This window comes from Pseudomonas sp. LBUM1659, from assembly GCF_059716045.1.
Map to the genome: position 1 here is coordinate 2235378 of NZ_CP166797.1, position 112187 is coordinate 2347564.

Below are 112187 nucleotides of genomic sequence, written 5' to 3' on the forward strand. Positions count from 1 at the left end.
CTATCCCGGCGCCAAGCTGCTGGAAGCCGAGCTTGAAGAAAAGCATGACGTCTACATTTATGAAGTCGAGCTGCTGACCCCTGAAGGCGTGGTCCGTGAACTGGACATTGAGGCCGCCACTGGCCGTTTACTGAAAGACAAGGAAGATTGACCGATGCGATTGCTGCTGGTGGAAGACCATGTGCCGCTGGCCGACGAATTGATGGCCGGCCTCAACCGCCAGGGCTACGCCGTGGATTGGCTGGCTGACGGTCGCGATGCGGTCTATCAGGGCAGCAGCGAACCCTATGACCTGATCATCCTCGACCTCGGCCTGCCGGGTTTGTCGGGGCTTGAGGTGTTGGCGCAATGGCGCGAAGGCGGTTTGTCGACGCCGGTGCTGATCCTCACCGCTCGCGATTCCTGGGCCGAGCGCATCGAAGGCCTCAAGGCCGGCGCCGACGATTACCTGACCAAGCCTTTCCATCCGGAGGAATTGCACCTGCGGGTTCAGGCGCTGCTGCGTCGCTCCCACGGCCAGGCCAATCAGCCGACGCTCAAGGCGGCCGGGCTGCACCTCGATGAAGGCCGTCAATGCGTGACCCGCGACGGCGCCGACATCCAGCTCACCGCCGCCGAATTTCGCCTGTTGCGCTATTTCATGTTGCACCCCGAACAGATCCTCTCCAAAAGTCACCTCGCCGAACACCTTTACGACGGTGAAACCGCGCGCGATTCCAATGTGCTGGAAGTTCACGTCAACCACTTGCGACGCAAACTGGGGCGCAGCGTGATCGAAACCCGTCGCGGTCAGGGTTACCTGTTCGGCGGGGCTGCTCAGTGAGGTCGATCCAGCGCCGTTTGAGCCTGGGACTGATCAGCGTCATGGTCGTCGTCGGCCTGGTGCTGGCGCAAACCAGTCTGTGGTTGTTCGAAATGGGCTTGCAGCGCTACCTCGAAGCCGGGCTGCGCAACGACAGCGAAAACCTGCTGGTGGCGCTGGTGCGCGGCCCGCAAGGGTTGCAGCTGGATGAGCGGCACCTGTCGCCGGCTTACCAGCGGCCGTTCTCTGGGCACTATTTCCGCATCGACTTTGACGATAACCACTGGCGCTCCCGTTCGCTGTGGGATCAGGAATTGCCACGGCTGGAACATCCCGGACTGCACAGCAATCTGCAACTGGGGCCGGAAGGGCAGCAATTGCTGGTATTGCGTTCAGACTATCGACGCCTCGGGCAATCCATCTCCATCAGCGTCGCGCAGGACTACACCCCGATGCGCGAGAGCTTCAAGCGCATGCAGCAAGTGGGGCTGGGGCTGGGATTGGCCGGGCTGCTGCTGATTTTGCTGCTGCAACGCCTCACCGTGCGCCGCGCCTTGCGCCCGCTGGAAAAGGCCCGCGAACAGATCGCCCAGTTGCAGCAAGGCCAGCGCTCGCAACTGGATGATCAGGTGCCGATCGAGCTTGAGCCGCTGGTGGCGCAGATCAACCATTTGCTCGCTCACACCGAAGACAGCCTCAAGCGTTCGCGCAATGCCTTGGGCAACCTCGGCCACGCATTGAAAACCCCGCTGGCGGTGTTATTGAGCCTGGTTTCGAGCGAAAAACTCGACGCTCACCCGGAGCTGCGCAAGGTGATTCAGGCGCAGCTGGAGCAGGTCCAGCAACGCCTCAATCGCGAACTCAACCGCGCACGGTTGTCCGGCGACGCACTGCCGGGGGCGTTGTTTGATTGCGATGAAGAACTGCCGGGGTTGTTGGCGACGCTGAACATGATTCATGGCGAGCACCTGGCGCTCAGCTACCGTGCACCGACCGGTTTGCAGTTGCCGTGGGACCGCGAGGACTTGCTTGAACTGCTGGGTAACTTGCTGGACAACGCCTGTAAATGGGCGGATGCCGAGGTTCGCTTGAATGTGGTCGAGGCGGCGGATGGGTTTGAGTTGAGCGTTGAAGACGATGGGCCGGGGATTCCCCAAGACCGGCACGATCAGGTGTTCAGTCGCGGTACGCGATTGGATGAACAGACGGACGGGCACGGGTTGGGGCTGGGGATTGTGCGCGACATCGTCGACACATGGGGCGGGGTGCTACGGCTGGAAGAGAGCGAGTGGGGCGGGTTGAAGGTTGTGATCGAACTCCCCAAGCGCTGACCCCAATCCAGAATCCACCAAAGATCTAATGTGGGAGCGAGCAAGTCGAATCGTCGCACCGCCGCTCCCACATTTTGATCTTCAGCAGACGCAATAACCGGGTCAGACCCGGAACTGATCCATCAGACTCTGCTGCTGATTCGCCAGGCTGTTCAGCGACTGGCTCACCCGCGCCGATTCATTCGCCTGCCCCGACAACGACTCGGTCACGTCGCGAATCGTCGCCACGTTGTTGTTGATCTCTTCAGCTACCGCGCTCTGTTCTTCCGCCGCTGAAGCAATCTGCAAGTTCATGTCGCTGATCACCGTCACCGCATCGCCGATCTGGCGCAGCGCGGTCACGGCCTGGCTGACCTGCTCGACACTGCCCTGAGCCTGCCGATGGCTGTTGTTCATCGAACCGACCACGTCCTGGGTGCCGCTCTGCAATTGCTCGATCACCAGACGGGTTTCTTCGACCGACTCTTGCGTACGTCGCGCGAGGTTGCGCACTTCATCGGCGACCACGGCAAAACCACGTCCGGCTTCACCGGCACGGGCCGCTTCGATGGCGGCGTTGAGTGCCAGCAGGTTGGTTTGATCGGCAATCGCGCGAATCACTTCCAGCACCGAACCGATTTTCTCGCTGTTCGCCGCCAGGCCTTCAACTTGCACCATGGCCGCGCTCATGTCGGCGGCGAGGTGGTCGATGCTGGTGGTGGTCTGGTCGATCACGGTCAGCCCCCGACGCGTCGCCTGATCGGCATCCTTGGCCGCGTGAGCCGCTTGTGCGGCGCTGCGGGCAACGTCCTGAGCGGTGGCGCTCATTTCGTGGGACGCGGTGGCGACCTGATCGACCTGACGGTATTGCTGCTCCATGCCGGCGCTGGTCTGGGTGGCGATGGCAGACGACTGATCCGCGGTGTTGCGTGCGTCCTGCACCGAGCGTTTGACCTCGGCGATGATCGGTTGCAGTTTGTCGAGGAAGCGGTTGAACCAGCCGGCCAACTGGCCCAGTTCGTCCTTTTTGTCATAGGCCAGGCGCCGGGTCAGGTCGCCTTCGCCGCTGGCGATGTCTTCCAGCATGTGCGCCACGCCAAGGATCGGTCTGGTCACGCTGCGCGCCATGAGCCACACCAGTAACAGGCCGATCAACGCGGCCAGTACGCCGAGGCTGAGCTCGATCAGGGTGCCGGCGGTGTTGCTGTCGTCGAGTTGTTTTTTCAATACCTCGGCCGGGCCGACCAGGACTTTTTCCGGCACGTCGAGCAACACGCCCCAGGATTTACCCCCGGGAATCGGCTGGAACGGCGCCAGCACTTTCAACTGGTGATCGTTGTGCAGGCTTTCGGTTTTGCTGCTGCTGGCGAGCATACGGATCAGTTCGGCACCGTTGGCTTTGTCCACGGCGTCCAGGCGCTGGCTGAGTTTGCTGGCGTCGGCGCTGTAGCCGGCAAGCAGACCGACCGGGCTGAGGATGCTGACACTGGTCTGGCCGTCATAGAGTTTTTTGCTCGCGCCCTGACTCATGGCCTGCAGGCTGTTGAGGTTGATGTCTACCGACAGCGAGGCGATCACTTTGCCGTTAACCATCAGCGGGAACACGATGCTGGTCATCAGCACGTTCTGACCGTCGATCACGTAGAAGTACGGTTCGATCACGCACGGCTTGAGCGAGGTGCGCGGGCAAGTGAACCAGGCGTTGGCCGGTTCGCCGCTGGGGCCGGTGCTGGTGTCGGCCATGTCACTTTCCGGCAGCGCCATGGACGTGACCTTGCCCGGTGTCGCCTGCGACCAGTACAGGGCGAAACGGCCCTTGTCGTTGCTGCCCAGTTCCGCCTGGCCGGTAAACAATTCGTCCTTGCCGTCCAGGGCATTGGCTTCAAACACCAGCGACAGGCCGAGCAGTTCCGGGTTGGCTTGCAGCGCGGACTTGACCTGGCGGGTCAGGTCTTCACGCAGGTCGAAGGCATCCAGAAAGCGCTTTTCCGCCTGATCACGCAGGAACAACACCTGACGCGAAAAGCCATGGCCGTATTGATAGGCGTCCATGAACTGCTGACGAATCAGCAACGCCTGGTTTTCACCCTGGGATTCGATCCGCGCCTGGGCGGCTTCAGTGAGCATCTCCATGCTTGAGGCTTTCACCATCTCGGAGCTGAGCTCCATGCGGTACAGCGAAAGACCGACCAGCAGGGTCACGATGCCCGCCAGGCAAAGCCCGGCCAGCAGGGTGATTTTCCATTGAATGGAAAGTTGTCTGAGTGACATGGAGACGTCCTTTATTCGATAAATATCTGAGACTCTGCACTGTAACGGCCGCGAATCCGGTTTCTTTATCCCCGATTACTATTGGAAACCATCAATGTTGTGGCGAGGACCTTGCTCCCGCTGGGGGCGAAGCACCCCAAAACCTGCAAGGTTTGTCAGACACACCGCCTATACCGGATTTGCGACTGCTGCGCAGCCGAGCGGGAGCAAGGACTTCACAATCCGTTACACATCAGCCAGTCCCTGGCGCTTTGACACCGCGCCCACTCTGCGGCACAGTGCGCGCCCTCTAATAAAACCTATTCTCCACTCCGCTGGCGGCGCTTTGCAGACTGCCGGCTGAGCTCATTTCGCGTGCCTTGAGGTAACGATGATTAATGCTGTAATTGCTGCGGTCGGCATCATGCTGATCCTCAGCCTGTCCCGCGTGCACGTAGTGATCGCGCTGATTGTCGGTGCGCTGGTGGGTGGCCTGACTGGCGGCCTGGGCATCGACGCCACGCTTAAAGCCTTCAACAGCGGCCTAGGCGGTGGGGCAACGGTGGCGTTGTCTTATGCCTTGCTCGGGGCGTTCGCGGTGGCAATTGCCAAATCCGGGATGGCCCATGCCTTGGCGGACAAGGCCTTGGCGATGGTTGATCGCCAACACGCCAGCGGTGGCAGTCAAGTCAAATGGCTGTTGATCGGTTTGCTCTGGGTGGTGGCTATCGCTTCGCAGAACATTCTGCCGATACATATCGCGTTCATCCCGTTGCTGGTGCCGCCGCTTTTATACGTGCTGACCAAGCTGCAACTGGATCGCCGGTTGATTGCCTGCGTCATGACCTTCGGTTTGATCACCCCGTACATGTTCCTGCCGGTGGGTTTTGGCAACATCTTCCTCAACGAGATTCTGCTGGCCAACGTCGCTCGAAGCGGCGTGGACATCAGCGGCATCAACGTCACCCACGCCATGGGCATCCCGGCGCTGGGCATGGTGTTCGGCCTGGCGGTGGCATTTTTCAGCTACCGCAAGAAGCGCGTCTACGACCTGGAAAAAATCGAGCAAGTCGAACAGGTCGCGGTGCAGTACAACCCGCTGAGCCTGATGGTTGCCGGTGTGGCCATCGTGGCGGCCTTCGTTATTCAGTTGCTGCTGGACTCGATGATCATCGGTGCCTTGGTCGGGTTCCTGATTTTCTCGGTGTCGGGCATTGTGAAATGGCGTGAAACCGACGACCTGTTCACCGAAGGCATGAAGATGATGGCGATGATCGGTTTCATCATGATCGCCGCGTCCGGGTTTGCCGAAGTGATGAAAGCCACCGGTCAGGTTCAGACGCTGGTGGAGTCCTCGGCCTCGTGGATCAACCACAGCAAAGGCATCGGCGCACTGTTGATGTTGCTGGTGGGCTTGCTGGTGACCATGGGCATTGGTTCGTCGTTCTCCACCGTGCCGATCCTGGCGGCGATTTTCGTGCCGCTGTGCGTGCAGTTGGGTTTCAGCCCGCTGGCCATCGTCTGCATCGTCGGCACAGCCGGCGCCTTGGGCGACGCCGGTTCGCCAGCCTCCGACTCCACCCTCGGCCCGACCTCGGGTCTGAACATCGACGGCCAGCACCACCACATCTGGGACACCGTGGTTCCGACGTTCCTGCACTACAACCTGCCGCTGCTGGCGTTTGGCTGGGTGGCGGCGATGATTCTGTAACCACATCACCCCTGTGGGAGCGTGGCTTGCCCGCGATGGCGGTCTGTCTGATACATGGATGTTGGATGTGCCACCGCTATCGCGAGCAAGCTCGCTTGTATGTTTAGACTTGAAGGGGTGGGCCAGAGTTTCAAGGACAACCGCGATCCGAACGGCGTCTACGTCAACCGCGACCTGGTGAAAGTCGCCAAGGACGGGACTCACTACCTGCAATACAGCTCGCCACTGCCCGGCAACACCCAGGTGCTGGTGCCTAAACTCGGTTACACCGAATACCTGTCGAAGTGGGACATGGCCGTGGGTACGTCGGTCAACCTCGACGGCATCGAAGCGCAAGTCGCGCTGGTGGAAGCCAAGGTTCAGGAGCGCATGGAAGGCGTGGTGCTGAGTATCGTCGGGATTGCCGTGGTAGTGCTGTTGGTGATCGCGGCCGTCGGCATGCTGCTGGCCAACACCATCCTGCGCCCGCTGAACATGATGAAAGCCAACCTCGACGACATCGCGGCGGGCGAGGGCGACCTGACTCGTCGCCTGACCATCACCAGCCAGGACGAACTCGGTGAACTGGCCGGCTCGTTCAACCGCTTTGTCGATAAGATCCACAGCCTGGTGCGCCAGATCACCGAAATGACCACGCAACTGACCGGGCTGGTGAACCAGGTGTCCGATCAGGCCCAGCGTTCGGACCAGGCTATGGAACGTCAACGCCACGAAACCGATCAGGTCGCCACGGCGATCAACGAGATGTCGGCGGCGGCGCAGGAAGTGGCGAAAAGTGCACAAAACGCGGCAGTCGCAGCGCAGCAAACCGACGAAGAAGGTCAGGCAGCCAAGCGCGTGGTAGCGGGCAGCATCGTCAAGATTCATGCACTGGTGGACGACATCCGCAGCAGCGGCGTGTCGCTGGACAGCCTGCAAAAAGACGTGTCATCGATTGTCAGCGTCCTCGGCGTGATCCGTTCGATTGCCGATCAGACCAACCTGTTGGCGCTCAACGCTGCCATCGAAGCAGCGCGCGCCGGTGAGGCGGGTCGTGGTTTTGCGGTGGTGGCCGATGAAGTGCGGGCGCTGGCCAGTCGCACGCAGATCAGCACCCAGGAAATCCAGAGCATGATCGACCGTTTGCAGGCTGGCACCCAATCGGCGGTGGAAGCCATGCGCCGGTCCAGCGAAGCCGGTGACGGCACGTCCGCGCAGGCCAATGAGGCAGGCGCCTCGCTGGACACCATGGCCCAGCTGATCGGCACCATCAATTCGATGAATGCGCAAATCGCGAGCGCTGCGGAAGAGCAAACGGCAGTGGCCAAAGAGATCAACCGCAGCGTGCATCATATTGCGGTGGCCGTGGACAATGTGGCGGATGAAACCCAACTCGGCGCCCAGACGTCGCGCAGCCTGGCAGACCTCGGCCAGCGCCTCGGCAAACTGGTCGGCCAGTTCCGTATCTGACGCCACGCAAAACCTGTGGGAGCGAGCCTGCTCGCGAAGAGGCCGTCATGTTCAACATCGATGTTGAATGAAATACCGCTTTCGCGAGCAGGCTCGCTCCCACAGGTGAATGCTTTCAAATGCGGGTGGGAGTGAGCTTGCCCTGGGCTAAACCACCGCAGCCCGAATCTGTCGTCCCAACACATCCATCACATCACAACCATCGCGCAACAACATCGCCGCAGCCTTCGCCAATTGCTGCACATCAGCCCCTTTTGCCCGGGTTATGTCCAGACTCGCCAAGCTTTCCATCATCGGCGTCACAGTCAGAAATCGTGAGGCGGCATTGCTGTGCAAGACATCCAGCGGTGCCTGAGTGGAAACAAGTAAAACCGGAACATCACTCTCGTTGTTGGCAATCGGCATATGCGGGTTCATGCATCACCGCCTGATTTTGCCGCGTGCATGCCGTCGATGGAGGCTTGAACCAATGAGCGTGCGGTGCCGAGCATTTGCTGGCTGGCCCAGCGTAGCGACGCGCCATGTTCCGGCCGGGTGGCGGTAGGTGCTTGATGGGCGAGAGCTTCTGCGCAACTGAGGTAGACCGAGGCGTGTTCGAGGGCGTCGAGTAGCGGGATGCCGGGTTGAACGGCGAACAGGTGGTGGTCTACGTGATCGCAGGGGGCGAAAGGGGTGGAGTTTGTAGTTGCGTTGGTCATGGGTGGAACCTCTTGGAAGTCAGAGATCACCACTGCATCGCCGTCAAACGAATAGGTGGCAACTGTGTGCAGGTTGACGGACCGGTCCAAGTACCCGGCGCACTCGAAAGTGCCCCGCACACAGTCACCATTGAACTTTGCGTCGGGCACAAGTGCACGAGCAAGTTGGAGAACTATGCGCGCTTGGAATTACCGAGCCGTCAAACCCGGCCACGAATGAGTCGTGACAGCCGCGAGGATAGGGAGAGAGGGGAGGGTCGTCAACCGGAGGCAGGTCGGAAACAGCCGCTTTGCTTGTCGGTATTTTCCGGAACCGATAGCGGCGCGAAATCCTGGATCAGGATCATGTACTATTCGCGCTTCTCGATGTTCAAAGGAGAGAACTCATGGCAGGAAAGCCAGTAGCGCGACTTGGAGATCCAGGCAGTCACGGCGGAACAATTACCACCGGATCAAGCCCTATTTTTGTTAATTCCCTACCTATCGCCTTGGTAGGCGACACCTACTCATGCCCCCTACACGGTAGCAATCCCATAACGACGGGTGCTCCCCACGTTTTCGGCCTTGGAAAAGAAGTGGCACATGTTGGGTCGGAAACGGCATGCGGAGCCACGATCACAGCCGGCTCCCCCGATACATTTGTTGGCAACGCTGGTGCCAGTGGTGCCAGTAGCTTCTTTTCTCAATTTCTGAAAGAAAAAAGTATGTTGAGTTTCAACTGCTCAATGACAGAGAAGAGCCGATTGCCAATGAAGAGTTTGTGCTAACACTTCCTGATGGTGCCGTGGTTACGGGTGTTCTTGATGGAAACGGGTTTGTGCATGTTGCAAACGTACCCAGGGGAAGTTGCAGCATAAAATTTCCAAAACTTGAAGATACGGAACGTCTTTAATGGTTCAGCCTACAAAAACATCCGGCACAACAGAGGCAGCAAAAAATACGGGAGCACCAGGTAAAACTACCAAGACCAATCAATTGGTGGTGTCGGGTGCTTACATGGAGATTTTGGTCGGTGGTCCGTACACGCGCGATACAGAGGAGCATCTTTTCGGACATGCTGCTTTTACATGTCGTTGTGGGGAGTAAGGACATCACGTACGACTTCGGACGTTACGGGAAAACCTGGGGCACTTTTGATAGTGAGGGTGAAGGTGTACTGAATGTCTGGACGTCTTTCAAGGCGTACATTTCCGGAGAGAACAGCTTGGGACGGACGACTACGGGTTTTGTTTATTACTTGGATAAGGACAAGGCTGAAGCCGTCATTTCTCACTTCGACGGGGTCGTTGCTCAAAAGAAAGAACTAAGAAAAAAGACGACGACCACTGAACGTTTCGTTTTGCCTGGGAATTATCATCCGACTACAAATAACTGCACGACGGTGACTATTGAGGGTGCGAAAGTTTCAGGAGAAGCAAGTGTGCAGAATCCTTCTGAATATAATGAAATGAGAGGACTTTCTTGGGTGGAAAGGCAGGCGGCCCGCACTCAAAAGTCAACTCGGGACGGTATTTTTATGCCGGCAGACTTGCAGGCTATGCTCGAAGGGAATACCGGGGCACGTTATGACAAAAAGAACGTTTACAAGTAAATGCATTTTCTTTTGGGTGGCTGTATTGGCGCTCGTCAATGCGGCTGTATTAGCGTTTGTAGTATTTAATAATGTACTGAGGGTTCAAGACATGAAAATGATTAAAACGAAAGAGCCTCTTCTCATCGAAGGGCCAAGCGGTGATGAAAATTACTACGTGCTACCCCTCGGCACTACGCTGTATCACGACAAAAGCTTTCCCGAAGGACATGACCGTTATGTGGTTTATTTAAATCACAAGGGCGCTATAGCCCACGAAGAAGTGCCTATGAAGCCGGAATATGGTGGGTCTTTTATCGATCCGCTTTGGGTGTCGAATGTCGATGCAGACACGTTGAAAGAAATTTTTAAGCGCTTTCCTCTATCCAAGGAAGATGTCGCTGCAGCCGTAAAGGCCAACGAAATCAGCAAGGATGATCTGGCCGATATCATTCGTTCAATGCCGGAGTAATTGCATCCCGTGCAGGGCAGGTCGCTACGGTCTGTCCCAATACGGCACAGCCCCAAAGCATTCAACAAAGAAATCAATCACCGTCCTCACCTTCACCGACAACCGTCGGCTGCCCGGCCACAACACCGCAATCTGCTGCGGCTCAAGGCTGTTGGATACTTGAAAGTCCCCCAGCACCGGCACCAGCGTGCCTTCGCGCACCGCTTCACCGATCAGCCACGAAGGAAACATCACTAGCCCCAAACCTTGCTCCGCCGCTTGCACCAAGGTATCGGCGTGGTTGCCGGTGATTGGCCCTTTGACCGAGTAGGGCGTCCAGCCCTGCTGATCCTTGCGGAAAAACCAGCGTTGCTGACCGGTTGCGCCTTTGTAGGCCAGGCATTGATGTGCCGCCAGGTCTTCAGGACGTTGCGGCGTGCCGTGGCGTTCGAGGTAGGCCGGGCTGGCGGCGACTTGAAACCGATGCGGCGCTAGGATTCGCGCCTGCATGCTGGAGTCGTGCAGCGGGCCGATGCGAAACAGCAGGTCGGCGCCTTCTTGTAGCGGGTCGATGTAATGGTCGGTTTGCTGGATATCCAGTTGCAGCTTCGGATACCGCTCGCACAGTCGCCCCAGCCACGGTGTCAGGTGCCGTTGGCCGAACACCACCGGGGCGTTGATTCGCACCAGTCCGCTGGGTTCACTTTGCTGCTCCTGCAAGGCTTGCTCGGCTTCCTCCAGTTGCACCAGCACCAGTCGCGCATGATGGCCGAGCATGCGCCCGGCTTCGGTGGGCGTGACGGCGCGGGTGTGGCGGTAGAGCAATTGCTGGCTCAGGGCCTGTTCCATCAACTGGATCTGTCGTGAAATCGAAGAGGGTGCCAGACCTTCGCGCCGTGCCACTTCGGAAAAGCTGCCGTGGTCGAGCACGGCGACAAACAGCCGAAGTGCCTTGAATCCGAGTTCATTGAGGCCGTGCATGATTGTTCCTGTTGTGCGAGTTGCGCAAAAGTGTTGTCAGGATGCTCCCATTTATCGCAAAGCATCGCCAGTCGATAATGTGTTGCCTTTCTGCAGCCAGATGCCTGTAGAGCATCGCTAAACCTGTAGGAGCCGGCGGTGCGGCGATCCGACTTGCCCGCGATGACGGTCTGCCAGTCGACATCTTCAGCGTCTGATACACCGCCATCGCGGGCAAGCCCGGCTCCTACAAGGATTCACACCTCAACTGATTACGAGTAGGTCTTCCTTATGCAAGCTTCTTCAACCGACTTCGCGGTCACACCCGCGACCAAACCAACCCTGCGGCTGTTGCTGTTGCCGCTGGTGATCCTGGCCGGCATGGGCCTTTCCGTGGAGGCCGGTTTGCTCGGGCCGCTCGGGGGGCAAGTCGGGCATTTGTGGGCGACGTTGAGCATCTTCGGGGTCGGCTCGGCGATTCTGTTTTTGCTGCTGTTGTTCAGCGGCCCGCACCAAGGCCCGGCGTTGAACACGTTGCCGCGCTGGCAGTTGATCGGCGGGTTTCTCGGGCCGATCTATGTGGTGGTGCTGACCCTGGCCACGCCGCACATCGGTATTGCGATGACTATGATCGCGATCCTGTGCGGGCAGGTCGGCAAAAGCGTTTTGATCGACCACTTCGGCTGGTTCGGCACCAGCCGCAAAAAGGTCAACGGTGAACGTTGGCTGGCCTTGCTGCTGATTGTCGTGGCGCTTGTTCTGATTGCTCGGGGTTGAAGATGAATCTGATTATTTTGTTGGCCGTAATTGTCGCGGCCGGTGCGGTGTTGAGTGTGCAGGCAGCGATCAATGGCCGTCTGGGCGAAACGGTCGGTGTGTTGCGCAGCAGTTTGCTGACCTTCGTGGTGGGGGCGGTGGTCACCGGGCTGCTGATCCTGTTTTTCGAGCCGGCACAGACCATGAGCTTGCTGGACGTGCCGAAATGGCAGCTCAGTGGCGCGCTGTTCGGCGTGGTGTACATGATGGTCATGGTCGGCGCGGTGCCAAGGGTCGGGACGGCGGTGGCGACCGTCGCCGTGATCGTCGGGCAACTGGGCATGGGCATGCTGATCGACAATTTCGGCTGGCTGGGCAATCCGGCCATCGACTTGTCGAACAACCGGATCGTGGCGATGGTGTGCCTGGGGTTGGCGTTGGTGTTTATGTATCGCAGCAGCACCCGGCAGGCTTGAAACAAACTCCTACACTGGTAAGACGGGCCGCGTTCGCGGCACCCCGACGACCACACCCATGGAGTCCGACTCATGATCAGCAGTGACAGTATCTGCGATTGCCCAAAATGCTCGTGCAAACTGGGCGAGCATCCCATCGCGCGCCACGGCAAACACTATTGCTGCGAAGCCTGCGCCAAGCACCATGAACACGGCGAGGAATGCTCCAGCAAGGGCTGCAAGTGTGCTCACGAGAAGTAGTGCTAAAACCTGATCTTGTGGCGAGGGAGCAAGCTCCCTCGCCACAGGGTTTTTATGCGCTGCATCTTTAGCTTGCTGGTCGCCAGGTCACGTTCTCGACCCCGAATTTCTCCGCCATCGGTTTGCTGGTCTTTTGCACCTTTTCCCGGCCGAATCGGGGAATCCTCCCCACGCCGGCATCGCAACTCGCCCAATGCCACGCTTGTGCGTTGTCCATCTTTTCCAGGCGGATGATGAATGACTTGGGGGCGCCATGAAGGGTGTATTCAATGACGAAAAGTTTTGCGCTGTTCATAAAGCCCGTATTCCTCCCTGTGGTAATAGAAGGATCGTTGGGGTCGCGAAAAATTCACTCTGATTTTCAGGCAGTGGCGGCCAGTGGCGACAAGGCGTTCGGCTGGTTACCATGCAAGTCCTGAAAACCTCAATGATTGCTGCCCAATGGCCCTTGCCGCGCCTCCCGACCTGAGCGACACCGATGTGCCCGTGCAACCGCTGGCGCGCACCTATCCGCGCGGTCTGTTTATCGAACCGCACGAGCATGTCTGGGGTCAGTTGCTGTATGCGATGAGCGGGGTGATGTGGGTCGAAACGCCCCATGAGGCGCTGGTGGTGCCGCCGCAACGGGCGGTGTGGCTGCCACCGGGCGTACCGCATGGGATTCGCGTGGTCTCGGACTTGCAGATGCGCAACATCTACCTGAAGCCCTCCCTTGCGGCGACGCTGGACGACACGGTCCAGGTCATCGAAGTCGGCGGCTTGCTGCGAGAATTGATTATCGGGTTGGTGGCGCAGGGCGATGACGGCGCACCCGAGTATTACGAAGCGCTGGTCGGTCTGGCACTGTTGGAGCTTAGAAGAGCCAGGCGCTCTCTGTTAAAAATCCCGTTGCCGGATGATTCCGACCGACGCCTGATGAACCTGTGTCAGGCAGTCATGGCCGCGCCATCACTGGACATTCCCTTCGAACAACACGCGGAAAACGCCGGTGCCAGCGTGCGCACCCTGGCGCGGTTGTTCAAGGACGGTCTGGGCATGGGCTTCGCCGAGTGGCGGCGACAGGTGCAACTCGCGACGGCGGTGGCCGAGCTGATTCAGGGTGCGCCGGTCAGCACGATCGCTCGCGAGCTGGGCTATTCGCCGAGCAGCTTCAGTGACATGTTTCGCCGAGAGCTGGGCGTCGCGCCTTCGCAGTTCGCCGCGAGCCCGTCCCAAAGCTGAATGACGGCTTGGCCGAAAAGCAGAAGCACTTGGCCGATGCCCGGCGCGACCTCCCACTAGACTCTGGGCCTACCTTAAATGCCCACGGAGTCCGCCATGAGCTACCTCATCTCGCTGGTCATCGGTCTGTGCGTCGGTTTGCTCTACGGCGCACTGGATTTTCGTTCCCCCGCACCACCGGCCATCGCGCTGGTTGGGCTGCTCGGCATGCTGGCCGGCGAACAGTTGTGGCCTATGGGCCGGCAACTGGTGGCTGGCTGGATCTCTTGAACCGTTTATTTATTCATTGGAAACGCTCATGAAAGCATTGCAGTTCGACCAAACCGGCGACCTCTCGGCCTTGCGCTACGTTGACGTGCCCACCCCTGTTGCCGGCGCCGATGAAGTGCTGGTGCAGATCAAGGCCGCCGGCCTCAACCCCAGCGATGTGAAGAACGTGCTGGGACGTTTTCCCTACACCACGTTGCCACGGATCCCCGGTCGGGATTTTGCCGGTGTCGTGGTTGAGGGCCCGCGGGCGTTGATCGGCCAGGAAGTCTGGGGCACGGGGCGTGAGCTGGGGTTCTTTGCCGACGGCTCCCATGCGCAATTCGTCAAATTGCCGGCCAATGGCGTGGCGCTCAAACCGACCCATCTGAGTTTTGCCCAGGCCGCCAGCCTCGGTGTGCCCTACACCACGGCGTGGGACGCATTGGAGCGCAGCCTGGTGACAGCGCAAACGCGACTGTTGGTGATCGGCGGCGGGGCGGTTGGCAGTGCGGCGTTGGCGCTGGCCAAGGTACGCGGTGCTCAGGTGCTGGCGGCGGCGCGGCGACCGGAGCAGGTCAAGGAGTTGCAGGCTCAGGGCTATCAGGCGTTGCAGCTGGACAAGCCGGAAGACTTGGGCGCTCAGGTGAACGCTGTGTATGCCGGCGGCGCTGACGTGATCTTCGACACCACCGGGTTTTGGCTGCCGGCCTCGGTCCCGGCACTGGCAACCTTTGGCCGCATCGCGATCATCGCCGCGCCGGTGGACGGCATGGTGCAACTGCCGGCACTGGCGCTGTATCGCAAGGGTGGCTCGGTGGTGGGGATCAACTCGTTGCTGTACGGGGTTCAAGCGTGCGCGGCGATGCTTGATCAGTTTGGCCGGTTCTTCGATCAGGATTTGTTGCCGTTGCCCGAGGGTTTGTTTGAATCACCGTTGTCGGAAGGTCTGGAGCGGTATGCGCAAGTGAACCAAGGCAGCGGTGACAAAGTGATTCTGTTGCCATAACCGACATTGATGTTGGATGTGCCGGCCCCATCGCGAGCCTGCTCGCGAAGAGGCCTTCTCAGTCGACATCAAGGTCCTCTGCTAGAATCGGCCGCATTGACCCCATAAGGTGCACCCCATGAGCGAGCCGATTCGTCTGACCCAATACAGCCACGGCGCAGGTTGTGGCTGCAAGATTTCCCCTCAGGTGCTGGAGGTGATTCTGGCCGGTAGCGGGGCGCAGAACCTGGACCCGAAACTCTGGGTCGGCAATGCTTCTCGCGATGACGCGGCGGTGTACGCCATTGATGAAGAGCGCGGCGTGGTCTCGACCACAGACTTCTTTATGCCCATCGTCGACGACCCGTTCGATTTCGGCCGTATCGCTGCCACCAACGCCATCAGTGATATCTACGCCATGGGCGGCGATCCGCTGATGGCGATTGCGATCCTCGGCTGGCCGGTCAATGTGCTGGCGCCGGAAGTTGCCCGGGAAGTGATTCGCGGCGGACGTTCGGTCTGCGATGAGGCCGGGATTCCTCTGGCGGGTGGGCACTCGATCGATGCGCCGGAGCCGATCTTCGGCCTGGCGGTAACCGGGCTGGTGGAAAAGCGCCACATGAAGCGCAATGACACAGCCACGGCCGGTTGCCTGCTCTATCTGACCAAGCCGCTGGGCATCGGCATCCTCACCACCGCCGAGAAGAAAGGCAAGTTGCGCACTGCCGACATTGGCCTGGCCCGCGACTGGATGTGCACCCTGAACAAACCCGGCAGCCGTTTCGGCAAGCTCGATGGCGTGACCGCGATGACTGACGTCACCGGGTTTGGTCTGCTGGGGCATCTGGTGGAAATGGCCGACGGCAGCCACCTGACCGCCCGCATCGAATACAACCGCGTGCCGCGCCTGCCGGGTGTCGAGTACTACCTCGACCAAGGCTGCGTGCCGGGCGGAACGCTGCGCAACTTCGACAGCTACGCCAGCAAACTGGGACGGCTTCAGGAGCTGCACAAACGCGTGCTGTGCGATCCGCAGACCAGTGGTGGTTTGCTGATTGCGGTCACGCCCGAGGGCAATGAACGGTTCCTCTCGGTGGCGGCCGAGTTGGGCCTGACCCTTGAACCGATCGGTGAACTGGTTGAGCGACAGACACACGCGGTTGAGGTGTTTTGATGTCGATCGACTTCACCGATTACCGCGACATTTTTCTCAACGACCGGCCGATGATGGATGCCCGTGCGCCGGTGGAGTTTGCCAAGGGTTCATTCCCCGGCGTGGTCAACCTGCCGCTGATGAATGACAGCGAGCGCCAGCGCATCGGCACCTGCTACAAGCAGCAAGGTCAGCAGGCGGCCATTACGCTGGGGCATCAACTGGTGTCCGGCGACATCAAGGCTGAGCGCATCCAGGCCTGGGCCGATTTCGCCCGGGCGCACCCCGAGGGTTATTTGTATTGTTTTCGCGGCGGTTTGCGTTCGCAGATCGTCCAGCAATGGCTCAAGGACGAGGCCGGCATTGATTATCCCCGGGTCGGTGGCGGCTACAAGGCCATGCGCACGTTCTTGCTCGACACGCTCGATCAAGCGGTTACCCAGTGCGATTTTGTCCTGCTGGGAGGCATGACCGGCACCGGCAAGACCGAAGTGCTTACGCAGTTGAACAACGGAATCGACCTTGAAGGCCATGCCAATCATCGCGGTTCCAGCTTTGGCAAACACGCGACGGGGCAACCGACCAACATCGATTTTGAAAACCGTATGGCAGTGGATGTACTGAAGAAACGCGCCCACGGCATCGAGCAGTTTGTACTGGAAGACGAGAGCCGTGCAGTCGGCAGTTGCGCCTTGCCGTTGCCGCTGTATCAGGGCATGCAGCAGTTTCCGATGGTCTGGCTGGAAGACAGCCTTGAAGGGCGTGTCGAGAGGATTCTGCGCGACTACGTGGTGGACCTGTGTGCCGAATTCATTGGTGTACATGGCGAGGAAGGGTTTGCGCGGTTTTCCGAGCGCTTGCTGGAAAGCCTGAACAACGTTCAGAAGCGTCTGGGTGGTGAGCGCCATCGGCGGATGCTGATCTTGATGGAAGAAGCCTTGGCGGAGCAGGGCCGAAGCGGTGCGGTGGGCTTGCACCGGGGATGGATCGAAGGGCTGCTTCGCGAGTATTACGACCCGATGTATGCGTTTCAGCGGGAGAAGAAAGGGGCGCGGATTGAGTTTGCCGGGGAGAAGGATGCGGTCCTTGAATACCTGCGGTCGCGGGTCAGTCAGCGAGGGTGAGGTGGTCCTGGCGGGCCCTTTCGCGGGCTTGCCCGCGAAGCGGCCCTTGCAGTCGCTACAAATCTTAGAGAAGAGCAGCCCCGACCAACCCACTCACCACACCAACCCCCATGGTCATCAGCGCCACGCTCACCAGCACCCGAGTATTGAAATCCTTGCGCAGCATCAGCAGCGACGGCAGGCTGATACTCGGCAGGGTCATCAGCAACGCCACGGCTGGGGCTGTGCCCATGCCCAGGGTCATCATGGTTTGCACGATCGGGATTTCCGCGGCGGTAGGAATCACAAACAGCGTACCGATGATCGCCAGCGGCACCAGCCACAGCAAGCCGTTGGCCATGGCCCCGTCAATATGCGGAAACACCCAGACCCGCACCGCGCCCAGCACCAGAACCGCCAGGATGTAGATCGGGATGGTGCTCCAGAACAATTGCCACAGGGTTTTGGCCCAGCGCGTCAGGAACGGTTGGGTCTCCTTTTCACTGACTTCGACCACCGCCTCGACGGCGGCTTCAGGCAAGGTTTCCGGACCGGAGATACGCTGAGCGACCATCGACACCCCGAACACCAGCACAATCCCCGCGACCAGGCGCAACGCCGTGAACCCCCAGCCCAGCACGAACCCCATGAACACCAACGTCGCCGGGTTGAGCACCGGGTTGCCAATCCAGAAGGCCAGCGCCGCACCGACCGAGACATTCGAGCGACGCATGCTGGCGGCCACCGGGGCGGCGCAGCACGAGCACATCATCCCCGGCAGGGCGAACAGGCCGCCGCGCAAAGTCGAAGCGAAGCTGGCGCGACCGAAAAGCCGCAGCAGCCAGTCTCTTGGAATCAGCACTTGCAGGAGGGAACCGAGAATCACCGCCAGTACCGCCGCTTTCCAGATCGCCAGGAAATACACCTTGGCGTACGTCAGGGCGGCGGCCAGCGGGGCGGTCTGTTCGTCATTGAGGATGGAGGCACCGATGCTGTGGTTGTCAGCGGCGATGAAGGCTTTCAGGTAGTAGGGCGACCACTTGACGTAATAGAGGCCGATACAGGCGACCAGGACGAACAGGGCCGGTTTCCACCAGAACGACCAACCCCTGGCGGGGACAGCTGCGGAAGAGAGTGACATGGAAGGTATCCAGGCAAGGGAGAGATGGACACATGATAGCCCGCCCCTGGACTGCCGTGGTCCTGACCGCTTGTGGGATGTTGCCGACCGCTTAGGTCGGACAAGTCTGCGATCCGTTATCCAGCCCTTGCTTGTAACTGTGACTGACGAGGCTGGCCTTGCCATTGCGCCAGGTCAGGGTCAGCACGTACACCGAGTCGTAGTCGCTGGACTCCCAGTCCTCGGTGATGCTCTGTTTCTTGCCGACGGCATCTCCAGCGACCTTGTTGATCAACTCTGGCAGGTAGCCATGGGACCAGGCGGTATAAATGACGGAGTCGTGGTACTTGTCCTGCAGCAATTCGTCCGCCAGGTCGCCGGTGTCGTTGGCCGAGAAGTTGATGTTCACCGGCAAACCGAGCTTGATCGCGCTGGGGCTGATGGTCATCAGGGGACGGATGTAGCTGTAGGAATTGTCCAGTTCGCCTTCCTCGACATTGCGCGTCGGGTTGGCGGCAAACACGTAGTTGGCCTTGCCGAATTTTTCCGGCAACAAGGTGGCCAGGTTGATGGCGCGATTGAGGCCCTGGCAATTGAGCTGGCCCAGACCGCCGGCAGGTTTTTCCGCGTGACGCAGGAACACCAGTGTCTGAGTGCCGTTTGCCTGTTGGGCGCGGCTTTCGCGGGACTCCAGCGTTACAAACAATGCGCTCGCCACCAGCACCGCCGGCAGAAGTACATACGCATTGTGCTTGAAGCGTTTAGCGAATCTCAAAAGGTTGGTCATTGGTGATCTTCAGCGCATTAGTTAAGGCTGACAAACCTTTACACCACAAGCTCCCGCTTCGGGTGTTTTCCATGTCGTTGAGCCGGTCCGTGTCCGAAAGGGCATTGCTCAGAGTCCTCTGAAGCCCAATTGGTTCGCGTCCGACGAGTGCGCAGCACTGTATCGACAACCTTGAACGGCTTGCAGCCCAGGTTATCGACAAAATGTTGCGATTTTGTGGACACATTACACCTTAAGGCTCTGGCAAAGGCTGAGATCTATTGATCGTGTTCATCAGTGGTTTCGATAACCCCCAAAGATAGCAACCTGAAACCGGCGATCCTGGATTATGCTCAAGCCTTTCTTTTGGCGATGGATGCTCCCGATGACCGATCTGTCTACGTTCCCGATTACCCAAAAATGGCCGGCTCAATATCCCGACTGGATCCAGCTTTACTCCTTGCCGACCCCCAATGGCGTCAAGGTGTCGATCATGCTTGAAGAGATCGGACTGCCCTACGAATCGCATCGGGTAGGCTTCGACACCAATGACCAGATGTCGCCCGAATTTCTGTCACTGAACCCCAACAACAAAATCCCGGCGATCCTCGACCCCCACGGTCCAGACGACAAACCCCTGCCGTTGTTCGAGTCCGGGGCGATTCTGATTTACCTCGCCGACAAGAGCGGGCAACTGCTGGCTCAGGAATCGGCAGCGCGTTACGAGACGATTCAATGGCTGATGTTTCAGATGGGTGGCATCGGGCCGATGTTTGGCCAGCTCGGTTTTTTCAACAAATTTGCCGGCAAGGACTATGAGGACAAACGGCCCCGCGACCGTTACGTCGATGAAAGTAAACGTTTGTTAAAGGTTTTGGATGGACGCCTTGAAGGGCGCGACTGGATCATGGGCGAGCGCTACACCATCGCCGACATCGCGACGTTCCCGTGGGTGCGTAACCTGATCGGCTTCTATGAGGCCGGCGATCTGGTGGGCATCAAGGACTTCAAGAACGTCACGCGCGTGCTGGAGCGCTTCCTGGCGCGACCGGCGGTGATGCGCGGGCTGGAAATTCCTAAATAGATTGCTTCACGAACAAGGACGACCATGCATTCATTTGATTTCAAGCAAGTAGATGTCTTCAGTCGCGTCGCCCTCAAGGGCAATCCATTGGCGGTGGTGTTCGACGCGGACGAACTCAGTGACGAACGCATGGCCGCGTTCGCCACCTGGACCAACCTCAGTGAAACCACGTTTGTGCTGGAACCGCGCGATCCGCGCGCCGACTACCGCGTGCGGATCTTCACCACCCTGAATGAATTGCCGTTCGCCGGTCATCCGACGTTGGGCACCTGCCATGCATGGCTTGAGGCGGGTGGTGTGCCCAAGGGCGAGGAGATCATTCAGGAGTGCGGCGTCGGGCTGGTGCGGGTTCGTCGACAAGGTGCGGAACTGGCCTTTCTCGCGCCGCCCCTGATCAACGCCGGGCCGGTGGACGCCGAGTTGGCGGAGCGCGTGCGACGCGGGCTTGGCCTGGAAGTGGGCGCGATTGTCCGGGCGCAGTGGGTTGATAACGGTGCTGGCTGGTTGGCGGTCATGGTCGCGGACCGCCAGCAGGTGCTGGAATTGCAACCGGATCATTCGCAGATGCTTGGCCTGGCGGTCGGCGTGATCGCTCCATGGAACGCTGAGCGTGATGGCAATGACGCGCAGTTCGAAGTACGGGCCTTCATCTCCGGTGACGGCATGCCGGAAGACCCGGCCACCGGCAGTTTGAACGCCGGGATTGCGCAGTGGTTGCTCGCTGAGGGGCTGGCGCCAGCGTCCTATGTGGTCAGCCAGGGCTTGACGATGGGGCGGGCGGGGCGAATTCAGGTGGATCAAGTGGGCGATGAAATCTGGATTGGTGGCTCAGTGGTGACCTGCATCAGCGGCACCCTGACGCTTTAAGCCTGTGTGAGATCTAAACCTGTGGGATGCGGGGATTATTGCCGAGCCGGTAACGGTTTTTTCTACGCTTGAGGTTTGTGCCTTACGCCTTGCAGGGCATAAGCTTCGCCCCCTACGACGTTCGTCTTGTCCTCCGTTTTTCAGGAATACCCATGTCCAGTCAGTTCCCCGAAGCACGTCCACGCCGTCTGCGCCGCAATGCGAGCCTGCGCAACCTGTTTCAGGAAACCGAGTTCAGCCTGAACGATCTGGTGCTGCCGATTTTTGTCGAAGAAGAAATCGACGATTTCGTGCCGATCAACAGCATGCCGGGTGTAATGCGCATTCCGGAGTCGAAACTGGCCGGGGAGATCGAGCGCTACGCCCGCGCCGGGATCAAGTCGGTCATGACTTTCGGCGTGTCCCATCATCTGGACAGCAGTGGCAGCGACACCTGGAGCGACAACGGGCTGGTGTCGCGCATGTCGCGAATCGCCAAGGATGCCGTGCCGGAAATGATTGTGATGTCCGACACCTGCTTCTGCGAATACACCGACCACGGCCATTGCGGCGTGATGCATAACCACGAAGTCGATAACGACCAGACCCTGATCAACCTTGGCAAACAAGCCGTGGCGGCGGCGCGGGCGGGCGCCGATGTGATTGCCCCGTCGGCGGCCATGGACGGGCAGGTCCAGGCGATTCGTCGGGCGCTGGATGACGCCGGTTTCAGCCAGACGGCGATCATGGCCTATTCGACCAAGTTTGCTTCGGCGCTTTACGGTCCGTTCCGTGAAGCTGGCGGCAGCGCACTCAAGGGCGATCGCAAAAGCTATCAGATGAACCCGATGAACCGCCGCGAAGCGGTGCGCGAATCGCTGATGGACGAACAGGAAGGCGCTGACGCGCTGATGGTCAAACCGGCCGGCGCGTACCTGGATATCATCCGCGACATTCGAGAGGTTTCGCGTTTACCGCTGTCGGCGTATCAGGTCAGCGGCGAGTACGCGATGATCAAATTCGCCGCGCAGGCGGGGGCGATTGATGAGGATCGAGTGGTGCGTGAAAGCCTTGGGGCGATCAAGCGGGCGGGGGCGGATTTGATCTTCACCTACTTCGCGATGGACCTGGCCCTGGCCGGGATCTAACCCCCAGCTCAAATCAACTGTAGGAGCGGCGGTGCGGCGATCCGACTTGCCCGCAAAGGGGCCATAACATTCAACATCTTCGTTGATTGTTACACCGCCTTCGCGAGCCGGCTCGCTCCCACAGTTTTTTGTGGTGTGTTCAGGATCCCCCGAAGTAGGGCCGGATGCCGTGATCCCGGAAATACCGCTCAATCACTTTCGGATCGGAACACGTCTCGGCAATCGCCACGTACGTATCCGGTCGCAACAGGTAAAACCCGTTGCGACCCAGCCCTGCCGCTTCAAACGCCGGCCGCCAGCCGAACACCTGCAACGGCAGGTGATGCTCGACGCACCAGGCGATCATTTCGTCGCTGGTGTCGCCATAGACGTGTACCTGCCAGGTTGGATTCCTCAGCGATTCAAAGTTGTCGCCTTCGCCGTCATGCGCCCAGGGCAGGCGATCGCCGCCGTGAACGTGCCCGGCGACGCCCGTGCTCAATGGCATGCCACGGTAGTTCAGGGTGATCTGCGAGACGGTGCGAAACAGGAACTCGCGGGACGTCACGAATGAGGCCATTTTGGGAATCACGAAGGGTGCCAGCCGTGTACGCAGCACATCGGCCATGCGCCCTTCGGCAGTCACGAAACTGAATACGCGATCGGTGGTGGCGACCAGTTTGCGGGCAAAGGCGATGCGCTCGATTTCGTAAGTATCGAGCAGTCTCTCTTCGGCGCCGCCACTCAACACCGCCGCGAGTTTCCACGCAATGTTAATGGCGTCACCAATCCCGGTGTTCATGCCCTGACCACCGGCGGGGCTGTGAACGTGCGCCGCGTCGCCCAACAAAAACGCACGCCCGGTTCGAAAGTGATCGGCCACACGGTGATGCACGCGATAGGTCGAGAACCAGTTCACCTGTTCGATCTGCACGTTCAGGTGTTCGATGGCCCGGCTGCTGACGTCCTCAAAGCGCAGGGTTTCAGCCGGGTCCGCGCGCTCGTCGCGCACCGTGCCGATCAACCGGGCGCGGCCCGTACTGGCGAGGGGAAACACGGCGAGGAAGTCCGCTTCATCAAGGTCCACATGCAATTCGCCATTGAAGGCCGGCCCGCTGGCTTGTACGTCGGCGACATAGAAAATCTGCTGATAGGTCCCGCCCGGGAACCCGGTGTCCAGTGTCTTGCGCACGACTGACCGGGCGCCGTCGCAACCCGCCAGGTAGCAGGTCTGGCAGATTTCCTGTTGACCGTCGGGCAAGCGCAGTTGGACGGTGATGCCAGCGCCGGTGTCTTCGAAATACTCCAGCTCAGTGTTGCGCTCCACGTGGATGCCGAACGCTTCAAGGCGTGTTATCAGCAGCCGTTCGTGCTCGTCTTGCGGGTAGATTTCGAGGAAGGCGTAAGGCGTCAGGCCCTCGCCAATGCGGCTCAGGGGCAAACGCGCCACCGGTTCGCCTTTGACCCAGAAATTCGCCGCCGCCACTCGATGACCGTTTTGCACCACGGCCTCGCTGAGGTCGAGCTGGCGATACAGCTCCAGCGTCCGCGCCTGGACCGCAAGTGCCCGCGAGGTGGTGCCAGGGGCTGAAGTCTTGTCGAGAATCCGCACGCGGATCCCCAGTTTGCTCAACCACAGCGCCAGTACCAGCCCGGTCGGGCCGGCGCCGACGATCAGTACGTCGCTACGATTCATCAGCCTGTCCTCCTCGGTGCCTGGCTCAAGTATGGTCCAGTCGCAAAGCGCAGGCAGGCTGACTGCCCAACGGAAAATGCGCCCGGCAGGCGTGATGATGGAACAGGGCGCGGCGACCGGAGTCATAGCCTGCGCCATGCCATTGGTCGTATGGTTAACCCGGCTCAACGGATTTGATGGAGCACCATGCAAGCCAATCGATTGATCACCGGTGTCACGGCGCTGTTGCTGCTGGCCGGTTGCGGCACTCAGCGCACGCAGGAACCGCCGGCGCGCAAGCCCGCCGAGGTCAAGGCCGAGATCGTGCGCCTGCTGCCGGCCAACACCACGGATCGCCAAGGCTGGGCCACGGACATCTACGCCGCATTCGCTGCGCAGAACATTTACCCATCCACGCAAAACCTGTGCTCGGTGCTCGCCGTTACCGAGCAGGAATCCACATTCCAGGTCGACCCACCTGTGGCGGGCCTGGGCAAGATCGCTCGGGAGGAAATCGACCGCCGCGCCGCGAAAGTCCACATCCCCAGCCTGTTGATCAGTGGTGCGCTCCAGGTGAAATCACCCAATGGCAAAAGTTACAGCGACCGTCTCAATGCGGCGCGCAGCGAAAAGGAACTCAGCGCGATTTTCGACGACTTCATTGGCATGGTGCCCATGGGGAAGACCCTGTTCGGTGGCTTCAACCCAGTGCACACCGGCGGGCCTATGCAGGTCAGCATCGATTTCGCCGAACAGCAAACGCGGGATTACCCATATCCGGTGAACGGTTCGATTCGCCATGAAGTGTTCACTCGACGCGGCGGCATGTACTTCGGCATTGCCCACTTGCTCGGTTACCCGGTGAGCTACACAGAACCGCTGTATCGCTTCGCTGATTTCAATGCCGGTTGGTATGCCAGCCGCAATGCGGCGTTTCAGAATGCGCTGAGTCGGGTATCAGGCAGCCCGTTGGCGCTGGATGGCGATCTGGTGCGCTATGACTCGATCATGCCTGGCACCACCGAACTGGCGGTGCGCAGCCTCGGCAAGCAATTGGATATGCGCAATATGACCATCCACAATCAATTGGGGGAGGGCAAAAGTCTCAAGTTCGAGGAGACCGAACTCTACCAGCGAGTATTCGCGTTGGCCGATCAAGCCGAGGGCCGGCCATTGCCTCGCGCGGTGTTGCCGGGGATTGAGCTGCAAAGCCCGAAAATCACCCGCAAACTCACCACCGCGTGGTTCGCCAAACGGGTCGATGGGCGTTATCAGCGCTGCATGGCGCGGGCTGGCAAGTAACCCGACTCAAAAAACAGGCATAAAAAACCCGGCGGGTCAGGCCGGGTTTTTCATTGAGTACTGCGGTAGAACCGTTCATTTATACCGCGCGGCTTTCGATCAGACGGTCGGAGCCACCTTCGGCAACGCGGTTCTGCATCAGTCGGTCAGAGCCATCCGCGGCTACACGGTTTTCGATCAGTCGGTCAGAGCCATCCGCGGCTACACGGTTTTCGATCAGTCGGTCAGAGCCATCAGCGGCTACACGGTTTTCGATCAGTCGGTCAGAGCCATCCGCGGCTACACGGTTTTCGATCAGTCGGTCAGAGCCATCCGCGGCTACACGGTTTTCGATCAGTCGGTCAGAGCCATCAGCGGCTACACGGTTTTCGATCAAACGGTCCGAACCACCTTCAGCCACACGGCTTTCAATCAGACGATCCGAGCCGCCTTCAGCGACCACAGGCTGAGCAGAGGTAGCGGCAAAAGCGTTAACTGCGAAAACCGAGAAAGCGATGCTGAGGAGGGTTTGGCGTTTCATGATTGTGTGCTCCGGGGTGTTGTTGGTTGGTATGGAGCGGATGTTACGCCGAGGAATTTTTATGAGAACTTCATTGATGTGATGGTGAACATCGACGGTATTGATAGGCAGCATAAGTAGCCCCACGCGGGCGTGATGGTTCAGTCGTCGGATGGCACGGTTGGGGTCAGCCGGCGCTTCTACACTGGGAGCGTGACCCGCAGATGACGCCTCTAATGACCCCATTCTTGTCTCGCCAGGAGGCCGCACCATGTACCAGCTTTATGGACACCAGAACTCTGGCGCGGCGGCGATAGAAGCGGCGCTGGAGTTGTGTGACATTCCTTACCGCTTTATCGATGTGGAGTTGTCCTCGGAGGCAGCCCAGACACTGGAGAAACTCAACCGACTCAAGCAGATTCCGACGCTGCAACTACCCGATGGCAGCGTCCTCACGGAAAGCGCGGCGATTCTGATTCACCTCGGGCTGACTTTTCCCAAGTCGAATCTGTTACCGAAACTGCCCGCCGACCGTGATCAGGCGATCCGTGGACTGGCGTACATCGTCAGCAATTGCTACGTGGCCATCGGCATTATCGATTACCCAGAACGCTGGTTAGCCGAGACGGATGAGGCCTCCAGGCAAAATCTCATGGGTGGCGCCCGTGCGCGATTGCACTGGAGCTGGGAGGTGTTTGCCGATCAGTTTTCCGGCGAACTGTATCTGGGCGATGAAGCACCGGGCGCGCTGGATGTGCTGGCGGCGGTGGTGTCCAGATGGGCCGGTAGTCGGGAGCATTTACGCAGCGCCCGACCCGGTTTTTTCGCGTGGCTGGAACGTATCGACCGGCACCCGACATTGGCACCGGTCTTCGCCCGGCATTGGCCCGCCTGAACACTGAAAATTTACTGTGGGCACGGGCTTTTGTGGGAGCAGGGCTTGCCCCGGGCGGCGTTCCGACGATGGGTTCAACTCGGTTCGACGTTAAACCGAGTCGCCTGCATCGCGGGCAAGCCCGGCTCCTACAGGGTTTTATGGGGTGTTGGCGTTATTCGCCGCGGATGTACTGCTCCAACTGGCGAATCAGTTCCGCCTGTTCGGCAATGGCTTCCTTGACCAGGTCGCCAATGGACAGCAAGCCAATCAACTTGCCGTTTTCCACCACCGGCAGGTGGCGCAGGCGGCGATCAGACATGATGCCCAGGCACGTATCGACGGTTTGATGGGTGTCCACGGTAATGACCGGGGACACCATGATGTCGCGAACCGGCGTGCCCACCGAAGAACGGCCATGCAGCACCAGTTTGCGTGCGTAGTCGCGTTCACTGATGATGCCCAGCACTTCATCGTTTTCCACCACCAGCAAGGCGCCGACGTTTTTTTCGGCCATCTTCATCAGCGCTTCCAGCACCATGTGATCAGGCTTGATCTGGTGCACTTCCTGATTCTTCTGATCTTTGAGCTTGAGCAGTTGGGCGACGGTTTTCATGGTGGCTTCTCGGGTGTTGTCGTTGTTCTTGAAGAATCGTAGACCCAAGCGCTGAGGGCAAGGGAGAAAACGGCAGATAACACTCAAAAAACGCCATTCAGCGGTTTTTCTTCAGTAAACCGCGTGGAAATCGCATAGAGAAGTCGAAAGTAGCGTGCATGACCCGCTGTCCCTTGATGACGCGTAGAATTGCGGCCTGATTCAATACGTGAGGTTGCAGTGGTGGATTTACAGCAGGGCTTCGTCCTGACCCGGCATTGGCGCGACACCCCGGCCGGTACGAAAGTCGAGTTCTGGCTGGCGACCGACACCGGTCCCCGGCGCATCCGCCTGCCTCATCAACCATCGGTGGCGTTCATTGCGGCGCAGCTACGTGAGCAGGCAGAGCTGGTGCTGCACGGCGAGAAAAACGTCGAGCTCAAGCCCTTGGCCCTTGTGGATTTCGAGCACCGCCCGGTGCTCGGCCTGTATTGCCAGCAGCACGGTCAGTTGATGCGCCTGGAAACCGCTCTACGCAAGGCTGGGGTCGAGATGTTCGAGGGCGACGTTCGCCCGCCGGAGCGCTACATGATGGAACGGTTCATCACGGCGCCGGTGATCTTTGGCGGTACGCCCAATGGCGAGGGCCTGCTGCTAGACGCGCAGATGAAACCCGATCCAACCTACCGGCCCAACCTGCGGCTGGTCTCGCTGGACATCGAAACCACCGCTCAAGGCGAGTTGTACTCCATCGCCCTGGAAGGCTGCGGCGAGCGCCAGGTGTACATGCTCGGGCCACCCAACGGCGACGCCAGCGAGGTGGATTTCCAGCTCGAATACTGCGACTCGCGAACCGTGCTGCTAAAAAAACTCAACGAATGGTTTGCCCGCCACGACCCCGACGCGATCATCGGCTGGAACGTCGTGCAGTTCGACCTGCGCGTACTGCATGAACACGCCCGACGCCTGGGTGTACCGCTCAAACTTGGGCGCGGTGGTGAAGAGATGCAGTGGCGCGAACACGGTAGCCGCACTCATTACTTCGCTGCCGCAGCGGGGCGATTGATCATCGACGGCATTGAATCCTTGCGTTCGGCGACCTGGAATTTCCCCTCGTTCAGTCTGGAAAACGTTGCGCAAACTCTGCTGGGCGAGGGCAAGGCCATCAGCACGCCGTACCAGCGCATGGACGAAATCAACCGCATGTTCGCCGAGGACAAACCGGCACTCGCCACCTACAACCTCAAGGACTGCGAGCTGGTGACACGGATTTTCGCCAAGACCGAACTGCTGAAATTTTTGCTGGAACGCGCCAGCGTCACTGGTTTACCAGCGGATCGCAGCGGTGGGTCGGTGGCGGCGTTCACCCACCTTTACATGCCGCTGATGCACCGCCAGGGCTTTGTGGCGCCAAACCTGGGCGGCAAGTCACCGCAGGCCAGCCCGGGCGGGTTTGTCATGGAGTCGCAACCGGGCCTGTACGAGTCGGTGTTGGTACTCGACTACAAAAGCCTTTATCCGTCGATCATCCGCACCTTCCTGATCGACCCGGTGGGATTGATCGAAGGCTTGCAGCATCCCGACGACAGCGACTCTGTTCCGGGTTTTCGCGGGGCACGCTTTTCCAGAACCCGGCATTGCCTGCCCGCCATTGTCGCCCGGGTCGCCGAAGGCCGCGAAACCGCCAAGCGCGAACACAACGCGCCGCTGTCCCAGGCGCTGAAGATCATCATGAATGCCTTCTACGGCGTACTGGGTTCCAGCGGTTGCCGCTTCTTCGACACACGGCTGGCATCGTCCATCACCTTGCGCGGCCACGAGATCATGCTGCGCACTCGACAGCTGATCGAAGCCCAGGGCCATACGGTGATTTACGGCGATACCGACTCCACGTTCGTCTGGCTGCGCCGTGCCCACGGTCGAGAGGAGGCCGCGCGGATCGGTCACGCGCTGGTGGACCACGTCAACCAGTGGTGGCGCGAACACGTGCGAGAGGAATACGGGCTGGAAAGCGCGTTGGAATTGCAGTTTGAAACCCACTACAAACGCTTCCTGATGCCAACCATCCGAGGCGCGGAAGAGGGCAGCAAGAAGCGTTACGCCGGCCTGGTCACCCGCGCTGATGGCACTGATGAAATGGTCTACAAAGGCCTGGAAACCGTACGCACCGACTGGTCACCGCTGGCCCGGCAATTTCAGCAGGAACTGTACTCACGGATCTTCCATCGCAAGCCTTATCAGGATTATGTACGCGATTACGTGCAAAAGACTCTGGCCGGCGAGTTTGACGACCGTCTGATCTACCGCAAGCGTCTGCGCCGCACCCTCGACGACTACGAGCGCAACGTGCCGCCCCACGTGCGTGCCGCGCGCATCGCCGATGACTTCAACGACCGGCAGGGCCGTCCGCGTCAGTACCAGAACGGCGGCTGGATCAGCTATGTGATTACCGTCGCCGGGCCCGAGCCGCTGGAGATTCGTAGCGCCCCCATCGACTATGACCACTACGTCACCCGGCAACTGCAGCCGGTGGCGGACGCGATCCTGCCGTTTGTGGACGACGACTTCTCAACCCTGATTGGTGGGCAAATGGGCCTGTTTTAAGTCCAGCAACGACAGCGTCCAGTCATCCGGTATGCCGTGGAAATACTGCTCAAGGGCCCGATGAAAAAGGCTTTTTTCGGGGGAAACCTGGGCAAACAGCGTCATCGACGAGTGAAACTTGAGGTCATCGGGATGGCCGAAAATCTCGGCGATCGAGCGCTGTTTGACGTTCAGGACCAATTGCGTGCACGTGCGCAGACGTTGACCCAGCAGCGGATGCTTCATGTACGCCACGGCTTCCTCTTTGGAGCGTATGGCAAAGTATCGGGACATCTCGCTCCCGCCCAGGCCGGCGAGTTGCGGAAAGATGAACCACATCCAGTGACGGCGTTTTTTACCGGCACTCAGTTCTTCCTGGACCCACTCGAATACCGGGTCTTGAGCCTTGACGAAACGTGGCAAGTCAAAAGCATCGAGCGCATCGGTGCTTCTCATGCAGAAACCCTCTGACAATACGGCGATGGCTCAGACCATGGCTAATCGCTGTTTGCGTTGTGGCGCGTGAAACGCATGGTCCAGCGCCTCCAGATCCCCGGGATCGAACTGCAATTGCGGGGCTTGTGCATTTAATTGTAGATGTTCAGGTTTGACCGCTTTGGGGATGGCAATCACCCCTGTCTGCCGCAGAATCCATGCCAGCGCGACCTGAGCCGGTGTCACCTCGTGACGGGCGGCAATCTTTTCAAGCGCAGGATGGGCCAGCATTTCCCCGCCCTGACCAATGGGGCAGTACGCCATCAATGGCTGCCGATGCTGTTGACTCCAGGGCAGCAAATCAAATTCGATGCCGCGCTCTTCCAGGTTGTAGAGCACCTGATTGGTGGCGCAGGCCGGTGAGTTCAGTTCATGCAGGTCGTCTGTATCGAAATTGGACACGCCCCAACGACCAATTTTGCCATCCTCACGCAGGCGTTCGAAGGCTTCAACGGTTTCCTCCAGGGGATACTGGCCGCGCCAGTGCAGCAGGTACAAATCGATGTAATCGGTCTTCAAGCGCCGAAGGCTGCGCTCACAGGCCTGGGGAATGCCTTGGCAGCTGGCGTTGTGAGGGTAGACCTTGCTGACCAGAAAGACCTTGTCGCGCAGACCGGTGATGGCTTCAGCGACGACTTCCTCGGCGCCGCCTTCTGCGTACATTTCAGCCGTATCGATCAGTGTCATGCCCAACTCGATGCCCAGGCGCAGGGCCGAGACTTCACGCGCGTACGCCGAGGGATCCTCACCCATACGCCAAGTGCCCTGGCCGATGACCGGTACGGTGACGCCAGCCAATTCGAGCGTGCGCATGCAAACCTCTTCTCAGTGACTCGGTGAATACTAGATTGGCAGCAAAATTACGCCGTTGTTCCTAAGAAATGGCAGATTTCAGATGATAGCGAACAAGACGAAATCTCAGCTTTCAGGGCTTGGCCTGCGTGTTCACGGACCACCGGCACCGCACTTTTTTGCATTTGGTGGCTCTATCCTTGGGCAGCCGGCGGCGATCCCCACCGCTGGCCCATGCCCAAGTTCAAGAACCCATGGCTCGAGTTTTACCCCGAATCCCCCCACCGATCCACCGCCGTTGTGTGCTCCTGGCTTGCCTGGCGATGCTCTTTGTCACGGGTTGCAGCCAGCAGCAGGGCAGCGACATCGTCAGCCAGTTCCGCGAAGGCCGCCCCCAGGAGTTTCTCCAGACCAGCGTTGACCGCATGGCCACGCTGGCGATGCGTGACAACCTCGACAGCCTCTACTTGCTGATGAGCAAGCTCTACTTGCGCAACCCCGAGGAACTGAAGAAATCCGGCTTCCTCGATGCCCGAACGGCTGGAAAGCAAGTGCGCATGGCCATCGAAGAGCAACAGCCACTGCCCACCCTCGGCGGCAAAAAAGACCTGGCGGCGCTCAGGTATTCCATGAGCCCGGAGTTTCTCGGTGACCGCGTCGGTGCCTTCATTTATGCCATCGGCAGCATGTTGGTGACCGCTCACGGCAATCGTCTGGAATTCTACATAACGGATGCGATCAACCCGACGTTCGTCAGCAATGCCGCGCGCAACATCGAGATAGTCACATGGATTCTCAGCCAACGACAAAACAAGCAAGGCGAACCTTTGCTGTTTTCCAATGAGATCTCGGAGGAGGGCAGCAACCTGAGTTTTGCCGTGGAATTCGGCAAGATCGTTGCGCGGCTGGACTTGCTGACGCAGATGCTGGATGAGCGCTACCGGCGCATCGGCTTGAACTACGCGCAGAGTCTGCTGTTCCTGAACTTCCTGCCGGTGCAATAAGCCCCAATGCAGACCCTGTAGGAGCCGAGCTTGCTCGCGATAGCGGTAAAGCATTCAACATATGTGTTGGCTCACAGCCCGCCCTCGCGAGCAAGCTCGGCTCCTACAGGGAAATGGGGGTGTAGTTGCATCTCGGATATAACGATAGTCCGCATCGATATAAGTGGTTATAAGAAAAATCGCTATGCTGCGGGCCAGATTTCTCCTGCGGTCTATGTGGACGTATCAATGGATTTAGTGAACATCGGGTTGGTCGTTGCCGGGTTGGTGGTTGGCTTTATTGTTGGCATGACTGGCGTCGGTGGTGGGTCGTTGATGACCCCGATTCTGCTGTGGTTCGGCATCAACCCCGCGACGGCGGTCGGTACCGATCTGCTGTACGCGGCGATCACCAAATCCAGTGGCGTGCTGGTTCACAGGAAAAACAACAACATCGATTGGGCGATTACCGGCTGGCTGACTCTTGGCAGCGTGCCGGCCGTGGCGTTGACACTGTGGTTCCTGAGCAGTTTGCACACGGCGCCAGAAACGATGAATGCCATCATCAAACAGGCGCTGGGCTTCGTCCTGTTCGCTACGGCGCTGGCAATTTTCTTCAAGAAGCGCCTGCTTGAGTTTGCGCACAATCGTGCCGGTGGTAACTACAACCCCAGTGGCAAACGCCTCAACGTGATGACGGTCATCACCGGCCTGGTGCTGGGCACCATGGTTGCGCTGACGTCCATTGGTGCTGGCGCCCTTGGCACCGTGGCGCTGTTCATCCTGTATCCGCTGCTGCCAACCCGCCGTCTCGTCGGTACGGAAATCGCCCACGCCGTACCGCTGACCCTGGTCGCCGGGCTTGGCCATGCGAGCATGGGCAACATGGACTGGCACGTGCTGGGTTACCTGCTGATCGGTTCGCTGCCGGGTATCTGGTTGGGCAGCCATTTGACCGGAAAGATTTCCGATGAAGTGCTGCGTCCTTGTCTGGCGACGATGTTGGTGCTGATTGGCTACAAACTGGCGTTTTGATTCCGACTGATTCGCCAGTGTCACTCGCGGGTGAAAATCTCCAGCAGATGACCATCCGGGTCATCGAAATACACCCGCCGTCCCCCGGCGTATTCATTGATTTCCTTCGGCCGCTGCTTGCCCGGGTCCGCCCACCACGGCTGGCCGCGTGCCTGCAGGCGTGCGAAAGCCTTGTCGAAGTCGTCGTCACCGATCAAGAACGCATAGTGCTGGGACGCGATCGGCGGCTCGTTGTTGTAGAAATCCAGCGACACGCCGTTGTCGAATTTAACGATCAGCATTGGGCCGAAAGGCTCGGGGGCGGGCAGGCCGAGGAGCTCGGCGAGGAAATTCGCCGATATCTGCTTGTCGCGGCACCAGACGATGGTGTGGTTCAGCTGAGCGCTCATGGAGACGTCCTCACGGCGGTTCAGGTGGATCGACAGGAACTTTGAGATTAGCCCAGCCTGTTGCGCAATGACCGCCCTGACCTAAGCTTGGGTCAAGGCGAAACACATTCGCGGTGCGTCACCCGGAACGAACGCCGCGATGCGCAATCATTAGAGCGTGGTTATCAAAAGGAGATGCGCATGCTCATCAGGTTTTTGACCCTGACAACCTTGCTGGCTTTCGCCGGTCCCTTGCTCGCAGCCGAGGGCGATTCACCGTTGGACATGGATATAGGCAGGTTCCGGCCACTGATTGTCATTGCGCCCAGCACCGTCGACCCGGTCTGGACGGGCCTGAAAAAGTCGCTGGACGATCCGGCCAACAAGGAGGGTATCGCCCAGCGCAATATCAGGGTGTACAGCGTGCTGAACATGTTCGGGCAACTCGACGGCAAGGATCTCGGTCAGCAGGACACCATGGCACTGATACGCGCCCTGAAACTCGGTGCGGGGGCGTTGCCCAAAGTGATCCTGATAGGCAAGGACGGCGAGAAGAAGCTTGAGAGCTCGGGGGATGAATCAAAGTCGGTCGATTTGAAGAAGATTTTCGACACCATTGACGCCCTGCCAGCGGCTGAGAAAGAAGCCGCCGCGCCCACGGTAGCGGCCCCCGTTGTAGCCGATCCGGTCAAAGATGCCCAAGGCACCAAGGCCGCCAAACATGGCAAATCGGGCAAACCCGCCAAGGTTCCTGAAATGCCGGATGACTGACGCTCCACCGAACCCCTGTGGGAGATTCTATGTTGCAGGGCAACCCTGCAACTTCAGACCGGCTGGTATTCGCTCATTTTTTTGCCGGTGAAGTATCCGCCTTCATTGGCTTCGGAAATTTCCTTCGAGTCGTGTAGCACTTGATGAACTGGTGCCCTACAGCGCGCACCGCTAGCCTTCATGGAAGTCCGCGACATTGAGGGACCCAAGGACGAAAACACCCGTGAAAAAAAGGAGCCTCGCCTGTGAAAAAGTTCAGCAAGCCTCAACAACCGCAAACCCCAACCGATGCCGATCATCCCGCTCCCGCGAAGGTGTGTGAAACCGCAAAAGTGTCGGTCACGCAGCGCCCCAGGCGTATATCCTCGCCCCAGCAGATATTCGCCATTGCCCCCGGCGTCGACACACTGACCCTGCTAAAACAAGCCTGCGAAACCCTCGCGTCACTGAATGCCCTGCTCGAGAATTTTGCCGCAAAACTGGAAGGACCGAACCGCGGTGAAGTGTTTTCGATTCAGCAGTTGGCGATGGTCGCCGAGTTGTTGGTGACTCAGGTGCGGGACAATCTTGGTTCGCGTGACGATGCATCTGCCGGCCAGCCAGTGACTCGGCATTAAGCAGACATCAAACGAAAATGGACGACCTCAAAGGGTCACCCATTTTTTGCCTTCTGCAGCTGCTACCGGGGCCGGGGTTGCTTGAGGAGCTTTTGAAACTCTTCCACCGGCAACGGCCGGCTGTGTAAATACCCCTGATAAAAATCGCAACCCAGCCCCTGCAAAAACTCCAGTTGCTCCGGCGTTTCCACCCCTTCGGCAATCACTTTCAGCTCCAGGCTGCGAGCCATGGCGACAATGGCGCGGATGATCTCGGCGTCGTTCGGATCGGTAGTAGCGTCGCGAATGAACGACTGATCGATTTTCAGGGTGTCGACCGGCAAGCGCTTGAGGTAGGTCAGTGAGGAGTAGCCGGTGCCGAAGTCGTCCATCGCGAAACTCACGCCGAGTTTTTTCAGGCGGCGCATTTTGTTGATGGTGTCTTCCAGGTTCTGGATGACGATGCCCTCGGTGATTTCAAGTTTCAGCAGCGAGCAGGGCAGGCCGTGGCTGGTGAGGCAGTGTTCGATGCGCTCGACGAAATCGGTTTGACGAAATTGCCTCGGGCTGATGTTTACACACAGGCTGAAGCTGAGGGGGTTGACCAGGCCTTTGGCAACCAGATGTTTGAAGGCCCCGCAGGCTTCGTCGATTATCCAGGTGCCGACTTCAAGAATCAGGCCGCTGTCTTCCAGCACTTTGATGAACTCGGTCGGGGATTGCGCGCCGAGTTCCGGGTGGTTCCAGCGCACCAGCGCTTCGGCGCCGACAATGCGATTGCCCCGAGCGTCGACCTGAGGTTGGTAATGCACATGAAATTCGCCCCGGGAAAGCGCCAGGCGCAGGTCGGTTTCCATGCGCAGGCGTTCGCTGGCGGCCTTCTGCATGGTGTTGTGATACATCTGCGAGGTGTTGCGACCCGAGTCCTTGGCGCGATAAAGCGCGATGTCGGCGCGTTTGAGCAGGTCGGTCGGGGTCGAGCCGTGGTCCGGAATCAGCGCGATGCCTATGCTTGGCGTCACTTGCAGGCGCTGGCCATCGAGGAACATCGGTTCCGACAGCAGTTCTCGTAACGTGTCGGCCTGTTCCTGAACCTCAGCGCTGACTTCATTGCGCGAACCTTCCAGACCGCTGAGCAACACCACAAATTCGTCACCGCCCAGCCGCGCCACGGTGTCTTCCATGCGCACGCTGGCTTCCAGTCGCGCGGTGATGATTTTCAGCACCGTATCACCGACCGGGTGGCCGAGGGAGTCGTTGATGTGCTTGAAGTGATCGAGGTCAAGAAACAGCAACGCACCCCGCAGGTTATGGCGCTTGAGCAAAGCGATTTGCTGGCTCAGGCGGTCCATCAGCAAGGCGCGGTTGGGCAGGTTGGTCAGGGGGTCGTGGTAGGCCAGGTGACGGATTTGCGCTTCGGCGTTTTTCAGCAGGCTGACGTCGCGAGCCGTCAGCAACAGGCAGGCGGTTTCGTTGAGGGTGATCGGCTCGACCGAGACTTCGACGGTCAGCAACTCCCCGCCTTTATTGCGCCCGAGCATTTCCCGGTGATGCACACGGCCCTTGATCTGCAGCTCGGCCAGCAACGCGGAACGTTGTTTCTCTTCGGCCCAAATGCCCACTTCATACACCGTACGACCGATCACTTCTTGCGCGCGGTAGCCGGTCAGGCGGCAGAAACCGTCGTTGACCTCCAGATAACGCCCGGTATCGCGCTCGGTAATGGTGATGGCGTCGGGGCTTGAGTGGAACGCCTTGGCGAACTTCTCTTCACTGGCCTTGAGCGCCGCTTCGGAGCGTTGCTGGTGGGAGATATCGCGCAAGGTGGTGACGATGCAGGGTTGGTTGCCAACGCTGATCTGGCGGCTGGAAATCACGCAGGTCAGCGATTGCCCGTCCTTGTGCAGGGCGACGATGTCGACATTGTCCAGCCCTTGTTCACGGATGATCTGTTCGATCCGTTGAGGGCTGTTCGCCGCCGCGTCCCACAGGCCAATCTCGTCGGCGCTGTGGCCAATCACTTCGGCGGCGTTCCAGCCAAAGGTCTGGGTGAAACTGGAGTTGATCTCGATGAATTGGCCGGTGTCCTGGTCTGTCACGCAAATCGGGTCCGGACTGACCTGGAACAGCGTGGCGAATTTCTCTTCGGAGGCCACCAGTCGCTGTTCGCGCTCTACCTGATCGGTGATGTCCAGCAGGGTGCCGGCCATGCGCAGCGGCAAGCCGTTTTCATCGCGGTAGAGGCGGGCGCGGCTTTCCAGGTAGCGCGAACTGCCGTCCGGCAGTTGTACGCGGTAGGTCAGTTGATAATTGCCGGCCGGGCCTTCGCGCAGGCTGCGATAGGCGTTGCGCATGGTGTCGCGCGCTTCGCCAGGCACGCCCTCGAAAAAATCGTCGAAGGATTCATGGAAGGGTTTGGCATCCAGCCCGTGCAACTGTGCGGCCCGCGCTGAGCCGTAGAGCATACCGCTGGGAATGTGCCAGTCCCAGGTACCGAGTTGCGCCGAATCCAGGGCGAGGTCGAGACGCTCCTGGCTGTCCTTGAGAGCTTGTTCGGCGATTTTGCGTTCAGTGGTGTCGAGGAAGGTACTCAGCAGATACGGCTGGCCCTCGAGTTCGACTTTTTGCGCACTGAGGATGCCATTGTGGATCTGCCCGTTGCTGGCACGAAGCTGTACTTCCATGCTGAACAACCCCCCTTTGGCCTTGGTGGCCGTGACCAGTTCGGCGCGTTGCTCCGGGTGAACCCAAAGGCCCAGTTCCAGCGTGGTGCGGCCTATCGCGTTTTGCACTGGCCAGCCGAACAGGCTTTCAAAGTACTGGTTGGCTTCGGTGATCAGGCCGTCTTCCTGGCGGGTCAGCAACACCATGTTCGGGCACAGGTGAAACAGTGTGGCGAAGCGTTTTTCCGAGCTGCTCAGGGCTTGTTCGCGCTGACGCTGATGAGTGATTTCGCGGATGACACCCATCATGCGTGGTCGACCGTGTATGTCCGGCAGCAGGCTGCCGCTGATTTCCAGCCAGTGCAGGCTGCCATCGGGCCAGCGGATGCGGTGGTGCATCGCTTGCTCAAGGGGGGCGCCGGCAATCACCGCATTGAACGCTCGGACGGTTTTCGCGCGATCTTCCGGCGGCAGCAAATCGAGGTATTGCAGGTCTGCGGGCAATGGCACATGCGGATCGAAACCAAACAGCGCCTGGGTCCCCCGCGACCAGCTGATTTGCCCGCGCTCGATGTCCCAACACCAGGCTCCCAGCCGCGCGCCGTTCAACGCGGCGAGCAATTGTGGCGCGCTTTCCCAGCTCAGCTCGGACCGTTTAGGGTCAAGCGCCTGAATGCGCGGCATCGAGGGGATACGGTCAACAGATTTCGGCATTGGCAACAGGCCTTGGGCGGAAATGGGCGTTAAACGCAGGGTTTTGCGGCGCTATAGGCGTAGCACACGTTAGCCATCAGTCCCTGGCAGATCGATTTGTGCATCCAGCAAAGCCATAAATGCCCTTGCCGCATTCGATAGCGTCCTTTCGGTGTGCAGGATATAGCCTAGCTTGCGAGTCAGTTGTATGCCGGGTAAGGGTATTCGCGCAACCTGTTCATCCAGCATCGTGCGCGGCAATACGCTCCAGGCCAAGCCGATTGAGACCATCATCTTGATCGTTTCCAGATAATTGGTGCTCATGGCGATGTTCGGTGTCAGGCCTTGCGCCTCAAACAGCCGCTGAACGATGTGATGAGTAAAGGTGTTGCCGCCGGGGAAGACCGCCGGGTGCAGGGCGATATCTGCCAGGCTCACCGGGCCGTTGCTGATCAGCGAATGCTCCGGGGCAACCACGAAATCCAGCGGGTCGTCCCACACCGGGGTCGCCTTGACCAGCGTGTGCGGCTCCGGCGCCAACGTAATCACTGCCAGTTCCGCGCGGCCATGGAGGATTTCTTCGTAGGCCACTTCCGAATCGAGGAACTGAATATCCAGCGCCACTTGAGGGTAACGCCGGGTGAACTCCCTTAATAAGGGTGGCAAACGGTGCAGGCCGATATGGTGACTGGTGGCCAGGGTCAGACGGCCGGACACTTCGCCGGTCAGATTGGTCAGGGCGCGCCGGGTGTCGTCCAGCACATTCAGTATCTGATAAGCCCGTGGCAGCAGGGCGCGGCCGGCCTCGGTCAGGCCGACTTCACGGCCCAGGCGATCAAACAGCCGAACCTTCAATTGCTGCTCCAGCCCGGCGATACGCTTGCTGATCGCCGGTTGGGTCAGGTGCAGCCGTTCACCTGCACCGGAGAAGCTCCCGGTCTCGGCAATCGCGATAAAAGCATTGAGGTTGGCCAGATCCATTGTTGTATTCCAGTTGGTTATCCAAAGCATAAAAAATATGAATTTGAGTTATTTAATGTAACCCCCTAGGATCGACCTCACAAGCCAAGGGGTTATTGAATCGCTCATAACCCAGGGCATAGAAACAAGCTGATGAGGAAACCGTCTGATGGCCGGCAAAACGCTCTACGACAAGCTCTGGGATTCGCATTTGGTCAAACAGCGCGACGATGGCTCGGCGCTGATTTATATCGATCGTCACATCATCCACGAAGTGACCTCGCCGCAAGCCTTTGAAGGCCTGCGTCTGGCCGGGCGCAAGCCTTGGCGCATCGATGCCAACATCGCGACCCCGGACCACAACGTACCGACCACACCGGAGCGCAAGGGCGGCATCGAAGCCATTGTCGACGAGGTCTCGCGTTTGCAGGTTCAGACCCTCGACGACAACTGTGATGAATACGGCATCGTCGAATTCAAGATGAACGACATTCGCCAAGGCATCGTCCACGTCATCGGCCCGGAGCAGGGTGCGACCTTGCCGGGCATGACCGTGGTCTGCGGCGACTCCCATACCTCGACCCACGGTGCGTTCGGTGCCCTGGCTCACGGTATCGGCACCTCCGAGGTCGAGCACGTGCTCGCCACTCAGTGCCTGGTCGCCAAGAAAATGAAGAATATGCTGGTGTCAGTCGAAGGCCAATTGCCGTTCGGCGTGACGGCCAAGGACATCGTCCTCGCCGTGATCGGCAAAATCGGCACCGCTGGCGGTAACGGCCATGCCATCGAATTCGCCGGTAGCGCGATTCGTGACTTGTCCGTTGAAGGCCGCATGACCATTTGCAACATGTCCATCGAGGCCGGCGCACGCGTTGGTCTGGTGGCGGCGGATGAAAAAACCGTGGCTTACGTGAAGGGCCGTCCATTCGCCCCGAAAGGCGCGGAATGGGACTTGGCCGTCGAAGCGTGGAAAGACCTGGTGTCGGATAAAGACGCCACGTTCGACACCATCGTTGAGCTCGATGCGACCCAGATCAAGCCGCAAGTCAGCTGGGGCACCTCGCCTGAGATGGTGTTGGCTGTCGATCAGAACGTTCCGGACCCTGCGAAGGAAATGGACCTGGTCAAACGCGATTCGATCGTTCGCGCCTTGAAGTATATGGGTTTGACCGCCAATCAGGCGATCACCGACATTCAGCTGGATCGCGTGTTCATCGGCTCCTGCACCAACTCGCGGATCGAAGACTTGCGCGCAGCGGCCGTGATTGCCAAGGGCCGCAAAGTTGCATCGACCATCAAGCAGGCCATCGTGGTGCCGGGCTCGGGCCTGGTGAAGGCGCAGGCCGAAGCGGAAGGTCTGGACAAGATTTTCCTCGAAGCCGGTTTTGAATGGCGTGAGCCTGGGTGCTCCATGTGCCTGGCGATGAACCCGGACCGTTTGGAGTCGGGCGAGCATTGCGCTTCGACCTCCAACCGCAACTTCGAAGGCCGTCAGGGCGCTGGTGGTCGCACTCACCTCGTCAGCCCGGCGATGGCCGCCGCCGCTGCTGTAAACGGTCGTTTCATCGACGTCCGTGAATTGATCTAAAGGAGCGCAGCATGAAAGCTTTTACCCAGCACACTGGTCTTGTCGCGCCTTTGGATCGTGCCAACGTCGATACCGATCAGATCATTCCGAAGCAGTTCTTGAAGTCGATCAAGCGCACGGGTTTTGGCCCGAACCTGTTCGATGAATGGCGTTATCTGGACGTGGGGCAACCGTATCAGGACAACTCCAAGCGTCCGCTGAACAAGGACTTCATCCTCAACGCCGAACGTTATCAGGGCGCCAGCGTTTTGCTGGCACGTGAAAACTTCGGTTGCGGCTCCAGCCGAGAACACGCGCCGTGGGCGCTGGAAGAATACGGTTTCCGCAGCATCATCGCGCCGAGCTACGCCGACATCTTCTTCAACAACAGCTTCAAGAACGGCTTGCTGCCGATCATCTTGAGCGACGCTGAAGTGGATGAGCTGTTCCAACAGGTTGAAGCGAATCCTGGCTACCAGTTGCAGGTTGATCTGCAAGCCCAGACCGTGACGCGCCCGGATGGCAAGGTGCTGAACTTTGAGATTGATGCGTTCCGCAAGCATTGCCTGTTGAACGGTCTGGACGATATCGGCCTGACGTTGCAGGACCATGAGGCGATTGCGACGTTTGAGGCCAAGCATCGTGCGAGCCAGCCTTGGTTGTTTCGCGACGTTTGATTTTTCGGCAGTCAGTGCCGGCCTCATCGCGGGCAAGCCCGGCTCCTACAGGTCCGGTGTCGTTTGTAGGAGCCGAGCTTGCTCGCGATGAGGCCCGAGTAGACACCACAAGACTCACCCCAAAAAGGAAGTCCCCATGACCAGCACCGCCCCGCACAGTCAGGTAGTCCAAAAGCAATTCGGTGAACAGGCCTCGGCCTATCTGAGCAGCGCCGTTCACGCTCAAGGCACCGAATTTGCGCTGCTACAGGCCGAACTGGCCGGGCAGGGCGATGCTCGGGTACTGGATCTGGGCTGCGGCGCCGGTCATGTGAGTTTTCACGTGGCTTCGCTGGTCAAGGAAGTGGTGGCCTACGACCTGTCCCGGCAGATGCTCGACGTGGTTGCCGGTGCTGCCGTTGATCGTGGGTTAAGCAACGTATCGACGGTCCTCGGTGCCGCCGAGCGCCTGCCATTCGCCGATGGCGAGTTCGACTTCGTGTTCAGCCGATATTCGGCGCACCATTGGAGCGATCTCGGCCTGGCGCTGCGGGAAGTTCGTCGGGTGCTGAAACCGGGTGGCGTGGCGGCGTTCATCGACGTGTTGTCACCGGGCAGTCCGTTGTTCGACACTTACTTGCAAAGCGTCGAAGTGCTGCGCGACACCAGTCACGTGCGCGATTATTCCGCCGGTGAGTGGTTGCGTCAGGTCAGTGAAGCGGGGTTGCATACCCGCAGCACTTCGCGCCAACGTCTGCGACTGGAGTACACCTCCTGGGTTGAGCGCATGCGCACACCTGAAGTGATGCGCGCGGCGATCCGCGAGTTGCAGCAGTCGATGGGCAACGAAGTGCGCGAATATTTTGAAATTGAGGCCGATGGTTCGTTCAGTACCGATGTACTGGTGCTGATTGCAGAACGATAAGCCCCGGACGATAGAATTTTTCCGGGTGCGCCCAAGTGGCGCACCGACTGATGACATGAGGAAAGCATGAGCAAGCAGATTCTGATTCTCCCAGGTGACGGTATTGGCCCGGAAATCATGGCCGAAGCGGTCAAGGTGCTGGAATTGGCCAGCGACAAGTTCTCCCTGGGCTTCGAGCTGAGCCATGACGTGATCGGCGGCGCCGCCATCGACAAGCATGGCGTGCCATTGGCCGACGAAACCCTGGACCGTGCCCGCGCCGCCGACGCGGTGCTGCTGGGTGCCGTTGGCGGCCCGAAATGGGACACCATCGAGCGTGACATCCGCCCTGAGCGCGGTCTGCTGAAAATCCGTGCGCAACTGGGCCTGTTCGGCAATCTGCGTCCGGCGATCCTGTACCCGCAACTGGCCGAGGCTTCCAGCCTGAAGCCGGAAATCGTGGCCGGCCTGGACATCCTGATCGTCCGTGAGCTGACCGGCGGTATCTACTTCGGCACGCCGCGCGGCACCCGTACCCTGGAAAACGGCGAGCGTCAGTCCTACGACACCCTGCCGTACAGCGAAAGCGAAATTCGCCGCATCGCCCGCGTCGGCTTCGACATGGCCATGGTCCGCGGCAAGAAGCTGTGCTCGGTGGACAAGGCCAACGTGTTGGCGTCCAGCCAGCTGTGGCGTGAAATCGTCGAGGAAGTGGCCAAGGATTACCCGCAAGTCGAACTGAGCCACATGTATGTCGACAACGCCGCCATGCAACTGGTGCGTGCTCCGAAGCAGTTCGACGTGATCGTCACCGACAACCTGTTCGGCGACATTCTGTCCGACCAGGCCTCGATGCTCACCGGTTCCATCGGCATGCTGCCGTCGGCGTCCCTGGACACCAACAACAAGGGCATGTACGAGCCGTGCCACGGTTCGGCGCCGGACATCGCTGGCAAGGGCATTGCCAACCCGTTGGCGACCATTTTGTCGGTGTCGATGATGCTGCGTTACAGCTTCAACCAGCAGGCTGCAGCGGACGCCATCGAGAAAGCCGTGAGCCTGGTGCTGGACCAAGGCCTGCGCACGGGCGACATCTGGTCGGCCGGTTGCACTAAAGTCGGTACGCAAGAAATGGGCGACGCAGTAGTCGCCGCGCTGCGGAATCTGTAATCTCTCGGGCCCGCTGGCACTTTCAACTTCGAAAGCAGCGGCCCACTTTTTTAAGAAGGTGTAGTTGCGATGAAACGTGTAGGTCTGATCGGTTGGCGCGGTATGGTCGGTTCCGTGCTCATGCAGCGGATGCTGGAAGAGCAGGATTTCGATCTTATTGAGCCGGTGTTTTTCACCACTTCCAATGTCGGTGGCCAAGGCCCGTCCGTGGGCAAGGACATTGCTCCGCTCAAGGACGCTTACAGCATTGAAGAGCTGAAAACCCTCGACGTGATTCTGACCTGCCAGGGTGGCGACTACACCAGCGAAGTATTCCCCAAGCTGCGCGAAGCCGGCTGGCAGGGTTATTGGATCGACGCTGCTTCCAGCCTGCGCATGCAGGATGATGCGGTCATCGTCCTGGACCCGGTCAACCGCAAGGTCATCGACCAGCAACTGGATGCGGGCACCAAGAACTACATCGGCGGCAACTGCACCGTCAGTCTGATGCTGATGGGCCTGGGCGGCCTGTTTGAAGCCGGTCTGGTCGAGTGGATGAGCGCCATGACCTATCAGGCGGCCTCCGGTGCCGGCGCGCAGAACATGCGTGAACTGATCAAGCAAATGGGCGCGACCCACGCTGCTGTCGCGGATCAACTGGCTGACCCGGCCAGCGCCATCCTCGACATCGACCGTCGTGTGGCCGAAGCCATGCGCAGCGAAGCGTACCCGACCGAAAACTTCGGCGTACCGCTGGCCGGCAGCCTGATCCCGTGGATCGACAAGGAACTGCCGAACGGTCAAAGCCGCGAAGAGTGGAAGGCCCAGGCCGAGACCAACAAGATCCTCGGTCGCTTCAAGAACCCCATCCCGGTCGACGGCATCTGCGTGCGCATCGGCGCCATGCGCTGCCACAGCCAGGCGCTGACCATCAAACTGAACAAAGACGTGCCGATCGCCGATATCGAAGGGCTGATCAGCCAGCACAACCCTTGGGTCAAGCTGGTGCCGAACAACCGCGACATCAGCATGCAGGAGCTGAGCCCTACCAAGGTCACTGGCACCCTGAACGTGCCGGTTGGCCGTCTGCGCAAGCTGAACATGGGTTCGCAATTCATCGGTGCCTTCACTGTCGGCGACCAACTGCTGTGGGGCGCGGCCGAACCGCTGCGTCGCATGCTGCGGATCCTGCTTGAGCGTTGATCGGTTGAAGCAATAAAAGAACCCGTGCCTTGAAAGAGGTGCGGGTTTTTTGGTTGTTGGGTGTCTGTTGAGCCGCCATCGCGAGCAAGCTCGGCTCCTACAAGAGCGACACCGATCCTGTAGGAGCCGAGCTTGCTCGCGATGAGGCCGGCACAGACACCACAAATCCCCGGCAGAAATTGCTTGCACGCGACCCACCCGGTAAAGTGCCGCTCCCCCCCGTTTCGCCTGAGGTAGAACCATGAGCCAGTCCTTTGATATCGCCGTGATCGGCGCCACCGGAACTGTCGGCGAAACGCTGGTGCAGATTCTTGAAGAGCGCGATTTTCCGGTCGGCAACTTGCACTTGCTGGCGAGCAGCGAGTCGGCCGGGCATTCGGTGCCGTTTCGAGGCAAGAATGTGCGGGTGCGGGAAGTCGATGAATTCGATTTCAGCAAAGTCCAGTTGGTGTTTTTCGCGGCTGGCCCTGCGGTGACTCTCAGTTTCGCGTCGCGCGCTACTGCCGCCGGTTGCTCGTTGATCGACCTGTCTGGTGCTTTGCCGGCCGATCAGGCGCCGCAAGTGGTGCCGGAAGCCAATGCCGAGGTGTTGGCTGGCTTGAAAAAGCCATTCCAGGTCAGCAGTCCAAGCCCGTCGGCCACCACCCTGGCCGTAGTGCTGGCGCCGTTGCTTGGGGTGATCGACCTGCAGCGGGTCAACGTGACCGCCAGCCTGGCGGTCTCCGCCCAAGGGCGCGAAGCGGTGACGGAACTGGCCCGGCAAACCGCCGAGCTGCTGAATGTGCGTCCGCTGGAGCCGACGTTCTTCGATCGGCAAATGGCGTTCAACCTGCTGGCTCAGGTCGGCAAGCCCGATGAGCAAGGCCATACGCTGCTGGAAAAACGCCTGGTGCGCGAGTTGCGGCAGGTGTTGGCGCTGCCGTCATTAAAGATTTCTGTCACCTGCATTCAAGCCCCGGTGTTTTTTGGCGATAGCTTTAGTGTGACCTTGCAGTCAGCGAGTGCGGTCGATCTGGCGAAAGTCAACGCGGCGCTGGAAGATGCGCCCGGTATCGAGCTGGTCGAGGCCGGCGATTACCCGACCGCAGTGGGCGATGCGGTGGGGCAGGACGTGGTGTACGTCGGTCGGGTTCGCAGCGGTATCGACGACCTGTCGGAACTTAATGTGTGGTTGACGTCAGATAACGTACGCAAAGGCGCCGCGCTGAATGCTGTGCAGGTGGCTGAATTGTTGATAAAAGACCTGCTGTAAAAGATACTTGGCAACAATTTGCAGAATGATTCTAACCGGGCGCTATGCTTGGCCGCGGTGCTAAAGGAAAGCCACCTTGCGGGGCTTTGCGCAGCATGCAAGAAATGATCGCGCGCGATGACACGTCGACGCCGCGCGCAATGCCTTACGGCAGCGACTATCAAGACCTTCTCGCTGGCCGAGGAATGTTCAAACAAAGGATGAGGCTATGGTTCAAGTTCGCAAACTGGTGTTAGCAATTGCGGCCGCCTCGGCGCTGTCCTCCGGCATGGCACATGCCCTCGGGCTCGGGGAATTGACCCTGAAGTCGACGCTGAACCAACCCTTGGTGGCGGAAATCGAGCTGCTTGACGTCAAGGACCTTACGGTTGCCGAAGTGGTGCCGAGCCTGGCCTCGCCCGAAGACTTCGCCAAGGCCGGTGTCGACCGCCAGGCATTTCTCAATGACCTGACCTTCACTCCGGTGCTCAACGCCAGTGGTAGAAGCATCCTGCGTGTGACGTCCAGCAAACCTCTGTCCGAACCCATGGTGAAATTCCTGGTTCAAGTGATGTGGCCAAACGGTCGCCTGCTGCGCGATTACAGCGTGCTGCTCGATCCGTCCAAATTCTCGCCGCAGACCGCTGATGCGGCTGCGCAGCCAGCACCGGCTCAAACCGTCACGGCCCCCGTGACCGGTGCGACTAAACCGACTCAACACACCACCACGCCGCGCGACACCCTGTGGGAAATCGCCGCGAAGGCGCGCAACGGTGGCTCGATTCAGCAAACCATGCTGGCCATCCAGGCGTTGAACCCGGATGCCTTTATCGACGGCAACATCAATCGCCTGAAAACCGGTCAGGTGCTGCGCCTGCCGGATCAGGCGCAAGCCACCAGCCTGCCACACCCCAAGGCAATCGCTGAAGTGGCCGCGCAGAACACCGCGTGGCGCCAGGGTCGTCGTTATGTGGCGAAACCCGGCACCGGCCAGCAACAACTCGATGCCACCAAGCGTGGTAACGCTGACGCCGGTACTGCACAAGACGCCAAGGACAAGCTGAGCCTGGTCTCGGCCGAATCCGGCAAGGCGGGTGGTAAAGGCGCTGCGGGCGATGCCAGGAACCTGAGCAACAAGTTGGCCGTGACCCAGGAAGGCCTCGACACGACGCGTCGTGACAATGCTGAATTGAAAAGCCGCATGACTGACCTGCAAAGTCAGATGGACAAGCTGCAACGCCTGATCGAACTGAAGAACAATCAATTGGCCAAGTTGCAGGCCGAAGGTGCGGCGGGTGCACCTGCTGCAACGGCTGCTCCGGCCATATCGGCTGAGTTGGCAGCCGACCCTGCGACGGCTCCGGCTGACGTAGCACCGACTCCGGCAGCACCTGCGCCAGAAGCAGCTGCCGCGCCTGCCGAACCGACAACCGAGCCGGCACCGGCTCTCTCCGACAGCCAAAAATTCAACGAGCTGCTGTCCAATCCGATCCTGTTGGGTCTGATCGGTGGTGGTGCGGTGGTTCTGGCGCTCTTGCTGCTGTTGCTGGCACGTCGCCGCAAAGCTCAGCAAGAAGCCGAGAAACACTTGCGCATGGCCCGTGCCTTGTCAGAAGGGCAGGATTTGTCCTTTGATAGCGACCTGTCAGAAAGCAGTTTCGACGGGCTGGAAGTTCCGCCTCCGAGCGTAAAACTCGCCACTGCGCCGACCCCTGCTCCTGCGCCAGCACCCGTGATTGCGCCGGTTGTAGTCACTGCGCCAATAGCTGCACCGCTGGTGTCGCCTGCCGCCGAGCCTGATGACGATGTGCTGGGCAAGGCGCAGTCGCACATCACTGCCGGTCGCCTGAACCAGGCTGCCGCGTTGTTGGAAGACGGCATCAAGCAAGAACCGCAACGCAGTGAGCTGCGTTTGAAACTGATGGAGGTTTACGGTCAGCAGGGCGATCGAGATGCATTCGTTGGCCAGGAGCGCCAGTTGGTCGCCAACGGCGACAACTTTGCCCAGGTCGAAAAACTTAAATCGCGCTTCCCGGCTATGGCTGTGGTCGCCGCAAGTGGTCTGGCCGCAGCGGCCATCGCCGCAGAACTGGACGCCCAATACGTCAAAGACCTGCTGCTGGACGAGCCGCAAGCCCCGGCGCCTGCCGATGACAACTTCGACAGCGCTTTCGACTTGAGCCTGGACGACCTGGAAGCCGCTACACCGGCTGTGGTTGCGCCAGAAGCAGACGCGACGACCGAGCTGGACGAGTTCCCGCTGGATGACGATTTGAGTTTTGAATCGGTATTGCAGCAGCAAACCGACATCAAGGAAAACCTCGACGACCTGTCGGACTTCGATCTGGACATGGATCTGGGCGCAGAGCCGTCGCCGGCCATTCTCGCCGAAGACGACTTCCTGCTGGATCTGGACGAAGGCGTGAAGGATTTGCCTGTCTTGCCTGAAGTGCCGCAGGACGATCTGGAGCTGCCTGCCGATTTTGACCTGTCGCTGGCTGATGAAATGGACGTGACCCCGGCCGAGCCTCGCGTCGCTGACATTCCGGACGCTTTTGAAGCTGAACTGGATGACGTCAACGACGAACTGGATCGTCTGTCCCAGAGCATTGGCGAGCCGAGCTTTACCGCAGAAGACGCCATGCTCTCGGCGGCTGACGAGCCGGACTTCGACTTCCTCTCTGGTACGGATGAAGTCGCTACCAAGCTCGATCTGGCCCAGGCCTACATCGACATGGGCGACAACGACGGCGCACGGGACATCCTCAATGAGGTGGTGACCGAGGGTGATGCCGGGCAGAAGAGCGAAGCCAGGGAAATGCTTTCGCGTCTGGCTTGAGTGATCCGGCAGCAGTAAAGAAAACGGCAGCCCATTGAGGCTGCCGTTTTTGTTTCAGCGTTGAATAAGGCGGTGTTGGGTCTATTGCTATCGCGAGCAGGCTCACTCCCACAGGGGTATGCATTTCAATGTGGGGGCGAGCCAGCTCGCGATGAGTCCATCACAGTCAATACAGATGTTGAGGCCAATTAACAAAAGACATACGCCTCTGGCGTCCCGCTCCAGCGGCCTTATAATGCCCGCCTTTGCGCACATCAGCAGGCTGTCACCCCTTGGCAAATATAGATAATCCGGCTGCCGAAATGGCGGCCGACGGCTTTTTCCGGATCGCATTGGGCGTTGAATACAAAGGCTCGCGCTATCGTGGCTGGCAACGCCAGGCCTGCGGCGTGCTCACGGTGCAGGAAACCCTTGAGAATGCCTTGTCCAAAGTCGCCGACTCACCGGTGTCGCTGCTGTGCGCCGGACGAACGGACGCTGGTGTGCATGCGTGCGGTCAGGTGGTGCATTTCGACACTCAGGTCGAGCGTTCGATGAAGGCCTGGGTCATGGGTGCCAATATCAATCTGCCGCACGACGTCAGTGTCAGCTGGGCCAAGGTCATGCCGGCGCATTTTCATGCGCGGTTCAAAGCCATCGCACGGCGCTACCGCTATGTGATCTACAACGATCAGATCCGTCCGGCGCACCTCAACGAAGAAATCACCTGGAATCACCGCCCGCTGGACGTTGAACGCATGGCTGAAGCGGCGCAGTACCTGGTGGGTACGCATGATTTCAGTGCGTTCCGCGCCGGGCAGTGCCAGGCCAAGTCGCCGATCAAGGAATTGCATCACCTGCGAGTCACGCGTCACGGCAAGATGATCGTGCTGGACATCCGCGCCAGTGCGTTCCTGCACCACATGGTGCGCAACATTGCGGGCGTGCTGATGACCATCGGTACCGGCGAGCGCCCGGTGGAGTGGATGAAGGAGGTGTTGGAAAGCCGCATTCGCCGTTCCGGCGGGGTGACGGCGCACCCGTTTGGCCTGTATCTGGTGCAGGTCGAGTACCGTGATGAGTTCCAATTGCCCGAGCGTTACATTGGTCCACACTTCCTGACTGGTTTCACGGAACTTGACGGCTGACGCCCTCGAACGCATTTGTTACCATCCGGGACTTTCCCGGATTTGCCCTGAGGATTTATCGACATGTCTGCCGTTCGCAGCAAGATTTGCGGGATCACCCGCATAGAAGATGCGTTGGCGGCGGTCGAGGCCGGGGCCGATGCCATCGGGTTTGTGTTCTACGCCAAAAGCCCCCGGGCCGTGACGTTTCAGCAGGCGCGCGACATCATCAAGGCACTGCCGCCGTTCGTCACCACCGTGGGTTTGTTCGTCAATGCCAGTCGTTGCGAGCTGGGCGAGTTGCTCGATGCCGTGCCGCTGGACCTGTTGCAGTTCCATGGCGACGAAACGGCCGCCGAGTGTGAAGGCTGGCACCGGCCGTACATCAAGGCACTACGGGTCAAGGCGGGTGACGACATCGCGGCCGCCTGCGATGCGTTCCCCGGCGCCAGCGGTATCCTGCTCGACGCTTACGTTGAAGGCGTACCGGGCGGAACCGGTGAAGCGTTCGACTGGTCTCTCATACCGCAAGGCTTGAGCAAGCCGATCATTCTGGCGGGCGGTTTGACCCCCGAAAACGTCGCTGGGGCGATTGCCCGGGTCCGGCCTTACGCCGTGGACGTCAGTGGTGGGGTAGAGGCGAGCAAGGGCATCAAGGATCACGCAAAGATTCAGGCATTCATCAAGGCGGTACGTACCTTGATGTGACGGCTGGCAGACTGCCGCCGTCCACAGGCATGGCTGAGGATTTATGGGTTGTACGCAGGTCGCTTTCGCTGACCCGGCCACCCGATCAATCATCGCCACACATATGAATTTAGCTCAAGGGCATACGCGGGGCTGCGAACCAGAGCGTTCGGGCCGCCGGTACTGGAGAAAGAAAGCATGAGCAACTGGTTAGTAGACAAACTGATCCCTTCGATCATGCGTTCCGAGGTCAAGAAGAGCTCGGTGCCTGAAGGTCTGTGGCACAAATGCCCGTCTTGCGAGGCTGTGCTGTACCGTCCGGAGCTGGAAAAGACCCTGGATGTTTGCCCAAAGTGCAACCACCACATGCGCATCGGCGCCCGCGCCCGCATTGATATCTTCCTCGATGCTGAAGGCCGTGCCGAACTGGGCGCGGACCTGGAGCCGGTTGACCGTCTGAAATTTCGTGACGGTAAAAAGTACAAGGATCGCCTGACCGCTGCCCAGAAGCAGACCGGCGAAAAAGATGCGCTGATTTCCATGAGCGGCACCTTGCTGGGTATGCCGGTTGTGGTGTCTGCGTTCGAATTCTCCTTCATGGGTGGTTCGATGGGCGCCATCGTTGGTGAGCGTTTTGTTCGCGCCGCCAACTACGCGCTGGAAAAGAAATGCCCGATGATCTGCTTCGCCGCTTCCGGTGGCGCGCGGATGCAGGAAGCCCTGATCTCCCTGATGCAAATGGCCAAGACCTCGGCGGTGCTGGCGCGTCTGCGTGAAGAAGGCATTCCCTTCATCTCGGTGCTGACCGACCCGGTCTACGGCGGCGTTTCCGCCAGCCTGGCGATGCTCGGTGATGTCATCGTCGGTGAGCCAAAAGCCCTGATCGGCTTCGCTGGCCCTCGCGTGATCGAGCAAACCGTGCGTGAAAAACTGCCGGAAGGCTTCCAGCGCAGTGAATTCCTGTTGGAACACGGTGCCATCGACATGATCATTCACCGTCAGGAACTGCGTCCGCGTCTGGGTAACCTGCTGGCGCAAATGATGGGGCTGCCAACGCCGAAATTCGTCGCTGCGCCAATCGAGCCAATCGTGGTTCCGCCGGTACCTGCGAACGTATGACTGAGCGCACCCTTGGCGAGTGGCTCGCCTACCTTGAGCAGTTGCACCCTTCGGCCATCGACATGGGCCTGGAGCGTTCGCAGCAGGTAGCGTCCCGCCTGGGGCTGGGCAAACCGGCGCCTCGGGTGATTACGGTCACCGGCACCAACGGCAAGGGTTCGACCTGCGCATTCGTGGCTTCGTTGCTGCGGGCGCAGGGCCTGAGCGTTGGTGTCTACAATTCTCCGCACCTGCTGCGTTACAACGAGCGGGTGCAGGTCAACGGCGTCGAAGCCACAGACGCCGCGCTGTGCGAAGCGTTCGCCGCAGTCGAGGCCGCTCGTGGCGACACGTCCCTGACGTATTTCGAAATGGGCACCCTGGCGGCGTTCTGGCTGTTTCAACAGGTCGGTCTCGATGCCGTGGTGCTGGAAGTCGGTCTGGGCGGGCGTCTGGATACGGTCAATGTGGTGGATGCCGACATCGCGCTGGTCACCAGCATCGGCGTCGACCATGCGGATTATCTGGGTGATACCCGTGAGTCTGTGGCCTTCGAGAAGGCCGGCATCTTCCGTCAGGGCGCGCCTGCGCTCTGTGGTGATCTGAATCCTCCACAACCACTGCTGGACAAGGCGCGAGAGCTGGCTTGCCCGTTTTTCCTGCGTGGTCGCGATTTCGACCTCGGCGTGACTGACCACAACTGGCAATGGCGCGGGCTCGACGCTCAAGGGCGAGCGGTCGAGTTGCACGATTTGCCGTTGCTCGATCTGCCGATGGAAAACGCCGCATTGGCCCTGCAGGCCTATCTGCTGCTCGGTTTGCCTTGGGTGGACGCTCAGATTATTGATGCGCTGAAATCGACGCGGGTGGTGGGTCGTCTCGACCGCCGTCAGTTCGACTGGCAGGGCAAGCGCCTGAACCTGTTGCTGGATGTGGGGCATAACCCGCATGCCGCCGAGTATCTGGCTCGCCGCTTGGCCAGTCGACCGCCGGCCGGCAAGCGTCTGGCAGTGTTCGGTTTGCTGGCTGACAAGGATCTGGATGGTGTTGTCGGTGAATTGAGTGCTAGTGTCCAGCATTGGGCTGTCGCGCCGCTGGATTCGCCGCGTGCGCGCCCGGTTGCCGATTTGCAGGCTGCGTTGCAGAACCTTGGCGCGTCGGTAACGTCCTATGGCAGCGTGGCGGCAGCCCTTGAAGGGCAGAGCGCGCTGGCGACGAGTGACGACGAGATACTGTTGTTCGGATCATTTTATTGTGTCGCCGAGGCCCTTGAATGGTTGGCCCGGCGCTCCACGGAGGAAGCGGCAAATGGCATTGCTGGATAAGGCCTACAAACAACGCATGGTCGGCGCGCTGGTGCTGGTGGCGCTGGCGGTGATTTTCCTGCCGATGATGTTTTCCCGTCAGGATGAGCAGCGTCAGGTGACGGTCGATGCACCGGCGATGCCGCATGCACCGGAGCTGCCGCAAGTGCAGGTCGAGCCAGTAGCGGTGCCTGAGCCGCAGGCGCTGCCTCAAGAGCCTGTGCCGAGTGATGATGAAATCGCTCAGCAGGAAGCGCCGTCGAGGCCCGCTGCACCGACGGCCCCTGTCGCTCCGGTACCTGTCGCCAAACCGGCCGTCCCGGCACCTGTGCCAGTTGCCAAGTCTACGACGCCGCCCGCTCAGCCTATCGCAGCTGCACCGACCAAGCCGGATACCACTCAAAGTCGCATCGATGCCAATGGCCTGTCGGTCAGCTGGTCGGTGCAACTGGCCAGCCTGTCGAATCGCGAAAGCGCGGAAAGCTTGCAGAAAACCCTGCGCAGCCAAGGCTATAACGCCTATATCCGCTCGGCCGATGGCAAGAATCGCGTGTTTGTCGGGCCGCTGATCGAGCGTGCCGAAGCCGATCGTCTGCGTGACTTGTTGAGCCGCCAACATAACCTCAAGGGTTTTGTCGTGCGTTTCCAGCCCGAACGCAGTTAAAAACTATCGCCCCGATTTGAAATGCGCTGACAATCGCCGCTTACCGATCAGCATGGGCTCTGCTAAAATGCGCCGCCTTATCCGTCTGTAGGCTGCACTGTGCCATTTACCTGGGTTGACTGGGCGATCGTTGCAATCGTCGCCATCTCCGCTTTGATCAGTCTGAGCCGCGGCTTCGTCAAAGAAGCGCTGTCGCTGGTGACCTGGATCATTGCAGGAGCCGTTGCCTGGATGTTCGGTGGTTCATTGTCCGAGTACCTCGCCGGATATATCCAAACGCCGTCGGCTCGTGTGATCACGGGCTGTGCCATCATGTTTGTCGCCACGTTAATCGTAGGCGCAATGATCAATTATCTTATCGGCGAATTGGTTCGCGTCACCGGGCTCTCCGGGACCGATCGATTCCTCGGCATGGCCTTCGGCGCCGCGCGTGGCGTGCTGCTGGTGGTTGTGGCGGTCGGGCTGTTGAGCCTGGGGCCGGTACAGCAGGACGGGTGGTGGAAAGAGTCACAGCTCGTGCCAAAATTTCTATTGGTCGCAGACTGGTCCAAAAACCTGATTCTCGGGTGGAGCAGTCAGTGGCTTGCCAGCGGTATCAGCGTACCCGCTGAGATACCGTTCAAGGAGCAACTCTTGCCGATGGCCAAAACGCCTCAGTGAGTGTTGCTCAGTTCAGATCCATTAAGTAGGGGTTGCGTCGCATGTGTGGCATCGTCGGTATCGTCGGTAAGTCGAACGTCAATCAGGCGCTGTATGACGCGCTAACCGTCCTCCAGCACCGCGGCCAGGACGCTGCAGGTATCGTGACCAGCCATGATGGCCGGTTATTCCTGCGCAAGGACAACGGACTGGTGCGTGACGTGTTCCATCAGCGTCACATGCAGCGCCTGGTCGGCCACATGGGTATTGGCCATGTGCGTTACCCGACTGCGGGTAGCTCGACCTCGGCCGAAGCTCAACCGTTTTACGTCAACTCGCCGTACGGCATCACCTTGGCGCACAACGGTAACCTGACCAACGTTGAACAACTGGCCAAGGAGATTTACGAATCTGACCTGCGCCACGTCAACACCAACTCCGATTCGGAAGTCCTGCTGAACGTGTTCGCTCACGAACTGGCCCAGCGCGGCAAGTTGCAGCCAACCGAAGAAGACGTTTTCGCCGCGGTTACTGACGTGCACAACCGTTGTGTCGGTGGCTACGCAGTGGTGGCGATGGTGACCGGTTACGGCATCGTCGGTTTTCGTGACCCGCACGGCATCCGCCCGATCGTCTTCGGTCAGCGTCACACCGACGAAGGCGTCGAGTACATGATCGCCTCCGAAAGCGTCTCCCTGGACGTGCTCGGTTTCACCCTGATTCGCGACCTGGCACCGGGCGAAGCGGTCTACATCACTGAAGACGGCAAGCTGCACACCCGTCAGTGCGCAACCAACCCGTCCCTGACTCCGTGCATCTTCGAACACGTCTACCTGGCGCGTCCGGACTCGATCATTGATGGTGTTTCTGTCTACAAGGCGCGTCTGCGCATGGGCGAGAAGCTCGCCGAGAAGATCCTGCGTGAACGTCCGGATCACGACATCGACGTGGTCATCCCGATCCCGGACACCAGCCGCACAGCGGCCCTGGAGCTGGCGAACCACTTGGGCGTCAAGTTCCGCGAAGGCTTCGTAAAGAACCGCTACATAGGCCGGACCTTTATCATGCCGGGCCAGGCTGCACGGAAAAAATCCGTACGCCAGAAGCTCAACGCGATCGAACTGGAATTCCGTGGCAAGAACGTCATGCTGGTAGACGACTCGATCGTTCGCGGCACGACCTGCAAGCAGATCATCCAGATGGCTCGCGAAGCCGGCGCCAAAAACGTCTACTTCTGCTCCGCCGCACCGGCCGTTCGCTACCCGAACGTCTACGGCATCGACATGCCAAGTGCCCACGAGCTGATCGCCCACAACCGTTCGACCCAGGATGTCGCTGACCTGATTGGCGCTGACTGGTTGATCTATCAGGACTTGCCTGACTTGATCGAAGCGGTCGGTGGCGGCAAGATCAAGATCGACAAGTTCGATTGCGCGGTGTTCGATGGCCAATACGTCACCGGCGACGTCGACGAGGCTTACCTGAACAAGATCGAGCAGGCACGTAACGATGCCTCCAAGGTCAAGACGCAGGCAGTCAGTGCGATCATCGATCTGTACAACAACTGAGTTTCTACCGGCCCTGAGGGGCCGGTTTTGTATCTACTAAAGACTCTCTATATCAAGAAGCAAGGCAAGGAGTGACAGCATGAGTCAGGATTGGGATGCCGGTCGGCTGGACAGCGACCTTGAAGGCGTAGCGTTCGATACCCTGGCCGTACGCGCCGGTCAGCACCGCACGCCGGAAGGCGAACACGGTGATCCGATGTTCTTCACCTCCAGCTACGTATTCCGTACCGCTGCCGATGCGGCGGCACGCTTTGCCGGTGAAGTGCCGGGCAACGTCTACTCGCGCTACACCAACCCGACCGTGCGTGCGTTCGAAGAGCGCATTGCCGCCCTGGAAGGTGCCGAGCAAGCCGTGGCGACTGCCACCGGCATGGCTGCGATCATGGCGGTGGTGATGAGCTTGTGCAGCGCCGGGGACCATGTGTTGGTTTCTCGCAGCGTGTTCGGTTCGACCATCAGCCTGTTCGAAAAGTACTTCAAGCGCTTCGGCATCGAAGTCGATTACGTGCCCCTGGCGGACTTGTCCGGTTGGGATGCGGCGATCAAATCCAACACCAAATTGCTTTTTGTCGAGTCGCCATCGAACCCGCTGGCGGAGCTGGTGGACATCGCCGCGCTGGCGGAAATCGCTCACATCAAAGGCGCGATGCTGGTGGTCGACAACTGCTTCTGCACCCCGGCATTGCAGCAGCCGCTGACAATGGGGGCGGACATCGTCGTGCACTCGGCAACCAAGTTCATCGACGGCCAGGGCCGTTGCATGGGTGGTGTCGTGGCCGGTCGCAGCGAGCAAATGAAAGAGGTGGTCGGTTTCCTGCGCACCGCCGGGCCAACCCTCAGTCCGTTCAACGCCTGGATTTTCCTCAAGGGCCTCGAAACCCTGAACCTGCGGATGAAGGCGCATTGCGCCAACGCCCAGCAACTGGCCGAGTGGCTGGAGCAGCAGGACGGCATCGAGAAAGTCCATTACGCCGGCCTGAAAAGCCATCCGCAGCACGAGCTGGCTCAGCGCCAGCAGAAAGGTTTCGGTGCGGTGGTCAGTTTCGAGGTCAAGGGTGGCAAAGAGGGCGCCTGGCGCTTTATCGATGCGACCCGCCTGATTTCGATCACGGCCAACCTCGGTGATACCAAGACCACCATCACCCACCCGAGCACCACCTCCCACGGCCGACTGGCGCCGCAAGAGCGTGAGGCGGCGGGCATTCGTGACAGCCTGATCCGCATTGCGGTCGGCCTGGAAGACGTGGCTGACCTGCAAGCCGACCTGGCGCGCGGGTTGGCGGCCTTGTGATCGAGTTGCCTTCGCCGACAATCGGGTCCAATGGCCGTGTCGCACTGGTCACCGGTGCGGCGCGCGGCATTGGGTTGGGGATTGCGGCCTGGTTGATCAGCGAAGGCTGGCAGGTGGTGCTGAGCGATCTGGATCGGGTGCGCGGTTCGAAAGTGGCGAAGGTGCTGGGCGATAATGCCTGGTTTATCGCCATGGATGTCTCGAATGAAGGGCAGGTGGCGCTGGGTGTTGCCGAGGTGTTGGGGCAGTTCGGGCGCCTGGATGCGTTGGTGTGCAACGCGGCGGTGGCCGATCCGCACAACATCACCCTGGAAAGCCTCGATCTGGCTTACTGGAATCGTGTGTTAGCGGTGAACCTCAGCGGGCCGATGCTCTTGGCCAAGCACTGTGCGCCGTATCTGCGCGCTCACAGCGGTGCAATCGTCAACCTGGCCTCGACCCGCGCCGGACAGTCGGAACCGGACACAGAGGCTTATGCGGCGAGCAAGGGCGGCCTGTTGGCCCTGACTCACGCGTTGGCGATCAGCCTTGGGCCGGAAATACGTGTGAATGCGGTCAGCCCTGGCTGGATCGATGCGCGGGATCCTTCTGTGCGGCGAGCCGAGCCACTGACAGATGCCGATCATGCCCAGCATCCGGCGGGCAGGGTAGGGACGGTCGAGGATGTCGCGGCGATGGTGGCGTGGCTGCTGTCGAAGAATGCCGGTTTTGTCACGGGCCAGGAATTTGTGGTCGATGGTGGCATGACCAAGAAGATGATTTACAGCGAATAAACCCTATCGATCTGGTCGGCGTTGATGGTGTGAGTGCCGCCGTCTTCGCGAAAGCGATCTGTCGGCATAAGAGTGATGGTGAGTGTTGCCAACACGTTGCGGAATGACACGATTTTGTCTTTTTCAGAAAAACTTCAATCCTGCTATTGACTTAGGTTCGGTACCTGCGTAGATTTCGCGGCCTCGGAGATGCAAACGGGTGATTAGCTCAGCTGGGAGAGCGTCTGCCTTACAAGCAGAATGTCGGCGGTTCGATCCCGTCATCACCCACCACTTCCGAGAGTCTTGCGAAAGCAAGATGGAAGCTGTAAAAAGCCTCCACCGACGCGCAGCGGTAGTTCAGTCGGTTAGAATACCGGCCTGTCACGCCGGGGGTCGCGGGTTCGAGTCCCGTCCGCTGCGCCATATTTTCCGGATCAGATTAGTCTGGTTCGAGATTGAAAAGCTTCTGAGTTTTCAATCAGACGAGTTACTTGGACGAAGGTCCAAAGCGATACGCAGCGGTAGTTCAGTCGGTTAGAATACCGGCCTGTCACGCCGGGGGTCGCGGGTTCGAGTCCCGTCCGCTGCGCCATATCTGCTACAAGGCCCACTGAACGCCTTGGAGCTACGAAGAAAGCCGCTGGTTATGCCAGTGTTTACTTCGAGTCGATAGCAAAAACCCTGGTCGAAAGACCGGGGTTTTTTGTGTCTGAAATTTGGCTTTTCTTCCTCTTGTACTCTCCCTTGCCGTGGCTTTCTGCATCCCTTTCTCCTTGACCGCCTGTAGGTCTTTCGCGACGACGACGTCTGCCAGGGTTGGCCTTGGCCTCACAACTGCTGACCTCATCAATTCTTGTAATAAAAAAATCACAATATTTTGATTCGCTGGTCAGTTTTTTGTATTGGGTTGTTTGCCGCAAGGGCATAAGCCTATAAACTTAACCTTTCGGTCAGCTTTGCACTGTCATTTCAGCCCTTTGTTTCGTCAATAAGGGTTTCTGCACGACTCGAGATTTCCAGTACATAATCAAAAGGGCGGGTCACTAACCGCTCAGAGGATGATCCATGTCCAACCGTGATATATCCCGGCGCTCGTTTCTTCAGGGCGGGCTGGTGGCGGGTGTGAGCGTGACGCTCACGCCGCTCAGCAGTCAGGCGCTCGCCGCCTTGATGGAAAACAGCGTGACCGTGCCGTCCGAGCAATGGCTCGGCAACAACGGCAAGGCGCGCTCGCGTAACGATGCCTTGTCGAAAGTCTGCGGCAGCAAAGTCTTTGCCCGCGACATCCGCGCCAAGGACATGCCGGGTTGGCCGCAGCAGCAAGGTCACGCCATGCTGCTGAAAACCATCAAGGCCGACCGCATCTATGCGGGCATGGACCTGTCGTGGCTCGGCACCGAGTTGCAGCCTGACCGCATCGTCACCGCTGCCGACCTGGAGAAAGACGGCATCGCCTTCCCGGAAGAGCACGCGCCAGATCCGCTGCTGCCGGAAGGCAAGGTGCCGATGTTCATCGGTCATCCGGTGGCGATCCTGATCTGGAACGACTTCGAGCGTTTCCGCCAGGCCAAGGCCAAACTCAAATTCAATGACAAAGCGATTCGTTACGGCGCCCAAGTGCCGTTCTACGAACGCGATCCCTACGGCAGCTTCCGCTATGTGCGCGTGGGCGGGGCGACTTCGGCGGACGAGGACGAATTTGCCAGCCTCAAGGACTCGATCCTGTTCCCGATGCTGCGTAACCGTCGCCCGGTGTGGAATTCGCAGCCGAACCTGCACGGCAATCTGACCGAGCGCGGTTTGTTCTACGCTGATCGCATGAAACAGCAGATCGACACGCCGCCAGACAACTGGCTGGTGTTCGACGAACATTACAAAACCCCATCGATTGAACCTGCTGCGATGGAGCCGGACAACGGCAACGGCTGGTACGACCCTGCGACCCAGACCCTGCATTTCGTCGTGGCCACTCAGTGCCCGCTGGAAACCGCGACTGAAACCGCGAAAATGATCGCCCCGTCGCGTTTCGGCCTGGCGCACCTGAACATGCACCCGGGTTATACCGTCGGCTACGGCTCCAAAGACCACAACATCTTCGTCTACTACGCAGCCCTTGCGGCGTTGTACGGCGCGGGTGTGCCTGTGCGTCTGGCCAACGACCGCTACGAGCAGTTCCAGAGCGGCATCAAGCGTCACCCGTTCGACATCCACTACCAGTTGGCGGTGGACAAGAACGATCACAGCTTCAAGATTTTCCGCGCCGACATGAGCGTCGACGGCGGCGGGCGAGTGAACTACAGCGCGTCGGTGGCGGCGGTTGGCGCCACGGCGGCGCAGTCGATCTACTACATGCCGCAGAACGATTTGCAGGTCACGGCCTATCATTCCCGCGCCGTTGAAGCCGGCTCGATGCGGGGTTACGGCACACTGCAAAGCATGGCGTCCACCGAAATGATGGTCGACGAAATTGCCGATCGCCTCGGCATCGACGCCATCGATCTGCGCAAGAAAAACGCTATGGTCTCGGGTATGAAAAATACCCAGGGCGCGGTGCCGGCGGGTGCTTTGCGCTTGCACGAGATTCTCGACAAGGCTGCCGTTCACGACGTCTGGAAAAACCGCGACGCGATCAAAAAGCAACGCGAAGCTCAGGATCCGGACAACTGGTACGGCGTCGGTTTCGCCATTTGTCAGAAAGACTTCGGCACGGGTTCTGAAGCGCCGATGGCCAGCATCGAGTTCACCGCGCAAGGGCACGTCACCCTGCGCCACATCGGTATCGAAATCGGCACCGGCATGTCCACCTCTCAAGCTTTGGTCGTGGCCGATTTCCTCGGTGTTGCGGCGACCGAAGTGAAGACCGGCGAGACCGAATGGAAAGAGTTGCAGCTGATCAGTGGCGGCAACCCTTACATCATGAGTCAGGCCGAGCAAGACAGTTTTCTGCGTAACCCGCGCTGGGTCGGCAAGATCGCCTCGGCCTCGTCGGCCACCAACTCGGCCTACTACTTCAGCCACGCCACCCGTGAGGCGGCGCGCGTGCTGTTCAATCACGGCTTGTGGCCGGCGGCGATGCAAATCTGGAGTCAGGGCCCTTACGGCGGTGCGGCCAACCCTTACGTGGTGCGTCGCGAAGATGCGCATTGGGTCGACGGCAAACTCACCGCCAACGGCATGCAGCCGCTGAGCTTTGAGCAACTGGCCCAGCACGCCCACGAGCGTGGCCTGGTCACTGGCGCAACCGTGCACGGTTTCAACCGTTGGAGCTGGGCCGATGCCGAGTTCAGCATCGACGGCGTGCGCGAACGTCTGCCGCTCGATGGCCTGGCGGTCAAGTATGGCGACGGCGCTCCGAGCGTAAAAAAGGCGCAGATGAACAGCGCCGGTTTCCACCTGCTGGATCGCCAGAACGTGCATTACCCCGACACTCAGCTGAACAACGCGGCAGTGACTTACTACAGTCCGGTCGCGACGCTGGTGGAAGTGAAAGTCAACAAAGGCTCGGCCGAAGTGCAAGTGCTTAACCATCACTCGTGGATCGAGTGCGGTCGTGTGCTGGTGGAAGAGCTGGTCAAGGGCCAGGTCGAAGGCGGGATTGCCATGGGCATTGGTCATGCGCTGATGGAAGAAATGCCGCTGTACGAGGGCGGCCCGGGGGAGGGTGACTGGAACTTCAACCGTTACCGCTTGCCGATGGCGCGCCATGTGGCGGTCTGGAGGCAGACGTCTGAAATCCTGCCGCCGCTGTCGCCGAGCGATCCATCGAAGGGCATTGCCGAAGTGGTGATGATCCCGGTGGTCGGTGCCATCGGTAACGCCGTGGCACACGCCATCGGCAAACGGGTCCGCGACCTGCCTATCACTTCTGCACGCATCAAGGAGGCCCTCAATGGCTAACCGTCCGCTTCAACTGACCCTCAACGGTCAAACCGTCGGCCCAGTGGACATCCCTGATGACCTGCCGATGATCGATTACCTGCACGAATACAAAAACCTCACCGGCTCCCGTTTGGGCTGCGGCCAGGGTATTTGCCACGCGTGCGTGGTGATCGTCGACAACCCGGACGGCACCAGCGAAGAAGTGCGCACCTGCATTACCGGCGCGCATTACTTTGAAGGCAAAAAAGTACGGACCATCGAAGGCCATGCGAAACGCGACGAGCAGGGCAAAGTCACTGAGCTGAACCCGATCCAGCAGCGCTTTGTCGACGAATTCGCTTTCCAGTGCAGCTACTGCGCGCCTGGTTTCGTGAATGCCGCGACCGTGTTGGTGGAAAAGCTGCAACGTCAGCCCATCGTCAAAAGCCAGCTGGAAAAAGTCATCGAGGACAGCCTCGGTCACCACATCTGCCGCTGCACCGGCTACGTGCGCTACTACAGCGCGACGCGCAATGTGCTGACCGATCTCGGCCTGGTCAAGGAGGGTTAAGCATGAAGCAACTACTTTCCCGCCTGGCGTTGGCGGTTGGTCTGGCTGCGCCGGTGTTGCTGGCTCATGCCGAAGATCAGGTCAAGCGCGGCGAATACCTCGCCCGTGCCGCTGACTGCATGGCTTGCCACACCGCGCCGGGTGGCGCGCCGTACGCGGGCGGTCTGCCGATTGTCTCGCCGTTCGGCACAATCTACGGCACCAACATCACCCCGAGCAAAGAACACGGCATCGGCCTCTACACCGATGAAGAATTCTTCGCCGCGCTGACCGAAGGCAAGCGCCGTGATGGCGCCAACCTGTACCCGGCGATGCCGTACACCTCGTATCACCTGATCCCGCGCGACGATTCGGACGCGATTCACGCGTACCTGAAAACCGTCGAGCCGATTGAACGCGCAGCACCGGTGACCAGCCTGAGCTTTCCGTTCAACGTGCGTCTGGGCCTGATGGGTTGGAACATGCTTTATGGCAAGGATGTGAAGCTGACGCCGACCGAGGGCAAAAGCGAAGCCTTCAAGCGTGGCCAGTACATGGTCGACGTGCTTGGCCACTGCGGCGAATGCCACACCCCGCGCGGTTTGCCGGGTGCGATGCAGCAGGACAAGCGCCTGACCGGCGGCGTGCTCAATGGCTATCTGGCACCTGGCCTGTTGGCCGGTGACCTGGCGGCTCGCGGCTGGAATCATCAAGATTTGAGTTCGTTCCTCAAGCACGGCATGAGTGCTCAGGGCACGATGTTCAACGAGATGTTCCCGGTGTTCCACAACAGCACCCAAGGCCTGACTGACCCGGACCTGGCGGCAATGGCGACCTACCTGCTGGGTGATCAACCGCCAGCGGCGAAGGTGCTGACCGACGTGCCGTTTGAGCAGCTCACTGCAAGCGCCCAGCGTGGTCGTCAGGAATACCTGAACGTCTGCGCCGGTTGCCACGCGGTCGGTGGCGAAGGCAAGCCGCACATTGCCGTGGCCATGCGCGGCAACACCACGCTGCGCCTGGAGGATCCGCGCAACCTGGTGCGGGTGATTGATGACGGTATCGGTGAGCAGAAGTTTGCCGGGTTCGAACACATGCAGCCGATGCCAGGGTTCGCTGAGAAGCTCAGTCACGAGCAACTGACTGATCTGCTGAACTACCTGCGTCAAGGTTGGGGTGGTCAGTCGGGTGATCTGGCGGTGAACGCTGTGCAGACGTTGCGTGCCGATGCGCCGCCGCTCGAGCACAAGGCGCACTGACATGCAGCATCTCGATCTGCAAGTGGTGCGCCGGGCGCTGGAATGGTCGACGGCCGGCCAGCGTCTCTGGCTCTGCACAGTGCTCGCCACCTACGGCTCGGCGCCTCGCGCGCCGGGTTCGCTGCTGGCGGTGAACGCCGACGGGCAATGGATCGGATCGCTGTCGGGCGGCTGTGTCGAGGAGGATTTTCTCGAGCGGGTCGCCGAGGGGGCGTTTCTTGAAGCAGTCAGCGTTGTTCGTTATGGCGAGGGCGACGATCCGCGTTCCCGGGTGAGTCTGCCCTGCGGCGGCGTGCTCGATGTGCTGGTGGAGAAGCTTGAACCGGTTTGTGAGGTTCAGGCGCATCTGCGAGAGCTGGAGTCGGCGCTGTTGGGCCAGCGTCGGCTGATCCGCGAGGTTGACTTGTCCAGCGGTGCGCGCAGCCTGTTCGATGATCGCGAGCAGGGTGTGCGAATCGAGCGTGAGATCGATCGGGTGCGCGTGCGGATCGGCGCGGCCCAGCGCTTGTTGCTGGCCGGGTATTCCTCTGTCGCTCAGGCGTGTGCAGAGTTTGCCGTCGGGCTGGGTTTCGAAGTGATTCTGTGCGACCCGCGTGACGAGGTGCTGGAAGGCGTGGTGCTGGAAAACGTCGAGATTCGTCGTCAGCTGCCCTCAGTGTTCATTGCTGACGGCGGCTGCCATAGCGACACAGCGGTGGTGGCGTTGACCCACGATCCGCGTATCGATGACCTGGCGATGATGGAAGCGGTGCGCACCGAGGCGTTTTATATCGGCGTGATGGGTTCCCTGCTTACGTCGCAAAAGCGCTTCGAGCGGTTGCGCAGGATTGGTGGTTTGGGGGAGGTCGAGCTGGCGCGGATTCATGCGCCCATCGGTTTGAACCTGGGCAGCAAGACGCCTTCCGAGATTGCCCTCGCCGTACTCGCCGACATTCTGCGAATACGCAGCGGCATCGCGCGGGATCGACTCTAACCCGTTATTGCCGATTTCTCATGCTTGATACAAAAAGGGGTCGCATTCCGCGGCCCCTTTTTTGTATCAGTATCCGAACTTGTCCCGTAGCCCGTAATACCAGGCGCCCAACGCCGCGAACGGTGTGCGTAGCAATTGTCCGCCGGGGAACGGGTAGTGGGGCAGGTCGGCAAACGCATCGAAGCGCTCGGTCTGGCCTCGCAGCGCCTCGGCCAATACTTTGCCCGCCAAATGCGTGTACGTCACGCCATGACCACTGCAACCCTGGGAATAGTAAATGTTGTCACCCAGTCGTCCGACTTGCGGAAGGCGCGACAGGGTCAGCAGGAAATTACCGGTCCAGGCGTAGTCAATTTTCACGTCCTTAAGCTGTGGGAACGCCTTGAGCATCTTCGGCCGAATGATCGCCTCAATGTTCGCCGGATCCCGCGCGCCATACACCACACCGCCGCCAAAGATCAGCCGCTTGTCGCTCGTCAGGCGGTAGTAGTCGAGCAAGTAATTGCAGTCCTCGACGCAGTAATCCTGCGGCAGCAGGTTGTTCGCCAATTCGTCGCCCAACGGTGCGGTGGTGATGACTTGAGTCCCGCAGGGCATTGACTTGGCCGCCAGTTCCGGCACAAGGTTGCCCAAGTAGGCGTTGCCGGCGATGATGATGAATTTGGCCCTGACCTTGCCCTGTGGCGTATGCACCACCGGATTTGCGCCACGCTCGATGCGCACTGCTGGCGACTGTTCATAAATGGTGCCGCCCAGCGACTCAATGGCCGCCGCTTCGCCCAGCGCCAGATTGAGCGGATGAATGTGCCCGCCACTCATGTCGAGCATGCCGCCAACATACTGATCGCAATTCACGACTTCACGGATTCGACGTTGATCCATCAACTCAAGCTGCGTATGGCCGAAACGTTCCCACAGGCGTTTCTGGGATTCCAGATGGCCCATCTGCTTGGCAGTGATGGCCGCGAATACGCCACCGTCCTTCAAGTCGCACTGGATATTATATTTGGCGACCCGCTCACGAATAATCCGCCCACCCTCGAACGCCATTTGCCCCAACAACTGAGCCTGCTTGGGACCAACGCTGCGCTCGATCACATCGATATCGCGGCTATAGCTGTTGACGATCTGACCACCGTTACGGCCCGACGCGCCAAAACCAACCTTGGCCGCTTCCAGGACCGTCACCTTAAAACCGTTCTCCAACAGAAACAGGGCAGAGGACAGACCGGTGTAACCGGCACCGATCACGCAGACGTCAGCCTCTACATCACCCTGCAAGGCCGGCCTCGGCGGAACCGCATTGGCCGATGCGGCGTAATAGGACTCTGGGTAGGGAGTGTTCTCCATCCTGCTGCCTCTGTTTAATATATTTTACGAGTGCATTGATCCTACTCGAGTTAAAAATCGACCGCCAGCCACCGGAAAATCTTCTTCGTAACCTCAAAATTAAATATTTTGCATATTCATAGGGTTAGCTCGAAAAAAGGTGTTGACACCCCTCCGGAATTCCGTAGAATGCCGCCTCACAGCAGGCACGTAGCTCAGTTGGTTAGAGCACCACCTTGACATGGTGGGGGTCGTTGGTTCGAGTCCAATCGCGCCTACCAAACAAAATCCGCTCTGCTGGGCGGTCTAGAAGGGCTCACCGAAAGGTGGGCCCTTTTTTGTTGTCTGGTGTTTGGGAAAACTTTGGGATTATTTTGGGCAAGCGCCCACCGCACTACACCTTCAGGTCGGCTTTGACCTTCATGTAAACCACCGCATCATCGCCATGCCCTGTCTGGTAGTGCTCGGTCATCTTCACGTCCGCGTGCCCCATATGTACTCCTGTTCGAAACCCTGCTGTTCGTACAGCCATGCGCCGAGTGCACGGATCTCGTGAAAGGTGGGGCGCTCACCCGCTAGCAACTCTTCGTAAGCTTTCGAATCGTCACGAGCTTGGGCAAAGGACTTCGTCAGGTAGTCCGGCGTAACTGCGTTCCAGTGTAGCTTGGCGTCCAGTTGTGTCCGCTTGCGAGCCTTCGGCGAGTAGTGGATGAGGTACGGGCAGACGACCGGCGACCGCATGCACTCCATGACCACTTCCCGGAGCGCCTGGCCCATGACTATCTCCAGATACACGGGCTTCCCGTAGTTCTGTGTCTTCCCGGGCGATACCTTGATGGCGTTCTGCTCGAGGTCCACGGCCGATTTAGGCCACATCACGATATCTTCCCGCCGCTGAAGACTCAGCAACCCCAGCCGGATGGCGCGCTTCAGCCAAATTGGTGTCCCTACGTACTCTAAAATCTTGTTCAATCCCCCGACGGTGCGCCGCTGGCGCTTCTTCTCGGCTTCCTTCTTAACCAGGGTCAGCTCGGCGGAATTGCGATTGCATAGGCCTTTGGCCACGGCGAACGCGAACCCCTGCACCAGCAGCCCACGGTGCTTCGTGTAGACGTTGTTTTCGAAACCATCCAGGTATTCGGCGATCGTCAGCGCGTCAAGTTGCCCCATCATCAAATCGCCCAGGTCCTCGCGATATCGGGCCAACTTGAATTTGATTTCCTTCGGGGTGCTCGCGGCGTATGTCTTGGTGGTTAGCCATTCCCTTTCAAATCGCTCCAGACAGCCGCTGAACTTCGGTGCAGCCTCACCGGTGAGCATGGCCAGAGCGCGCCGTCATCGGCCAGCTTGATCGCTTCCGCCGTCACCCACCGTGTGCGGTAGAACATTTTGAAAGTTCCCCGCAGGGTAGTCTTAAGTGTTTCCTAATATTTCCTTGAGTCGCCGGGGAGTGACAGCGTTTCAATCCCTCCTGCCCTGGAACTCCGGCGCTAGACATGTGGCAGCGTTGGAGGGTTGGCGAATGCTCCAGCGCTCATCAACACTCGGTTGCATTTGCGATAAACGGTCAGGCTCAAGTGGCGCACCTGTGCCCCTGGGGGCTTGTCTAATTAGCCTCAACCCGCTGTACGCCAATTCACGCTTACCATCTCCTTCAAGGGAGGGTAGAACCATGGCTGTAATCAATGGGACCGCACAAGGCGACTTTATATTTGCCAACCCGGAGGCCGATCAGATCTTCGGCCTTGGTGGCGACGACTTTATTCTGGGTGAGGGAGGTAACGACACAATAGAAGGTGGTGACGGCAACGATGATATCTCCGGTGGTGACGGTGACGACCTCCTTCGCGGTGGCATCGGACTCGACAGGCTCACGGGCAATGCCGGTGCCGATACCCTGACCGGTGGCGCGGGTAATGACTCTTTCAACTGGTTTGTCGGCAGTGGCTCGGACTCCTCTTCCCTGGCCCGCGACACGGTTTCCGACTTTCAGGGCGCTGGCGTTCCTGGTGGTGACACCCTGGTCCTCTCCGCGAACAACCGGCTGGTTTTCGAGGGGGCTCGCAGCACGGTACCTACGCTCGGCGCTTCGCTCGGTTTCGGTGGCAATGGCTTCACCGAGGTCTTCTATGTCGCAGGTGCCGCCAGCACGTTGCTGTTCGCGGACTCCAACGACAATGGCGTGTTCGACGCCACGGACTTCTCCGTACAACTGACGGGACGGCACAACCTCGTAAAAGCCGATTTCGGCACCACGACCTTTGTCCTGCGTGGCACCGAAGGCAATGACGTGATCAACGGCACCGCAGAGGTCGACAGGATCTTTGCGCTCGGTGGAAACGATGTGATTAACGCTGGTAACGGCAATGACATCGTCGACGGCGGCGCCGGCAACGACATCCTGAACGGTGGCGCAGGCAACGATCTGCTGACCGGTGGGCTCGGCAATGACATCCTGAACGGTGGCGACGACAGCGATAGCATCACGGGCAACGACGGCGCCGACATCATTGACGGTGGTGCCGGTAATGACTCGCTGCTTGCCGGCGGCAACGGCAATGACATAGTGAGTGGCGGTGCAGGCAACGACACGCTGGACGGCGATGCCGGTAACGACCAGCTGTTTGGCGGCATCGGTAACGACAGCCTGTTCGGCGAAGACGGCAACGACCAGATGTCTGGCGAGGACGGCAACGACGAACTGTTCGGCGATGCCGGCAACGACCAGTTGTTCGGCGGCAAAGGTGACGACGTGCTCGAAGGCGACGCCGGGGCAGACCAGTTGAACGGCGGCGCCGGCAATGACGAGTTCGAGTTCTTCCTCGGTTCGTTCAACCCGAACTCACCTTTCGCGACCTTCGATACGGTCCAGGACTTCCAGGGCGCAGGTGTGGCCGGGGGCGATACGATCGAACTGGTCGATGAGTTCGTATTTCGTGGCCAAGTCACGCTCAATCCACAGCTGGGCGCGGTACTGGTCGGCGGCGGCAACGGCATCACCGACCTGCTCTACACGGTCAGTCAGGGCAACACCTGGCTGATAGCGGACGAGGATGATAACGGCCGGCTCGACAGCACCGACTTCACGGTGAAGTTCCTCGGCGTCAAGAATTTCACGGTGGGCGATTTCGGTAACAATACCGTCTTCGTCACGGCCGGCACCGATGGAAACGACATCATTGTCGGCACCAATGGCGACGATAAAATCTTCGGCCTCGGCGGCAACGATCAGTTGTTCGGCCAGGCGGGCGAGGACCTGCTCGATGGCGGTACCGGTGACGACGTGCTGCTGAGCGGCACAGGCCTGGATAATCTGTTTGGCGGCGAGGGTAACGACACGCTCACCATCGAGGATTTCGGCAGTGCCTTCGGCGGTGCCGGGAACGACCTGGTGATCGGCAGCAGCGCCGAGTTCGCTTTCCAGACGACCCTTGAGGGTAATGAAGGCAACGACACACTGCAGTCCGGCAGCGCAGGCGCCTTCATGATCGGTGGCACGGGGGAAGACTTGCTGGTGGGCAGTGCGGCGGATGACTTCATGGTCGGCAGCGTTCAGTTCGAACCCGGTCTCGATGCGGACAGGTTCCAGTTCGGTGCCCTCTGGGGAACGGACACTATCGCTGACTTCGAGGACGGCACTGACCTGATCGACCTGAGCACCAGCGGTTTGGCCTTCGCGAATCTCACCGTTGGAGAACAGTTCGGCGAGGCTGTCATTAGCGTCACTGGCCAGCCGGGTGTGGGAAGCATCACCTTGATCGGCGTCCCACAGGCCGCCATCACCGAGGCAGACTTCGCCTTTACCTGAGTGATCGGCGCATGCTCACGCCCGGGATGGCGTGAGCATGCCGAGGAAAACCCGCGAGCTCGCTTCGCAGACCGCGGCTGGCGCGACACAAACCAGCGCTGCCAGCCAGGAGTTGTCGCGCCTGGCCGTTTCACTCAACGGTCTGGTTTCGAGATTTGCGGTTTAGCGCAAGGCGATCAAAACCAAAATGGCTGGCTTTAGCGCCATCCGTTTTGGCCTGCTCGCGATAGGAATAGCAGTCACTGGGGGTCGCACAGATCCCGAAGTGGCAAGGGAAGCAATCGATAGTTTTTTGTCGCCAACGGCAACTATTGGTCAGATGTCCTGAGCTGGGGTTCTTCTTGTCGCAGTGGGAGGTTGTGTTGTCGAGAGGTTTTGGTGAGAGTGGGAACTAAGGGTTCAAATCCCGATCTCTTCGTCATTATTCTAAGAATCCTGTAATTCAATGGGTTACGGGGCTTTTTCTTTTCCGATAGTACTGCCCATCGCATCCCGCCTTTTGTCACTCCAATCTAATCTCTTCGCCGTCCCGTTTTCTTCGTTTCGCTCGCAAATCCCTCGATAGCTATCACTAGTCAGTTCGCACCCGTAGATATCACGCACATGGGTCCACTTGATCTTGTGAAAAGGTGAATCATGTCGCCGATAGGGTGAATTAAGTTACTCGTGCCTCTAGGTCACGTTCCGTGTGTCTTTACTACGTTAGCTCAAGTCGCTCTAATGCATAATCCTTACCTGCCAAGGTAAGTGAAAAAGTTGTGGAGCCGAATGTGCCGCGTGTCGCACTTCGCTTCACAAGACGTTTAACTTCGAGTTGCTTTAGGTCTGCTTCAACTTCCTGCGTGCTGAGTGAGACAAGTTTGCAAACCGAGTCTAAATTTGCAATTTTTCTGAAGTTTGCATGATAGGCTAAAGCTTCCATCAGTAGCGTTTGGTTATCCGTCAACTGTGGAAACTGAGGGTTGTTCTTTTTATAAATTTTTCGCTCTATCTCATGTAACTCGCCGTAAACTCCGTCAGGGGTGCGGGTGTAGTAAATCGCTACAGACAGAGTGCTGATTAAAGTCGCGATAATCATCAGCAGCGACCAATTCGGCATTGGCGTTTCCAGTAAAAGCCAATCCGAAGCACGTAGCAGCCAGCCCTTGGTATCTGCCAACAACGTCAGCTCGAAGTAAGTGTCGAGCAGCTTTGTGACTGCCCAGGCGACAAGGAGGCCCCCGGCCGAGTAGGCCATAGTCTTGAAAGTGAGCTGGGATCGCTTGCCTTCTGCTGCCATGCTGCTCGTCTCTAGTGTAGGAAACAGATGTTATCAGCATAGCAGTAGAAAAGTGACGCTCTGGCATTCGTACGGGTGGGGGGATTGTTACAGGTAGGAGGGCGCCTTAGAGCCTGTAGGAGACGTTTTGAGCGCGAAGGCATGGACAAACGGTTGCACTGGTTAGCCTTTGGTCGATGGACAGGCTTACACAAAGGAGGTAGGACTACTCGCTCAATGCAGTGAACAACATCCACAATGACATCTCCAACACGGCGAACCACCTCAGGAAGCAAGTCGAGGAAATGGAGGCCGCCGGGAACCGCAAGGAGGATCTCACTAGACATTACTGCCTGCTCGTCTTGCTTGTCTTAACCTTTGAATCGAGGCTCAACTTCATTGGCGCCCAGAAGCTGGCTGGCTGGCTGGAAAGAAGACCGGTGTCACCCATGTCCAGTGGTCATTGGCATCGATCTGCTCCCGACGGCTGGCCTTGGGCTTGTAGTGGATCAGGTACAGCGACACCAGCGGTGAGCGCAGACAGTCACCGACAACCTGCTCAGCCGGAGCTTTTGGAGCCGCCGCAGTATGCCTGCCGGTCGGCCGCCTGGTTCTGGGCGACCAAGGGGCTGAACACCTCGGCCGATGCCAACAAGTTCGAGTTCATCACTCGGCGAATCAACGGTGGGCTCAATGGCCATCCGGATCGGCTGAGGTTGTGGGCGAAGGACTCGGCGGCGCTGGCGTGATCTCGCTGTCGCGGCCTGGCTGCTGTTAGCATGCCAGCCGTACGTGCAGGAGTTAAATTGACAGGGTTTTCGGGCGAATATGTGTAGTCTTCGTCATCTCGCAGGTGGCTATACCAGCCATACAGCGCTACCCCAAGGGTGACAACGATCATAGCTATGAGGATGAAGATTAGATAACGCATCGTCCTCGACTGCCTTTAGTGGTGCGAGTGTAGGGTCGGGATGCGTCCTTGCTGGTGAGTGATTTAAGCCAGCTAGGCAAACTGCTGTCTGTAGGGGAGTGCCCTACATGACGGGTTTTTTCCCTTAGATGAGGCTAGGGCCTCGCGCTAATGGTGGTCGTGAAAAGTGATTCACTCAGACGGCAGGAGCACCGAGAGCGTATTAGTCGAAAAAATGATTTGGATGGAGTGGTGTTCGGTCGGCAGGACGCCGGACGAGGGAGCTTGAGCTGCCTGTTTTCAGTTGATTTCCAAGCGTTAAAAGGCGATACCCAATTTTACGCCATACTCATCCCTGGTTTGTTTGTCGAGGTCGGTCACTGCAAATTGCCCATCCAGGTCATAATTGAACCGGTTGAAGTATAGTGACGCTACAACCGGAATCGATTCGTGCGGATTGAACAGGAAACTCAGCTCAACAAAAGGGTTGGTGCTGTTTTCTAAATCCAGACTCTCGCTATAGAACCCATGGAGTTTTAGTTGCGCATCACCATTTATTCCCTTTCGAATTCCCGCTTCAATACGCACAATTGTAGTGCTGAACTGATGATTGTAGCCTGCAGCTGCTTTAGCGAAAGAAGTTTGGTTGGTGATATCAGTGTCGTACTTGTTAGAGTCCGGGTGAAATCGATTCCATTTGTATCCGCCGCCCAGCAAAATATCTATAAAATTGCGTGAATTCAAAGCAATCCTCCAGCCAAGATCCAAGTCAGCTTGGCCATCCTTTACTTTTTGATCCTGTTTTTCAGAGTACTGCCCACTGATTTCTGCATGACAAACAAGGCCGGCCTGGGCCGTCATTTTGTTACCGTAGTTGAGAAATAGTCCTCCTTCCGGCATGTGCTCGGTGTTGGAGCTTCTGTGTCCGGAGAATTCGAGTACGCTGTAGCTTCCTACTAAGCCAAATGCAAAAATCGGATCTGTAAGGGGGGCAGCGCTAGAAGTTGTTGGTGCGATTCCCGCAAGAAGGGTGGTGACCACAGCAGTAAGATTCCTTCTATTCATAAAAACTCTCCATCAGAACACTATTGGTCCGAAGTGGACCGATACATACAACGATAGCCGTTTTCTAGTGTTGGACCAGTTATTGGGAGGGGGTGGTGTATTTTTCGCTTCGGGACTTCTATTTTCACCTCCATCTCTTTATGTCTGGCGAACCTGGTGGCGAGATTTCCAGCGATGCTTTAGTGGTTCACTACTGCCTAAGGTGGATTGTGTTTGGTCGGCAGAACGTCGGAGGTGGGATTTTTTGCGGGAAATTCTTTCCCAAAATGCAACCGTTTCGACCAATGTTTATTGGTTTCTAAATGGTCGCAAAAGGCGATGGCTCTTGTGGCTGCTTTGCTGAATCTCACCAGTGAATCATTGAACAGACTCACGGTCATATCGGCGACCTTTGATTTGCATAACCGCAGATATGATCGTCGCGACTGATCAGGGGTATGAACGCAATCACGATCGTGATCGTGACGATAGGGACGACTAACCCGCTTTGATCTCCCTGATGTGTTTTCCTTTGGCCAATCCCGCTACACCCTGCCACTCTTACTTTTCAAAATGGCTTCAGTAGCACGGGTAGTTCACGATTCGGGCGTAAGATAGCGGTGTTACCTCACCAAAAGGAGCCGCATATGATCGCCGATCAAATGAACAAGCAGGCATCTGAAAGCAGGGTTGTTTGGGATCAATATTTCTGCGCTGCGTTGATTGCGGAAAGCAATCTGACGGCACCGGTAGTAGGAGGGGCTACTCACGAAGACAGGCAGAACCTGTTGATTGAAAGAGCCAAGACCCTCGCCGACAAGATGATGGAAAACAGAAAATAACCGGAGCCCAGCCGTCGCGCTGGGCTCGTCACATCTGGCGACCTCAATGACGGGCAATGTGGGTGTTCTGAATCAGGCAATCTGGTCTGCTGATTTGGCGTGCGATGGCTTGGCGCAGCTATAGATTTCCAAAGATCCATAAAAATAGTGTGGATATTTAAAGAGTTGCGATTTTTATTAACCAAATAGTGAGTGAAAATATATTGTTACAAGTGATCTGTTGGGATATTATCGCCCCGCGTTCACCACCACGGTTTATGCATTTTTAAGTCCCAAGCTTCCATCAGCTGCTTGGGATTTTTTTTGCCTGAAATTTGTCCAGGGCCCTTCGAGCTCCAGTGCCGTCCATCGCCGGTAGTCATACAAGCGCGAGCGCTTGTTGCCGATCCATTTACTCGATTCCCTTCAAGGCGCCACCCACTCAAATCGGGTAGATCCCGCGTTTTTGGGCTATTACTGACTGGCCAAACTTAAACTCGGTCTGATGGGAGTCTATCGATGCTGGTTCATTGGTCTCTTGCGGCAATTCACTTGCTGGCTTTTGCGTTGGGCTTCGGGGCGGTTTTGACCCGAGGCACGGCATTCAGCCGACTGGCGGCCGGGACGGGGGAGGCTCGTCGCGTGCTGATGGCCGATAATCTGTGGGGGATCAGCGCAGCCACCCTCCTGGTCACCGGTGGGTTGCGGGCCTTTGGTGGGTACGAAAAAGGTACCGATTACTACCTTCACCAGCCACTGTTCCATCTCAAGATGACGCTCTTCATACTGATTCTGCTGCTTGAGGTCGCTCCAATGGTGGCGCTGATCAAGTGGCGAATTGCGCTTGGCCGTGGCTCGGCAATTGATGCCAGGCACGCAAAATTGTTTGCCCGCTTCAGTCATGTCGAGGCATTGCTGGTGTTGCTGATGGCCATAGCAGCGACCGGAATGGCACGTGGGGTGACCTTTGGTTAGCCGGTTGCGGTATGTCCTTCCTCGGGGAAAATCAGAAATGTCTGACAGCCATGGCCTGGGGCATACCGGTACTATCGGCTGTGTGTTTTGGCGAGAGAGGGTAATGAGTAAACGGCGGGCAATACGGCGCTCGAATCTTTAGCCAGCCGATGTTCTGGGCGAACGGGCTGGCTACTGACTGCAACGGGATTCAGGGAGTTTGCGGCTTGTCCGGCGCGGTGAGGCCTGCCTGAATGCGCTGATAGATTTCTTCACGATGCACTGCAACGTCTTTCGGGGCGTTGATGCCAATCCTGACTTGCTGGCCGCTCACGCCCAGGATAGTGATCGTAATATCGTCACCGATGTTTATGCTTTCACCGACTTTGCGGGTGAGTATCAGCATGGTCTTCTCCTTGATTGCTTTGTAGGGCACCTGATTTGAACAGTGCAGAGGTCGGTGGTACGTATAGTTAGTGCGAAGTCTCACGGTTTGGGTGCCTCTTTCTGACGCGCAGATGCTGCATTAATTCCCAAGGCGTAACTATACAGAGGCCGCCACCATCATTCTCGTTGTTTTGTGCCCATTTTGCGGCACTCGGGAAGTATTCATGAATGTTAAAATCGCCGCTTTCAGCATTCAGAGGGAACCGTTGTGCGCAAAATGGTCTTGGTAATCGTTCTATTGGCGCTGGCAGGGTGCGGTGAGGGCAAGGGGGTTGACGCTCAAAAGTCTAAACTTGCAGGCGTTTCCGCACCTGCGTCCGAACCGGCTGCGGCTAGCGGGCCGCAATGGGATCTCGAAGTGCGAGGCGAAACAACACAGGCTGTCAGCGATCTGAGTGGCTGGTTGATCGAGCATAGCTTCGTTTCCAATGTCGTCATGGAAAATGGCAAGGCGCGCATTCTGATGGGGCCATTCAGTTCGAAAGCCGAGACCGAGGCCAAGCAGGCAGAGGTGGCCGCGGCGCTTGCACGGGCCAAGAAGCAGAATGTCGAATTGCTAGTGCTTGAGCGTCCTGCGGCCCAGTAACGCAGGCGGCTAGAAACGCAAAAGGCCTCGGGTACTACACCGAGGCCTTTTTGCTTTTCAGCGGGCGATCAGCCGCAGGCTTTCATATTCACCGGCCCGACAAAATCGTTACCGCGGCCCATGACGCACGCCACGCTTTGGTTGCGCTGACGCTCCCAGGCTTCAACCGGATAGGTTTTGTTCCAGGCCTCGTACAGTTGGCGATCCTGTTTCGACAAGCTCAAACCGTACTGCTTGCTCATGTAAAAATAAGTCCGGGCGATCATGCCGCGAATGGAGGGGCGGGGCATGACCTTCTTCGTCTTGAAATCGACCTGAGTCAGGCACGAGCCATATTGACCGGTCTGCACCGGCAACCAACCAAAACTGAAGTTACTGCGATCGCCATTCACCTCTCCAATGCTCGGTACCAGATTGTGCAAATCGGCCTCGGCCTTCTGGTAAACCGGATCGTAACGGGTGCAATTCTTGCGCCCACCTTTCTGCCAGCACTGGCGCTGATGGCCGATCTGCCACGCCGGGACAATATGCTCCCACTCGATGCGCGCCGCGCGTTTGGCGTTTTTGCGCGGCACATAACCACAGGCCGCCAGGTTCACCTTGTTGCCGGTGTATTTGCAGCCGCAATAGAACTCGGTGGATTGCGGTGCGTACAGCGTCCAGGCGACTTTTTTGGCTTCGTCGAAGGTGCGCGGGGCGCCAGCCTGGGCGCCGAGGGTGATAAGCAGAAACAGCAAAGCAAACCAGCGGACACTCATTGACTCAATCTTCCTTCGGCACAACCCAGAAAATCTGCACACCGCCATCGTCGCGATAGGCGAGGGTGACGTTGTCGTTCTCGTCGATTTCTTCGAGCAATTGTTCCCACTCGTCCACGGGTTCGTCCGGCAGTCGGAAGATCAGTGCGGCTTTGGCTTTTTGAGCGGTGGGGGAATTGATGATTTTCTGAACGCGCAGACCCATGCGTGCATAGGTGTCAGGGGAGGCGGAGGTGGTGGCCACAGGATTATCCTTATTGAGCTGGACGTGCATACAGTATTTAACTGTAGGCATTTTCGCAACTGCTTAAAATTCACGAAAATCCTCTGACAGCAGTTTTTCCCGTGTGGTGTAGGAAGAGGGGGAAACTTTTATCGGAGTTTTGCGAGGGGCGTGAACCACTCGTCAACGCTGACGAGTGGTTAAGAAAGTGCCCAACCAGAACCGGTCGGGCGAGGGTGAATCAATATTCCCAAAACATCCGTTGCAGCTCTTTGCTGTCGTTGGTCTTGGTCAGTGCAACCATGGCCAGGATGCGGGCTTTTTGCGGGTTCAAGTCGTGCGCGACAACCCAGTCGTATTTGTCGTCAGGCTGTTCGGCATTACGCAGCACGAAACCGCCGGCGTTGACGTGGGACGAGCGAATGATTTGCACGCCGTCCTTGCGCAAGGCTTGCAAGGAGGGAACGACGCGCGAGGAAACCGAACCATTGCCGGTGCCAGCGTGGATGATCGCCTTGGCGCCGGACTGGGCCAGCGCCTTGTACGCCGTGTCGCTGACGTTGCCATAGGAATAGGCAATTTCTACGTCAGGCAGGCTCTTGATGGTTTTGATGTCGAATTCCGAGTCCATAGTGTGGCGCTTGGCCGGCAGGCGGAACCAGTAGGATTTACCTTCGACCACCATACCCAGTGGACCCCAGGCACTTTTAAACGCCTCAGTCTTGATGTTGATCATCTTGCTGACGTCGCGACCGGACTGTATCTCATCGTTCATGGTCACCAGGACGCCTTTGCCGCGCGCTTCTTTGCTGCTGGCGACGGCGACGGCGTTATACAGGTTCAGCATGCCGTCCGCCGACATCGCGGTGCCTGGGCGCATGGAGCCGACGACGATGATCGGTTTGTCTGTCTTTTCCACCAGGTTCAGGAAGTAGGCAGTTTCTTCCAGGGTGTCGGTGCCGTGGGTGATAACGATGCCATCGACGTCTTTGCTGTCGGCCAGTTCGGCGACGCGACGGCCCAGTTGCAGCAGGTTGTCATTGGTGATGCTTTCCGAGGCGATCTGCATGACCTGTTCGCCACGAACGTTGGCCAGTTGGCTGAGTTCCGGAACGCCGGCAATCAATTGCTCGATACCCACTTTTGCCGCTTGATACGTCGCGCTGTTGGCGGCGCTCGCGCCTGCGCCGGCGATGGTGCCGCCAGTAGCCAGAATGACCACGTTCGCCAGTTTCTGTTGGGTTTCGACTTCTTTAGCCTGAAGGGCAGTAGGCAGCAGTAGCAGGAGGGCCAAAGCGCCCGGAATAAAAGTGTTGAAAGCAGATTTCATTATTTTCTCTCTAGTAGTCAGACGGTGCTGATGCAAGTTCATCTAGATACGCCCCCGGCAGCTCTGAACGCCGTGGGTGTAGGTGAAGAGCAGGATCTGTACCAGTCATGCGCTGAATGAGAAAAACTTTTAACTATATGATTTATAAAGGTAATTTCCTAAGACGCTGTCAGCGTTGAACATGGCGGTGTCCGGGTTTCCGAATAAGTTGATCATTTACGTTCGGCTCTCCGAAAACTCCTACGATTTATGTCGAGAAGGTCGCCTTGCGAGATCAAGATTCCGTGCTAAAGAATTCCGGGCATAGGTCGATGCCCTTCAAAGGTTATTTTTCTTACAGGAGTTCCCATGTCCTTCTCTATCGGTTTTCCCAATGCGGGCGCGATCACCATCGGTGGCAAGGCCCCGTCGACGATCAATGCCCTGAGCGAAGCGACGTCAGATACCTCGTATCAGGTTCTGGGGAAGGAAGAGGGCAGCGACAACCAGGTTCGAACCGGTGGCGGCGCTCAGGAGGAAACCAAATCCGAGAGCGGCAACAACCAAAGTATTGCGGTGCAAACGCTGCTCAAGCGCATGCAGGAACTGCAACAGCAACTGCGCGAACAGCAGCAACAACTGGCGGCTGCTCAGGCGACGTCTTATCCGACCCCGGAAGCCAAGGCTACAGCGGTGATGTCTATTCAGGGGCAAATCGCCGACACCAGCGGCGCGCTGTCACAAGTGACGGGCAATCTGGTGAAAGAACTGGCGAAGGACTCCAGCACAGGAGGCCTGGTCAGCACTACGGCTTGAGGAACAGGGCTGGCTTTTTACCTTCCGAGGAATAAAACAGGTCGTTGACAAATCACAGCAGGGTTCGCATAGTTCGGTCTACGCAAACGTTTGCGCGGCCCTGTTGGTAGCTCGACCCGCCGACGATCGGAGTCCAGGCGTTACTCCAGCGCAAGCGTTGCTCACAATAATCATAAGATCGGAGTGAACCCATGAAGCTGCCATTCGCTGGACGTCTTCTTGCTGTCGCTATGCTGGCTGTTGCATCCACCGCGCTGCCCGTCTCATCGGCATTCGCCGAATCTCCTGAAAAACCCAAAGTCGCGCTGGTCATGAAATCCCTGGCCAATGAGTTCTTCCTGACTATGGAAGACGGCGCCAAGGCTTATCAAAAAGACCACTCCGGCGAATTCGACCTGATCTCCAACGGCATCAAGGACGAAACGGACACTGCTGGCCAGACGCGCATCGTCGAGCAAATGATCCTCGCCAAGGTCAATGCCCTGGTCATCGCGCCGGCGGATTCCAAGGCCATGGTTCCGGTGGTCAAGAAAGCTATCGATGCCGGTATCACCGTGATCAACATCGACAACCAGCTGGATCCGGCCGTCGTCAAAAGCAAGAACATGACGGTGCCGTTCGTAGGCCCGGATAACCGCAAAGGCGCGCGCCTGGTCGGCGAATACCTGGCCAAGCAGCTGAAGGCCGGCGACGAAGTCGGCATCATCGAAGGTGTCTCCACTACTACCAATGCCCAGGCCCGTACCGCAGGCTTCAAGGATGCGATGGAAGCGGCGCAGATCAAGGTCGTTTCGGTGCAGTCCGGTGACTGGGAGATCGACAAAGGCAACAAAGTTGCCGCTTCGATCCTTAGCGAATACCCGGATGTCAAAGCCCTGCTGGCCGGTAACGACAGCATGGCCGTCGGTGCCGTTTCCGCCGTACGTGCAGCGGGTAAGGCCGGCAAGGTGCAAGTCGTCGGGTACGACAACATCAATGCCATCAAGCCAATGCTCAAGGATGGCCGCGTTCTGGCGACTGCTGACCAGTTTGCCGCCAGGCAAGCGGTGTTCGGTATCGAGACTGCGCTGAAAATCATCAAGGGCGAGAAGGTCGACAGCGGCACCAACGGCGTGATCGAAACACCGGTTGAACTGGTCACCCAGTAAGCCTTCTGGCGACACACTGGTGCTCGTCCGTTCGGGCGAGCACATGGAGAGTTTTATGTCCGTTTGCGCCCCGAACGCTGTCCTGACGGTCAGCGGTATCGGCAAGACTTATGCTCAACCCGTCCTGACCGGCATCAATCTTGCGCTGATACCCGGCGAAGTGCTGGCGCTGACCGGCGAGAATGGTGCGGGAAAAAGCACGCTGTCGAAGATCATCGGTGGGTTGGTGACGCCAACCACCGGCCAGATGCAGTTCCAGGGTCAGGATTACCGCCCCGGCAGCCGGACCCAGGCCGAAGCCCTGGGCATCCGCATGGTCATGCAAGAGCTCAATCTGTTGCCGACCCTGTCGGTGGCGGAGAACCTGTTCCTCGACAATTTGCCCAGCCATGGCGGCTGGATCAGTCGCAAGCAATTGCGCAAAGCGGCGATCGAGGCCATGGCTCAGGTTGGCCTCGACACGATCAACCCGGACACCCTGGTCGGCGACCTCGGCATTGGCCACCAGCAAATGGTTGAGATTGCCCGCAATCTGATCGGCGACTGCCATGTGCTGATTCTCGACGAACCGACCGCGATGCTCACTGCACGCGAAGTTGAGATGCTGTTCGAACAGATCACTCGCTTGCGGGCTCGCGGCGTGGCGATCATCTACATTTCCCACCGTCTCGAAGAGTTGGCGCGGGTCGCCCAGCGCATTGCAGTTTTGCGCGATGGCAACCTGGTCTGCATCGAGCCGATGGCCAATTACAACAGCGAGCAACTGGTGACCTTGATGGTCGGTCGTGAGCTCGGTGAACACATGGACATGGGGCCGCGCAAGATCGGCGCTCCAGCGTTGACGGTCAAAGGTCTGACCCGCTCCGACAAAGTTCGCGATGTGTCCTTCGAAGTTCGCGCCGGCGAAATCTACGGGGTCTCTGGATTGATCGGGGCAGGGCGCACCGAGTTGCTGCGTCTGATCTTCGGTGCCGACACCGCAGACAGTGGCACGGTAGCGCTGGGGTCACCGGCTCGGGTGGTGAGTATCCGTTCGCCAGCCGACGCGGTGAGTCACGGTATCGCCCTGATCACAGAAGACCGCAAGGGCGAAGGTTTGCTGCTGACCCAATCGATCAGCGCCAACATTGCCTTGGGCAACATGCCGGTGATTTCCAGTGGCGGTTTCGTCAACAACGGCGACGAGATGGCTTTGGCACAGCGTCAGATCGACGCCATGCGCATTCGCAGTTCGAGCACGACACAGTTGGTCTCCGAGCTCTCGGGTGGCAATCAGCAGAAGGTCGTGATCGGCCGCTGGCTTGAGCGCGATTGCTCGGTGATGTTGTTTGACGAGCCGACCCGTGGCATCGATGTCGGCGCCAAATTCGACATTTATGCGTTGCTCGGCGACCTGACCCGCAAAGGTAAAGCGCTGGTGGTGGTGTCCAGTGACCTGCGCGAGCTGATGCTGATCTGCGACCGGATCGGGGTGCTATCGGCTGGGCGCCTGATAGAAACCTTCGAGCGCGACAGCTGGAACCAGGACGACTTGCTTGCCGCCGCTTTTGCCGGCTACCAAAAACGTGATGCGTTGCTCAACGAAGCAGCGCCTAGGGATCTTCCATGAAAACTGCATCTTCTGCTGGCAAACGTAGTGGCAATTTCTACGGTCTGGGCACCTATCTGGGCCTGGCGGGTGCCTTGCTGGCGATGATTGCGCTGTTCTCGGTATTGAGCAGCCACTTTCTTTCTTACGACACTTTCAGCACCCTGGCCAACCAGATTCCCGATTTGATGGTGCTGGCGGTCGGCATGACCTTCGTGTTGATCATCGGCGGCATCGACCTGTCGGTCGGTTCGGTGTTGGCACTGGCGGCATCAACGGTCAGCGTGGCCATTCTCGGCTGGGGCTGGAACGTGCTGCCGGCAGCGCTGCTCGGCATGGCGGCGGCAGCATTGGCCGGGACCATCACCGGTTCGATCACCGTGGCCTGGCGGATTCCTTCGTTCATCGTGTCCCTGGGTGTGCTGGAAATGGCACGGGGCGTGGCGTATCAAATGACCGGATCGCGTACGGCCTACATCGGTGACGCTTTCGCCTGGCTATCCAATCCGATTGCCTTCGGCATCTCGCCGTCGTTCATTATCGCCTTGCTGATTATCTTTATTGCCCAGTCCGTGCTGACCCGTACGGTGTTCGGTCGTTACCTGATCGGCATCGGCACCAATGAAGAAGCGGTGCGTCTGGCGGGTATCAATCCGAAGCCATACAAGATTCTGGTGTTCAGCCTGATGGGGCTGCTGGCCGGCATTGCCGCGTTGTTTCAGATTTCCAGGCTCGAAGCTGCAGATCCGAATGCCGGCTCCGGGCTGGAGTTGCAGGTGATCGCGGCCGTCGTTATCGGCGGCACCAGTTTGATGGGTGGCCGTGGGTCGGTGATCAGTACATTCTTCGGGGTCCTGATCATTTCCGTGTTGGCGGCCGGTCTGGCACAGATCGGCGCGACCGAGCCCACCAAACGCATCATCACCGGCGCGGTGATCGTTGTGGCGGTGGTGCTTGATACTTATCGCAGTCAGCGCGCAAGCCGGCGGGTCTGAATCATGGCAACAATCAAGGATGTAGCTGCACTGGCTGGAATTTCCTACACCACCGTGTCCCATGTGGTGAACAAGACCCGACCGGTCAGTGAAGAGGTGCGAATAAAAGTCGAAGCGGCGATCAAAACCCTGGACTACGTGCCGAGCGCCGTGGCCCGTTCGTTGAAAGCCAAAACCACCGCGACCATCGGATTGCTGGTGCCTAACAGCCTCAACCCGTACTTCGCCGAGTTGGCGCGAGGCATTGAGGATTACTGCGAGCGCAAGGGTTACTGCGTCATCCTCTGCAACTCCGACGACAATCCGGACAAGCAGCGCAGCTACCTTCGCGTGTTGCTGGAAAAACGTATTGACGGTTTGATCGTAGCATCGGCCGGCGGCGATGCGGGGCTGGCGGAAGGTCTCGCCGGGGTGCGCACGCCGATGGTCATCGTCGACCGCGGGCTGGAGGGCGTGAATGTCGATCTGGTGCGCATCGATCACGAATACGGCGCGTATCTGGCCACTCGACATCTGCTGGAGCTGGGGCATCGGGATATCGCCACCATTGGCGGCCCGGCGGGTACGAGCGTAGCGCAAATGCGTCTGGCCGGTTATTGCCGTGCCTTGCAAGAGGCGGGCGTCGAGATGAATCACGAACGCATGCTGGAAAGCGACTTCACCAGCACAGGCGGATACAACGCGGCCGCGATTTTGCTGGAAAAGAATCCGCCCAGCGCGATCTTCGCCGGCAACGACATGATCGGCATCGGTGTGCTGCGAGCGGCTGCCGAACGCAATGTTCGCGTACCGTCCGAGCTATCGGTGATCGGCTTCGACGATATCCAGATGAGCCGTTATGTCTACCCGGCGCTGACCACGGTGGGGCAATCGATCCTGCAACTCGGAGAGATGGCGGCTGAAGTGCTTTTGCGCAGGATCGCCACCCCGGACATGGCCACCGAGCAGCGAATCGTGACCCCCAGTATTGTCCTGCGAGAGTCGACTGCGCCGCTCGCCGGCGTGTTCGCCCAGTTTCGTTGAAACAGAAAGCCACAAAACCCAAAGCACCGCAGAAACAGAATTGATGAGTAGTGATGTATGCCAGCAAAAGTAGTGGTGATAGGCAGTCTGAACATGGACCTGGTAACCCGGGCTCCAAGGTTGCCGCGTGGTGGTGAAACCCTGATCGGTGAGTCGTTTGCCACGGTTTCCGGTGGTAAGGGGGCCAATCAGGCTGTCGCTGCGGCCCGGTTGGGTGCCGATGTGTCGATGGTCGGTTGTGTGGGCAGCGATGCTTATGGCGCGCAATTGCGCGGGGCGCTGTTGGCCGAACAGATCGATTGTCAGGCAGTCAGCACCGTTGATGACTCCAGCGGCGTGGCGTTGATCGTGGTCGATGACAACAGTCAGAACGCCATCGTCATCGTCGCGGGTGCCAACGGTGCGCTGACGCCGCAAGTCATCGACCGTTTCGATGCCGTATTGCAGGCGGCAGATGTGATCATCTGTCAGCTGGAGGTGCCGTGCGCTACGGTTGACCATGCCCTCAAACGAGGTCGTGAACTGGGCAAGACTGTCATTCTCAACCCGGCACCCGCCAGTCGCCCATTGCCGGCGGACTGGTTTGCCGCCATCGATTACCTGATTCCCAACGAGAGTGAAGCCTCTGCCCTGACGGGGTTGTCGGTGGATTCCCTGGAATCGGCAGAAACAGCCGCGACCCGATTGATCGCCATGGGCGTGGGTAAAGTGATTATCACCTTGGGCGCCCAAGGCTCGCTGTTCGCCGACGACTCCCATCTGGAGCATTTCCCGGCACCGAAGGTCAAGGCCGTCGATACCACCGCCGCCGGGGATACCTTCGTGGGTGGTTTTGCCGCCTCATTAGCGGCCGGCAGTAGCGAAGCTGATGCGATCCGGTTCGGTCAGGTTGCCGCGGCCTTGTCGGTCACCCGGGCTGGCGCGCAACCCTCGATTCCCACCTTGTCTGACGTACAGGCGTTTAAAGCACCATGAAAAAAACACCGCTGCTCAATGTCGCGTTGTCGCGGCTGATTGCCTCGCTGGGTCACGGTGACATGGTCGTCATCGGCGATGCCGGTCTGCCGGTGCCGCCAGGCGTCGAACTGATTGATCTGGCGCTGACTCAGGGAATTCCGGATTTCATCAGTACCTTAAAGGTTGTGCTCAGCGAAATGCAGGTCGAAAGCCATGTGTTGGCCCAAGAGATTCTGGACAAGCAGCCGCCGGCATTGAGCGTTCTGGACGAACTGAACGTCGATGGCGTTCTGGGGGCGCGCGAATGGCTCAGCCATGATCAGTTCAAGGTCCTCAGCCGACAGGCGCGGGCGATTGTTCGTACCGGCGAATGTGCGCCGTACTGCAACATCGTGCTGGTGTCGGGGGTGACGTTCTAGCGCACTGAACACATTCGGTTTCCCCACGCACAAGGAGTGCGATATGTACCGCTATGCTCAGAAACTGCATCACCTGCTTTGGAGTCTGCTGCTTGTGTCCCTGATTACTGCAACGAGCGCCCTGGCGGCGGAAAAGATCGACTTGATCATCGACACCGATCCAGGCGCCGACGATGTGGTCGCCTTGCTGTTCGCGCTGGCTTCGCCGGAAGAGTTGAACGTTCGTGCGCTGACCACCGTGGCCGGCAACGTGCGTTTGGACAAAACGTCGCGTAACGCACGGCTGGCCCGTGAGTGGGCAGGGCGCGAAGACGTGCCGGTTTATGCCGGCGCACCGAAGCCGTTAATGCGTACGCCGATCTATGCGGAGAACATTCATGGCAAGGAAGGTCTGTCGGGCGTCACCGTGCACGAGCCGAAGAAGGAGCTGGCTGAAGGCAATGCGGTCAATTACCTGATCGATACCTTAAAAACCGCCAAACCCCACAGCATCACTATCGCCATGCTCGGTCCACAGACCAATCTGGCCCTGGCGCTGATCCAGGAGCCGGAGATTGTTCAGGGCATCAAGGAAGTGGTGGTCATGGGCGGCGCGCATTTCAACGGTGGCAACATTACGCCGGTGGCGGAGTTCAATCTGTTCGCCGATCCACAGGCCGCTGATGTTGTGTTGAAAAGTGGTGTGAAGCTGACCTATCTACCGCTGGACGTGACCCACAAGATCCTCACCAGCGAATCGCGCCTGAAACAGATCGCCGCGCTGAACAACAATGCCAGCAAGCTGGTGGGCGGTATTCTCAACGAATACGTCAAAGGCGATATGGAGCACTACGGTCTTTCGGGTGGCCCGGTGCATGACGCAACCGTCATTGCCTACCTGCTCAAGCCTGAGCTCTTTACCGGTCGCTCGGTCAACGTGGTCGTTGATAGCCGCGAAGGCCCGACCTTTGGTCAAACCATTGTCGACTGGCATGACGGCCTGAAAGCACCGAAGAATGCTTTCTGGGTTGAGAGTGGCCATGCTCAGGGCTTCTTCGACTTGCTGGTTCAGCGACTGGCTCGTCTGCAGTAAGCCGCCCGCCCGCAGGTGCCAACCAGCGGGCTTTATGCCTGTCGTGCCTCCACTGTGGCCTTTTGGTCCACCAGGTGTTTTTCGAAAATCTGCTTGATGAAGTGCTGGGCGGCCTCGGTTCCAAGGTCCCTGACCAATAGATCGATACTGATAATGGCAAGCTCTTCCGTACTACTTGGGCTGTAAGAACTGTGCCCGTCTTGCCACTTGGCTTTGATGTCGGCGTCGATACTTACAGTGGTCATGATGGCGCTCGTGAAGTCGGGGAGGTCTGGATGTCGAGTTAACCATTTTGCGCGGCGTTTGGCACTCCGACTTAGGCATGGGGGGAGGGCTATGCGACACTTGGCCTTTGACGAATTTTCAAGGACCGCGCTGTGCAGATCGATTTGAACACTCCTGACGGTTTGACCCTTGAGGCAGTACGTCAGCTGTTGGCGTCCGCCAATGACGATGAGCACACCCAACTGCGGGTCACCCAAAGTGGCATCGCTTACATTTCTTCGGGGGTCGTAGGCGGCACTGACATCGGCGGGCTGCGATTTCGGCTAGAGACGTGGGCCAAAGGCTCGGGCTATGTAGGATTGGTCGCAGCCAGTGACGAAGTTTGGGTCATGCAGATTTTCAATGCGCTGAAAGAGAACTGGCCGAACCCACCGTTCGACTACATCGACGTTTATTGACCGCTGTTCATATTCAGTCACGATTGAGTGATGAAGGTCGGGGCGATGCTCAGGCAAACTTGGCACCTGTCCGGATCAAGGTAAGGGTGGCATTCGCCTTGAAACCTATCGCCCAAAGGGCGGCCACACGATCTCAGCTCAATTATTAAAAAGGAGGCTTCATGCCTTGGAAGCTCGCGTCATTGGGTACTTTGTTCGCCGTCACTCTGCTGGCAGGTTGCAGCAGTACGTCATCCGAGTCGGCAAAAGACCCTGTAACGACGACTGACACGGATCATAGCCGCTGCGAAGCAAAGGCTGCCGAATTCACCCTCGGCAAAGCGGCTTCACCCGAACTGCTGGAGCAGGCGCGCACTCGCGCAGGCGCACAGAACGCTCGGTTCCTGTCGCCCAATGACATGGTGACGCTGGAATACCGCTCTGATCGCTTGAACCTGCACACCGATGCCAATCGGGTGGTCACTCGCGTCAACTGCGGCTGATCGCGCCAGGCTTTTGTTTCGCCCATAAAAAACCCCGTCACATGGACGGGGTTTTCTTAGTGCGCCAGAAACTTACTCTGGGCGAACTTGTGCAGCTTGCATACCCTTTTGGCCTTTCTCAGCCACGAAGGAAACGGTCTGGCCTTCTTTCAGGCTTTTGAAACCGTCGCTTTCGATAGCTTTGAAGTGTACGAACAGGTCGTCACCGCCACCTTGAGGAGTGATGAAGCCGAAGCCTTTTTCATCGTTGAACCATTTAACGGTGCCGGTTTGGCGATTAGACATGGTGTATCTCCAAGAAACATATATTTTCAGTAGTGCTGTGCTGCTCAGGCCAACTGGGCACACCGGAGTATCATAGTCGAAATGTTCGCTTTGGGAGCCCCCCGGACGTGCTGTTTGCCTCTCTGTCGAGCGTTCTTTGGTGCTTGAAGTGGCTGGAAGCCCCATTTTTAAAGGCTTTTAGCCGAAAGTAAAGACGATAAAAAAAGCTGTAAAACCTTCAAAAAATGTCTGACAAAGCGACATTCGGACTGTTTTTTTGGTCATTACAGGTGAAAAAATGAATGCGTGAAGCTTATTTTTTCGCGCCGGTATCGACCCTGCAAGTGGCGATTTTCTGCATCGCCTGATTTCCCAGCTCTTGACTTGCTTTGCCGTCCATCAATGCCTGGAGGTCTTTGGCCGGATATGATTTGAGCTGGTCGGCGCCGCAAGCACAGACGGCTTTTGCCTTCGCATCACCGATTTTATGTGCCGCTGCAGGAACGCATTGCGCCATGTATTTCTCGCGCTCACCCTTTGGCCAGTCGGCATGGGCGGCCAATGGCAGCAGCAGAATGATGGGGGCGACTACGGCGAACAAACGGTTCAGACGCATGCTGGGATACTCCTTGTGGGTCAATGACGTGTTATCTGAGGGGCAAAGCGGTGTTCAAGTTCAGCACTCTGGCATAAAAATGCCCGATTTGCCCCCGCACAAAGTCTGCTTGCGTCGACGACCGTTCATCTGTGCTAGCATGCCTCGCTCGAGCGTTTGCAAGCTCCGGATGACCTTCAGTCCCGGCGGCGGCAACCGCGCGAATAATCCTGATTTGAATCCCAGTCACTCTGGTTCGATTTTCCGGTTGGCCCGCAAGGCTCCTGCCGCTGTAAGGCAGGCGTTCGTCATTGAATGGCCTGGATCGGATCTTGTACTGGCTCATCCCAACCCACGTGACCTTTGGTAGGGGTCACCACTAGGAGAGGAGGCGCCATGCCAACTATTACTCTTCCCGACGGCAGTCAACGTTCATTCGATCACCCGGTTTCCGTAGCCGAGGTCGCCGCATCCATTGGTGCAGGTCTTGCCAAAGCCACCGTGGCCGGCAAGGTCAATGGCAAACTGGTAGACGCCAGCGACACCATCGACAGCGATTCCACGCTGCAAATCATTACGCCAAAGGATGAAGAAGGGCTGGAGATCATTCGCCACTCTTGCGCCCACCTGGTTGGCCACGCGGTCAAACAGTTGTACCCGACCGCCAAAATGGTGATCGGGCCGGTCATTGATGAGGGCTTCTATTACGACATCGCCTTCGAACGTCCTTTCACTCCGGACGACCTGGCCGCCATCGAACAACGCATGCAGCAGCTGATCGAGAAAGATTACGACGTGATCAAGAAAGTCACTCCGCGCGCCGAAGTGATCGAAGTGTTCAGGGCCCGCGGTGAAGACTACAAGCTGCGCCTGGTCGAGGACATGCCGAACGAACAGGCCATGGGCCTGTACTATCACGAAGAATACGTCGACATGTGCCGCGGCCCGCACGTGCCGAACACGCGTTTCCTGAAATCCTTCAAACTGACCAAGTTGTCCGGCGCCTACTGGCGTGGCGACGCCAAAAACGAGCAATTGCAGCGCGTTTACGGCACCGCTTGGGCAGACAAGAAACAGCTGGCGGCTTACATCCAGCGTATCGAAGAAGCTGAAAAGCGCGATCATCGCAAGATCGGCAAGCGCCTGGGCCTGTTCCATACTCAGGAAGAGTCGCCGGGCATGGTGTTCTGGCACCCGAATGGCTGGACTCTGTACCAGGTGCTCGAGCAGTACATGCGCAAGGTTCAGCGCGACAACGGCTACCTCGAGATCAAGACCCCTCAAGTTGTTGACCGCAGCCTGTGGGAGAAATCCGGGCACTGGGCCAACTACGCCGACAACATGTTCACCACTCAGTCGGAAAACCGGGACTACGCCATCAAGCCAATGAACTGTCCTTGCCACGTGCAAGTGTTCAATCAGGGACTGAAAAGCTACCGCGAGTTGCCGATGCGTCTGGCCGAATTCGGTGCTTGCCACCGTAACGAGCCATCGGGTGCGCTGCACGGCATCATGCGTGTGCGTGCGTTCACTCAGGATGACGCCCACATTTTCTGCACTGAAGAGCAGATGCAGGCCGAATCGGCTGCATTTATCAAGCTGACCATGGACGTTTATGCTGATTTCGGCTTCAAAGACGTCGAGATGAAGCTGTCCACTCGTCCGGAAAAACGCGTTGGTTCCGACGAGCTGTGGGATCGCGCCGAAGCGGCATTGGCTGCAGCCCTTGATAGCGCTGGCCTGCCGTATGATCTGCAGCCGGGCGAAGGTGCTTTCTACGGTCCGAAGATCGAGTTCTCGCTGAAAGATTGCCTTGGCCGTGTCTGGCAGTGTGGTACCCTTCAGCTCGATTTTAACCTGCCTGTCCGTCTGGGAGCCGAATACGTCTCCGAAGACAACAGTCGCAAGCACCCGGTAATGTTGCACCGGGCGATCCTGGGCTCCTTCGAACGTTTCGTCGGAATCCTGATCGAGCACTACGAGGGTGCATTCCCTGCGTGGCTGGCTCCGACCCAGGCAGTGATCATGAATATCACTGATAAACAGGCTGATTTTGCCGCCGAGGTTGAAAAAACTCTCAACGAAAGCGGATTTCGTGCCAAGTCTGACTTGAGAAATGAAAAGATCGGCTTTAAAATCCGCGAGCATACTTTGCTCAAGGTTCCCTATCTCTTGGTTATTGGAGATCGGGAAGTCGAGATGCAGACTGTCGCTGTGCGTACTCGTGAAGGTGCTGACCTGGGCTCGATGCCCGTCGCCCAGTTCGCTGAGTTTCTCGCGCAAGCGGTTTCCCGGCGTGGTCGCCCAGATTCGGAGTAATTATTATTAAGCGTGAAATGAGACAAGATAAACGAGCTGCACCGAAAGCCCCGATCAACGAGAATATCTCGGCACGCGAGGTTCGGTTAATTGGGGCTGAGGGTGAGCAGCTTGGGATTGTGTCAATTGAAGACGCGCTTCTTAAGGCTGAAGAGGCCAAGCTGGATTTGGTGGAAATTTCCGCCGATGCAGTACCCCCTGTTTGCAAGCTGATGGACTACGGCAAGTCAATCTTCGAAAAGAAGAAGCAAGTTGCTGCGGCCAAGAAAAACCAGAAGCAGATTCAGGTTAAAGAAATCAAGTTTCGTCCAGGGACGGAGGAAGGGGATTACCAGGTAAAACTGCGCAACCTGGTACGTTTCCTGAGTGATGGGGACAGGGCCAAGGTATCCTTGCGATTCCGCGGCCGTGAGATGGCCCACCAGGAGCTGGGGATGGAACTCCTCAAGCGAGTTGAAGGTGACTTGCTCGAGTACGGTTCGGTCGAACAGCATCCTAAGATGGAAGGACGCCAGCTGATCATGGTCATCGCCCCGAAAAAGAAGAAGTAATCAACAGGGCACGGCAGGCCTTCTGATTATGTTTATCAACTGAATGCGGAGTATCCGAACATGCCAAAAATGAAAACTAAAAGTGGTGCTGCTAAGCGGTTTCTGAAAACTGCTAACGGTATCAAGCACAAGCACGCTTTCAAGAGCCACATCCTGACTAAAATGTCGACCAAGCGTAAGCGTCAACTGCGCGGTAGCAGCTTGCTGGCACCGTGTGACGTGGCAAAAGTCGAGCGCATGCTGCGCCTTCGTTAATTTAGTCAAGAATAGAGGAAGTAACTCATGGCTCGTGTAAAGCGTGGCGTCATTGCCCGTAAACGTCACAAAAAAATTCTGAAACTTGCTAAAGGCTACTACGGCGCTCGCTCGCGCGTATTCCGTGTTGCCAAGCAAGCGGTAATCAAGGCAGGCCAATACGCCTACCGTGACCGTCGTCAGAAAAAACGTCAGTTCCGCGCTCTGTGGATCGCTCGTATCAACGCTGGTGCACGTATCAACGGTCTGTCCTACAGCCGTTTCATCGCCGGCCTGAAAAAAGCGTCCATCGAGATCGACCGTAAGGTTCTGGCTGATCTGGCAGTGAACGAAAAAGCGGCGTTTGCTGCGATTGTCGAGAAAGCTAAAGCCACCTTGGCTTAAGTACCCCCGACAGTCACCCGGCCTCACCTCTGTGGGGTCAGGTGTTAAACGTCATAAATAGGGGAAGAGCCTTCAAGCTCTTCCCCTATTTTGTATCTGGAGTCTGTACATGGAAAACCTGGATGCGCTCGTCTCTCAAGCACTAGAGGCTGTGCAAAGCGCTGAAGATATCAATGCCCTGGAGCAAATCCGGGTTCACTACCTTGGCAAAAAGGGTGAATTGACTCAGGTGATGAAGACCCTGGGGAATTTGCCGGCAGAAGAGCGTCCGCAATTCGGCGCCCTGATCAACGTTGCCAAGGAGCGTGTCACAGAGGTTCTCAACGCTCGCAAGGCACTGTTTGAAGAGGCCGACCTGGCCGCCAAACTGTCTGCCGAGTCCATTGACGTGACCCTGCCTGGCCGCGGCCAGACCTCCGGTGGTCTGCATCCGGTTACCCGGACTCTGGAACGTATCGAACAGTTCTTCACCCACATCGGCTACGGCATTGCCGAAGGCCCTGAGGTCGAAGACGACTATCACAACTTTGAAGCGCTCAACATCCCAGGCCACCACCCGGCCCGGTCGATGCATGACACCTTCTATTTCAATGCCAACATGTTGCTGCGCACCCATACCTCGCCGGTACAGGTCCGCACCATGGAATCGAAACAGCCGCCGATCCGCATCGTCTGCCCAGGCCGTGTGTACCGTAGCGACTCCGATATCACTCACTCGCCGATGTTCCATCAGGTTGAAGGCCTGCTGGTCGATCGCGATATCAACTTCGCCGACCTGAAAGGGACCATCGAAGAGTTCCTGCGTGTGTTCTTTGAAAAAGAACTGGCCGTGCGTTTCCGTCCTTCGTACTTCCCGTTCACCGAGCCGTCCGCTGAAGTCGATATGGAATGCGTGATGTGCAGCGGTCAAGGCTGCCGCGTCTGCAAACAGACTGGCTGGCTGGAAGTGATGGGCTGCGGCATGGTTCACCCGAACGTGTTGCGCATGTCCGGGATCGACCCGGAAGAGTTTTCGGGCTTTGCCTTCGGCATGGGCGTTGAACGTCTGGCCATGCTGCGTTACGGCGTGAACGACTTGCGTCTGTTCTTCGACAACGACTTGCGGTTCCTCGCGCAATTTCGCTAGTCGTAACGAATTCTTAGGAGAGCAGGATGAAATTCAGTGAACAATGGCTGCGTGGCTGGGTAAGCCCGCAGGTAAGTCGCGACGAGCTGGTTGCTCGTCTGTCGATGGCCGGTCTTGAGGTCGATAGCGTTACGCCGGCCGCCGGTGTTTTCAGTGGTGTGGTCGTGGGCGAGGTGCTGAGCACCGAGCAGCACCCGGACGCTGACAAGCTGCGTGTTTGCCAGGTCAGCAATGGCTCGGAAACCTTCCAGGTAGTCTGTGGCGCGCCAAACGTGCGCCCGGGGCTGAAGATCCCGTTCGCCATGATCGGTGCCGAACTGCCGGGCGATTTCAAAATCAAGAAAGCCAAGCTGCGTGGCGTTGAGTCCAACGGCATGCTGTGCTCGCAAGCCGAACTGCAAGTGGGTGAAGGCAACGATGGCCTGATGGAATTGCCGGCCGATGCGCCGGTCGGTCAGGACATTCGTGAGTACCTGAACCTGGACGACGCCAGCATCGAGGTCGACCTGACCCCGAACCGCGGTGACTGCCTCTCCCTGGCTGGCCTGGCTCGTGAAGTCGGCGCGCTGTACGCTGCCAGCGTCACCCGCCCGGTCGTTGCGACCGTTCCAGCCATGCACGATGAAGTGCGTTCGGTTGAAGTGCTGGCGCCGGCCGCTTGTCCGCGTTACCTGGGCCGAGTGATCCGTAACGTCGACCTGTCCAAGCCTACGCCGCTGTGGATGGTTGAACGCCTGCGTCGTTCCGAGGTGCGCAGCATCGATGCAGCTGTCGACATCACCAACTACGTGATGCTGGAGCTGGGTCAGCCGTTGCACGCGTTCGATCTCGCCGAAATCAATGGCGGCATCCGCGTGCGCATGGCCGAAGAAGGCGAGAAGCTGGTTCTGCTCGACGGTCAGGAAGTCAGCCTGCGTAGCGATACGCTGGTGATTGCCGACCACACCCGCGCTTTGGCGATCGCCGGCGTCATGGGTGGCGAGCACAGTGGCGTCAACACGGCGACCACTCGCGATATTTTCCTTGAAAGCGCGTTCTTCGATCAGATCGCAGTCGCTGGCAAGGCTCGTTCCTATGGCCTGCACACCGATGCCTCGCACCGCTATGAGCGCGGCGTGGACTGGCAGCTGGCCCGTGAAGCCATGGAGCGCGCCACTGGCCTGCTGCTGGACATCACTGGCGGCGAAGCCGGCCCGATCATCGAAACCGTCAGCGTGCAACACCTGCCGAAAATCGCGCCGGTCACTCTGCGTGCGCAACGCATAACCCAGATGCTGGGCATGGAAATGGATTCGGTCGAAGTCGAACGTCTGCTCAATGCTTTGGGCCTGACCGTTTCCGCCGATGGGGCAGGGCAGTGGTGCGTTGAAGTGCCAAGCCATCGCTTCGACATCAGCCTGGAAGTCGATTTGATTGAAGAGCTGGCCCGTCTGTACGGCTACAACCGTCTGCCGGTTCGTTATCCGCAAGCTCGTCTGGCGCCGCAAGCCAAGGCAGAAGCGCGTAGCGATCTACCAGAGCTGCGTCGTCTGCTAGTCGCCCGTGGTTATCAAGAAGCGATCACCTACAGCTTCATCGATCCGAAACAATTCGAACTGTTTAATCCGGGTGTGGAACCGCTGCTGCTGGCCAACCCGATTTCCAACGACATGGCTGCCATGCGTTCTTCCTTGTGGCCAGGTCTGGTCAAGGCACTCCAGCACAACCTGAACCGTCAACAGGATCGTGTCCGCCTGTTCGAAAGCGGACTGCGCTTTGTCGGTCAACTTGAAGGCCTGAAGCAAGAGCCAATGCTGGCCGGTGTGGTGTGCGGCAGTCGTCTGCCGGAAGGCTGGGCGCAGGGTCGCGATGCCGTGGATTTCTTCGACGTCAAGGCTGACGTGGAAGCGGTGCTAGGCTTCGCCGGTGCGCTGGACTCGTTCACTTTCGTGCCGGGCAAACACCCAGCGCTGCACCCGGGTCAAACCGCGCGCATCGAACGTGAAGGCCGTCTGGTCGGTTTTGTCGGCGCTATCCACCCCGAATTGTCGAAAACCCTCGGTCTCGACCGTCCGGTCTTCGTTTTCGAGCTGGTTCTGGCTGAAGTGGCATTGGGTAACATGCCAAAATTCCAGGAGTTATCGCGCTTTCCTGAAGTGCGTCGTGACCTTGCGTTGCTGGCAGACAAAGACGTCGCAGCCAGTGCCGTACTGGGCGTAATCCGTGAAAATGCAGGCGAATGGCTGACAGACCTCAGGCTATTTGACGTGTATCAGGGTAAAGGCATTGATCCTGATAGAAAAAGCCTTGCCGTCGGCTTGACCTGGCAGCATCCATCGCGCACTCTTAATGACGATGAGGTGAATACCACGACGCAAAACATCCTCACCTCGCTCGAACAAAGGTTGAACGCCACGTTAAGGAAGTGACGTATGGGGGCTCTGACGAAAGCTGAGATGGCGGAACGTCTGTATGAAGAGCTGGGCCTGAATAAACGGGAGGCCAAGGAATTGGTCGAACTGTTTTTTGAAGAAATCAGGCACGCTCTTGAAGACAACGAACAAGTCAAATTGTCCGGTTTCGGCAATTTCGACCTTCGGGACAAACGCCAGCGGCCTGGCCGCAATCCGAAAACGGGGGAAGAAATCCCGATCACGGCTCGCCGTGTGGTCACCTTTCGTCCAGGGCAGAAGTTGAAGGCCCGAGTTGAGGCTTATGCTGGAACCAAGTCATAACGACGAGCTACCCGTCATCCCAGGCAAACGCTACTTCACCATTGGTGAAGTCAGCGAGCTGTGTGCGGTAAAACCGCACGTGCTGCGCTATTGGGAGCAGGAGTTTCCTCAACTCAACCCCGTCAAACGCCGCGGAAACCGCCGGTATTATCAGCGACAGGACGTGCTGATGATCCGGCAGATTCGCGCGCTTCTTTACGATCAAGGGTTTACCATCGGCGGCGCGCGCTTGCGCTTGTCCGGCGATGAAGCCAAAGACGACACCACCCAATACAAACAGATGATTCGGCAGATGATTGCTGAGCTGGAAGATGTGTTGGTGGTTCTCAAGAAATAATTTCCTGCATTTGAATACTTCCAGTTTTCAAATGCTTGCGATATATTCTTGAGCGTTCCTCGAGAAGAGGAACGAGTTACACGCCTAGTCGGGGCGTAGCGCAGTCCGGTAGCGCACTAGCATGGGGTGCTAGGGGTCGAGTGTTCGAATCACTCCGTCCCGACCATATAATTCAATGACTTAGGCCAATGTTCACAGCATTGGCCTTTTTCATGTGCGTGACTTTTGCGTGACTCCTCTATTTTTTCACGCCTGTTTCCTCTTCAGAATTGTCAGGACAGGTCCACGCGAATCGGTTGCTGATACCATGTTCGCAGCTTCAATCAGATGTCCGAGCTCAGCGCCCGAGTAGTGACTGGTGATGCTGCCGTTCTTGTGGCCCAGAAGTGCCTTGCGGTCTTCCTCGGTAACGCCTGCTGCGCGTAGCCGACGGCCAAACGTGTGTTTAAGGTCATGAATCCTGATGGATGCATAACCTGGGTGAGCGGGGCGAAGGTTTTTCTCCTGCCAGAGTTTCGCCGCTCTCACCCGCGCCTTCTTCCATGCCGTGTCGTTCATCCGATGTATCGCGATTCCGTTGTAAGGGAAAACCCAGTCCTTACTCAGCCCGCGCTGCCGATCGATGATCGACTTGGCCACGCTGTTGAGCACGACCAGTCGCTCATCGCCGTTCTTCACGCCAGACCGCGCGTGTCTGCCGCCGAAATCAGCCGGGATCAGAAAAACGCTGGTCCCGAGTTCCGGCACCGAAATCTCCCAATCCCATCTCAATTTGCAGACTTCCTGCTCCCGCGTGCCGGTGTTCACCTTGAACAGCGCCATCGTTTGCAGGTGAGCCGGCAATTCCGCAAATAGAATCGACTGCTCCTGCCATGACATCGGGTACGGCTTGCGGCTCGACTTCTTCTCTTCCAGCTTCGTGAGCATCGGCACGCTATCCAGCCAGGGCCTGCGCTCATCGTCTCGCCACTTCCTGGCACACAACGATAAAACCCGAACGACACGTTCAATCGAGATATTCACCGTTCTGTTGCTGACACCTTTTTTTACCTTGCCGTCCTCAAGCGTCTTGGTCGCCAACCTGTCTTTGATGAACGGCGCCAAGGCCTGATCATCAATATGGGTCAGCGCCATGTCGCCGATAAACGGGTCAAGCTGTGAAAGGTGGTGCGCCGACAGCTTGAATGAGGGTTGATCCTTGATCTCAAGGAGGAACTTCATCGCAGCATCCCGCCACGTCCTCACTTCCCTCACGCCGTACACTTTCTGCTGTCGGATCTGTTCAAGCCTGAAGATCAGGTAGCGCTCTGCTTCTTGCCGGTCAGTTGCCCCAGTAGATTCGTAAAGTCTTTCGCCGTTGATCTTTTTGTCGATATGCCAGATACCTTTCCTTTGGGAGAGGCCTGTGATCGTTTTTCGCGCCATTGTGTATCTCCTTTCTGGCGCTCGCTGCGGGGCAATTGTTGCTCCGGGGCGCGGTTTTTATCAATTGCTTTGGCTGCCACGTAGGAGGAAGCCCACTCGTCCAGCTCCTGACGGTCGAAGCCGACGCCGCGTTCGCCGATAGGGAACTCGTTCACGTACGGGCGGACGATCTCGTTAAATAGAGGGAGAGACATGCTCAGGTACGTAGGCGCCTCGCCTGCCCGAATGAACCTGGGGGCAAGGGGCAGGCTTCTGGCTGATGCTTTGTTGCCCATAGGCGTATTGCTCCATGCCGCGCGTGGCGGCAGAAGGTGGTTACTGGGTTTTCGCGGGGAACCACTCGGTGTCGTACTCGAACTGGGTAACCCGCTCGATCTCGATGCTCGGCAGCGATCGGCGGAATGTTTCCGTCCCGTACGGCTTCTTCACGTAATCCGCCGCCTCTTCCATGAATGACTCTTTGAAGATGCGCTGCAGGTGATCCGCGGCTTTCTCGTATTCGTCCTCCCGGTAATTGGCAAGGCATAAGCCGCCGCAGCAAACTCGCCAGATAACCCGTTTTGGCTGCGCCTCGGCCGCCTTGATCTTTTCGCTCATCAGCTCGACCGCTCGACGCATCTGGTCAAGGCTGAGCTGAGCGATCCATTCCGGCGTGCTGACATTGGGCACATGTCCGTGGTCGCACTTGATTTCAGGCATGAGGCTTCCTCCCCGCCGTTCACCGGCAGGCTGGTATGTTGGTTTTGGAAATCAGATGAAGGGTTAAAGCAGGCTCAGCAGTTGGGCTAAGGTTTAATGGTTCATCTCGTCAGTAGGGCTACTCCCCCGCGCTCTCCAAGGTGACTGGCGAGGTGAACGTCGCTTCCTCTTGTAGCAGTACACGTAGGCGAACCAGGCGAGGGCGATCATGGCGTCACCTTGATGTCGACTTCGTCATGAATCCACTCGATATCAAGCAGGTCGTCATCATCGATCTGCGCCCCGCGCAAATCATCACTGGCCACCAACTCGGCAACCTCGTCGTCATCCATGTCCTCAATAACCTTTCGAAAATTCACGACCGCCTTGCCGGTCAGTACGACTGTTCTTTTCATTGGGCAATACCTGTCCTTTGCCGCTATAGCGGCTGACTTTGAAGGGGGAGGGAGTTACTGCTGGAGTTTGCGAACGGCGGCGTTGTATTCGAGTGGATCGCTGTTTGGGTAACGCTCGATGATCTCAAGCAGGCGCTCGCGCTCAGGATCAACGGGGCGAACTACCGATCCCGGCGCGGGCTGCTCGCTTGGGTGAGGGGTGTAACGCAGTGCTGCTTTGTATGCCGCACCCAGCGCATCATCCAGATCACCGCCGCCCTGCTTGCAAGTGTTGAAGGCTAGGATTTGCTTGGCGCGCACGTCGTAACTGCGCTCCACCGGCATCAAGGCAACCTGCTCATCCTTTGAATGGGTTAGCTCATCAATCCGCTGATCCGCTACGTTCAGGCGCAGCTGGAGGGCGTCACGCTCAGCGGTGACCCGATCAAACTCAGCGGCCATCACGACATCAGGCCCGTGCGGGTCATAGCCAATAGTCGCGCCGGCCGCTGAAAGCATCGTAACGACTTGGTATCGGTGAACTTCGCTCATCCTGCAATCTCCATCGATACCAGGTCATGGGCATTCACAACCGTCATGCCGAGGCGTTCAGCGATCAGCACTTCGAGGCGGGCGCCCTTTGAATGCTCCCAGCCCGGGAGCGTGGCCACCGTGTCGCAGTCCATCAGGGCGGCGATGTCGCGGCGCATGCAATCGTTCCAGGAACCGCCGTCAGGGTTGAGCTCGGCGGGGTTGGTAACGGCGTGGCCAGCGTCGCGCAGGTTGGCGGTCATTGCGGCGAAGGCGGGGAAGTTGAGGGCGGGCAGGCCGGTCATTGGTCCGCTGAGGTAGATGCGCTTGTGGGATCCGACCTCATGCCAAGTTTCGACCTCGAACTCACCAGGCCGAAGTCCAAGCTGCTTGCCGTCGGGCATCACAGCCGCGACGGCGCCATAGCTATTTGTCCATGCTGGAAAGGCTTTTCTGCATGGTGCTATCGGCACGTCACCCTTGAGATAGGCGAAACCAATTCCCGGCATCGGATCGGCGGTGACAGTCTTCGACATCCTGACCGTGCGCGGGACGCGATCCCCGTACGGGTAATCCTTGGCTCGCTTATGCAGCGCCGGACAATCGACATGGTTTTCTGTGGGCATGGGGCGTCCTATGCCGGGTCATGCCCGGGCGGTGGAGGTTTGTGGGATCAGCTACAGTTGAGCGATTAGCCAAAAAGGGGAAGTTCATGACTTGCTTGATTTGCGATGAGCCGGCGGCCGAAATTGATGCTGGCGATGATTACCAAGAAAGAGCCTGCCCGAAGTGCGGGCACTATCGAGTGACCGGAACGGCGCTGGTGCTGGTGCATGCGCACGATTGGCGCTTCGACGTAGAGCTGACTCGCAAGTGGATCGAGCAACACCAAGGCTCTGGAACGATACCAACCATTGACTCGACCCAAGCGGCTCGTCTGATTGATGTTTAAGCGGCAGCGGACTGTCGTTCTACCACTCTCCACGGGTCATTGGCGCGGGCCAGTGCTGCCATCGGCGGCGGGCTGACGCTGTTGCCGCACATATGCACTTGCTGGGTTTTGGTGAACGGCTTGCCGTCGGCGCCGTGACTGATGATGTAGTCGGCGGGAAAGCCCTGAGCCTTGTACAACTCGGCCGGTTGCAGCATCCGCAGGCAGATGTCGACGATCACGTACGGCGTACCCTTGATAGTCACGGTTACCAGGCCCAGCCTGTCCTTGGTGGTGATGGTCGGCGCGGGCTCATCGGCGCCACTCACGTTCTCGGTGCCGTAGTAGCTGATCAGGAATGCCGCTACTCGCAGCGCGCCGGCTTCAACCTCAGGCGAAAGTTGGAACTCGACCAGCGAACTTTTTCCACCGCCGCCCGCCGTGATAGTCGGCGCTGGCTCATCAACCGCCTGGCCTACGCTGGCGCCGAACTGACGCTCCATGAATGCGGTGACCAGTCCGTGGTGAGTGAGGACTATGGTTCTTCGCGACATTCACCGCGCGACCCAGGCCCATTTCCAGCCCGGTACCGGTGCCGCCACCCCCACAGAAGAAGTCGACAACGATCTCATCGTCCTGAGTGCTGAAGCCGAGTCCGTATTGAGTTTTGAAATCGAAGGGGTGTTTCTTCTGTTGGGCGGACATAGGGGATCCTCGCCGGCTGGCGTGATTCGTTTAAGTGGGCTATTGGTTATTACCCGGCATGAGGCCGGATCAAGGACAACAAAATGAGTCGGCTATGGCGTGCTTGGCCTCCTGGTGATGATTGCCCGCGTCGTACTGCAGCCGAATCTGACCAAGTAGGTGAACGGTGATGGCGTGCACTGGATGCGCCGCCCGGCGCGAGTGGATTATGAAGTGGAGTGCAGTTGCATATGAGCGGGCAAGCGATCTCCTATCTCGCCGAGATACTGAGCGAGCAGAAGAAGCAGACAGCGATCCTCGAAAGGATTGCAGAGCAACAGAGCCTGTTGATCCAAGCGATGGCCGAGGACGAGCCTGAAGACTCTGATGCCCAGCCTCTCACCTACATGGATGGCACGCCATGCCGCTGAGGCCGCAGAAGCCGTGCAACGCCCAAGGTTGCAACACGCTCACGCGCAACCCTCGCTACTGTGATGAGCATGCTCACCTGCTGAAGAGCACGGCCCGGGCCAAGCCTAGGGAGAGCAGCACCAAGCGACACTACAACTACAAGTGGCAGCAGGCACGAGCCGGCTTCCTCGCGAAGCATCCGTTCTGTCTTCGTTGCTCGTCGCGTGGGTTGGTGGTTGTGGCCACCGATGTCGACCACATCATCCCTCACAAGAACGACATGGCCCTGTTCTGGGACAAGACCAACTGGCAAAGCCTTTGCGGGCCGTGCCACTCGGTCAAGACGGCCGGCGAAGACGGCGGATTCGGCAATGCGAGGCGCTGAAAGCAGAAAAACCCCGGAAAAACAGTGAAATTCGACCAAATGAGAGCGATTCGCGCTCATGGGGAGGGGGAGGGTCGAAAGTCTGGGCCTTTTTGCTTCTAGACCGCGCCCTCAATCGTTTTCTTACACCCGCGAAATTAAAAAATCAGGAGTTGCGCGATGGGAGGCACCGCCACGGTCGCCGGCCGTGGTCGCAAACCCAAGCCGACGGCTCAGAAAAAACTTGCTGGGAACCCCGGAAAGCGGGCGCTCAACAATGATGAGCCTCAGTTCACCACTGTCACAAATATTGATCCGCCGGAGTGGTTGAGCGAGCGCGCAGCCACCATGTGGAAGATGCTTATCCCTGAATTACTCCGGGAAAAAGTTGTTGCGCTGACTGATCTGCACAACGTCGAAGCGTTCTGCACCGCCTATGACAAGTGGCGGATGTCCGAAGAAGCGGTCCAGAAGTTCGGCATCGTTGTCGAGTCGTCCCAGGGCAGCCCGATGAAGAACCCCGCACTCACCGCGGCGAATGAGTCCATGCGCCAGTTGGTCACCTTCGGCTCACTGCTGGGTCTCGATCCGGCCAGTCGGACGCGAATCATTGGCGGTAACAAGCAATCATCCACTAACGAATTCGCCAAACTACTGAGTTCCTGATGACCAAAGCCCTGCACGCCAATGTCGATAAGGCGATGGCGTGGGGTCGTTCCGTGCTGCGCGGTAAGGTGCCGGCGTGCCGGTACATCCATCAGGCAGTGCAACGCCACTTTGACGACCTGGCTGCCAGTAGAAAGCGCGGCTTTCGATTCAAGTTCGACCCGGTCAAAGCCGAGAAAAAGCTAAAGCTGATCCAGTTGCTGCCGCACACAAAAGGTGAGTGGGCCTTCAAACGTCAGCTCATCACCCTGGAACCGTGGCAGTTGTTCGGCCTCGCTGTCACCTTTGGTTGGGTCAAGAAGAAGGGCGGGCACCGGCGGTTCCGCGAAAGCTACTGGGAAGTGCCTCGCAAGAACGGTAAATCCGTTGTCGCGGGTGGCGTGGGCATCGGCATGTTCGTGGCCGATGGCGAGTTCGGCGCCGAGGTGTACGCCGGTGCGACCACAGAGAAGCAGGCGTGGGAGGTTTTTCGGCCCGCGAAACTGATGGTGAGCAAGTCCCCAATGCTGATTCAAGCGGCGGGCATCGAGGTCAACGCCTCGAACATGAACATCCCGTCCGACTTCAGTCGCTTCGAACCGCTGATTGGCAACCCGGGCGACGGCGCTTCGCCCAGCTGCGCGATCGTCGACGAATATCACGAACACCCGACGTCGGCTCAGTACGACACCATGCTCACCGGCATGGGTGCTCGTCGGCAGCCGTTGATGTTCATCATTACCACCGCCGGTGCCGATATCGAAGGGCCTTGCTACGACAAACGTCGGCAGGTCGTGGAGATGCTGGCGGGCACCGTGCCCGACGAAGAGTTGTTTGGCTGGATATGGACCCTCGATGAGGGTGATGAGTGGACCGATCCGAAGATGCTGGCCAAGGCCAACCCGAACCACGGGGTTTCGGTGTTCCAAGAGTACCTGGAGAGCCAGCAAGCCAGGGCAATTCGCTCGGCCCGCTTCGCGAACACGTTCAAAACGAAGCATCTCAATCTCTGGGTGAGCGCGAAGTCTGGCTTCTTCAACATGGAGGACTGGAAATCCTGCGAAGACACCACGCTCACGCTAGAGCAGTTCGAGGGGCAAGAGTGGATTGCTGGCTTCGACTTAGCGCGCAAGCTGGACATGAACTCGCGGGCGCGGCTGTTCTGGCGGGTCATTGATGGCAAGACCCACTATTACAGTGTGGCCCCGAAGTTCTGGGTGCCCTATGACACCGCTTACGACAGCGACAACAAGCGCATGTCTGAACGGTTCCAGGCCTGGATCAATTCCAAGCATCTGGAGATAACCGATGGCGCCGAGATCGACTACCGCGAAATCTTCGAAGACACAAAGGAAGCCAATCACCAGGCGCCGGTCCGCGAGTGCCCGATTGACCCACACGGCGCAACGGGCCTCAGCCACGATCTTGATGACGAAGGCTTCAGCCCGATCACGATCACGCAGAACTACACCAACATGTCCGATCCCATGAAGGAACTCGAGGCGGCCATCACCGCCGGCAGGTTTCATCACGATGGGCATCCGATCATGACCTGGTGTATCGCCAACGTGATCGGCAAAAACATGCCAGGCAACGACGATGTCGTGCGGCCCATTAAGCAGGGTGACGACAATAAGATCGACGGCGCGGTGGCGCTGATCATGGCCATCGGCAGGGCGCTAATTCTGGCCAACGACAACAGCGGCAACATCAGCGACTTCTTTTCAAAACCAATCATTGTTGGATAACTCACCCATGGATACAGGCCTGATCCTCTTCATCGTGGCGGCCGTGGCGGCTCTGTGCCTGTTTGTCGCCGGCGTATTTCTCCTGGCCGGTCTCGGTTGGGCGTTTATTGCCGCCGCTGCATCGTTTTTGGCCGCCTCTGGATTCATTCGCAAGGGGCTGACCGGTGAATAAACCTCTCAAGTCAGTATTGCGGCAGGCGCTGTTTAAATCGGCAGAGCCCGGGCTGGTCAAATCTTCGTTGGCAGGTTGGGTTGGCCGGCGTATCGGTCTCGGTGATGCTGCCTTTTGGAATGGCTACTACGGCACCGATTCCGCGTCGGGCAAAACCGTGAGCCAGCAGACAGCGCTTCAGCTGTCGACGGTGTGGGCCTGCGTTCGACTCATTGCCGAAACGTTGGCCACTCTCCCGATCGCGCTTTACGAAGACAAAAACGGTGTGCCAGAGGTGGCCACTTCTCACCCTGTACACCGGGTAATCAGCCAGCAGCCGAACGCCGACCAAACCCCTGTTGAGTTCTGGGAATGCGTGGTGGCCAGCCTTCTGCTCAGCGGCAATAGTTTCAATGAGCCCCATTTGGTTGGTCGCGATCTATCTTCGCTGGAGTTCATTCTTCCGCAGTCGGTTTCACCGCCCCGGCGCACTAGCAGCGGCGCTATCGAATACCGGTTCATCGACAGCGAGGGCAAGCCTCACACGCTGCTTGATGAGCAAATGATGCACACGCGGGGGTTCGGTACGGATCCCATGTTCGGGTTGAGCCCGGTTGCTAGGTGCAGCCACAGCGCCCGCACTTCATGGAAGCCCGGCATCTCTTCTTCCTTCCATCCCTTGTAGCATTCCGCCGCCTCTCGGGCGTCCTTGAACGCTCGAGTCAAATACCTCTCTTCAACCTTCGTCCAGTGGTCCTTGGTCTGTGCCTGTTTCTGTTTCTGTTTCAGGCGATCAGGCTTGCGGTGCACCAGGTACGGCGCGACAACATCGTCGCGGCACTGGCTGATGACTGCCTGCAACACTGGTGTCACTCGAAAGCGAATCCATGCTGCGTCACTGGCCTTTGCCGTTTTCTTCTGCACCACGTACAGGTGGCCCTCCCGCACTCCGTCAAACCGCATGTCCAGACTGTCGGTGCGCCGCTGGGCGGTGATCAGCGCCAAGTCGATTGCGTTCTGCAGCCAGGCAGGCGATTTCTCCCGGATGGCTTTCAGTCCCTCGACGGTATGGCGCTTGCGCAGTTTCTTCTCTATGCGATTGATCGTGCTCGCTGCCGGGTTGTCCGGGCGCAAGCCCTTGGCCGCGGCGTGGTTGAAGATGTCGGTCAGCAGTGCGCGGCACTGGTTGGCCGTGCGCGGCGTGAGTGCGTCCAGCATTTCCGCGATCATGCGAATGGATATCTGGTCGACGGCCTTGCCCTCGAACTGCTTACGGAAGCGTCGGAAGTGCACCGCGTACAAGCCGAGCGTGCCTTTGGCCAGTTCGCGCGGCGGCAGGACGTCTCGTTCGTAGGTGTCGAGGAAGGTGGCGAACGATTCAGATGATGCGGACATCACGGCGCCTACCAGGTCAGCGCCGCGCATAAACTCCAGGTGCAACTGTTTCGCGGCATCGATCGCTTTGATGCGGTCGGTGCCGAACTGGAACCATTTCCCGTCAGTCGGCCGCCGGTAGCGATAGGTTGAGCGCCGCGCATCGAAGTACAGGTTCTGCGGAAGGCTTTTGTTCGCAGTGTCGTGGCTTGGATTTGTTGCCCACGGACATCATTCAGGCTGAGGTGATCGGCAAGCTGTCAGAGAGTAAGCACGAGGCTTTCAATGACCGTTGGGAGGATCTGGAGGTCTCCACCGGACGTGATGGCTTCAACGAGCTTTTCGGTCATATCCGCATGATTTACGGCCGCTTCAAGGCACGGCGAATGCTGCTAGAAGAGTTCCGCGACCATGTTCTGAGCAAAGTGGAGTCATCTGAGGCGCTTATCGAGCGAGTGGTCGCCCCCTATGCCGAGGCGTATCTGATAGCGAAGAGCGCGCCATGTGTCTTCCTCGGCTGCCAACAAGATCAACGAGCTATTCACTTGGCTAAACCGGATCGACAATTCCGACTGGGTGCCGATGGTGATTGCGTTCTTGGCACGTCATGGTGGCGACGCAAATACGGTGCTGGACTTCGTCATCCGATTGGAGCGCTTGGCGGCTTACCTGCATGTCACCGCCAAGAATGTGAATCAACGGATCGAGCGTTATGCATTGGTATTGGAGGATCTCCTCAACAGTACGCTGGATGACCGTATTGAACTAGCTCCGTCGGAGTGCGCTGATATGCTCAGGGCGCTGGATGGTAACGTCTACGAAATCACAGCTCGCCGGCGCAACTACGTGATTCTACGTCTGGACTCTTTTATATCTGCGATGTCGGCCAACACCGGTCAACCCGTGAATCAGGGATAAACCGTTCTGATCTAGATGGATGTGCCACTGTTCCAGTGCATCGAGCTTGCGACTCATGACGTCCGACTGGATGTACACCTTCACGTTGTGGCCCATGGCGTGGTTGATCAGTAGCTCGCCGATCAGGTGGTCAATGCCAATATCTGCCCCAACTGGTGCGGGCCAATTTGCATAGATCGTGGCTGGTCCACTCGCCCTGCCCCAATCCCATCGTGCCCGAGGGCATGCCACCGGTGCACACCGATCGGCATATCTCCCCGGCCCGCACGGCGGCCGACGAGGCTGCGAAGGCGCGCCTGGCCGCGTTCAACCGATCCCCCGCCTCGGTGCGCCTCGACCTGCCGGGCCGGACCGACCTGTTTGCCGAATGCATGATCAAGGCGCAAGGCTTCAAGCGCGGGCTCGATGGCGACTACTTGGGGGAGTCGGTCGATCACACCTTCACCCCGTCCGGATGGACGGTGTCGGTAGAGTGCAATGGTGGGGAGGAGGGCAAGGCCAAGGCCTCCGGCAAGCCGCAGAAAGTCGTTCTTGAAGTGGCGGATTGATTGCCTGGAGCGCGGGAGTTGTGCCCGGGCAAAGAAGTTTGAGTCTCAAAGTAAAAGGAACGGCCAGTCTGGATGCGTCAACATCCAGCCTGGACACCGTCCCCGCAGATTGTCCCTGCAAGTCCCGCCAAGGCTCCTGCTCTGTGCACAAAGCGGAGCGAGCCTGGAACCTGTTTATTTATACAGTAAAGGTCTTGCTATCCATGTCTACCTCAATCATTCCTTGGATGGGCGGCAAACCGTCTGGCCGACCGCCTTATCCCGCTTTTTCCACCGCATGAATGCTACGTTGAAGTCTTTGCCGGAGGCGCCGCGCTGTACTTTATGCGGCCCCAGGCCGCGCCTGTTGAAGTGCTCAACGACATCAACGGTGACCTGGTGACGTTGTACCGCGTGGTTCAGAACCACCTTGAAGAGTTCGTGCGCCAATTCAAATGGGCGCTCAGCTCGCGCCAGGTGTTCGAGTGGCAGAAGCTGACCCGTCCAGAAACCCTCACCGACATTCAGCGTGCCGCCCGATTTTTCTACCTGCAGCACCATGCCTTCGCCGGTAAAGTCTCCGGGCAGACCTTCGGTACCGCGACCACCAACCCGTCGATCAGCCTGCTGCGCATCGAAGAAAACCCTTCAGCTGCCTGGCAACGCCTGTCCGGCACCTACGTCAAGAACCTACCTTGGCTGGAGTGCGCCGAGCGCTACGACCGGCCGCCTACCTTCACTACATGGACCCGCCGTACTGGCAGACCGCCGGGTATGGGGTGGACTTTCCGTTTGAGAACTACGAACGCATGGCCGACTTCATGCGCCGCTGCAAGGGCAGGGTGATGGTCAGCATCAACGACCACCCGGACATCCGCCGGGTGTTTGAAGGCTTTCACTTTGAAACGCTGGATATTCGCTAAACCACGACCAACCAACGGCAGGGCAAAGCCGAGATCAGTGGCGAACTGGTGATCATGAACTGGGAGCCGGCAGCACTTGGAGGACTATTTTGACGTTAAACTTCTCAACCCAAGGGACGGTGTCTAAATCGATGAGTCCGCACAATCCATTATCGTTAACGATTGCAAAAAGAAATCTGGCATTCTCCAAAGTTTTAGCTTTTAGAACTGTATGCATTAGTGATTTCTTTCCAAAGCTGTAGCTATATCGTAGACATGCAACTTTTGATTTGTGGAGTGCCTATCGGAATCCTGAGCGTAGGAGAGCGACTGTTGGTCGGATAAAGGTGGAACCGGGTTTTATGAGGCTGTCTGTTTTTTTGACGTTTTTAGAGGCCTTTAAAAACAATGGGTTGTGGTGTAAATGTTTATATTTTTGTAACAGTGATTGTTTGTTGACGATCGACTTTTATCAGACCTAAGTCTGATTTTCGAACGCCCGGAGCCTGGGACACACGACGGGTGACCGGTGTCATCCCAGGTTTCCTGCTATTAATGAATGATCGTTCGTTCGAGTGCTAATCCTTTCGGGAGCGCGTCATGAATCCGTTCATTCGTATCTGCATTGTCGACGACCATCCGTTGTTGCGTGAGGGCGTTGCCAACATATTGAGAAGACGGGCGGATCTTCAGGTCATGGAGCAGGGCGCCAGTGCGCAAGATGCCAGGAATATCGCCCAGAGGGTGCGTCCGGATGTGATGCTGATGGACGTCAATATGCCGGGCGATGTTTTCGCCGCGGTGCGGTTCATTTCCACTGAGCTGTCGGATGTGAAGGTGCTGATGCTGACGGTTTCAGAATCCGAAAATGACGCCTTTTTGGCGCTGGAGGCCGGCGCGCTCGGGTATGTGTTGAAAGGTGTCAGCGGACCGGAACTGGTCTTGGCGATCAGGTTGGTTGCCAAGGGGCAGACGTATATCACCCCCGATTTTGTCAACAAACTGCTGAGTAACTTCAAGAAACACGAAGCGGAGATTCACACGTTTGATCTGACCCTGCGCGAGGAGCAGGTTATTTATGAAGTTTCAAAGGGACTGACCAATAGGGAGGTTGCGTCAAAGCTGTTGATCAGCGAAAAAACCGTCAAGCACTACATGACCTGTGTGATGCAGAAACTGCACGCCCGAAATCGTGTCGAAGCGGTCACGGCCCTACGGCATTACAGGGAGCGCGAAGCTCTCGGGCGATTTCACATCGGCGCAGGGAAAACACCAATGGATGCCCGGAGCCGCTTCTGACTAAAGTTTGAACTGTGCATTGACCGACGTTCCTGAGGTAGAAGAGTCGATACTGAACAACCCGCCCAGAGATTCAACGCGATAACGCAAACCGGCGAGCCCCAATCGGGTTCTGCCGGATGTATCGAGTTGCATGGCGTCCGCCGCCATACCCGGACCCCTATCCCTGACGCTGATATTTAATACCTGATCAATGTATTGCGCCTGGATGACCTGCCCCTCGCCGTTGGCATGACGGTAAGCGTTGTTGAGGGTTTCTTGCACAAAACGGTACAAACAGAGTTTGAGCGGCAGCGGCGCGGCCTCTGGTAGTGGCCCCAGGGCTAAGGTGACCCTGGTGCCGGTGCGTTGCTCGTGCCGTTGCGCCACCAGTTGCAACTCTTCCACCAGGCTCAAGTCGTTAATTTCCGGAAGGGCCAGACCTCGTGATAAATCGCGGACCTCCCGCAATGCGTCGGTGGCGGCACCACGAATGGTTTCCAGCGCCTCCTGATCGACAGCCGAGCAATTTTCGGCCAACTCGTCGAGCCAGATCAGAATCAAGGTCAATAACTGCGCCGGCCCATCGTGCAGGTCTGCACCAATGCGCCGCAAGTTGAGTTCATTGACCCGGGAAAATTCCTGGGTCGCCGTCGCCATCTTGCGCTGGAGTTCGGCATTGCTGATGTGTAAACGGGTTTGCTCCAGCAGCCTTAAGTGCAGTGCCACTTGTTGGCGCTGGATAATGTTGTCACCGCGTCGCACGATGAAGAAAAGCAGCGTCAGCATTGCCAACGTCGCGGCGCCCACGACCCCCCATACCTGCTGTCGGACGCGATTGATCTCGCGCTCCAGACTATCGGCCTTTTCATAAAATTCGCCCACCGCGATGACTTTCCTGGAGCTGAAATCCCGCAGGGGCGCGTAGATCTCATAGAGCGGAACGTTTAGATTGCGCTCGAACTCGTTCTCATCCTGGTCCAGCTCTTCAAGGTCGGTGACCACTTTGCCCTTAAGCGCCTCGGTGATCTCGTCTATTGGGAATTTGTGGTTGGTGATGGCTTTATTCGTGCTGTAGACCACCGTGCCATCCGCTCGCCAGATCTTGATCGAGACAATGTGCTGATTTAGCGCACGACTTTCCATGAGGCGGTCCAGGGACTGGACACTTGCAGTCGAGAGGCTGTTGTCCCGGCTCATCTCCTGCACATAGGGCTCCAGAAACGCTTCCATGTAGTGGGCGCCTGCTTCTGCCGCGCTTTGTACTGCGGCACTTTCTATTCGTTCGCTCACCAGCTTGCCGACGGAGAACATGGTCAGTCCCAGGATCACCGCAGCGGCAATGACAAACTGGGTCGAGTGACTCAGCTTGCGCGCCCGGACCCTGATCAGGGTGCGCCAGATTCCATTGCGAATCTTCTCGCAAACAGGAGGGGCTGGTTCGACCAAAGTCTCAGCCTCATCCGCGATAGAAGTCTCGTTTTTTGATTCGACTTTTGCATCTTTTGCCATTGGCTTAGTTCCCTGATCATCGTGATAAGTCGTTTGGAAAACCCAGCAACTCAACGGATATCTGGAGACTGACATGTATGAGCTAAAGCGCTTCACCCTTAATCAAAACGATATTTCGTTTCTTGACCAGCAGGTTACGTTTCCGACCATTCATGTCGTGGGTTATAACGCCGCCGGTGATCCTCTTTACGGCTACAGCGGTTCGGACGGCAATGTCCATGTGCTCGGTATTCTCGGCAGCTTCAACCCCCTAGATATTCCGGTCGGCGAAACCCGCTGGTACAACGGCGCACGGGACCCGATCGGCTTGCGCGACGTCTCCGGCCACTTCAATAACTTGACCCAGGACGGACAGAGCTGGGGCAGTTTTGGTCAGAACTTCATTCGCCTGACCCACTCGGACTACACGCATTACGTTCATCAGAATCTGGATAACGCTGCATTGGCCGGACCGGGCGTTCCCGCCGGTGTCACGCCCATGACTGACAATAGTTCACTGTATAGCGATCCAACAGCTTCGCTAGTGGACTACACCCCCCGGATGATCAGCCAGACCATCGTCAGTGGCGGGGTAACTTTTGCTACCGATGCCAACGGGCACATCCAGCATACCGTCACGGGAGTAGCGATCGTTACTGATCCGGGGATTCTTGGCACCATTGGCGAGGTGGATACCACCTCACCGGATTCCGGCCAGTACTACATTCGCAACCAGAACACCGTCAGCGGTGACCCGTCGACAACCGGCTGGTTCACCTTGTTCGGGCAGTTCTTCGACCATGGGCTGGACTTCATCAACAAACCCAATCAGAACGCGACGATCACTATTCCTCTGGCGCCGGATGATCCGCTGTACGGCTCCATCGGCCCGGACGGGCAGCCGGTTTACTCGATCAAAGTGCATCGGGCTTCGGTCAGCGAAGTGGACGGTCAAGGCCAGGCGCAATACGTCAACCTTGACTCGCCCTATATCGATCAGAATCAGACTTACGGCTCCAATGAGGCTGTGACTCAATTGCTCCGTCAGTGGGTGGCGGACCCCAATCACCCCGGCCAGTTCATCGCGGGAGCGGCGCTGTTTGACGGCACAACCTTAAGCGACGAAGCCGCCTGGACCCTCAACGGTGTGCTGACCCACCAGACGTTGCCGACCCTGAGCGAATTGCGCGCTCATGTGCTGGCCACCGGTCGCGACGATCTGACCTGGGACGATATCGCGAACTTCCGCGTACGGGATGCCAGCGGCCATGTACTGGATGCCGACCCTGGCACCGCCGGCATACAAGCGGTGTACACCCGCGAAGCGATCCTGCTGGATATGAACCCGCACTTTGATGATGTGCATATTGATCAAGCGAAGCTGATGTCGTTGGATGCGCACATCACCAGCATCACGTTCGACACGAACAACCCTTATGGAATGGTCATCAACTATGACAATTCGGGGCCGAAAAACCTGTTCAGCTTCGTCAACTTTTCCGACTTCTCCATCAGCGCGGCTCCCGGCAGTGGCGATTTTGCGGTGGCCAACGAGTTGCTGCTGCAATCGGTGGGCGATCACTACATTGCCGGTGATGGTCGGGTGAACGAAAACTTCGGCCTCACCGCCATTCACCACGTCTTCCATGAAGACCACAACGTGCAGCTGATCAACCTGCAGAACGAGGTGCTGGGGCAGACAGACGTCAATGTGCGGCACAACTGGCAGGTTCAGGTGAGCAACGGCAGCGGCGGTTTTTACACTGATGCCAACGGCAATTTCACACTGGCCGATGGCGTCACCGTGTCCTGGGATCAGGACAAACTGTTCTACGCCGCCAAGTTGACTGTGGAAATGGAATACCAGCACGTTGCGATCGACCAGTACGCGCGTTTGATTACCCCGGATTTGCCAGAGTTTGTGACCTATGACTCGGGCATTAACGCCAATATTTCGCTGGAGTATGGCCAGGCCGCGTTTCGTTTCGGCCACTCGCAACTGCGCGAAACCATCGATGCTCTGGAAAAAAATGCCAGTGGTGGCTAC

Annotated in this window: 114 protein-coding genes, 5 tRNA genes and 6 pseudogenes (2 of these 125 cut by a window edge); 87 read left to right on the plus strand and 38 right to left on the minus strand. The window is 58.4% G+C overall.

All coding sequences use genetic code 11. From position 1 onward, the window contains the following. The 3 genes in view from ACA048_RS10025 to ACA048_RS10035 are tightly spaced (at most 3 nt apart) and all read left to right on the plus strand, a layout consistent with a single transcriptional unit that may run on beyond the window. Positions 1–151, plus strand: partial view of a PepSY domain-containing protein gene (locus ACA048_RS10025; protein ID WP_497628968.1) — the 3' portion only. The gene continues 155 nt to the left of window position 1, outside the view; the window shows 151 of its 306 coding nt (coding positions 156–306); its start codon lies beyond the left edge, outside the window; its stop codon occupies positions 149–151. A 3-nt stretch (positions 152–154) separates the two neighbouring features. After that, complete coding sequence (locus ACA048_RS10030; RefSeq protein WP_497628969.1) at positions 155–823, plus strand: response regulator transcription factor; 669 nt, start codon at positions 155–157, stop codon at positions 821–823. Then, positions 820–2133, plus strand: a complete 1314-nt coding sequence (locus ACA048_RS10035; RefSeq protein WP_497628970.1) for a sensor histidine kinase — start codon at positions 820–822, stop codon at positions 2131–2133. The genes ACA048_RS10030 and ACA048_RS10035 overlap by 4 nt, the downstream gene beginning before the upstream one ends. Before the next feature lie 102 nt (positions 2134–2235). Here the strand turns inward: ACA048_RS10035 and ACA048_RS10040 are convergent, their stop codons facing one another. Beyond that, entirely contained in the window at positions 2236–4383 is a 2148-nt protein-coding gene (locus ACA048_RS10040; protein WP_497628971.1) for a methyl-accepting chemotaxis protein, read from the minus strand. A gap of 373 nt (positions 4384–4756) precedes the next feature. Here ACA048_RS10040 and ACA048_RS10045 point away from each other — a divergent pair, with 373 nt between their 5' ends. Next, the gene (locus ACA048_RS10045) at positions 4757–6073 is read left to right on the plus strand and encodes a Na+/H+ antiporter family protein (protein ID WP_497629837.1); all 1317 of its coding nucleotides are present in this window, start codon (positions 4757–4759) and stop codon (positions 6071–6073) included. A 117-nt stretch (positions 6074–6190) separates the two neighbouring features. Next, positions 6191–7522: pseudogene (locus ACA048_RS10050) on the plus strand (methyl-accepting chemotaxis protein); the annotation flags it as partial. Between the two features lie 147 nt (positions 7523–7669). On the opposite strand, the gene ACA048_RS10055 reads toward ACA048_RS10050, so the two are convergent. Continuing rightward, the gene (locus ACA048_RS10055) at positions 7670–7927 is read right to left on the minus strand and encodes a short-chain dehydrogenase (protein WP_497628972.1); all 258 of its coding nucleotides are present in this window, start codon (positions 7925–7927) and stop codon (positions 7670–7672) included. 8 nt (positions 7928–7935) lie between these two features. Beyond that, positions 7936–8220, minus strand: a complete 285-nt coding sequence (locus ACA048_RS10060) for a DUF3077 domain-containing protein (RefSeq protein WP_497628973.1) — start codon at positions 8218–8220, stop codon at positions 7936–7938. Between the two features lie 386 nt (positions 8221–8606). On the opposite strand from ACA048_RS10060, the gene ACA048_RS10065 reads away from it, so the two are divergent. The 3 genes from ACA048_RS10065 to ACA048_RS10075 all read left to right on the plus strand — a co-directional run bounded on the left by ACA048_RS10065 (position 8607) and on the right by ACA048_RS10075 (position 10262). Next, entirely contained in the window at positions 8607–8987 is a 381-nt protein-coding gene (locus tag ACA048_RS10065; protein WP_497628974.1) for a PAAR domain-containing protein, read from the plus strand. Positions 8988–9274: 287 nt separating this feature from the next. Then, a complete protein-coding gene (locus tag ACA048_RS10070; RefSeq protein WP_497628975.1) occupies positions 9275–9811 on the plus strand; it encodes a hypothetical protein in 537 nt (178 codons plus the stop codon). Between the two features lie 91 nt (positions 9812–9902). After that, positions 9903–10262 carry a hypothetical protein gene (locus ACA048_RS10075; RefSeq protein WP_497628976.1) on the plus strand — a complete coding sequence of 120 codons (360 nt, stop codon included), beginning with the start codon at positions 9903–9905 and terminating at the stop codon, positions 10260–10262. 24 nt (positions 10263–10286) lie between these two features. On the opposite strand, the gene ACA048_RS10080 is transcribed toward ACA048_RS10075, so the two are convergent. Further along, positions 10287–11222, minus strand: a complete 936-nt coding sequence (locus tag ACA048_RS10080) for a LysR family transcriptional regulator (RefSeq protein ID WP_497628977.1) — start codon at positions 11220–11222, stop codon at positions 10287–10289. 270 nt (positions 11223–11492) lie between these two features. On the opposite strand from ACA048_RS10080, the gene ACA048_RS10085 reads away from it, so the two are divergent. The 3 genes from ACA048_RS10085 to ACA048_RS10095 all read left to right on the plus strand — a co-directional run bounded on the left by ACA048_RS10085 (position 11493) and on the right by ACA048_RS10095 (position 12673). Continuing rightward, a complete protein-coding gene (locus ACA048_RS10085; protein ID WP_497628978.1) occupies positions 11493–11978 on the plus strand; it encodes a DMT family transporter in 486 nt (161 codons plus the stop codon). Positions 11979–11980: 2 nt separating this feature from the next. After that, positions 11981–12433, plus strand: coding sequence for a DMT family transporter (locus ACA048_RS10090; RefSeq protein ID WP_497628979.1), 453 nt, complete (start codon positions 11981–11983; stop codon positions 12431–12433). A gap of 72 nt (positions 12434–12505) precedes the next feature. Further along, a complete protein-coding gene (locus ACA048_RS10095; protein WP_081744005.1) occupies positions 12506–12673 on the plus strand; it encodes a metallothionein in 168 nt (55 codons plus the stop codon). A gap of 67 nt (positions 12674–12740) precedes the next feature. Here the strand turns inward: ACA048_RS10095 and ACA048_RS10100 are convergent, their stop codons facing one another. Next, entirely contained in the window at positions 12741–12968 is a 228-nt protein-coding gene (locus ACA048_RS10100; protein WP_497628980.1) for a DUF6555 family protein, read from the minus strand. 146 nt (positions 12969–13114) lie between these two features. Here ACA048_RS10100 and ACA048_RS10105 point away from each other — a divergent pair, with 146 nt between their 5' ends. The 5 genes from ACA048_RS10105 (at position 13115) to mnmH (ending at position 17405) form a co-directional block, all read left to right on the plus strand. After that, positions 13115–13894 (plus strand): AraC family transcriptional regulator, encoded by a 780-nt coding sequence (locus ACA048_RS10105; protein WP_497628981.1) that lies wholly within the window; start codon positions 13115–13117, stop codon positions 13892–13894. A 96-nt stretch (positions 13895–13990) separates the two neighbouring features. Beyond that, entirely contained in the window at positions 13991–14164 is a 174-nt protein-coding gene (locus ACA048_RS10110) for a DUF1427 family protein (RefSeq protein ID WP_497628982.1), read from the plus strand. Positions 14165–14192: 28 nt separating this feature from the next. Further along, complete coding sequence (locus tag ACA048_RS10115) at positions 14193–15149, plus strand: quinone oxidoreductase family protein (protein ID WP_497628983.1); 957 nt, start codon at positions 14193–14195, stop codon at positions 15147–15149. A gap of 118 nt (positions 15150–15267) precedes the next feature. Further along, positions 15268–16302 carry a selenide, water dikinase SelD gene (selD, locus tag ACA048_RS10120; RefSeq protein WP_497628984.1) on the plus strand — a complete coding sequence of 345 codons (1035 nt, stop codon included), beginning with the start codon at positions 15268–15270 and terminating at the stop codon, positions 16300–16302. Continuing rightward, positions 16302–17405: a tRNA 2-selenouridine(34) synthase MnmH gene (gene mnmH, locus ACA048_RS10125; RefSeq protein WP_497628985.1), complete on the plus strand. Its 1104-nt coding sequence runs from the start codon at positions 16302–16304 to the stop codon at positions 17403–17405. The genes selD and mnmH overlap by 1 nt, the downstream gene beginning before the upstream one ends. Positions 17406–17469: 64 nt before the next feature. On the opposite strand, the gene ACA048_RS10130 is transcribed toward mnmH, so the two are convergent. Beyond that, positions 17470–18525, minus strand: a complete 1056-nt coding sequence (locus ACA048_RS10130) for a permease (protein WP_497628986.1) — start codon at positions 18523–18525, stop codon at positions 17470–17472. Between the two features lie 91 nt (positions 18526–18616). Continuing rightward, on the minus strand, positions 18617–19291 hold the full coding sequence (locus ACA048_RS10135) for a histidine phosphatase family protein (RefSeq protein WP_497628987.1): 675 nt from the start codon (positions 19289–19291) through the stop codon (positions 18617–18619). 364 nt (positions 19292–19655) lie between these two features. Here ACA048_RS10135 and ACA048_RS10140 point away from each other — a divergent pair, with 364 nt between their 5' ends. From ACA048_RS10140 to hemB, 3 genes are all read left to right on the plus strand, one after another. After that, positions 19656–20354: a glutathione binding-like protein gene (locus tag ACA048_RS10140; RefSeq protein ID WP_497628988.1), complete on the plus strand. Its 699-nt coding sequence runs from the start codon at positions 19656–19658 to the stop codon at positions 20352–20354. A gap of 24 nt (positions 20355–20378) precedes the next feature. Then, complete coding sequence (locus ACA048_RS10145; RefSeq protein WP_497628989.1) at positions 20379–21221, plus strand: PhzF family phenazine biosynthesis protein; 843 nt, start codon at positions 20379–20381, stop codon at positions 21219–21221. A gap of 152 nt (positions 21222–21373) precedes the next feature. Continuing rightward, positions 21374–22348 (plus strand): porphobilinogen synthase, encoded by a 975-nt coding sequence (hemB, locus tag ACA048_RS10150; protein WP_497628990.1) that lies wholly within the window; start codon positions 21374–21376, stop codon positions 22346–22348. Between the two features lie 139 nt (positions 22349–22487). On the opposite strand, the gene ACA048_RS10155 is transcribed toward hemB, so the two are convergent. Continuing rightward, the gene (locus tag ACA048_RS10155; RefSeq protein ID WP_497628991.1) at positions 22488–24023 is read right to left on the minus strand and encodes an FAD-dependent oxidoreductase; all 1536 of its coding nucleotides are present in this window, start codon (positions 24021–24023) and stop codon (positions 22488–22490) included. A gap of 186 nt (positions 24024–24209) precedes the next feature. On the opposite strand from ACA048_RS10155, the gene ACA048_RS10160 reads away from it, so the two are divergent. Then, positions 24210–25304, plus strand: a complete 1095-nt coding sequence (locus ACA048_RS10160) for a DUF1615 domain-containing protein (RefSeq protein WP_497628992.1) — start codon at positions 24210–24212, stop codon at positions 25302–25304. 79 nt (positions 25305–25383) lie between these two features. Here the strand turns inward: ACA048_RS10160 and ACA048_RS10165 are convergent, their stop codons facing one another. Then, positions 25384–25824, minus strand: a complete 441-nt coding sequence (locus ACA048_RS10165) for a phage infection protein (protein WP_497628994.1) — start codon at positions 25822–25824, stop codon at positions 25384–25386. Positions 25825–26074: 250 nt separating this feature from the next. Here ACA048_RS10165 and ACA048_RS10170 point away from each other — a divergent pair, with 250 nt between their 5' ends. After that, complete coding sequence (locus tag ACA048_RS10170; protein ID WP_497628995.1) at positions 26075–26698, plus strand: glutathione S-transferase N-terminal domain-containing protein; 624 nt, start codon at positions 26075–26077, stop codon at positions 26696–26698. Positions 26699–26852: 154 nt separating this feature from the next. On the opposite strand, the gene ACA048_RS10175 is transcribed toward ACA048_RS10170, so the two are convergent. Beyond that, the gene (locus ACA048_RS10175; protein ID WP_007944798.1) at positions 26853–27293 is read right to left on the minus strand and encodes a CBS domain-containing protein; all 441 of its coding nucleotides are present in this window, start codon (positions 27291–27293) and stop codon (positions 26853–26855) included. 222 nt (positions 27294–27515) lie between these two features. Between ACA048_RS10175 and ACA048_RS10180 the strand changes: the two genes are divergently transcribed. Beyond that, positions 27516–29876, plus strand: a complete 2361-nt coding sequence (locus tag ACA048_RS10180) for a DNA polymerase II (protein WP_497628996.1) — start codon at positions 27516–27518, stop codon at positions 29874–29876. Here ACA048_RS10180 and ACA048_RS10185 read toward each other — a convergent pair. Next, positions 29841–30311, minus strand: coding sequence for a DUF1810 domain-containing protein (locus ACA048_RS10185; RefSeq protein ID WP_497628997.1), 471 nt, complete (start codon positions 30309–30311; stop codon positions 29841–29843). The genes ACA048_RS10180 and ACA048_RS10185 overlap by 36 nt on opposite strands. 30 nt (positions 30312–30341) lie before the next feature. Beyond that, the gene (locus tag ACA048_RS10190; protein ID WP_497628998.1) at positions 30342–31163 is read right to left on the minus strand and encodes an aldo/keto reductase; all 822 of its coding nucleotides are present in this window, start codon (positions 31161–31163) and stop codon (positions 30342–30344) included. A 233-nt stretch (positions 31164–31396) separates the two neighbouring features. Between ACA048_RS10190 and ACA048_RS10195 the strand changes: the two genes are divergently transcribed. Then, a complete protein-coding gene (locus tag ACA048_RS10195) occupies positions 31397–32146 on the plus strand; it encodes a hypothetical protein (RefSeq protein WP_497628999.1) in 750 nt (249 codons plus the stop codon). Between the two features lie 228 nt (positions 32147–32374). Then, positions 32375–33160: a sulfite exporter TauE/SafE family protein gene (locus tag ACA048_RS10200; RefSeq protein WP_497629000.1), complete on the plus strand. Its 786-nt coding sequence runs from the start codon at positions 32375–32377 to the stop codon at positions 33158–33160. A 20-nt stretch (positions 33161–33180) separates the two neighbouring features. Here ACA048_RS10200 and ACA048_RS10205 read toward each other — a convergent pair whose 3' ends face one another. Next, positions 33181–33549: a VOC family protein gene (locus tag ACA048_RS10205; RefSeq protein ID WP_497629001.1), complete on the minus strand. Its 369-nt coding sequence runs from the start codon at positions 33547–33549 to the stop codon at positions 33181–33183. 180 nt (positions 33550–33729) lie between these two features. Between ACA048_RS10205 and ACA048_RS10210 the strand changes: the two genes are divergently transcribed. Both ACA048_RS10210 and ACA048_RS10215 read left to right on the plus strand, forming a co-directional pair. Next, positions 33730–34299 carry a DUF4174 domain-containing protein gene (locus ACA048_RS10210; protein WP_497629002.1) on the plus strand — a complete coding sequence of 190 codons (570 nt, stop codon included), beginning with the start codon at positions 33730–33732 and terminating at the stop codon, positions 34297–34299. Between the two features lie 245 nt (positions 34300–34544). Beyond that, positions 34545–34916, plus strand: coding sequence for a DUF6124 family protein (locus tag ACA048_RS10215; protein ID WP_497629003.1), 372 nt, complete (start codon positions 34545–34547; stop codon positions 34914–34916). Between the two features lie 62 nt (positions 34917–34978). Here the strand turns inward: ACA048_RS10215 and ACA048_RS10220 are convergent, their stop codons facing one another. Together ACA048_RS10220 and ACA048_RS10225 are read right to left on the minus strand one after the other, a co-directional pair. Beyond that, positions 34979–38272 carry a sensor domain-containing protein gene (locus ACA048_RS10220; RefSeq protein WP_497629004.1) on the minus strand — a complete coding sequence of 1098 codons (3294 nt, stop codon included), beginning with the start codon at positions 38270–38272 and terminating at the stop codon, positions 34979–34981. A gap of 69 nt (positions 38273–38341) precedes the next feature. After that, complete coding sequence (locus ACA048_RS10225) at positions 38342–39232, minus strand: LysR family transcriptional regulator (protein WP_497629005.1); 891 nt, start codon at positions 39230–39232, stop codon at positions 38342–38344. Positions 39233–39380: 148 nt separating this feature from the next. Here ACA048_RS10225 and leuC point away from each other — a divergent pair, with 148 nt between their 5' ends. From leuC to ACA048_RS10305, 16 genes are all read left to right on the plus strand, one after another. After that, positions 39381–40799 (plus strand): 3-isopropylmalate dehydratase large subunit, encoded by a 1419-nt coding sequence (gene leuC, locus ACA048_RS10230; protein WP_223511451.1) that lies wholly within the window; start codon positions 39381–39383, stop codon positions 40797–40799. Positions 40800–40810: 11 nt separating this feature from the next. Beyond that, positions 40811–41455: a 3-isopropylmalate dehydratase small subunit gene (gene leuD, locus ACA048_RS10235; RefSeq protein WP_497629006.1), complete on the plus strand. Its 645-nt coding sequence runs from the start codon at positions 40811–40813 to the stop codon at positions 41453–41455. 136 nt (positions 41456–41591) lie between these two features. Continuing rightward, positions 41592–42359 carry a class I SAM-dependent methyltransferase gene (locus tag ACA048_RS10240; protein ID WP_497629007.1) on the plus strand — a complete coding sequence of 256 codons (768 nt, stop codon included), beginning with the start codon at positions 41592–41594 and terminating at the stop codon, positions 42357–42359. 66 nt (positions 42360–42425) lie between these two features. Further along, positions 42426–43508, plus strand: coding sequence for a 3-isopropylmalate dehydrogenase (leuB, locus tag ACA048_RS10245; RefSeq protein ID WP_497629008.1), 1083 nt, complete (start codon positions 42426–42428; stop codon positions 43506–43508). Positions 43509–43577: 69 nt separating this feature from the next. Continuing rightward, on the plus strand, positions 43578–44690 hold the full coding sequence (gene asd / locus ACA048_RS10250; protein ID WP_497629009.1) for an aspartate-semialdehyde dehydrogenase: 1113 nt from the start codon (positions 43578–43580) through the stop codon (positions 44688–44690). Positions 44691–44931: 241 nt separating this feature from the next. Beyond that, positions 44932–45942, plus strand: a complete 1011-nt coding sequence (locus ACA048_RS10255) for an aspartate-semialdehyde dehydrogenase (protein WP_497629010.1) — start codon at positions 44932–44934, stop codon at positions 45940–45942. A 208-nt stretch (positions 45943–46150) separates the two neighbouring features. Then, a complete protein-coding gene (locus ACA048_RS10260; RefSeq protein WP_497629011.1) occupies positions 46151–48760 on the plus strand; it encodes a motility hub landmark protein FimV in 2610 nt (869 codons plus the stop codon). 302 nt (positions 48761–49062) lie between these two features. Beyond that, positions 49063–49887 carry a tRNA pseudouridine(38-40) synthase TruA gene (gene truA / locus ACA048_RS10265; protein WP_497629838.1) on the plus strand — a complete coding sequence of 275 codons (825 nt, stop codon included), beginning with the start codon at positions 49063–49065 and terminating at the stop codon, positions 49885–49887. A gap of 63 nt (positions 49888–49950) precedes the next feature. Then, positions 49951–50574 (plus strand): phosphoribosylanthranilate isomerase, encoded by a 624-nt coding sequence (locus tag ACA048_RS10270; protein WP_497629012.1) that lies wholly within the window; start codon positions 49951–49953, stop codon positions 50572–50574. Between the two features lie 177 nt (positions 50575–50751). Next, positions 50752–51672 (plus strand): acetyl-CoA carboxylase, carboxyltransferase subunit beta, encoded by a 921-nt coding sequence (gene accD, locus ACA048_RS10275; RefSeq protein WP_497629013.1) that lies wholly within the window; start codon positions 50752–50754, stop codon positions 51670–51672. Then, positions 51669–52976, plus strand: a complete 1308-nt coding sequence (gene folC / locus ACA048_RS10280; protein WP_497629014.1) for a bifunctional tetrahydrofolate synthase/dihydrofolate synthase — start codon at positions 51669–51671, stop codon at positions 52974–52976. The genes accD and folC overlap by 4 nt, the downstream gene beginning before the upstream one ends. Then, the gene (locus tag ACA048_RS10285; RefSeq protein WP_497629015.1) at positions 52960–53619 is read left to right on the plus strand and encodes an SPOR domain-containing protein; all 660 of its coding nucleotides are present in this window, start codon (positions 52960–52962) and stop codon (positions 53617–53619) included. The genes folC and ACA048_RS10285 overlap by 17 nt, the downstream gene beginning before the upstream one ends. Before the next feature lie 99 nt (positions 53620–53718). Beyond that, positions 53719–54279, plus strand: coding sequence for a CvpA family protein (locus ACA048_RS10290; protein WP_046026887.1), 561 nt, complete (start codon positions 53719–53721; stop codon positions 54277–54279). 41 nt (positions 54280–54320) lie between these two features. After that, on the plus strand, positions 54321–55826 hold the full coding sequence (gene purF, locus ACA048_RS10295; protein WP_007935163.1) for an amidophosphoribosyltransferase: 1506 nt from the start codon (positions 54321–54323) through the stop codon (positions 55824–55826). A gap of 79 nt (positions 55827–55905) precedes the next feature. After that, on the plus strand, positions 55906–57117 hold the full coding sequence (locus ACA048_RS10300) for an O-succinylhomoserine sulfhydrylase (RefSeq protein ID WP_497629016.1): 1212 nt from the start codon (positions 55906–55908) through the stop codon (positions 57115–57117). Further along, on the plus strand, positions 57114–57890 hold the full coding sequence (locus tag ACA048_RS10305) for an SDR family oxidoreductase (protein WP_497629017.1): 777 nt from the start codon (positions 57114–57116) through the stop codon (positions 57888–57890). The genes ACA048_RS10300 and ACA048_RS10305 overlap by 4 nt, the downstream gene beginning before the upstream one ends. Here ACA048_RS10305 and ACA048_RS10310 read toward each other — a convergent pair. Further along, entirely contained in the window at positions 57878–58000 is a 123-nt protein-coding gene (locus ACA048_RS10310) for a hypothetical protein (protein ID WP_497629018.1), read from the minus strand. The genes ACA048_RS10305 and ACA048_RS10310 overlap by 13 nt on opposite strands. Positions 58001–58087: 87 nt before the next feature. On the opposite strand from ACA048_RS10310, the gene ACA048_RS10315 reads away from it, so the two are divergent. From ACA048_RS10315 to ACA048_RS10325, 3 genes are all read left to right on the plus strand, one after another. Beyond that, positions 58088–58163 (plus strand) — tRNA-Val (locus ACA048_RS10315). Positions 58164–58218: 55 nt separating this feature from the next. Then, a tRNA-Asp gene (locus tag ACA048_RS10320) sits at positions 58219–58295 on the plus strand. A 92-nt stretch (positions 58296–58387) separates the two neighbouring features. Further along, positions 58388–58464: transfer RNA gene (locus ACA048_RS10325), tRNA-Asp, on the plus strand. 64 nt (positions 58465–58528) lie between these two features. Here ACA048_RS10325 and ACA048_RS10330 read toward each other — a convergent pair. Beyond that, on the minus strand, positions 58529–58792 hold the full coding sequence (locus tag ACA048_RS10330; RefSeq protein WP_497629019.1) for a hypothetical protein: 264 nt from the start codon (positions 58790–58792) through the stop codon (positions 58529–58531). A 145-nt stretch (positions 58793–58937) separates the two neighbouring features. On the opposite strand from ACA048_RS10330, the gene ACA048_RS10335 reads away from it, so the two are divergent. Genes ACA048_RS10335 through ACA048_RS10350 form a run of 4 tightly spaced genes read left to right on the plus strand, consistent with a single transcriptional unit; the run spans position 58938 to position 64512 of the window. Continuing rightward, positions 58938–61769, plus strand: coding sequence for a xanthine dehydrogenase family protein molybdopterin-binding subunit (locus ACA048_RS10335; RefSeq protein WP_497629020.1), 2832 nt, complete (start codon positions 58938–58940; stop codon positions 61767–61769). Then, positions 61762–62301 carry a (2Fe-2S)-binding protein gene (locus ACA048_RS10340; RefSeq protein ID WP_223511466.1) on the plus strand — a complete coding sequence of 180 codons (540 nt, stop codon included), beginning with the start codon at positions 61762–61764 and terminating at the stop codon, positions 62299–62301. Before ACA048_RS10335 ends, ACA048_RS10340 begins: the two co-directional genes overlap by 8 nt. 2 nt (positions 62302–62303) lie before the next feature. Next, positions 62304–63539: a c-type cytochrome gene (locus ACA048_RS10345; RefSeq protein WP_497629021.1), complete on the plus strand. Its 1236-nt coding sequence runs from the start codon at positions 62304–62306 to the stop codon at positions 63537–63539. Between the two features lies 1 nt (position 63540). Continuing rightward, positions 63541–64512 (plus strand): XdhC family protein, encoded by a 972-nt coding sequence (locus ACA048_RS10350; protein ID WP_497629022.1) that lies wholly within the window; start codon positions 63541–63543, stop codon positions 64510–64512. A 66-nt stretch (positions 64513–64578) separates the two neighbouring features. Here the strand turns inward: ACA048_RS10350 and ACA048_RS10355 are convergent, their stop codons facing one another. Then, positions 64579–65862, minus strand: a complete 1284-nt coding sequence (locus ACA048_RS10355) for an NAD(P)/FAD-dependent oxidoreductase (protein ID WP_497629023.1) — start codon at positions 65860–65862, stop codon at positions 64579–64581. Positions 65863–66045: 183 nt separating this feature from the next. Here ACA048_RS10355 and ACA048_RS10360 point away from each other — a divergent pair. Then, positions 66046–66122, plus strand: a tRNA-Val gene (locus ACA048_RS10360). A 193-nt stretch (positions 66123–66315) separates the two neighbouring features. Here the strand turns inward: ACA048_RS10360 and ACA048_RS10365 are convergent. Continuing rightward, positions 66316–67161 carry a tyrosine-type recombinase/integrase gene (locus ACA048_RS10365; RefSeq protein ID WP_497629024.1) on the minus strand — a complete coding sequence of 282 codons (846 nt, stop codon included), beginning with the start codon at positions 67159–67161 and terminating at the stop codon, positions 66316–66318. Positions 67162–67513: 352 nt separating this feature from the next. On the opposite strand from ACA048_RS10365, the gene ACA048_RS10370 reads away from it, so the two are divergent. Then, positions 67514–69649: a calcium-binding protein gene (locus tag ACA048_RS10370; protein WP_497629025.1), complete on the plus strand. Its 2136-nt coding sequence runs from the start codon at positions 67514–67516 to the stop codon at positions 69647–69649. Between the two features lie 697 nt (positions 69650–70346). Here the strand turns inward: ACA048_RS10370 and ACA048_RS10375 are convergent. After that, positions 70347–70928 (minus strand): hypothetical protein, encoded by a 582-nt coding sequence (locus ACA048_RS10375; protein WP_497629026.1) that lies wholly within the window; start codon positions 70926–70928, stop codon positions 70347–70349. 221 nt (positions 70929–71149) lie between these two features. Between ACA048_RS10375 and ACA048_RS10380 the strand changes: the two genes are divergently transcribed. Next, positions 71150–71656 carry a hypothetical protein gene (locus ACA048_RS10380; RefSeq protein WP_497629027.1) on the plus strand — a complete coding sequence of 169 codons (507 nt, stop codon included), beginning with the start codon at positions 71150–71152 and terminating at the stop codon, positions 71654–71656. Positions 71657–72135: 479 nt separating this feature from the next. On the opposite strand, the gene ACA048_RS10385 is transcribed toward ACA048_RS10380, so the two are convergent. After that, positions 72136–72882, minus strand: a complete 747-nt coding sequence (locus ACA048_RS10385) for a hypothetical protein (protein WP_497629028.1) — start codon at positions 72880–72882, stop codon at positions 72136–72138. 626 nt (positions 72883–73508) lie between these two features. Here ACA048_RS10385 and ACA048_RS10390 point away from each other — a divergent pair. Together ACA048_RS10390 and ACA048_RS10395 are read left to right on the plus strand one after the other, a co-directional pair. Beyond that, positions 73509–73703 carry a hypothetical protein gene (locus ACA048_RS10390; RefSeq protein WP_497629029.1) on the plus strand — a complete coding sequence of 65 codons (195 nt, stop codon included), beginning with the start codon at positions 73509–73511 and terminating at the stop codon, positions 73701–73703. A 498-nt stretch (positions 73704–74201) separates the two neighbouring features. After that, positions 74202–74657 (plus strand): DUF2214 family protein, encoded by a 456-nt coding sequence (locus tag ACA048_RS10395; RefSeq protein WP_497629030.1) that lies wholly within the window; start codon positions 74202–74204, stop codon positions 74655–74657. 190 nt (positions 74658–74847) lie between these two features. On the opposite strand, the gene csrA is transcribed toward ACA048_RS10395, so the two are convergent. Next, entirely contained in the window at positions 74848–75042 is a 195-nt protein-coding gene (csrA, locus tag ACA048_RS10400) for a carbon storage regulator CsrA (RefSeq protein ID WP_007938114.1), read from the minus strand. Between the two features lie 249 nt (positions 75043–75291). Between csrA and ACA048_RS10405 the strand changes: the two genes are divergently transcribed. Then, a complete protein-coding gene (locus ACA048_RS10405; protein WP_497629031.1) occupies positions 75292–75669 on the plus strand; it encodes an SPOR domain-containing protein in 378 nt (125 codons plus the stop codon). 68 nt (positions 75670–75737) lie between these two features. On the opposite strand, the gene ACA048_RS10410 is transcribed toward ACA048_RS10405, so the two are convergent. The 3 genes from ACA048_RS10410 to ACA048_RS10420 all read right to left on the minus strand — a co-directional run bounded on the left by ACA048_RS10410 (position 75738) and on the right by ACA048_RS10420 (position 77980). Further along, on the minus strand, positions 75738–76427 hold the full coding sequence (locus ACA048_RS10410; RefSeq protein WP_497629032.1) for an endonuclease: 690 nt from the start codon (positions 76425–76427) through the stop codon (positions 75738–75740). A 4-nt stretch (positions 76428–76431) separates the two neighbouring features. Then, positions 76432–76722 carry a DUF1654 domain-containing protein gene (locus ACA048_RS10415; RefSeq protein ID WP_497629033.1) on the minus strand — a complete coding sequence of 97 codons (291 nt, stop codon included), beginning with the start codon at positions 76720–76722 and terminating at the stop codon, positions 76432–76434. A gap of 169 nt (positions 76723–76891) precedes the next feature. Next, on the minus strand, positions 76892–77980 hold the full coding sequence (locus ACA048_RS10420) for an asparaginase (RefSeq protein ID WP_223511522.1): 1089 nt from the start codon (positions 77978–77980) through the stop codon (positions 76892–76894). A 348-nt stretch (positions 77981–78328) separates the two neighbouring features. Here ACA048_RS10420 and ACA048_RS10425 point away from each other — a divergent pair, with 348 nt between their 5' ends. From ACA048_RS10425 to ACA048_RS10460, 8 genes are all read left to right on the plus strand, one after another. Then, a complete protein-coding gene (locus ACA048_RS10425; RefSeq protein WP_497629034.1) occupies positions 78329–78775 on the plus strand; it encodes a hypothetical protein in 447 nt (148 codons plus the stop codon). Between the two features lie 191 nt (positions 78776–78966). After that, positions 78967–79923, plus strand: coding sequence for a sugar ABC transporter substrate-binding protein (locus ACA048_RS10430; protein WP_497629035.1), 957 nt, complete (start codon positions 78967–78969; stop codon positions 79921–79923). A 55-nt stretch (positions 79924–79978) separates the two neighbouring features. Next, positions 79979–81532, plus strand: coding sequence for a sugar ABC transporter ATP-binding protein (locus ACA048_RS10435; protein WP_497629036.1), 1554 nt, complete (start codon positions 79979–79981; stop codon positions 81530–81532). Then, positions 81529–82506: an ABC transporter permease gene (locus ACA048_RS10440; RefSeq protein ID WP_497629037.1), complete on the plus strand. Its 978-nt coding sequence runs from the start codon at positions 81529–81531 to the stop codon at positions 82504–82506. Before ACA048_RS10435 ends, ACA048_RS10440 begins: the two co-directional genes overlap by 4 nt. Positions 82507–82509: 3 nt before the next feature. Further along, entirely contained in the window at positions 82510–83529 is a 1020-nt protein-coding gene (locus ACA048_RS10445; protein WP_497629038.1) for a LacI family DNA-binding transcriptional regulator, read from the plus strand. Positions 83530–83586: 57 nt separating this feature from the next. Then, positions 83587–84504, plus strand: coding sequence for a ribokinase (gene rbsK, locus ACA048_RS10450; protein WP_497629039.1), 918 nt, complete (start codon positions 83587–83589; stop codon positions 84502–84504). Beyond that, positions 84501–84905 carry a D-ribose pyranase gene (gene rbsD, locus ACA048_RS10455; RefSeq protein ID WP_497629040.1) on the plus strand — a complete coding sequence of 135 codons (405 nt, stop codon included), beginning with the start codon at positions 84501–84503 and terminating at the stop codon, positions 84903–84905. Before rbsK ends, rbsD begins: the two co-directional genes overlap by 4 nt. 43 nt (positions 84906–84948) lie before the next feature. After that, a complete protein-coding gene (locus tag ACA048_RS10460) occupies positions 84949–85977 on the plus strand; it encodes a nucleoside hydrolase (protein WP_497629041.1) in 1029 nt (342 codons plus the stop codon). 32 nt (positions 85978–86009) lie between these two features. Here the strand turns inward: ACA048_RS10460 and ACA048_RS10465 are convergent, their stop codons facing one another. Beyond that, positions 86010–86222 carry a hypothetical protein gene (locus ACA048_RS10465; RefSeq protein ID WP_497629042.1) on the minus strand — a complete coding sequence of 71 codons (213 nt, stop codon included), beginning with the start codon at positions 86220–86222 and terminating at the stop codon, positions 86010–86012. 132 nt (positions 86223–86354) lie between these two features. On the opposite strand from ACA048_RS10465, the gene ACA048_RS10470 reads away from it, so the two are divergent. Continuing rightward, the gene (locus ACA048_RS10470) at positions 86355–86660 is read left to right on the plus strand and encodes a hypothetical protein (RefSeq protein ID WP_497629043.1); all 306 of its coding nucleotides are present in this window, start codon (positions 86355–86357) and stop codon (positions 86658–86660) included. A gap of 161 nt (positions 86661–86821) precedes the next feature. Then, positions 86822–87142 carry an I78 family peptidase inhibitor gene (locus tag ACA048_RS10475; protein ID WP_497629044.1) on the plus strand — a complete coding sequence of 107 codons (321 nt, stop codon included), beginning with the start codon at positions 86822–86824 and terminating at the stop codon, positions 87140–87142. A gap of 72 nt (positions 87143–87214) precedes the next feature. Here ACA048_RS10475 and ACA048_RS10480 read toward each other — a convergent pair whose 3' ends face one another. After that, a complete protein-coding gene (locus ACA048_RS10480; protein ID WP_003179963.1) occupies positions 87215–87427 on the minus strand; it encodes a cold-shock protein in 213 nt (70 codons plus the stop codon). A 292-nt stretch (positions 87428–87719) separates the two neighbouring features. Further along, the gene (locus ACA048_RS10485) at positions 87720–88022 is read right to left on the minus strand and encodes a hypothetical protein (RefSeq protein ID WP_497629045.1); all 303 of its coding nucleotides are present in this window, start codon (positions 88020–88022) and stop codon (positions 87720–87722) included. A 375-nt stretch (positions 88023–88397) separates the two neighbouring features. Between ACA048_RS10485 and thrS the strand changes: the two genes are divergently transcribed. The 9 genes from thrS (at position 88398) to ACA048_RS10530 (ending at position 95853) form a co-directional block, all read left to right on the plus strand. Then, positions 88398–90320: a threonine--tRNA ligase gene (gene thrS, locus ACA048_RS10490; RefSeq protein WP_497629046.1), complete on the plus strand. Its 1923-nt coding sequence runs from the start codon at positions 88398–88400 to the stop codon at positions 90318–90320. After that, positions 90320–90871, plus strand: a complete 552-nt coding sequence (gene infC / locus ACA048_RS10495) for a translation initiation factor IF-3 (protein ID WP_172668659.1) — start codon at positions 90320–90322, stop codon at positions 90869–90871. Before thrS ends, infC begins: the two co-directional genes overlap by 1 nt. A 60-nt stretch (positions 90872–90931) precedes the next feature. Next, positions 90932–91126 (plus strand): 50S ribosomal protein L35, encoded by a 195-nt coding sequence (gene rpmI, locus ACA048_RS10500; RefSeq protein WP_008145659.1) that lies wholly within the window; start codon positions 90932–90934, stop codon positions 91124–91126. 27 nt (positions 91127–91153) lie between these two features. After that, positions 91154–91510 carry a 50S ribosomal protein L20 gene (gene rplT / locus ACA048_RS10505; protein ID WP_007905879.1) on the plus strand — a complete coding sequence of 119 codons (357 nt, stop codon included), beginning with the start codon at positions 91154–91156 and terminating at the stop codon, positions 91508–91510. Between the two features lie 109 nt (positions 91511–91619). Then, positions 91620–92636: a phenylalanine--tRNA ligase subunit alpha gene (gene pheS / locus ACA048_RS10510; protein ID WP_497629047.1), complete on the plus strand. Its 1017-nt coding sequence runs from the start codon at positions 91620–91622 to the stop codon at positions 92634–92636. Positions 92637–92662: 26 nt separating this feature from the next. Beyond that, positions 92663–95044, plus strand: coding sequence for a phenylalanine--tRNA ligase subunit beta (pheT, locus tag ACA048_RS10515; protein ID WP_497629048.1), 2382 nt, complete (start codon positions 92663–92665; stop codon positions 95042–95044). A 3-nt stretch (positions 95045–95047) separates the two neighbouring features. Then, positions 95048–95350 carry an integration host factor subunit alpha gene (gene ihfA / locus ACA048_RS10520; protein ID WP_002553164.1) on the plus strand — a complete coding sequence of 101 codons (303 nt, stop codon included), beginning with the start codon at positions 95048–95050 and terminating at the stop codon, positions 95348–95350. Continuing rightward, a complete protein-coding gene (locus tag ACA048_RS10525; RefSeq protein ID WP_003179985.1) occupies positions 95331–95687 on the plus strand; it encodes a MerR family transcriptional regulator in 357 nt (118 codons plus the stop codon). Before ihfA ends, ACA048_RS10525 begins: the two co-directional genes overlap by 20 nt. Positions 95688–95776: 89 nt before the next feature. Then, positions 95777–95853: transfer RNA gene (locus ACA048_RS10530), tRNA-Pro, on the plus strand. Positions 95854–95933: 80 nt separating this feature from the next. On the opposite strand, the gene ACA048_RS10535 is transcribed toward ACA048_RS10530, so the two are convergent. The 6 genes from ACA048_RS10535 to ACA048_RS10560 form a co-directional block, all read right to left on the minus strand. Continuing rightward, on the minus strand, positions 95934–97097 hold the full coding sequence (locus ACA048_RS10535; RefSeq protein WP_497629839.1) for a tyrosine-type recombinase/integrase: 1164 nt from the start codon (positions 97095–97097) through the stop codon (positions 95934–95936). Further along, a complete protein-coding gene (locus ACA048_RS10540; protein WP_497629049.1) occupies positions 96983–97387 on the minus strand; it encodes a hypothetical protein in 405 nt (134 codons plus the stop codon). Before ACA048_RS10540 ends, ACA048_RS10535 begins: the two co-directional genes overlap by 115 nt. A 40-nt stretch (positions 97388–97427) precedes the next feature. Next, positions 97428–97811 carry a hypothetical protein gene (locus ACA048_RS10545; protein WP_497629050.1) on the minus strand — a complete coding sequence of 128 codons (384 nt, stop codon included), beginning with the start codon at positions 97809–97811 and terminating at the stop codon, positions 97428–97430. Between the two features lie 206 nt (positions 97812–98017). Further along, the gene (locus tag ACA048_RS10550) at positions 98018–98206 is read right to left on the minus strand and encodes a hypothetical protein (RefSeq protein ID WP_497629051.1); all 189 of its coding nucleotides are present in this window, start codon (positions 98204–98206) and stop codon (positions 98018–98020) included. Between the two features lie 54 nt (positions 98207–98260). Further along, on the minus strand, positions 98261–98737 hold the full coding sequence (locus ACA048_RS10555) for a hypothetical protein (RefSeq protein ID WP_497629052.1): 477 nt from the start codon (positions 98735–98737) through the stop codon (positions 98261–98263). After that, complete coding sequence (locus ACA048_RS10560; RefSeq protein WP_497629840.1) at positions 98734–99039, minus strand: DUF4406 domain-containing protein; 306 nt, start codon at positions 99037–99039, stop codon at positions 98734–98736. The genes ACA048_RS10555 and ACA048_RS10560 overlap by 4 nt, the downstream gene beginning before the upstream one ends. A gap of 389 nt (positions 99040–99428) precedes the next feature. On the opposite strand from ACA048_RS10560, the gene ACA048_RS10565 reads away from it, so the two are divergent. Beyond that, positions 99429–99668, plus strand: coding sequence for a hypothetical protein (locus ACA048_RS10565; RefSeq protein ID WP_497629053.1), 240 nt, complete (start codon positions 99429–99431; stop codon positions 99666–99668). Here ACA048_RS10565 and ACA048_RS10570 read toward each other — a convergent pair. Then, positions 99665–100174, minus strand: a pseudogene (locus ACA048_RS10570) (DNA cytosine methyltransferase); the annotation flags it as partial. The gene ACA048_RS10565 and the pseudogene ACA048_RS10570 sit on opposite strands and share 4 nt — an antisense overlap. Before the next feature lie 10 nt (positions 100175–100184). Between ACA048_RS10570 and ACA048_RS10575 the strand changes: the two are divergent. The 7 genes from ACA048_RS10575 (at position 100185) to ACA048_RS10605 (ending at position 104335) form a co-directional block, all read left to right on the plus strand. Further along, positions 100185–100439 carry a hypothetical protein gene (locus ACA048_RS10575; RefSeq protein ID WP_497629054.1) on the plus strand — a complete coding sequence of 85 codons (255 nt, stop codon included), beginning with the start codon at positions 100185–100187 and terminating at the stop codon, positions 100437–100439. Between the two features lie 143 nt (positions 100440–100582). After that, positions 100583–100762, plus strand: a complete 180-nt coding sequence (locus ACA048_RS10580; RefSeq protein WP_497629055.1) for a YebO family protein — start codon at positions 100583–100585, stop codon at positions 100760–100762. Then, a complete protein-coding gene (locus tag ACA048_RS10585) occupies positions 100753–101127 on the plus strand; it encodes an HNH endonuclease signature motif containing protein (protein ID WP_497629056.1) in 375 nt (124 codons plus the stop codon). The genes ACA048_RS10580 and ACA048_RS10585 overlap by 10 nt, the downstream gene beginning before the upstream one ends. Positions 101128–101286: 159 nt before the next feature. Next, entirely contained in the window at positions 101287–101772 is a 486-nt protein-coding gene (locus ACA048_RS10590) for a phage terminase small subunit P27 family (protein WP_477809797.1), read from the plus strand. Then, complete coding sequence (locus ACA048_RS10595; RefSeq protein ID WP_497629057.1) at positions 101772–103499, plus strand: terminase large subunit; 1728 nt, start codon at positions 101772–101774, stop codon at positions 103497–103499. The genes ACA048_RS10590 and ACA048_RS10595 overlap by 1 nt, the downstream gene beginning before the upstream one ends. A 7-nt stretch (positions 103500–103506) precedes the next feature. Then, the gene (locus ACA048_RS10600; protein WP_497629058.1) at positions 103507–103671 is read left to right on the plus strand and encodes a hypothetical protein; all 165 of its coding nucleotides are present in this window, start codon (positions 103507–103509) and stop codon (positions 103669–103671) included. Positions 103672–103861: 190 nt separating this feature from the next. Then, positions 103862–104335: a phage portal protein gene (locus ACA048_RS10605; protein ID WP_497629841.1), complete on the plus strand. Its 474-nt coding sequence runs from the start codon at positions 103862–103864 to the stop codon at positions 104333–104335. Here the strand turns inward: ACA048_RS10605 and ACA048_RS10610 are convergent. Beyond that, positions 104269–105228, minus strand: a pseudogene (locus ACA048_RS10610) (phage integrase Arm DNA-binding domain-containing protein); the annotation flags it as partial. The gene ACA048_RS10605 and the pseudogene ACA048_RS10610 overlap by 67 nt on opposite strands. Positions 105229–105233: 5 nt before the next feature. Between ACA048_RS10610 and ACA048_RS10615 the strand changes: the two are divergent. Then, positions 105234–105779, plus strand: coding sequence for a hypothetical protein (locus ACA048_RS10615; RefSeq protein WP_497629059.1), 546 nt, complete (start codon positions 105234–105236; stop codon positions 105777–105779). Positions 105780–105915: 136 nt separating this feature from the next. Here ACA048_RS10615 and ACA048_RS10620 read toward each other — a convergent pair. Next, a pseudogene (locus ACA048_RS10620) lies at positions 105916–106147 on the minus strand (tyrosine-type recombinase/integrase); the annotation flags it as partial. Here ACA048_RS10620 and ACA048_RS10625 point away from each other — a divergent pair. From ACA048_RS10625 to ACA048_RS10635, 3 genes and pseudogenes are all read left to right on the plus strand, one after another. Next, positions 106146–106490 (plus strand): annotated as a pseudogene (locus ACA048_RS10625) (phage late control D family protein); the annotation flags it as partial. The pseudogenes ACA048_RS10620 and ACA048_RS10625 sit on opposite strands and share 2 nt — an antisense overlap. A 203-nt stretch (positions 106491–106693) precedes the next feature. After that, a pseudogene (locus ACA048_RS10630) lies at positions 106694–107485 on the plus strand (DNA adenine methylase). A 486-nt stretch (positions 107486–107971) separates the two neighbouring features. After that, positions 107972–108670, plus strand: coding sequence for a response regulator (locus tag ACA048_RS10635; protein ID WP_497629060.1), 699 nt, complete (start codon positions 107972–107974; stop codon positions 108668–108670). On the opposite strand, the gene ACA048_RS10640 is transcribed toward ACA048_RS10635, so the two are convergent. Then, entirely contained in the window at positions 108671–110161 is a 1491-nt protein-coding gene (locus tag ACA048_RS10640; protein WP_497629061.1) for a sensor histidine kinase, read from the minus strand. It lies immediately after the preceding gene. A 73-nt stretch (positions 110162–110234) separates the two neighbouring features. On the opposite strand from ACA048_RS10640, the gene ACA048_RS10645 reads away from it, so the two are divergent. Then, a protein-coding gene (locus ACA048_RS10645) for a peroxidase family protein (protein ID WP_497629062.1) crosses the window boundary here: on the plus strand, positions 110235–112187 show its 5' end (the start). The gene runs 3993 nt beyond the window's last position; only the first 1953 of its 5946 coding nucleotides appear in the window; the start codon lies at positions 110235–110237; its stop codon lies beyond the right edge, outside the window.

What these genes read in the sequence shown, in the direction of transcription:
- ACA048_RS10030 (WP_497628969.1), top strand. Translation starts at nt 155, where the DNA reads ATGCGATTGCTGCTGGTGGAAGACCATGTGCCGCTGGCCGACGAATTG.
- ACA048_RS10040 (WP_497628971.1), bottom strand. Translation starts at nt 4,383, where the DNA reads ATGTCACTCAGACAACTTTCCATTCAATGGAAAATCACCCTGCTGGCC.
- ACA048_RS10055 (WP_497628972.1), bottom strand. Translation starts at nt 7,927, where the DNA reads ATGCCGATTGCCAACAACGAGAGTGATGTTCCGGTTTTACTTGTTTCC.
- ACA048_RS10060 (WP_497628973.1), bottom strand. Translation starts at nt 8,220, where the DNA reads ATGACCAACGCAACTACAAACTCCACCCCTTTCGCCCCCTGCGATCAC.
- ACA048_RS10065 (WP_497628974.1), top strand. Translation starts at nt 8,607, where the DNA reads ATGGCAGGAAAGCCAGTAGCGCGACTTGGAGATCCAGGCAGTCACGGC.
- ACA048_RS10070 (WP_497628975.1), top strand. Translation starts at nt 9,275, where the DNA reads ATGCTGCTTTTACATGTCGTTGTGGGGAGTAAGGACATCACGTACGAC.
- ACA048_RS10075 (WP_497628976.1), top strand. Translation starts at nt 9,903, where the DNA reads ATGAAAATGATTAAAACGAAAGAGCCTCTTCTCATCGAAGGGCCAAGC.
- ACA048_RS10080 (WP_497628977.1), bottom strand. Translation starts at nt 11,222, where the DNA reads ATGCACGGCCTCAATGAACTCGGATTCAAGGCACTTCGGCTGTTTGTC.
- ACA048_RS10085 (WP_497628978.1), top strand. Translation starts at nt 11,493, where the DNA reads ATGCAAGCTTCTTCAACCGACTTCGCGGTCACACCCGCGACCAAACCA.
- ACA048_RS10090 (WP_497628979.1), top strand. Translation starts at nt 11,981, where the DNA reads ATGAATCTGATTATTTTGTTGGCCGTAATTGTCGCGGCCGGTGCGGTG.
- ACA048_RS10095 (WP_081744005.1), top strand. Translation starts at nt 12,506, where the DNA reads ATGATCAGCAGTGACAGTATCTGCGATTGCCCAAAATGCTCGTGCAAA.
- ACA048_RS10100 (WP_497628980.1), bottom strand. Translation starts at nt 12,968, where the DNA reads ATGAACAGCGCAAAACTTTTCGTCATTGAATACACCCTTCATGGCGCC.
- ACA048_RS10105 (WP_497628981.1), top strand. Translation starts at nt 13,115, where the DNA reads ATGGCCCTTGCCGCGCCTCCCGACCTGAGCGACACCGATGTGCCCGTG.
- ACA048_RS10110 (WP_497628982.1), top strand. Translation starts at nt 13,991, where the DNA reads ATGAGCTACCTCATCTCGCTGGTCATCGGTCTGTGCGTCGGTTTGCTC.
- ACA048_RS10115 (WP_497628983.1), top strand. Translation starts at nt 14,193, where the DNA reads ATGAAAGCATTGCAGTTCGACCAAACCGGCGACCTCTCGGCCTTGCGC.
- selD (WP_497628984.1), top strand. Translation starts at nt 15,268, where the DNA reads ATGAGCGAGCCGATTCGTCTGACCCAATACAGCCACGGCGCAGGTTGT.
- mnmH (WP_497628985.1), top strand. Translation starts at nt 16,302, where the DNA reads ATGTCGATCGACTTCACCGATTACCGCGACATTTTTCTCAACGACCGG.
- ACA048_RS10130 (WP_497628986.1), bottom strand. Translation starts at nt 18,525, where the DNA reads ATGTCACTCTCTTCCGCAGCTGTCCCCGCCAGGGGTTGGTCGTTCTGG.
- ACA048_RS10135 (WP_497628987.1), bottom strand. Translation starts at nt 19,291, where the DNA reads ATGACCAACCTTTTGAGATTCGCTAAACGCTTCAAGCACAATGCGTAT.
- ACA048_RS10140 (WP_497628988.1), top strand. Translation starts at nt 19,656, where the DNA reads ATGACCGATCTGTCTACGTTCCCGATTACCCAAAAATGGCCGGCTCAA.
- ACA048_RS10145 (WP_497628989.1), top strand. Translation starts at nt 20,379, where the DNA reads ATGCATTCATTTGATTTCAAGCAAGTAGATGTCTTCAGTCGCGTCGCC.
- hemB (WP_497628990.1), top strand. Translation starts at nt 21,374, where the DNA reads ATGTCCAGTCAGTTCCCCGAAGCACGTCCACGCCGTCTGCGCCGCAAT.
- ACA048_RS10155 (WP_497628991.1), bottom strand. Translation starts at nt 24,023, where the DNA reads ATGAATCGTAGCGACGTACTGATCGTCGGCGCCGGCCCGACCGGGCTG.
- ACA048_RS10160 (WP_497628992.1), top strand. Translation starts at nt 24,210, where the DNA reads ATGCAAGCCAATCGATTGATCACCGGTGTCACGGCGCTGTTGCTGCTG.
- ACA048_RS10165 (WP_497628994.1), bottom strand. Translation starts at nt 25,824, where the DNA reads ATGAAACGCCAAACCCTCCTCAGCATCGCTTTCTCGGTTTTCGCAGTT.
- ACA048_RS10170 (WP_497628995.1), top strand. Translation starts at nt 26,075, where the DNA reads ATGTACCAGCTTTATGGACACCAGAACTCTGGCGCGGCGGCGATAGAA.
- ACA048_RS10175 (WP_007944798.1), bottom strand. Translation starts at nt 27,293, where the DNA reads ATGAAAACCGTCGCCCAACTGCTCAAGCTCAAAGATCAGAAGAATCAG.
- ACA048_RS10185 (WP_497628997.1), bottom strand. Translation starts at nt 30,311, where the DNA reads ATGAGAAGCACCGATGCGCTCGATGCTTTTGACTTGCCACGTTTCGTC.
- ACA048_RS10190 (WP_497628998.1), bottom strand. Translation starts at nt 31,163, where the DNA reads ATGCGCACGCTCGAATTGGCTGGCGTCACCGTACCGGTCATCGGCCAG.
- ACA048_RS10195 (WP_497628999.1), top strand. Translation starts at nt 31,397, where the DNA reads ATGGCTCGAGTTTTACCCCGAATCCCCCCACCGATCCACCGCCGTTGT.
- ACA048_RS10200 (WP_497629000.1), top strand. Translation starts at nt 32,375, where the DNA reads ATGGATTTAGTGAACATCGGGTTGGTCGTTGCCGGGTTGGTGGTTGGC.
- ACA048_RS10205 (WP_497629001.1), bottom strand. Translation starts at nt 33,549, where the DNA reads ATGAGCGCTCAGCTGAACCACACCATCGTCTGGTGCCGCGACAAGCAG.
- ACA048_RS10210 (WP_497629002.1), top strand. Translation starts at nt 33,730, where the DNA reads ATGCTCATCAGGTTTTTGACCCTGACAACCTTGCTGGCTTTCGCCGGT.
- ACA048_RS10220 (WP_497629004.1), bottom strand. Translation starts at nt 38,272, where the DNA reads ATGCCGAAATCTGTTGACCGTATCCCCTCGATGCCGCGCATTCAGGCG.
- ACA048_RS10225 (WP_497629005.1), bottom strand. Translation starts at nt 39,232, where the DNA reads ATGGATCTGGCCAACCTCAATGCTTTTATCGCGATTGCCGAGACCGGG.
- leuC (WP_223511451.1), top strand. Translation starts at nt 39,381, where the DNA reads ATGGCCGGCAAAACGCTCTACGACAAGCTCTGGGATTCGCATTTGGTC.
- leuD (WP_497629006.1), top strand. Translation starts at nt 40,811, where the DNA reads ATGAAAGCTTTTACCCAGCACACTGGTCTTGTCGCGCCTTTGGATCGT.
- ACA048_RS10240 (WP_497629007.1), top strand. Translation starts at nt 41,592, where the DNA reads ATGACCAGCACCGCCCCGCACAGTCAGGTAGTCCAAAAGCAATTCGGT.
- leuB (WP_497629008.1), top strand. Translation starts at nt 42,426, where the DNA reads ATGAGCAAGCAGATTCTGATTCTCCCAGGTGACGGTATTGGCCCGGAA.
- asd (WP_497629009.1), top strand. Translation starts at nt 43,578, where the DNA reads ATGAAACGTGTAGGTCTGATCGGTTGGCGCGGTATGGTCGGTTCCGTG.
- ACA048_RS10255 (WP_497629010.1), top strand. Translation starts at nt 44,932, where the DNA reads ATGAGCCAGTCCTTTGATATCGCCGTGATCGGCGCCACCGGAACTGTC.
- ACA048_RS10260 (WP_497629011.1), top strand. Translation starts at nt 46,151, where the DNA reads ATGGTTCAAGTTCGCAAACTGGTGTTAGCAATTGCGGCCGCCTCGGCG.
- truA (WP_497629838.1), top strand. Translation starts at nt 49,063, where the DNA reads ATGGCGGCCGACGGCTTTTTCCGGATCGCATTGGGCGTTGAATACAAA.
- ACA048_RS10270 (WP_497629012.1), top strand. Translation starts at nt 49,951, where the DNA reads ATGTCTGCCGTTCGCAGCAAGATTTGCGGGATCACCCGCATAGAAGAT.
- accD (WP_497629013.1), top strand. Translation starts at nt 50,752, where the DNA reads ATGAGCAACTGGTTAGTAGACAAACTGATCCCTTCGATCATGCGTTCC.
- folC (WP_497629014.1), top strand. Translation starts at nt 51,669, where the DNA reads ATGACTGAGCGCACCCTTGGCGAGTGGCTCGCCTACCTTGAGCAGTTG.
- ACA048_RS10285 (WP_497629015.1), top strand. Translation starts at nt 52,960, where the DNA reads ATGGCATTGCTGGATAAGGCCTACAAACAACGCATGGTCGGCGCGCTG.
- purF (WP_007935163.1), top strand. Translation starts at nt 54,321, where the DNA reads ATGTGTGGCATCGTCGGTATCGTCGGTAAGTCGAACGTCAATCAGGCG.
- ACA048_RS10300 (WP_497629016.1), top strand. Translation starts at nt 55,906, where the DNA reads ATGAGTCAGGATTGGGATGCCGGTCGGCTGGACAGCGACCTTGAAGGC.
- ACA048_RS10335 (WP_497629020.1), top strand. Translation starts at nt 58,938, where the DNA reads ATGTCCAACCGTGATATATCCCGGCGCTCGTTTCTTCAGGGCGGGCTG.
- ACA048_RS10340 (WP_223511466.1), top strand. Translation starts at nt 61,762, where the DNA reads ATGGCTAACCGTCCGCTTCAACTGACCCTCAACGGTCAAACCGTCGGC.
- ACA048_RS10345 (WP_497629021.1), top strand. Translation starts at nt 62,304, where the DNA reads ATGAAGCAACTACTTTCCCGCCTGGCGTTGGCGGTTGGTCTGGCTGCG.
- ACA048_RS10350 (WP_497629022.1), top strand. Translation starts at nt 63,541, where the DNA reads ATGCAGCATCTCGATCTGCAAGTGGTGCGCCGGGCGCTGGAATGGTCG.
- ACA048_RS10355 (WP_497629023.1), bottom strand. Translation starts at nt 65,862, where the DNA reads ATGGAGAACACTCCCTACCCAGAGTCCTATTACGCCGCATCGGCCAAT.
- ACA048_RS10365 (WP_497629024.1), bottom strand. Translation starts at nt 67,161, where the DNA reads ATGCTCACCGGTGAGGCTGCACCGAAGTTCAGCGGCTGTCTGGAGCGA.
- ACA048_RS10370 (WP_497629025.1), top strand. Translation starts at nt 67,514, where the DNA reads ATGGCTGTAATCAATGGGACCGCACAAGGCGACTTTATATTTGCCAAC.
- ACA048_RS10375 (WP_497629026.1), bottom strand. Translation starts at nt 70,928, where the DNA reads ATGGCAGCAGAAGGCAAGCGATCCCAGCTCACTTTCAAGACTATGGCC.
- ACA048_RS10385 (WP_497629028.1), bottom strand. Translation starts at nt 72,882, where the DNA reads ATGAATAGAAGGAATCTTACTGCTGTGGTCACCACCCTTCTTGCGGGA.
- ACA048_RS10390 (WP_497629029.1), top strand. Translation starts at nt 73,509, where the DNA reads ATGATCGCCGATCAAATGAACAAGCAGGCATCTGAAAGCAGGGTTGTT.
- ACA048_RS10395 (WP_497629030.1), top strand. Translation starts at nt 74,202, where the DNA reads ATGCTGGTTCATTGGTCTCTTGCGGCAATTCACTTGCTGGCTTTTGCG.
- csrA (WP_007938114.1), bottom strand. Translation starts at nt 75,042, where the DNA reads ATGCTGATACTCACCCGCAAAGTCGGTGAAAGCATAAACATCGGTGAC.
- ACA048_RS10410 (WP_497629032.1), bottom strand. Translation starts at nt 76,427, where the DNA reads ATGAGTGTCCGCTGGTTTGCTTTGCTGTTTCTGCTTATCACCCTCGGC.
- ACA048_RS10415 (WP_497629033.1), bottom strand. Translation starts at nt 76,722, where the DNA reads ATGCCTACAGTTAAATACTGTATGCACGTCCAGCTCAATAAGGATAAT.
- ACA048_RS10420 (WP_223511522.1), bottom strand. Translation starts at nt 77,980, where the DNA reads ATGAAATCTGCTTTCAACACTTTTATTCCGGGCGCTTTGGCCCTCCTG.
- ACA048_RS10425 (WP_497629034.1), top strand. Translation starts at nt 78,329, where the DNA reads ATGTCCTTCTCTATCGGTTTTCCCAATGCGGGCGCGATCACCATCGGT.
- ACA048_RS10430 (WP_497629035.1), top strand. Translation starts at nt 78,967, where the DNA reads ATGAAGCTGCCATTCGCTGGACGTCTTCTTGCTGTCGCTATGCTGGCT.
- ACA048_RS10435 (WP_497629036.1), top strand. Translation starts at nt 79,979, where the DNA reads ATGTCCGTTTGCGCCCCGAACGCTGTCCTGACGGTCAGCGGTATCGGC.
- ACA048_RS10440 (WP_497629037.1), top strand. Translation starts at nt 81,529, where the DNA reads ATGAAAACTGCATCTTCTGCTGGCAAACGTAGTGGCAATTTCTACGGT.
- ACA048_RS10445 (WP_497629038.1), top strand. Translation starts at nt 82,510, where the DNA reads ATGGCAACAATCAAGGATGTAGCTGCACTGGCTGGAATTTCCTACACC.
- rbsK (WP_497629039.1), top strand. Translation starts at nt 83,587, where the DNA reads ATGCCAGCAAAAGTAGTGGTGATAGGCAGTCTGAACATGGACCTGGTA.
- rbsD (WP_497629040.1), top strand. Translation starts at nt 84,501, where the DNA reads ATGAAAAAAACACCGCTGCTCAATGTCGCGTTGTCGCGGCTGATTGCC.
- ACA048_RS10460 (WP_497629041.1), top strand. Translation starts at nt 84,949, where the DNA reads ATGTACCGCTATGCTCAGAAACTGCATCACCTGCTTTGGAGTCTGCTG.
- ACA048_RS10465 (WP_497629042.1), bottom strand. Translation starts at nt 86,222, where the DNA reads ATGACCACTGTAAGTATCGACGCCGACATCAAAGCCAAGTGGCAAGAC.
- ACA048_RS10475 (WP_497629044.1), top strand. Translation starts at nt 86,822, where the DNA reads ATGCCTTGGAAGCTCGCGTCATTGGGTACTTTGTTCGCCGTCACTCTG.
- ACA048_RS10480 (WP_003179963.1), bottom strand. Translation starts at nt 87,427, where the DNA reads ATGTCTAATCGCCAAACCGGCACCGTTAAATGGTTCAACGATGAAAAA.
- ACA048_RS10485 (WP_497629045.1), bottom strand. Translation starts at nt 88,022, where the DNA reads ATGCGTCTGAACCGTTTGTTCGCCGTAGTCGCCCCCATCATTCTGCTG.
- thrS (WP_497629046.1), top strand. Translation starts at nt 88,398, where the DNA reads ATGCCAACTATTACTCTTCCCGACGGCAGTCAACGTTCATTCGATCAC.
- rpmI (WP_008145659.1), top strand. Translation starts at nt 90,932, where the DNA reads ATGCCAAAAATGAAAACTAAAAGTGGTGCTGCTAAGCGGTTTCTGAAA.
- rplT (WP_007905879.1), top strand. Translation starts at nt 91,154, where the DNA reads ATGGCTCGTGTAAAGCGTGGCGTCATTGCCCGTAAACGTCACAAAAAA.
- pheS (WP_497629047.1), top strand. Translation starts at nt 91,620, where the DNA reads ATGGAAAACCTGGATGCGCTCGTCTCTCAAGCACTAGAGGCTGTGCAA.
- pheT (WP_497629048.1), top strand. Translation starts at nt 92,663, where the DNA reads ATGAAATTCAGTGAACAATGGCTGCGTGGCTGGGTAAGCCCGCAGGTA.
- ihfA (WP_002553164.1), top strand. Translation starts at nt 95,048, where the DNA reads ATGGGGGCTCTGACGAAAGCTGAGATGGCGGAACGTCTGTATGAAGAG.
- ACA048_RS10525 (WP_003179985.1), top strand. Translation starts at nt 95,331, where the DNA reads ATGCTGGAACCAAGTCATAACGACGAGCTACCCGTCATCCCAGGCAAA.
- ACA048_RS10540 (WP_497629049.1), bottom strand. Translation starts at nt 97,387, where the DNA reads ATGGGCAACAAAGCATCAGCCAGAAGCCTGCCCCTTGCCCCCAGGTTC.
- ACA048_RS10545 (WP_497629050.1), bottom strand. Translation starts at nt 97,811, where the DNA reads ATGCCTGAAATCAAGTGCGACCACGGACATGTGCCCAATGTCAGCACG.
- ACA048_RS10550 (WP_497629051.1), bottom strand. Translation starts at nt 98,206, where the DNA reads ATGAAAAGAACAGTCGTACTGACCGGCAAGGCGGTCGTGAATTTTCGA.
- ACA048_RS10555 (WP_497629052.1), bottom strand. Translation starts at nt 98,737, where the DNA reads ATGAGCGAAGTTCACCGATACCAAGTCGTTACGATGCTTTCAGCGGCC.
- ACA048_RS10565 (WP_497629053.1), top strand. Translation starts at nt 99,429, where the DNA reads ATGACTTGCTTGATTTGCGATGAGCCGGCGGCCGAAATTGATGCTGGC.
- ACA048_RS10575 (WP_497629054.1), top strand. Translation starts at nt 100,185, where the DNA reads ATGGTTCTTCGCGACATTCACCGCGCGACCCAGGCCCATTTCCAGCCC.
- ACA048_RS10580 (WP_497629055.1), top strand. Translation starts at nt 100,583, where the DNA reads ATGAGCGGGCAAGCGATCTCCTATCTCGCCGAGATACTGAGCGAGCAG.
- ACA048_RS10585 (WP_497629056.1), top strand. Translation starts at nt 100,753, where the DNA reads ATGCCGCTGAGGCCGCAGAAGCCGTGCAACGCCCAAGGTTGCAACACG.
- ACA048_RS10590 (WP_477809797.1), top strand. Translation starts at nt 101,287, where the DNA reads ATGGGAGGCACCGCCACGGTCGCCGGCCGTGGTCGCAAACCCAAGCCG.
- ACA048_RS10595 (WP_497629057.1), top strand. Translation starts at nt 101,772, where the DNA reads ATGACCAAAGCCCTGCACGCCAATGTCGATAAGGCGATGGCGTGGGGT.
- ACA048_RS10600 (WP_497629058.1), top strand. Translation starts at nt 103,507, where the DNA reads ATGGATACAGGCCTGATCCTCTTCATCGTGGCGGCCGTGGCGGCTCTG.
- ACA048_RS10635 (WP_497629060.1), top strand. Translation starts at nt 107,972, where the DNA reads ATGAATCCGTTCATTCGTATCTGCATTGTCGACGACCATCCGTTGTTG.
- ACA048_RS10640 (WP_497629061.1), bottom strand. Translation starts at nt 110,161, where the DNA reads ATGGCAAAAGATGCAAAAGTCGAATCAAAAAACGAGACTTCTATCGCG.